Source organism: Parabacteroides caecihominis (assembly GCF_023656785.1).
Classification (GTDB): Bacteria; Bacteroidota; Bacteroidia; order Bacteroidales; family Tannerellaceae; genus Parabacteroides; species Parabacteroides segnis.
The window spans coordinates 1-95,930 of record NZ_JAMOKS010000026.1 but is presented as its reverse complement, the minus strand read 5'-3'; the positions used below and the strand labels follow the sequence as shown (position 1 = coordinate 95,930).

Annotated in this window: 73 protein-coding genes and 2 pseudogenes; 36 read left to right on the top strand and 39 right to left on the bottom strand. The window is 44.1% G+C overall.

The window, feature by feature from the left end; all coding sequences use genetic code 11:
- The 3 genes and pseudogenes from NBH14_RS19925 to NBH14_RS19915 form a co-directional block, all read right to left on the bottom strand.
- Positions 1 to 492: pseudogene (locus NBH14_RS19925) on the bottom strand (DUF3868 domain-containing protein); the annotation flags it as partial.
- A gap of 12 nt (positions 493 to 504) precedes the next feature.
- Positions 505 to 1,071, bottom strand: coding sequence for a DUF3575 domain-containing protein (locus NBH14_RS19920; protein WP_186960828.1), 567 nt, complete (start codon positions 1,069 to 1,071; stop codon positions 505 to 507).
- A gap of 434 nt (positions 1,072 to 1,505) precedes the next feature.
- Positions 1,506 to 2,420 carry a site-specific integrase gene (locus NBH14_RS19915; protein ID WP_186960829.1) on the bottom strand — a complete coding sequence of 305 codons (915 nt, stop codon included), beginning with the start codon at positions 2,418 to 2,420 and terminating at the stop codon, positions 1,506 to 1,508.
- 125 nt (positions 2,421 to 2,545) lie between these two features.
- On the opposite strand from NBH14_RS19915, the gene NBH14_RS19910 reads away from it, so the two are divergent.
- Both NBH14_RS19910 and NBH14_RS19905 read left to right on the top strand, forming a co-directional pair.
- Complete coding sequence (locus NBH14_RS19910) at positions 2,546 to 4,159, top strand: ABC-F family ATP-binding cassette domain-containing protein (protein WP_186960830.1); 1,614 nt, start codon at positions 2,546 to 2,548, stop codon at positions 4,157 to 4,159.
- 57 nt (positions 4,160 to 4,216) lie between these two features.
- Positions 4,217 to 6,058, top strand: coding sequence for an LTA synthase family protein (locus NBH14_RS19905; protein WP_186960831.1), 1,842 nt, complete (start codon positions 4,217 to 4,219; stop codon positions 6,056 to 6,058).
- A gap of 450 nt (positions 6,059 to 6,508) precedes the next feature.
- Here NBH14_RS19905 and NBH14_RS19900 read toward each other — a convergent pair whose 3' ends face one another.
- The 13 genes from NBH14_RS19900 to NBH14_RS19840 all read right to left on the bottom strand — a co-directional run bounded on the left by NBH14_RS19900 (position 6,509) and on the right by NBH14_RS19840 (position 19,486).
- On the bottom strand, positions 6,509 to 7,048 hold the full coding sequence (locus tag NBH14_RS19900) for a DUF1097 domain-containing protein (protein ID WP_186960832.1): 540 nt from the start codon (positions 7,046 to 7,048) through the stop codon (positions 6,509 to 6,511).
- 261 nt (positions 7,049 to 7,309) lie between these two features.
- A complete protein-coding gene (gene rny / locus NBH14_RS19895; RefSeq protein ID WP_128133519.1) occupies positions 7,310 to 8,848 on the bottom strand; it encodes a ribonuclease Y in 1,539 nt (512 codons plus the stop codon).
- A gap of 103 nt (positions 8,849 to 8,951) precedes the next feature.
- Positions 8,952 to 9,248, bottom strand: a complete 297-nt coding sequence (locus tag NBH14_RS19890; RefSeq protein WP_007659031.1) for a cell division protein ZapA — start codon at positions 9,246 to 9,248, stop codon at positions 8,952 to 8,954.
- A gap of 5 nt (positions 9,249 to 9,253) precedes the next feature.
- The gene (locus tag NBH14_RS19885) at positions 9,254 to 9,547 is read right to left on the bottom strand and encodes a coiled-coil domain-containing protein (protein WP_007659032.1); all 294 of its coding nucleotides are present in this window, start codon (positions 9,545 to 9,547) and stop codon (positions 9,254 to 9,256) included.
- A 148-nt stretch (positions 9,548 to 9,695) separates the two neighbouring features.
- Entirely contained in the window at positions 9,696 to 9,896 is a 201-nt protein-coding gene (locus NBH14_RS19880; protein WP_007659033.1) for a winged helix-turn-helix domain-containing protein, read from the bottom strand.
- Positions 9,897 to 10,025: 129 nt separating this feature from the next.
- A complete protein-coding gene (locus tag NBH14_RS19875) occupies positions 10,026 to 10,715 on the bottom strand; it encodes a B3/B4 domain-containing protein (protein WP_186960833.1) in 690 nt (229 codons plus the stop codon).
- Positions 10,716 to 10,721: 6 nt separating this feature from the next.
- Positions 10,722 to 11,546, bottom strand: a complete 825-nt coding sequence (pgeF, locus tag NBH14_RS19870) for a peptidoglycan editing factor PgeF (RefSeq protein WP_186960885.1) — start codon at positions 11,544 to 11,546, stop codon at positions 10,722 to 10,724.
- Entirely contained in the window at positions 11,491 to 12,648 is a 1,158-nt protein-coding gene (obgE, locus tag NBH14_RS19865; protein WP_007659037.1) for a GTPase ObgE, read from the bottom strand. Before obgE ends, pgeF begins: the two co-directional genes overlap by 56 nt.
- A gap of 80 nt (positions 12,649 to 12,728) precedes the next feature.
- Positions 12,729 to 13,298: an adenylate kinase gene (locus NBH14_RS19860; RefSeq protein WP_128133522.1), complete on the bottom strand. Its 570-nt coding sequence runs from the start codon at positions 13,296 to 13,298 to the stop codon at positions 12,729 to 12,731.
- Between the two features lie 64 nt (positions 13,299 to 13,362).
- Positions 13,363 to 13,905: a hypoxanthine phosphoribosyltransferase gene (gene hpt / locus NBH14_RS19855; protein WP_128133523.1), complete on the bottom strand. Its 543-nt coding sequence runs from the start codon at positions 13,903 to 13,905 to the stop codon at positions 13,363 to 13,365.
- 60 nt (positions 13,906 to 13,965) lie between these two features.
- On the bottom strand, positions 13,966 to 14,640 hold the full coding sequence (locus tag NBH14_RS19850; RefSeq protein ID WP_186960834.1) for an ABC transporter ATP-binding protein: 675 nt from the start codon (positions 14,638 to 14,640) through the stop codon (positions 13,966 to 13,968).
- Positions 14,641 to 14,667: 27 nt separating this feature from the next.
- Positions 14,668 to 17,076: an ABC transporter permease gene (locus NBH14_RS19845; protein WP_186960835.1), complete on the bottom strand. Its 2,409-nt coding sequence runs from the start codon at positions 17,074 to 17,076 to the stop codon at positions 14,668 to 14,670.
- Between the two features lie 22 nt (positions 17,077 to 17,098).
- On the bottom strand, positions 17,099 to 19,486 hold the full coding sequence (locus NBH14_RS19840) for an ABC transporter permease (RefSeq protein WP_186960836.1): 2,388 nt from the start codon (positions 19,484 to 19,486) through the stop codon (positions 17,099 to 17,101).
- 456 nt (positions 19,487 to 19,942) lie between these two features.
- On the opposite strand from NBH14_RS19840, the gene NBH14_RS19835 reads away from it, so the two are divergent.
- The 14 genes from NBH14_RS19835 to bioD all read left to right on the top strand — a co-directional run bounded on the left by NBH14_RS19835 (position 19,943) and on the right by bioD (position 35,660).
- Positions 19,943 to 21,310: a sigma-54-dependent transcriptional regulator gene (locus NBH14_RS19835; protein ID WP_186960837.1), complete on the top strand. Its 1,368-nt coding sequence runs from the start codon at positions 19,943 to 19,945 to the stop codon at positions 21,308 to 21,310.
- The gene (locus NBH14_RS19830) at positions 21,307 to 22,629 is read left to right on the top strand and encodes a sensor histidine kinase (protein ID WP_186960838.1); all 1,323 of its coding nucleotides are present in this window, start codon (positions 21,307 to 21,309) and stop codon (positions 22,627 to 22,629) included. The genes NBH14_RS19835 and NBH14_RS19830 overlap by 4 nt, the downstream gene beginning before the upstream one ends.
- Positions 22,630 to 22,710: 81 nt before the next feature.
- A complete protein-coding gene (locus NBH14_RS19825) occupies positions 22,711 to 24,222 on the top strand; it encodes an NAD(P)H-hydrate dehydratase (protein WP_186960839.1) in 1,512 nt (503 codons plus the stop codon).
- Between the two features lie 434 nt (positions 24,223 to 24,656).
- Entirely contained in the window at positions 24,657 to 26,258 is a 1,602-nt protein-coding gene (locus NBH14_RS19820) for a tetratricopeptide repeat protein (RefSeq protein ID WP_186960840.1), read from the top strand.
- 116 nt (positions 26,259 to 26,374) lie between these two features.
- Positions 26,375 to 26,740, top strand: coding sequence for a DUF3244 domain-containing protein (locus NBH14_RS19815; protein ID WP_186960841.1), 366 nt, complete (start codon positions 26,375 to 26,377; stop codon positions 26,738 to 26,740).
- A gap of 270 nt (positions 26,741 to 27,010) precedes the next feature.
- A complete protein-coding gene (locus NBH14_RS19810; RefSeq protein WP_128133530.1) occupies positions 27,011 to 28,078 on the top strand; it encodes a DUF4831 family protein in 1,068 nt (355 codons plus the stop codon).
- A gap of 19 nt (positions 28,079 to 28,097) precedes the next feature.
- Complete coding sequence (locus NBH14_RS19805; protein ID WP_186960842.1) at positions 28,098 to 29,759, top strand: peptide MFS transporter; 1,662 nt, start codon at positions 28,098 to 28,100, stop codon at positions 29,757 to 29,759.
- Positions 29,760 to 29,772: 13 nt separating this feature from the next.
- Positions 29,773 to 30,177, top strand: a complete 405-nt coding sequence (locus tag NBH14_RS19800) for a hypothetical protein (RefSeq protein ID WP_186960843.1) — start codon at positions 29,773 to 29,775, stop codon at positions 30,175 to 30,177.
- A gap of 12 nt (positions 30,178 to 30,189) precedes the next feature.
- Positions 30,190 to 31,170: a biotin synthase BioB gene (gene bioB, locus NBH14_RS19795; protein ID WP_186960844.1), complete on the top strand. Its 981-nt coding sequence runs from the start codon at positions 30,190 to 30,192 to the stop codon at positions 31,168 to 31,170.
- 13 nt (positions 31,171 to 31,183) lie between these two features.
- Positions 31,184 to 32,461 (top strand): adenosylmethionine--8-amino-7-oxononanoate transaminase, encoded by a 1,278-nt coding sequence (bioA, locus tag NBH14_RS19790; protein ID WP_186960845.1) that lies wholly within the window; start codon positions 31,184 to 31,186, stop codon positions 32,459 to 32,461.
- Positions 32,462 to 32,464: 3 nt separating this feature from the next.
- Positions 32,465 to 33,604 carry an 8-amino-7-oxononanoate synthase gene (locus NBH14_RS19785; RefSeq protein WP_186960846.1) on the top strand — a complete coding sequence of 380 codons (1,140 nt, stop codon included), beginning with the start codon at positions 32,465 to 32,467 and terminating at the stop codon, positions 33,602 to 33,604.
- Complete coding sequence (locus tag NBH14_RS19780) at positions 33,601 to 34,260, top strand: DUF452 family protein (protein ID WP_186960847.1); 660 nt, start codon at positions 33,601 to 33,603, stop codon at positions 34,258 to 34,260. Before NBH14_RS19785 ends, NBH14_RS19780 begins: the two co-directional genes overlap by 4 nt.
- Positions 34,236 to 34,997 (top strand): malonyl-ACP O-methyltransferase BioC, encoded by a 762-nt coding sequence (gene bioC / locus NBH14_RS19775; protein WP_186960848.1) that lies wholly within the window; start codon positions 34,236 to 34,238, stop codon positions 34,995 to 34,997. The genes NBH14_RS19780 and bioC overlap by 25 nt, the downstream gene beginning before the upstream one ends.
- Positions 34,998 to 35,000: 3 nt before the next feature.
- Positions 35,001 to 35,660, top strand: a complete 660-nt coding sequence (gene bioD / locus NBH14_RS19770) for a dethiobiotin synthase (protein WP_186960849.1) — start codon at positions 35,001 to 35,003, stop codon at positions 35,658 to 35,660.
- A gap of 188 nt (positions 35,661 to 35,848) precedes the next feature.
- On the opposite strand, the gene NBH14_RS19765 is transcribed toward bioD, so the two are convergent.
- The 6 genes from NBH14_RS19765 to NBH14_RS19740 form a co-directional block, all read right to left on the bottom strand.
- Complete coding sequence (locus NBH14_RS19765) at positions 35,849 to 36,244, bottom strand: YkvA family protein (RefSeq protein ID WP_007659063.1); 396 nt, start codon at positions 36,242 to 36,244, stop codon at positions 35,849 to 35,851.
- A gap of 66 nt (positions 36,245 to 36,310) precedes the next feature.
- Positions 36,311 to 37,483, bottom strand: coding sequence for an MFS transporter AraJ (gene araJ, locus NBH14_RS19760; RefSeq protein WP_186960850.1), 1,173 nt, complete (start codon positions 37,481 to 37,483; stop codon positions 36,311 to 36,313).
- Between the two features lie 67 nt (positions 37,484 to 37,550).
- Positions 37,551 to 38,438, bottom strand: a complete 888-nt coding sequence (locus NBH14_RS19755; RefSeq protein WP_250817719.1) for an outer membrane beta-barrel protein — start codon at positions 38,436 to 38,438, stop codon at positions 37,551 to 37,553.
- Positions 38,439 to 38,458: 20 nt separating this feature from the next.
- Positions 38,459 to 38,932: a DUF6108 family protein gene (locus NBH14_RS19750; RefSeq protein WP_186960852.1), complete on the bottom strand. Its 474-nt coding sequence runs from the start codon at positions 38,930 to 38,932 to the stop codon at positions 38,459 to 38,461.
- A gap of 12 nt (positions 38,933 to 38,944) precedes the next feature.
- Entirely contained in the window at positions 38,945 to 39,472 is a 528-nt protein-coding gene (locus NBH14_RS19745; protein WP_186960853.1) for a PG0215 family putative anti-sigma factor, read from the bottom strand.
- On the bottom strand, positions 39,469 to 39,978 hold the full coding sequence (locus NBH14_RS19740; protein WP_007659067.1) for a GFO_1088 family ECF-type sigma factor: 510 nt from the start codon (positions 39,976 to 39,978) through the stop codon (positions 39,469 to 39,471). The genes NBH14_RS19745 and NBH14_RS19740 overlap by 4 nt, the downstream gene beginning before the upstream one ends.
- A 97-nt stretch (positions 39,979 to 40,075) precedes the next feature.
- Here NBH14_RS19740 and NBH14_RS19735 point away from each other — a divergent pair, with 97 nt between their 5' ends.
- The 5 genes from NBH14_RS19735 to NBH14_RS19715 all read left to right on the top strand — a co-directional run bounded on the left by NBH14_RS19735 (position 40,076) and on the right by NBH14_RS19715 (position 43,979).
- Positions 40,076 to 40,756: a response regulator transcription factor gene (locus NBH14_RS19735; RefSeq protein WP_186960854.1), complete on the top strand. Its 681-nt coding sequence runs from the start codon at positions 40,076 to 40,078 to the stop codon at positions 40,754 to 40,756.
- Positions 40,757 to 40,760: 4 nt separating this feature from the next.
- The gene (locus NBH14_RS19730; protein WP_186960855.1) at positions 40,761 to 42,029 is read left to right on the top strand and encodes a sensor histidine kinase; all 1,269 of its coding nucleotides are present in this window, start codon (positions 40,761 to 40,763) and stop codon (positions 42,027 to 42,029) included.
- Between the two features lie 66 nt (positions 42,030 to 42,095).
- Positions 42,096 to 42,536, top strand: a complete 441-nt coding sequence (locus NBH14_RS19725) for a PepSY-like domain-containing protein (RefSeq protein ID WP_007659072.1) — start codon at positions 42,096 to 42,098, stop codon at positions 42,534 to 42,536.
- 24 nt (positions 42,537 to 42,560) lie between these two features.
- Complete coding sequence (locus NBH14_RS19720) at positions 42,561 to 43,406, top strand: PepSY-like domain-containing protein (RefSeq protein WP_186960856.1); 846 nt, start codon at positions 42,561 to 42,563, stop codon at positions 43,404 to 43,406.
- A 123-nt stretch (positions 43,407 to 43,529) separates the two neighbouring features.
- Positions 43,530 to 43,979: a PepSY-like domain-containing protein gene (locus NBH14_RS19715; protein WP_186960857.1), complete on the top strand. Its 450-nt coding sequence runs from the start codon at positions 43,530 to 43,532 to the stop codon at positions 43,977 to 43,979.
- A 116-nt stretch (positions 43,980 to 44,095) separates the two neighbouring features.
- Here the strand turns inward: NBH14_RS19715 and NBH14_RS19710 are convergent, their stop codons facing one another.
- The 9 genes from NBH14_RS19710 to truA all read right to left on the bottom strand — a co-directional run bounded on the left by NBH14_RS19710 (position 44,096) and on the right by truA (position 56,292).
- Positions 44,096 to 44,644 carry an RbsD/FucU domain-containing protein gene (locus NBH14_RS19710; RefSeq protein ID WP_186960858.1) on the bottom strand — a complete coding sequence of 183 codons (549 nt, stop codon included), beginning with the start codon at positions 44,642 to 44,644 and terminating at the stop codon, positions 44,096 to 44,098.
- Positions 44,645 to 44,655: 11 nt separating this feature from the next.
- Positions 44,656 to 46,758, bottom strand: coding sequence for a glycoside hydrolase family 172 protein (locus NBH14_RS19705; protein ID WP_186960859.1), 2,103 nt, complete (start codon positions 46,756 to 46,758; stop codon positions 44,656 to 44,658).
- A gap of 35 nt (positions 46,759 to 46,793) precedes the next feature.
- Positions 46,794 to 48,494 (bottom strand): RagB/SusD family nutrient uptake outer membrane protein, encoded by a 1,701-nt coding sequence (locus NBH14_RS19700; RefSeq protein WP_186960860.1) that lies wholly within the window; start codon positions 48,492 to 48,494, stop codon positions 46,794 to 46,796.
- 14 nt (positions 48,495 to 48,508) lie between these two features.
- On the bottom strand, positions 48,509 to 51,934 hold the full coding sequence (locus tag NBH14_RS19695; protein ID WP_186960861.1) for a SusC/RagA family TonB-linked outer membrane protein: 3,426 nt from the start codon (positions 51,932 to 51,934) through the stop codon (positions 48,509 to 48,511).
- A gap of 239 nt (positions 51,935 to 52,173) precedes the next feature.
- A complete protein-coding gene (locus NBH14_RS19690; RefSeq protein ID WP_186960862.1) occupies positions 52,174 to 53,148 on the bottom strand; it encodes a FecR family protein in 975 nt (324 codons plus the stop codon).
- Between the two features lie 140 nt (positions 53,149 to 53,288).
- The gene (locus NBH14_RS19685; RefSeq protein ID WP_186960863.1) at positions 53,289 to 53,831 is read right to left on the bottom strand and encodes an RNA polymerase sigma-70 factor; all 543 of its coding nucleotides are present in this window, start codon (positions 53,829 to 53,831) and stop codon (positions 53,289 to 53,291) included.
- A 121-nt stretch (positions 53,832 to 53,952) separates the two neighbouring features.
- Positions 53,953 to 54,585: a DUF3256 family protein gene (locus NBH14_RS19680; protein ID WP_186960864.1), complete on the bottom strand. Its 633-nt coding sequence runs from the start codon at positions 54,583 to 54,585 to the stop codon at positions 53,953 to 53,955.
- 10 nt (positions 54,586 to 54,595) lie between these two features.
- Complete coding sequence (locus NBH14_RS19675) at positions 54,596 to 55,492, bottom strand: DMT family transporter (RefSeq protein ID WP_010802388.1); 897 nt, start codon at positions 55,490 to 55,492, stop codon at positions 54,596 to 54,598.
- A gap of 38 nt (positions 55,493 to 55,530) precedes the next feature.
- Positions 55,531 to 56,292: a tRNA pseudouridine(38-40) synthase TruA gene (gene truA / locus NBH14_RS19670; protein WP_186960865.1), complete on the bottom strand. Its 762-nt coding sequence runs from the start codon at positions 56,290 to 56,292 to the stop codon at positions 55,531 to 55,533.
- 122 nt (positions 56,293 to 56,414) lie between these two features.
- Between truA and NBH14_RS19665 the strand changes: the two genes are divergently transcribed.
- From NBH14_RS19665 to NBH14_RS19655, 3 genes are all read left to right on the top strand, one after another.
- Positions 56,415 to 58,013 carry an aspartate:alanine exchanger family transporter gene (locus NBH14_RS19665; protein WP_186960866.1) on the top strand — a complete coding sequence of 533 codons (1,599 nt, stop codon included), beginning with the start codon at positions 56,415 to 56,417 and terminating at the stop codon, positions 58,011 to 58,013.
- Between the two features lie 116 nt (positions 58,014 to 58,129).
- Positions 58,130 to 60,247: an HRDC domain-containing protein gene (locus tag NBH14_RS19660; RefSeq protein WP_186960886.1), complete on the top strand. Its 2,118-nt coding sequence runs from the start codon at positions 58,130 to 58,132 to the stop codon at positions 60,245 to 60,247.
- A gap of 675 nt (positions 60,248 to 60,922) precedes the next feature.
- Positions 60,923 to 61,594 carry a YczE/YyaS/YitT family protein gene (locus tag NBH14_RS19655; protein ID WP_186960867.1) on the top strand — a complete coding sequence of 224 codons (672 nt, stop codon included), beginning with the start codon at positions 60,923 to 60,925 and terminating at the stop codon, positions 61,592 to 61,594.
- A gap of 50 nt (positions 61,595 to 61,644) precedes the next feature.
- Here NBH14_RS19655 and NBH14_RS19650 read toward each other — a convergent pair whose 3' ends face one another.
- On the bottom strand, positions 61,645 to 62,265 hold the full coding sequence (locus tag NBH14_RS19650; RefSeq protein WP_186960868.1) for a DUF4923 family protein: 621 nt from the start codon (positions 62,263 to 62,265) through the stop codon (positions 61,645 to 61,647).
- A 114-nt stretch (positions 62,266 to 62,379) separates the two neighbouring features.
- Here NBH14_RS19650 and NBH14_RS19645 point away from each other — a divergent pair, with 114 nt between their 5' ends.
- Positions 62,380 to 64,383 (top strand): hypothetical protein, encoded by a 2,004-nt coding sequence (locus NBH14_RS19645; RefSeq protein ID WP_250817718.1) that lies wholly within the window; start codon positions 62,380 to 62,382, stop codon positions 64,381 to 64,383.
- Positions 64,384 to 64,394: 11 nt separating this feature from the next.
- On the top strand, positions 64,395 to 65,798 hold the full coding sequence (locus tag NBH14_RS19640; protein ID WP_186960869.1) for an MFS transporter: 1,404 nt from the start codon (positions 64,395 to 64,397) through the stop codon (positions 65,796 to 65,798).
- Positions 65,799 to 65,999: 201 nt separating this feature from the next.
- Here NBH14_RS19640 and NBH14_RS19635 read toward each other — a convergent pair whose 3' ends face one another.
- Positions 66,000 to 66,998 carry a class II fructose-bisphosphate aldolase gene (locus NBH14_RS19635; RefSeq protein ID WP_044214855.1) on the bottom strand — a complete coding sequence of 333 codons (999 nt, stop codon included), beginning with the start codon at positions 66,996 to 66,998 and terminating at the stop codon, positions 66,000 to 66,002.
- A 220-nt stretch (positions 66,999 to 67,218) separates the two neighbouring features.
- Here NBH14_RS19635 and NBH14_RS19630 point away from each other — a divergent pair, with 220 nt between their 5' ends.
- Entirely contained in the window at positions 67,219 to 67,473 is a 255-nt protein-coding gene (locus NBH14_RS19630; RefSeq protein ID WP_007659112.1) for a type B 50S ribosomal protein L31, read from the top strand.
- Between the two features lie 180 nt (positions 67,474 to 67,653).
- Complete coding sequence (locus NBH14_RS19625; RefSeq protein WP_186960870.1) at positions 67,654 to 68,751, top strand: phosphotransferase enzyme family protein; 1,098 nt, start codon at positions 67,654 to 67,656, stop codon at positions 68,749 to 68,751.
- A gap of 94 nt (positions 68,752 to 68,845) precedes the next feature.
- On the opposite strand, the gene NBH14_RS19620 is transcribed toward NBH14_RS19625, so the two are convergent.
- The gene (locus tag NBH14_RS19620) at positions 68,846 to 69,427 is read right to left on the bottom strand and encodes an RNA polymerase sigma-70 factor (RefSeq protein ID WP_186960871.1); all 582 of its coding nucleotides are present in this window, start codon (positions 69,425 to 69,427) and stop codon (positions 68,846 to 68,848) included.
- A gap of 117 nt (positions 69,428 to 69,544) precedes the next feature.
- Between NBH14_RS19620 and NBH14_RS19615 the strand changes: the two genes are divergently transcribed.
- The 6 genes from NBH14_RS19615 (at position 69,545) to NBH14_RS19590 (ending at position 84,429) form a co-directional block, all read left to right on the top strand.
- On the top strand, positions 69,545 to 70,591 hold the full coding sequence (locus NBH14_RS19615; RefSeq protein WP_186960872.1) for a FecR family protein: 1,047 nt from the start codon (positions 69,545 to 69,547) through the stop codon (positions 70,589 to 70,591).
- A gap of 221 nt (positions 70,592 to 70,812) precedes the next feature.
- Positions 70,813 to 74,238 carry a TonB-dependent receptor gene (locus NBH14_RS19610; protein ID WP_186960873.1) on the top strand — a complete coding sequence of 1,142 codons (3,426 nt, stop codon included), beginning with the start codon at positions 70,813 to 70,815 and terminating at the stop codon, positions 74,236 to 74,238.
- 10 nt (positions 74,239 to 74,248) lie between these two features.
- Positions 74,249 to 76,252 (top strand): RagB/SusD family nutrient uptake outer membrane protein, encoded by a 2,004-nt coding sequence (locus tag NBH14_RS19605; protein WP_186960874.1) that lies wholly within the window; start codon positions 74,249 to 74,251, stop codon positions 76,250 to 76,252.
- 77 nt (positions 76,253 to 76,329) lie between these two features.
- Positions 76,330 to 78,855 carry a beta-galactosidase GalB gene (gene galB, locus NBH14_RS19600; RefSeq protein ID WP_186960875.1) on the top strand — a complete coding sequence of 842 codons (2,526 nt, stop codon included), beginning with the start codon at positions 76,330 to 76,332 and terminating at the stop codon, positions 78,853 to 78,855.
- A 192-nt stretch (positions 78,856 to 79,047) separates the two neighbouring features.
- The gene (locus tag NBH14_RS19595) at positions 79,048 to 81,849 is read left to right on the top strand and encodes a DUF8487 domain-containing protein (protein ID WP_186960876.1); all 2,802 of its coding nucleotides are present in this window, start codon (positions 79,048 to 79,050) and stop codon (positions 81,847 to 81,849) included.
- A gap of 162 nt (positions 81,850 to 82,011) precedes the next feature.
- A complete protein-coding gene (locus tag NBH14_RS19590; protein ID WP_186960877.1) occupies positions 82,012 to 84,429 on the top strand; it encodes a hypothetical protein in 2,418 nt (805 codons plus the stop codon).
- A gap of 84 nt (positions 84,430 to 84,513) precedes the next feature.
- Here the strand turns inward: NBH14_RS19590 and NBH14_RS19585 are convergent, their stop codons facing one another.
- Positions 84,514 to 86,061 (bottom strand): PD-(D/E)XK nuclease domain-containing ATP-binding protein, encoded by a 1,548-nt coding sequence (locus tag NBH14_RS19585; protein ID WP_186960878.1) that lies wholly within the window; start codon positions 86,059 to 86,061, stop codon positions 84,514 to 84,516.
- 154 nt (positions 86,062 to 86,215) lie between these two features.
- Positions 86,216 to 87,118: an AraC family transcriptional regulator gene (locus NBH14_RS19580; RefSeq protein ID WP_186960879.1), complete on the bottom strand. Its 903-nt coding sequence runs from the start codon at positions 87,116 to 87,118 to the stop codon at positions 86,216 to 86,218.
- Positions 87,119 to 87,282: 164 nt separating this feature from the next.
- Here NBH14_RS19580 and NBH14_RS19575 point away from each other — a divergent pair, with 164 nt between their 5' ends.
- Entirely contained in the window at positions 87,283 to 90,609 is a 3,327-nt protein-coding gene (locus tag NBH14_RS19575; protein ID WP_186960880.1) for an SUMF1/EgtB/PvdO family nonheme iron enzyme, read from the top strand.
- Positions 90,606 to 91,493, top strand: a complete 888-nt coding sequence (locus NBH14_RS19570; RefSeq protein ID WP_186960881.1) for a beta-propeller domain-containing protein — start codon at positions 90,606 to 90,608, stop codon at positions 91,491 to 91,493. The genes NBH14_RS19575 and NBH14_RS19570 overlap by 4 nt, the downstream gene beginning before the upstream one ends.
- A gap of 15 nt (positions 91,494 to 91,508) precedes the next feature.
- On the opposite strand, the gene NBH14_RS19565 is transcribed toward NBH14_RS19570, so the two are convergent.
- From NBH14_RS19565 to NBH14_RS19555, 3 genes and pseudogenes are all read right to left on the bottom strand, one after another.
- Positions 91,509 to 93,071, bottom strand: coding sequence for a PD-(D/E)XK nuclease domain-containing ATP-binding protein (locus NBH14_RS19565; protein ID WP_186960888.1), 1,563 nt, complete (start codon positions 93,069 to 93,071; stop codon positions 91,509 to 91,511).
- A 186-nt stretch (positions 93,072 to 93,257) separates the two neighbouring features.
- Complete coding sequence (locus tag NBH14_RS19560) at positions 93,258 to 94,031, bottom strand: DNA-binding domain-containing protein (protein ID WP_186960882.1); 774 nt, start codon at positions 94,029 to 94,031, stop codon at positions 93,258 to 93,260.
- A 47-nt stretch (positions 94,032 to 94,078) separates the two neighbouring features.
- A pseudogene (locus NBH14_RS19555) lies at positions 94,079 to 95,930 on the bottom strand (hypothetical protein); the annotation flags it as partial.

The window sequence follows — 95,930 nt, the reverse complement described above, 5'->3', positions numbered from 1 at the left end:
GGCAAGCACCTCTCCCCGGCAACAGTCGCGGCTGATCTGGCGGAGCGACAATCCGGCGTTGCGCATCCAGGAGGTGTAAGGCACGCGGACGGTATAGTCGATCTCGTGGCGGCTTCCTTTTTTAGGGGACACGATGCGGCGGTAGCAGTCACTGCCGGGGATACGGGTCGATGGGTCGACCGCCAGGGCGCGGGCATCGTAACGGGCACGGCGGCGGCCGCTCACTACGATAGCCGGAAGTGCCAGCGAATGCCCATCGGCTTCGAGGCGGGGTTCAAGGACCAGGCTGCGCGACGAGGGGACACGGATATCTTCAAGCACGAATTGCAGGTGCAGCGAGACACTGTCGTCGTCGCCTACCTCCGCCTCACGGAAAGTAATGCGGAGGGGCGGCTCCCCTTCCCCACCCTCTGCGACGGTACGGGCCGGAAGAGCGGCGGAAAACAGGAGGCCGGAAAGGGCTATATATAATATGTATAGGAAATGTTTCATATGCCGGGCGGATTAATGGATAAAAAAGATCAGGGAGACGCCCGCACGCGTCGGGCCGAAATAGTGGCGGCGGAACGTTCCGAGCACTTCCGTACAGTCGTAGCAGACGTATTTCTCATATTGCATATAGGCGTAGCCGGCACCGACAAACGCTTCCAGTCCCCAGTGGCGGCCGATCACCCAATGGTAGCCCCAGGTCAGGCCGCCGCCGTAGAGTTCGCCCCGGTAGTTTTTATCTTCCATCCCCGGGATAAACGGGATATTTCCGATATTGAAATGGCCGTAGTGACCGTGAAGGCCGAAGAAGTAGCCCTCATACGTCTGGCAGGGCCAGTAGCGCAGTTCGGGTTGCACGAGGTAATGTTTGAGCGACATATCGTTTTTGAACTCCCAGGCATTGTAAGCGCCCCAAAGGTCGAGGCTCATTTTTCTACCCAGGCGGAACTCGAATCCCATATTCGGGGTGCTCGTTCCCCAATAGAGAAGGTTACTTTTCAATGACACATGTTGTCCGTGAAGAGGAATGGATACCATATGCAAACACATGAGTATCAGTATATAAAAGAGTCTATTTCCCATTATTATCTTTCTTTACCCCATAAACCTTATTTACGAAATAAGGTACCGGGCTTCATTTGGGGGAAAGAAAAAGACCTGTAAACTGATGGGAAAACAGCTCTTTTAAAGGGGAAAAAGGCTGGTTTTGCATAGGTCTATATCGTGAAAGGGTGTTAATTAGATTGATGCCCAGGGGCATTATGCGCCAAAACAGGCGGGATAAGACTTTTTAAGTAAAAGTTAGTAGCTGACAGACAAAAATAGTTGCTTTGGCATCACTCAGGTACATAACAATCTAGTCCAAAGCAAATTCATGTTTCAGAAATATGTTAATATATGCTTCCACTTTGTTTTTATTCCCTATCTTTGCCGTGCAAGATGCTTTGAAAAACAAGTTTTACTGCATCGTAGAAGTTAATATTAATACTTGCCACCCTTATTTCGTAAATAAGGGTTCAGGCCCTTTCCAGAAACATATCGGCCGCTTTCTTCGTAATCTTCGCATTCGCCTTGTTCAGTACCGACTGGTCCAGTTGGGCCAGGTAGATACGGGTTGTCTTCTCCGAAGTATGTCCCATAGCCTGGCTGATCACTGCCACCGGGATATTCTGCCGGAGCGCCTCGGTAGCCCATGAATGCCGTGCCACATAGGAGGTCAGTTTCACCGACAGATGCAGGCGGGCACCGATAATCACGAGCAGGCTGTTGTATTTACGGAGTGCGGCTTTATAGGCTTCGTGTCCGTCCTTGCCCGCCGAAAGGATGGGAAAAAGGTAAGGGGAACCTTTCTGCCCGTACTTTCTCAAGAGTAACCGCATGGCAGGCGTAATCCCCACCCGTATCAGTGCCCCGGTCTTATGCCGGTAATAAACGATCTCACCGCCCACGATGTTTTTCTTTGTCAGGTAGGCAAGGTCCACAAAAGGGATTCCGCAGGCGAGGTAAGAGAAAATAAACAGGTCGAGCGCTTCACGCAGCGAAGGCTCCGCCGGATAGTCCGCCTGCATCACTTTATTGACTTCCGCAATCTTCAAGGCGCGTTTGGCCGTTTCCTCCCGTTTGAGATGCAACCCGGCAAAAGGGTCACAGGCAGGTCCGGGCAGTCCTTCCCGTAAAGCGGTATGGCAAAGCGCCCGGAAACTGCTCAAGTAACTGTTCACCGTATTCACCGCCAGCCCTTCGGCGCGCAGAGAACTGCCAAAATCATCCACCATGGCGGCGGTTATATCTGTCCATTGCAGCGAAGCGCCTTTCCAAAAACGGTACAGCCGGTTGCGAACCACACGGTAGAGATCAGCCGTACTATCCTTTCCCGCCTCCCGCTTCCGGGTGACCTGAAAGTCCATGTAAACGAAAATGTTTTGTGTCATATTTCTTATATCATTATAGAAAAAAACAAATGTACAACAAGTTATACGCTGCGGGAAGTTCCAAAAAGTCAATAGATTTTAGTATCTTTGCGCACTCATTCGAAAAATTAATAGGTATTCAATATATGATAACGGTAAACAATCTGGACGTACAGTTCGGCAAACGTATCCTCTTTCAGGATGTAAACATGAAGTTTACGCCGGGTAACTGCTACGGTATTATCGGTGCCAACGGTGCCGGAAAATCAACATTTCTCCGCGTAATCAGCAAACAGCTCGACCCGACACGCGGTTCGGTAACTTTAGGCCCGGGAGAACGTCTTTCGGTATTAAGCCAGGACCACTTTGCTTTCGACGAATATACAGTTATGGACACGGTCCTGATGGGACACACCACCTTGTGGGAAGTCATGAGCGAAAAGAATGCGCTTTACGAAAAGCCTGACTTCAGCGATGCCGACGGTATCCGCGTTTCGGAACTCGAAGAGAAGTTCGCCGAGATGGAAGGATGGAACGCCGAAAGCGATGCAGCCAACCTGTTGAGCGGCCTGGGTATCGCCGAGGAGTACCATTACAGCATGATGAAAGACCTGAGCGGTAAGCAGAAGGTGCGTATATTACTTGCCCGCGCCCTTTTCGGACAGCCGGACAACCTGCTACTGGATGAGCCGACCAACGACCTCGACCTGGAAACGGTGAGCTGGCTGGAAAATTACCTGTCCAACTCCGACCACACGATCCTGGTAGTGAGCCATGACCGTCACTTCCTCGACTCTGTCTGTACACACACCGTAGATATCGACTTCGGTAAACTGCAAATGTTTGCCGGTAACTATAGCTTCTGGTACGAATCAAGCCAGTTGGCACTCCGCCAGCAGCAGAACCAGAACAAGAAAGCGGAAGAAAAGAAAAAGGAACTGGAAGAGTTTATCCGCCGTTTCAGTGCCAACGTGGCAAAGTCCAAACAGACTACCAGCCGTAAGAAGATGATCGAAAAGCTGAATATCGAAGAGATCAAACCGTCTTCACGCCGTTATCCGGGTATTATCTTTACTCCAAACCGCGAACCGGGCAACCAGATTCTCGAAGTGAAAGGACTGACGAAAAGCATCGAGGGCAAAGTTTTGTTCAAAGATCTGAACTTCAACGTAGAGAAGGACGACAAGATTGTATTCATCAGCCGCGACCCTCGTGCCATGACTGCCCTCTTCCAGATTATCAACGGAGAAGAAAAGCCGGAAGCCGGTACTTTCCAATGGGGCCAGACGATCACAACGACCTATCTGCCGCTGGATAATGCCAAATATTTTGATTCCGATTATAACCTGATCGACTGGCTGAGCCAGTTCGCCGGAGATACGAACGAGGTATTCCTGAAAGGTTTTCTGGGACGTATGTTGTTCTCGGGTGAAGAATTGCTGAAAAAGGTTAGCGTATTGTCCGGAGGTGAAAAGATGCGTTGTATGATTTCCCGGATGATGTTGACGGATGCAAACTGCCTGATCCTGGATACACCGACCAACCACCTGGATCTGGAATCTATCCAGGCATTCAATAATACGTTGCAGTCATTCAGAGGAAACGTCCTTTTCTCCAGTCATGACCACGAGTTCATCCAGACAGTGGCAAACCGTATTATCGAACTGACCCCTAACGGCATCATCGACAAGATGATGGATTACGATGATTACATCACCGATCCGGCAGTAGCCGAATTACGAGAAAAGTTATATAAATAGTAACTTTTCCCCTCTGGAGAGGGGGCAGGGGGTGTGTATTACATATATTATATAGAGATGAAAAAGCGGTTGTTATTTCTTCTGACAGTATTTATTGGTTGGCTTCCGGTCCTCGCCATTCAAAAGCCGGTCTTCATGTTATATCACCATGCCTTAGCGAACGGGGGTTCGCTAACCGATTACCTTAAGGTAATTACTCATGGTTTATTGCTGGATTGTACGGTTTCAGGGTATCTGACAGTTATTCCGCTTCTCTCTGTATTGATTTCCATCTGGTTACCGGGGAGGTTCTATCAGAAGTTCCTGAAAAGTTATTTTCTGATTATGGGAATCGTGGTTGCAGCCATCTTTGCGGTAGACGTTGCCCTGTATGGTTACTGGGGGTTCCGGCTGGACGCTACCCTGTTCTTTTACCTGCAATCACCCGCCGATGCCATGGCCAGCGTGCCGGTCGGTACATTCCTGCTTCAGTTCGCTCTTTTCGGGATCTATGCTTACGGGATATTCTGGCTGTTTAAACGGTTTATCGTACCTTTATTTCCCGCGACCCCGGCCCAAAACAGATTGGGAGGGACAATCATAGTCCTGCTGCTCGCCGGCATCCTTTTCATTCCGATCCGAGGAGGCGTGACTACTTCAACCGCCAATGTCGGCATGGTCTATTTCAGCAAAAACCAGTTTCTGAACCACTCGGCGATCAATCCGGCATTCAGCCTGCTCGCTTCTCTCAGCAAACAACAGGATTTTGCCGCCCAGTTCAATTTCTTCCCGGAAGAAGAGAGAAAGGAGCGCTATGCCGCACTGACCCTTCCGGATGACAGCCTGACAAATAACACGGAAAAGGTCAGTCTACTGACAACCGACCGTCCAAACATACTGATCATCCTGATGGAAAGTTTTACAGCAAACGCCATCGAAGCCGTGGGAGGAGAAGCGGGTGTCACCCCGAATCTAAACAGGCTAAGCAAAGAGGGGATCACCTTCACCAATATGTATGCCAACTCCTTCCGTACCGACAGGGGGATTGTTGCCGTACTGAACGGTTACCTGGCACAACCGACGACTTCTATCATGAAGTATCCCGCCAAAAGCCAGACACTTCCCTCTATCGCCAAAAGCCTGGGAGAACAGGGATATGTAGCCGATATGCTTTACGGGGGAGATATCAACTTTACGAATATGCAAAGTTACTTCTTCAGTTCGGGATACAGCCAAATTACTGCCGACCGTGACTTTCCACTCTCCAGCCGCCTCAGCAAATGGGGAGCAAACGATGACATCACTTTCACCCATCTATACGAATCGATCAAAGACCGGGATGAAAAGACGCCGTGGCTCAGTACATTCCTGACACTGAGCAGCCATGAACCGTTCGAAGTGCCTTTCCACCATCTGGATAACCCGTATCTTAACTCCGTTGCATTTACCGACAGTTGCATCGGTAGCTTTGTAGATAAGCTAAAGGAATTGCCGACCTGGAAGAACACGCTGGTCGTATTGATATCCGACCACGGCTTCCGTTACCCTTCAACACTGACGGATTACGAACCCCGCCGTTTCCACATCCCGATGATCTGGTTGGGCGGAGCCGTTAAAGAGCCGATGGTGATCGACACCTATGCCAACCAGACAGATCTGGCTGCCACCCTATTGTGCCAGCTAAACCTGCCGCACGACTCCTTCATATTCAGCCGCGACATACTCGATCCCGGCTCCCCCAAATATGCCTTCTACACCTTCCCCAACGGATTCGGTTTCATCGACAGCACGGGCGTTTCAGTATATGACAACGAAAGCAACAAACCCTTGCTCGAAACCCCGGTAACAAACAGCGAAACCCGCCTGAATAAAGGCAAAGTACTGTTACAAACGCTGTATGACGATTTGGGTAGCAGGTGAAAAATGAGCCAATGTGGCAATATGCCAATGTGCCAATTTAGAAAGAATTGAATCATCTGTTTATTGACTGGTTGTACCTGGCTCCCCTCTTGAGAGGGGGTAGGGGGTGTGTTAAAGCCAGTCAATAAAACAAGCCTTGTTACAGGTTTATTTGCCGTCTGCTTCAGCTGACGGATTAGTAAAGGGTCTATCTCATTGGACTTTAGTCCCATTTCTTACAGGTTTCTATCTAGGAGAAATGTGGCTGAAGCCAAAAGAGAGAAACAACTTGTAAACCGTCAGCTGAAGCAAACGGCAAATGAACCTACAATAGTTAAGTGACTCTGATTATGGAGGTTGTATGGCGGGGATATGACACACCCCCTTCCCCCTCTCCAGAGGGGAGCCAGTTACAACCGGTCGATAATTAGATAGTTCATATCTGATAATAGCTGAGCCATTCTTAGATCGTCACTCTTTTGTTTTTTCCGTATCTTCGCTTACTTTCTTTTCATAAGCGCTACGCAGGCAGATAGTGATATACCCGAATAAGAGACCGATCGTACAATAAATCATCTCCGTCAGAGCTGCCGTAGCAAAAGTGGCATTCGGCACATAATTCATAAAGGCAAAGAAAGCACCCGCACCAATAAACAACGCCGGTACTAAGGACAGCCATTCGCTCCGCTCACAGAAAATAGCGCAGAAAGCAATCACACCTACCGCCACAGGCACGGCAAAGAATCCCAGAGCAGGCGTCATCGCACCGCCAAGAACCATAATGACAATGGAGGCAGCAATACCGATCGCATAAGCAATAAAGGCTTTTATCCCTCCCCTCACCGTACAACCGGCCAGGAAGTAAACCGCCCACGACTGAAAAGAGATCCAACTAAAACCGACATTCCCCTCAGGAGGCACGGAGGTGTACAACAACTGGTCCAATGCCTGTATCAGGCATGCTAAAACACCAATAATCACGGGAATCAAAACAAACTTTTTTAGTGTCATTGTGGTAAAAGATTTAAATGAGTAATTAGATATAGAATATAGTGATTTTCGTACCTCTCGCGGCAAATATATTAATTTAACTGATAAAACACAACGCGAAAAGACAGATAACAACTTGTTATTGTGCAAAATAGACTATTCACACCATCCTGATATATATTCCCGACAGTCTAATAATTAACAGTTTCAGCCAACAAAAAATGGCCGATCTCCTCAGACCGGCCACCTTAAATTTTAGTTTCAAATATATCCTAAAGGACTTTATTTCGCATAACTTACAGCACGGGTTTCGCGGATAACCGTGATTTTTACCTGCCCCGGATAAGTCATTTCGTCCTGTATCTTCTTTGCGATTTCGTTTGACAGGTTTTCCGTATCCTTGTCGTCGATCTTATCTGCCCCAACAATAACGCGAAGTTCGCGGCCTGCCTGGATAGCATAAGTTTTCACAACACCCGGATAAGAAAGAGCTAATTGTTCCAGATCGTTCAAACGTTTGATATAAGCCTCAACGATTTCACGACGGGCACCCGGACGAGCTCCGGAGATAGCGTCACAAACCTGAACGATCGGTGCCAGCAATGTCTGCATCTCAACCTCATCGTGGTGAGCACCTACTGCATTACAGATATCCGGTTTTTCCTTATACTTCTCGCAAAGTTTCATACCCAGGATTGCGTGCGGCAATTCCGGTTCATCATCAGGCACCTTGCCAATATCATGTAACAAACCTGCACGTTTTGCTTTCTTCGGGTTCAATCCTAATTCAGAAGCCATCACAGCGCAAAGATTAGCCGTTTCACGGGCATGCTGCAACAGGTTCTGACCATAAGAAGAACGATATTTCATCTTACCGATCATACGGATCAGTTCGGGATGCAGTCCATGAACACCCAGGTCGATCACTGTACGTTTACCGGTTTCAACCACTTCGTCTTCCACCTGTTTTTTAACTTTCGTCACTACCTCTTCAATACGGGCCGGATGGATACGTCCGTCCTGTACCAGCTGGTGCAATGCCAGACGGGCAATCTCACGGCGAACCGGGTCAAAGCCGGAAAGAACGATTGCTTCGGGGGTATCGTCGACAACGATCTCAATACCGGTAGCAGCTTCCAGGGCACGGATGTTACGGCCTTCACGACCGATGATACGTCCTTTGATCTCATCCGATTCGATATGGAATACGGTAATAGAGTTTTCGATAGCAGTTTCAGTCGCTACACGCTGGATAGACTGGATAACGATCTTCTTTGCTTCTTTATTAGCCGTCATCTTCGCTTCTTCCATGATCTCATTGATATAAGAAGTTGCTTCCGATTTGGCTTCGTCTTTCAACGATTCGATCAGGCGTTCTTTGGCTTCATCGGCAGAAAGTCCGGACAAAGCTTCCAAGTGTTCGATTTCCCGCTGATGAAGTTTTTCCAGGTCTTGCTTTTTTCTGTCCACCAATTCCAATTGAGTAGCCAGATTTTCTTTCACCGCATCAATCTCGCAGTTTTTACGCTGCAAATCTTCCTGACGCTGATTGAGTGTCAGTTCACGTTGTTTCAACTTACCTTCGGCCGACTGGATCTTTGCGTTCCTTGCCGATACTTGTTTTTCCAGATCCGCTTTCAGATGAAGGAATTTTTCCTTTACTTCCAGCAATTTATTCTTCTTGATCACTTCCGCTTCCTTCTCGGCTTCCCTCAGTACGGAATCGTACCTCGACTTCAGAAGAAAACGCATGCTCAACCACGTCAACAACCCTCCTATCAGGAGAGCTACAATTGATGATATGATTATATACACTGTCATTTTACTTATAATTTAAATTCATATATATAAAACAAAAAAAGCACTACAATACACGGCAACCGTGCAGAGCAGTGCGGAAACTCTTCTTACAATTATATTATAATTACTTATCCTTCAAATACTGTTCCAACTCACCCGTGAGTTCCTGTATCTTATCTGTAATGGGACTTGTATCGTTTTTATCTTCCAATTGCAAATTAGTCATAGACAATTGAAAAGCAACCATGGCTAACAAATCTTTTACATCCACATCGGACTGAGCAAAATTTTGCCGATACTGATTGATCTTATTACGTATCTGCTTGGCGGCATCCCGCGCCAACTGCTCGTCTTTCCGATCAATCCAAAGACCGTAACTCTTTTCGGCTATATCTAAATGTATAAGAAATTTATCGTCCATCGCTTCTATTCGTTTAATAGTGCAATGCACTTGTCTACTTCCCGCACTAACTTCGATAAACGCATCCTTGCACTTTTCATTTCCCCTTCATTTACAGAAACGACTCTTGCCGTCAGCAGTTTATCGCATTTGGTATTCAACTCTTCGATCGTTTTTATTGCCTGCTTCAGTTCTGCTTCCTTATGGTTCAAAACAGTTGTGAGCTCGTCGATCTTATGGTTTTGCTTATTACATAATTCCATTAAATCACGAACTCTAACCTCAAATACAGCCAACAATCTCTTTTGATCTTCGGTCATTTCACACCAAATTCTAGACAAAAGTAAAATTTAGAATTGAATTAAACAACAAGGCGGTCTGTTTTTTTAAACAGAAAACATCCAAACACACAAAAGGCCGTCCAAATAATATCCGAACAGCCCTCCTAATCAAGTATCGGTTACGCGATTAGATCAACGCAACAAATAATTCACCTTCAATCTCTTCGAAAGACAACTTTCCTTCTTTTGCTAACCAACCAAATGCAGCATACATGTCTTTTTCTGCTTTGATCTTAGTTGCTTTCTTTACTGCCTTAACACTCATTTTTCCGCCTTCGTTTAAAACTGTCCAAACAAGGCCGGCGTTTGTACCAATCAATTCGATCATTTTCTTTTTCGTTTTGTTAATTCGTTAACGGGGGCAAATTTATAGATTAATCGATTAAAACAAAAGGAAATAGATGTTTTTTAGCATAAAAACGAGTGTTTTTGAGGTTTCTAAACATAATTAACGCGTTTATAACATAATTTTCACTCTACTTTCAGGCGTAATCAACTCCATTTCCAAATTAGTTGTTGATACATATCGGGTTAATAGGGACACCCCATAGGTCAACGCCTCTTGCAGGCCCTCTTTTCCAGAGTATCCGTTTATAATCATTAACAGCTTTCCCGTATTCATGTCGATCTTGGTTCGTTCTTCATCGCTGGTCGGAGTACCAACGCCTCCCTGATTATCGCGATAGACCGGAAGGCCGGCTATATTCAGTTCGCCACGGCCTATTCCATGATAAATCTCGCCTTCCCGACCGACACCCAGCACCAGGTCTCCGTCAATCTTACCGGCATCGAACCCGCCGATAGAATAGCCGCTCTGAATAGACAGGAGATTGATTATATCGACCAATGTATCTATTTTATATAAGGGCAATTCGCGGAGGATACGCCGGCGAAGCGCTTCTGCCGAAGGACGGTAACGGTTCGGATCTTTCCCCAGACGCTTATAAGCCTGCCTGGTTGCCTTGATAGGAGGAAATTTGTTTATATCTTCCAGCTTGCAGGATGTACGGATATAGGTTTCCACTTCTGTTATTTCTTTCCACAATTGTTCGTCCGAAACGGTGTTTACCACATCGCATTCCACAACGGCGACATGCAGGTCCGGGCAAGCCTTCGCTATTTCTTCCGAGATAGAAACATGTATCATATAGTATTACTCTTTAATCATTATACCGGACAGGATACGTCCGCTTTTTATTCCCAGCCGGCGGGCGGAGAAAAAATCTTCATGGTGCCGATAAGTGCAGATTCCGGAAACTTCAATACGCTCCGGCAATAATCCGGATTGCAGCAACTGGATACGGTTTGCCTCCCAGAGGTCGATATGGGCTTTACCGGTCTGAGCGTTTCGTTCCATGATACGATTCATATCCACACCAGTCTCCCTGAAAGCATCGACCACCTCCTCGCCTACCTCGAAAGCCTCCTTGCTGATCGACGGGGCGATACCCGCCATCATCAGGCCAGGATTACAGGAATAACGGTCCACCATACAACGGATGGTTTTAGCAACGATCTGCTTTACCGTTCCCCTCCATCCGGCATGGATAGCCGCCACCACCTTCTTATCCGGTGCATAGACCAGAACCGGGACACAGTCTGCCGTAGAGACAGCGATGCAGAATCCCGGTATATTCGTCACCAATGCATCTTTTCCGTGCATCTCCTGCTGTTGGGCATCAATACAACTTATTTCCGCTTCATGCACCTGACAGGGCGCAAAAATCCTTTCGGGAGAAATTCCCATTGCATCCGAAAGGAGCTGACGGTTCATCCGGACGGAAGCCGGATCGTCACCGCTGAACTCTCCCGGATTCATCGTCGCATAATTACCCTGGCTCACTCCTCCGTGACGGGTCGTTATAAAATGAGAAATGTTGCATTCTCCGCCTAATCCGGAGAATTGCAACATTTCTACTGTATTACTTTTCAGTTTCTTCATCTTCGTCGTCCCACTCGTATTCTTCATACTCTTCATCCGGATCGTCGTCGTCGACAGGAAAGACGAAATCATCGTCATCATCATCCAGGGGTATCGAACTGACATCGATGTTCTGGTGAACAATGTTCTCAACTTCGTGGAAGGTTTCCTTATTCAGTTCCTTCCACAACAAGTCTTTCAACTCCGTAATACCCTGCTGGGTAATGGAAGAGATAAACACATGCGGAATACCTTCGGGTAAATCCTCCGACAGGGCTTCGATCAGTTCGTCATCCAGCATATCACTCTTGGTGATTGCCAGCACACGGCTTTTACCTAGCAATTCGGGATTGTATTTTACCAGTTCGTTATGAAGGATCTCGTATTCCTTTTTAATATCGTCGGTATCTGCCGGGATCATAAACAGAAGCAGCGAGTTTCGTTCGATATGGCGAAGGAAACGGAGTCCGAGACCTTTCCCCTCACTGGCTCCTTCAATAATACCGGGAATATCGGCCATCACGAATGACCGATGGTCGCGATAACTTACGATGCCCAGGTTCGGTTCCAGTGTCGTGAACGGATAGTTCGCAATCTTCGGCTTAGCCGCCGATACGACAGAAAGCAAAGTCGACTTTCCGGCATTCGGAAAACCTACCAACCCCACATCTGCCAGCAACTTCAATTGCAGGATGACTTTGCGTTCCTGAGCCGGTTCTCCCGGTTGAGCATAACGGGGAGCCTGGTTGGTAGATGTCTTGAAATGCCAGTTGCCTTGTCCGCCACGACCGCCTTTCAGCAGCATGACTTCCTGGCCGTCTTCGGTAACGTCGCAGATATATTCACCGGTTTCGGCATCATATACCACGGTTCCGCACGGCACTTCGATCACCCGGTCTTCACCGTCTTTTCCGAAACTGCGCTTGGCACTGCCGCCTTCGCCGTTCGTTGCCATGATATGACGTTCGAACTTCAGATGCAGGAGGGTCCAGTAATTTCGGTTGCCACGAAGATACACATGGCCTCCTCGCCCTCCGTCGCCTCCGTCGGGGCCTCCTTTCGGAATATATTTCTCACGACGAAAGTGAGAAGACCCTCTTCCGCCCTTTCCCGAGCGGCAATAGATCTTTACGTAATCTACAAAGTTTGATTCAGCCATAAAAAATAATTATTTAATGTGATAATATGCCAATGTGCCAATGAAGAAACCCTTATTGGCATATCGGCACATTGTTTAATTTACAAATTATTGATCGCTTCTTTGATACGATCGAAGATTTCTTCGACTGTACCCATTCCGTGGATACCGACGTGTTTGCCTTCTCCCACATAGTAATCTGCCAAAGGTGCTGTCTGTTTATGATAAACATCCAGTCTCGATTTGATTGTTTCCAGGTTATCGTCCGAACGTCCTGATACTTTGCCGCGTTCCAGTAGACGAGAAATCAGTTCTTCTTCTTCAACCTGTAGGTTCAGCATCACAGAAACATCCGTACCGCGTTTGTTCAGCATTTCTTTCAATGCTTTTGCCTGCGGGATAGTACGGGGGAAACCATCGAAGATAACACCTTTCGAACCGGCTTTGCTGTCCAATACTTTGGCAAGCATATCAACGATCAGTTCATCCGGTACAAGCTGACCTTTTTCAATATAATCTTTAGCGATCTTACCAAGTTCGGTTTCACCTTTCATTTCAGCACGCAATACATCACCAGTTGAAATGTGATCCAAACCATACTCTTTAATGATCAACTCACTCTGTGTTCCTTTTCCTGAACCCGGAGCTCCAAAAATAACAACGTTCAACATAATATTGTTCCTTATTTATAAATGTATTTTTCAGTTATCATACTCACCTGTAAGCTGTCATCTGTCAACTATTAACTGTCACCTTGTAAATATCCCGGTAGGCACGCCCCATTTCATCATAATCCAGCCCGTAACCGACAATAAAGTCGCTTGGTATCTGTAAACCGACATAGTCAGGCTTCAGATCGCATTTCAGGGAATCGGGTTTGAAGAGCATGGTTGCCAGCTTGACATCCGCCGCACCGTCATTTCTCAGCTTATCCATAACAAACTGCATGGTGTAACCGGTATCGATAATGTCTTCCAGCAGGATCAGGGTACGTCCTTTCACATCGGCCTGCACCGGCATGATCTCACGAACAACTCCGGTGGTATTGAGGCCACGATAAGAAGAATAGCGGGCAAACGTAATTTCGTAGTAGGTGTCCATCTGCCGCATCAGTTCTGCGGTAAACATGAACGCCCCGTTCAATATGCCTACGAACAGAGGGTTAGTATCTCCTACATCTGCCTTAATCTGTTTAGCCATCTTCGCAATGGCATCCTTGATCTCCTTCTCCGGGATAAACAGTTCAAATTCTTTATCTTTTAATCGGATCTTGTCCATATACCGTTTATTTTTCGAGGGAGCAAAGGTACAATATTTTCAGTGAAGCACAAAAAGATTTTACTTCCTGCTTTCAGTCAGGATATTTCCGTCCATCATGCGGATTAAACGTCCGGCCATCCGGGCATTTTCTTCTGAGTGTGTCACCATGACGACGGTTGAACCTTCCTTGTTGAGTTCGAGAAGCAGATTCATGACTTCGTTACCATTCACCGAATCCAGGTTTCCGGTCGGTTCGTCCGCCAGGATGATCTTGGGATTCGTTACAATGGCACGGGCAATAGCCACGCGCTGTTGCTGTCCACCGGAAAGCTGCTGCGGATAATGTTCCGTACGATGGGCAATCTGCATCCGGTCGAGTGCGGCATTTACCCTCGGAACCCGTTCCTTTACCGGGACTCCGGCATATAAAAGAGGCAATTCCACATTCTCAAAGACCGTCAATTCGTCTATCAGGTTGAAACTCTGAAAGACAAATCCCAGATTACCGTTCCGCAAGTCTGTCCGGTTATTCTCCGTATAACGGGAAACTTCTTCTTCCAGAAACCACAACTCGCCGGATGTCGGATTATCCAGTAACCCCAACAAGTTCAGCAATGTCGATTTACCGCAACCCGAAGGTCCCATTATTGCAACAAACTCTCCCTGGTTTATTTCCAGATTAATACCGTTCAAGGCTGTAGTCTCAACACTCTCCGTACGAAATACTTTCGTTAAATTTACTGCTTTTATCATGATACTTATTTTATTATTCTTATTCATTTATTCATATCTCAACGACTCCACCGGATTCCGGGAAGCTGCCCGCCAGGTCTGCGCTACAACTGTCAGGAAGGTTATCAGCAGGATAATCAGTCCCGCCAGCGGAAACAGCCACCAACTGATAGGAGTCTGATAGGCAAAATTACTCAGCCAGCGAACCATCAGAAGATAACCGACCGGACAGGCTACCACAAAGGCGATTCCCACCCAAATCATATATTCCCGGCAAAACATACGGACAATGCGGTCGGAATGCGCACCGTTCACTTTCCGGATACCTATTTCCTTCGTCCGCTGTGCGGTAGCCAGGGCAACCAGTCCCAATACGCCCATCATGGCGACAACGATTGCCAGGACGGTAAAGATCAGGAACATCCGGCTCAACTGCTGTTCATGGGCATAGTTCAGGTTCAACGCATCGGAAAAGAAACGGTAGGAAAATATATTATCCGGGCGCATCTCTTCATATTTCTCTTTCAGGAACTTCAATGTCCCCGCCTTATTCTCCGGTGATATCTTTATATACATTGTATTCAATAATTGGCGGGAATAATAGATGTAAGCCGGCTTGACCTCCTCACGCAACGACTGGAAATGAAAGTCCTTCACCACGCCAACAATCCGCGAGGTCTCCCCGAACCATCCTTTATTCTGAACGACCATGCCTACCGGGTCTTTCACCTGCATCATCTTCCAGGCGGTTTCATTAATGACCACCGGCGATTCCTTCTGGTAAGTGCCATCCATATAGGCATTCTTGTCGGCACCGAAAGATTCGCCTTTCAGCAAGGTTACTCCCAATGTCTTCATAAAATTGCCGTCACCCACAACACCGACCATCTTCAGCGAATCGACCTGTCCGTTTTCACCCATCCAACTGAAAACGGCTTCTTCCGTCTTATGTCCCCGAAGGTAATTCGACAGGTCCACGCCTCCCGCCACATTCCCGACATTCGGATTTTTCATTACTTCCTGCCTGTAATCGTCTATCCCCTGGTTGCCGAAGTAGGCCATCAGTTCGAACACATCACAATCCACGACGACCATATCTTCCTTATCCAGTCCGAGGTCTGCATTTTGCAGGTAATGAAGCTGACGGAAGACCACCGAAGTGGAAAAAAGCATCGTAATGGCAATGACAAACTGCACACACACCAAGCCTTTGATAAGCGTCCCTTTCCGCCCGGTTGCCTTTCCGCCTTTAAAGGCCAGCAAAGGGTTGAACGACGACATATAAAAAGCAGGGAACGCCCCCGCCAGACTCCCGACTCCTATTATACCGAACAGTATAAATAACATAGTCTGCCAGTTAAACAACAAAACAATATCTTTCCCGACAAACCGGTTGAAGAAAGGCAACAACAATTCCGTCAGTGCCAACGCCAGGACCAGCGAAAGGAAAGCCTGGACCAGACTCTCGGACAGGAATTGCGTAATCAGCATCTTCCGTTTCGCCCCTGTCACCTTCCGGACACCGATCTCCTTATAACGCAGCGATGCACGGGCAGTCGACAAAGTGGTAAAATTGAATGCCCCCATAAAAATAATCAACAGGGCCAACGCCATAAATAACCAGATTTGCGACATATTCCCGTAATTATCGACCGACGGGTCTTTAAATGAGGTCTGTAAATGAATATCTTTCAATGGCTGGAACTCCAACGGCATCCCGTCTTCCCGCTGATTTATCCAGGTACGGCCCATAGCCTTCCGGTCGGTTTCCGACAATACGGCGCCTTTCCTCAACTGGATATATACATTCGTTCCTTCCGCAAAATCCCAGCTCAGCGGTTCAAAATAGGCCTGTTCACCCAGCAACACTTCAAACCGGATATGGCTTTTACGGGGCACCTTCAGGACTGCCGCCACTTTATAACGGTGAACTTGCCCCAGAAACTGGCAGGTGACATCTTTGCCGACAGCCGGAGAATCTCCGAACAGCTTCTTTGCCGTAGACTCCGCCAGCACGATCTGTTGCGGATCTTTCTTCATCAGGGCGGGATCGCCCGCTATCACCGGGAAACTGAACATATCAAAGAAGGCCGTATCCACAAATGTATACTTCGCTTCGATCAGATTTGCTCCCGAATGAAGGTTCAACATACCGAAGTTGAGCACAAAGGTTGCATTCTCCACCTGTGGGAACTCCTCCCGTAATGCTTTGCTCAACGGGGCCACCGTGTAAGCTGATTCTTTCATTTCCCCACCGTCTTTCCGGTCTACGGCTATCACTCGGTAGACAGAGTCGCGGTTCCCGTGGAAATCTTCAAATGTCAACTCATCCACGATCCACAGATAGATAAGGAAAGCGGCTGTCATTCCCAGCACGAAACCCAACATATTAATAGAGGAAAACAGAAAGCTCCGTTTTATCAACCGTAAAGCTACTTTTATATAATGCTTAATCATATCGTTTTTATTTATTGTTATTTTATTCATATCGCAATGATTGTACCGGGTTCCTGGATGCGGCACGCCAGGTCTGCGCTATAACGGTCGACAACGTTATCAGCAGGATAATGCCGCCCGAGAGCGGGAAAAGCCACCAACTGATCGTTGTCTGATAAGCAAAGCCACTCAGCCATCTCAGCATGAACAGGTAGCCGAGCGGACAGGCGACCACAAAGGCAATGCCTACCCAAATCGCATATTCCCGGCAAAACATACGGACAATACGGTCGGAATGCGCACCGTTCACTTTCCGGACACCGATCTCCTTCGTTCGCTGTACCGTTGAAAGAGTCACCAGACCGAACACGCCCATCATCGCCACGATAATAGCCAACACGGTAAAGATCAGAAACATCTGGCTTTGTTGCCGTTCGCGGGCATAATTCTCATTCAGGACATCCGTCAGGAAACGGTAATTAAAGAGCATATCCGGCCGTGCCTCCTCATATTTCTCTTTCAGGAACTTCAGAGTCTCCGCCTGTTTCTCTGCCGAGATCCGGACATACATATAATTAAACAACTGAACCGTATAATAGAAGAATGCAGGTTTTATCTTCTCCCGCAACGGCTGGAAGTTAAAGTCTTTCACAACACCAACGACCCTGGAATTACGAATGCCGATGCCACCGCCAGTCAGCAGCATGCCAACCGGATTCTCTACTTTCAGCATCTTCCATGCCGTTTCATTGATAACGATCGGCGATTCCTGTGCGTAAGAGCCATCCCAGTAATGGTCGGGATTTGCGCCAAACGTTTCTCCTTTCAGCAATGTCAACCCCAATGCAGGAATAAAGTCGCTATCTCCGACCATTCCTACCATCTTCACCGAGTCTGTTTTCCCGTTTTCATCTTCCCACCTGAACATATTTTCTTCAAAGCTATATCCTTGCAGGTAGTTGGTTATCTCCACACCCAACGCCACACTCTTCACATACGGATTTTTAAGTATCTCCTGCTTGAAACCGTCTGCTCCCCGGCGCCAGTCCAAAACATCGACCTCAATCAGATGTTCCTTATTCAATCCCAGATCGGCATTCTGCAAATAATGGAGTTGCTTGAATATGATAGTCGTACAAATAATCATGGTTATTGCGATTACGAACTGTAGGCAGACCAGCCCTTTGACTAATCTTCCCTTCTTACCGGTCGCCTGCCCTCCCTTGAAAGCCAGTAGCGGACTGAACGACGACATATAGAATGCAGAAAAAGAGCCTGCCAGGCAACCTACTCCGACAATACCGAACAGCACAAACAACAAGGTCTGCCAATTGAATTGCAAAGTAATATCCTTCTCAACAAACATATTAAAAAACGGCAACAGCAATTCCGTCAGCGCCAGCGCCAACAGCAACGAGATAAAAGCCTGCACCAGACTTTCCGACAGGAACTGTATGATCAGCTTCTTCCTTTTCGCCCCGTTCACCTTCCGGACACCTATCTCCTTGGAACGCAAAGAAGCACGGGCAGTCGATAAAGTCATAAAATTAAATGCCCCCATAAAGATGATCAGGGCAGCCAACGCCGCAAAAAGGTAAATCTGCTGCATATTCCCGTGATTATACACATCGTTGGGTTCCTTAAATGCTGTACGCAGATGGATATCTTTCAACGGTTGGAAGGCCAGGGGCTTTCCCCATTGCGAATGCTTCACCCAGAGGTCGCGCATGGCCAGCCGGTCGGCATCCGTCAAAGAGGTTCCTTTCTTCAGTTGGATAAAGACGTGCATCCTCTCCGAGAATCCCCAAAGTTCATCTTTTATTTCGTCCCACAAATAAGAATCCCAACTTGCCAGTACCTCAAACTGTATATGACTCTTGCGGGGCACTTTCAATACCGCCGCTACCTTATAATATTTTTTATTGAATTTACAGGTGACCTCTTTTCCTATAGCCGATGTTTTACCGAACAGCTTCTCCGCAATCGCCTCTGAGAGCACGACCATCTGAGGGTCTTTCTTCAGCAGGGACGGATCGCCTGCCACAACCGGAAAACTGAATACATCAAAAAATGTCGTATCGACATATCCATAGTTAGCCTCAACACCTACATCCCCGGCGTAAATATCATATTTACCACCGTACTTTATAAAAGTCGCATTCTCTACCTTCGAAAAATCCTTCCGGAACACTCCGCTAAGCGGGGTAACCGTAGAGGGAACCTGCCCTTTTGCAGACTGCTCTTCACGGATCACCCGGTAAATATAGTCTCCGTTCTTATTAAAATCTTCAAATGTCAGCTCATCCACTATCCAGAGATAGATCAGGAAAGCGGCTGTCATCCCCAACACAAATCCCAGCATATTGATGGACGAAAACAAAAAGCTCCGCTTTATCTGCCGGATGGCTACTTTCACATAATGTTTAAACATGGTCATTTTATTAATCAGTTCATATCTTGCTATAAGTAATCAACATTCATGCCATTTTTCTAACCGGCTAGCCATCAGCAAAATGTAATATACAGAGACTACGACTACCGTACGATATCGTACAGTTCTCCATACGTTTCCGTACGGTGCTTCACCGGCAACTAACCCGAAACACCGGATGAACTAATCCTTTTCTCCTTATTAAGTAATATTTTAGTCCTACACTTTTATCCTTTTTCCATTGCATAAAATCAATTTCGGGCATGCTCAAAATTAATTTTATGCATGCCCGAAATTGATTTTTAGCATGCCCAAAAGCAAAGAAACTAAGGAGAAAAATAATAGATATCAGGGAGGTAAACATTAAAAGTTCGTTTAGTTGGGATTAGTTTACCGGCTATCCGGAAATTTTACCTAAGTTTGGGTCATCTAATCAATACATGAAGAAGGAATATCATGGCAGTACGACAAGGAAAAATATTAGTTATCGACGACAATGAAGACATTCTCTTTACGCTGAAAATGCTGCTCCGCCCTTTGGCAGAAAGTGTTACGACCTGCACGAACCCCAAAGAGATCAACCGGCTCGTATCGACTACCAAATACAATGTCGTCCTGCTCGATATGAATTTTACGGCAGATGCCGTCAGCGGAAAAGAAGGCTTTTACTGGCTGGAACGTATCCGCGAAATATCTCCCGAGACTGTCGTCATCCTGATCACTGCCTATTCGGATACGGAAAAGGCCGTCCGCGCCATCAAAGCGGGAGCCACCGATTTCATCCCTAAACCCTGGCAGAACGAGAAGATGCTGGCAACCATCTCATCGGCACTCGAACTCAGCCTGCGGCGCGGAGAAGTGCAGACGCTGAAAGAACAGAAGTCCGTCCTCACCACGACAGAGCCGGAACTGGAAGTGATCGGCGAATCTCCCGCCATGGAAAAGATATTCAAGACGGTAGAAAAGTTGAAGAACGCGGATGCCAACATTCTTTTGCAGGGCGAGAACGGGACGGGAAAAGACCTGATCGCCTATACGCTCCACAAACAATCGTCACGCAACCAGGAGGCTTTCGTGCCTATCGACCTGGGAAGCATCCCGCACAACCTGTTTGAAAGCGAACTGTTCGGTTACGAAAAAGGGGCTTTTACGGATGCAAATAAAAGCAAGTCGGGACGTTTCGAGATCGCATCCGGCGGCACGCTCTTTCTGAACGAGATCGGAAACCTGCCGCTTATGCTCCAATCCAAACTGCTTACGGTGATCGAACAGCAGAAGATAAACCGCCTGGGATCGACCAAAGAGACTTCTATCAATGTCCGGCTGATCTGCGCAACCAATACCGACCTCCATGCCGCTGTGCAAGACGGCAGTTTCCGGCAGGACCTGCTTTACCGCATCAATACGATCGAGATTTTCATTCCCCCCTTGCGGGAAAGGGGAAACGACATCTCTCTCCTGGCGGATCATTTTCTAAAACGGTACAGCCATAAATATAAGAAAGAGATCGAAGGCTTCTCACGGGAGGCGCGTCAGCTTCTAAAACAATACAACTGGCCGGGCAACGTCCGCGAACTGCAACATGTCATTGAACGGGCCGTCATCCTTTCCGACCAGAAAAAGTTGCAGTACGACGACTTCATGCTCCGTACCCCCGTTTCCAGCTACCACGAAAAGGAAGAAAAGTTCAACCTGGAAGAGTTGGAAAAGAAAACCATACAGGAGGCTTTGCATCATTGCTCCGGAAACCTGACACAGGCTGCCGACCTCTTAGGTATTACGCGTACATCTTTATATAGGCGACTGGAAAAATACGGCTTATGAAACAATACTCGAAAAAAGCTATCGGACTGATCCTTTTAATAGTAATCACCAGCCTGGTTCTTGCCTTTTTGGTGGCGGGACAGTTTTATATTTCCGCTTTCATTGCCGGCATGATTCTCCTGATAGAAGCCTGGTACCTGCTCCGGCAGATGGAACGGAGCGACCGGCTATTCCGGCATTTTGTCTGGTCGGTACGCTATTCCGACTTCCTTTCCTCGGGCACAACACACCAGAAACCGTCGGATGCCCTCCCGCAAGAACTGACCGAAGCGGTGGAAGAGGCTTTGCAATTCTATAAGAAACATCTTCAGCAGAAGGAAAGCCAACTGCAATATTTCCAGGCGCTGGCCAATCATATCGACCTCTCCGTCTTCGTTTATTCTCCCGAAACCGGACAGGTCGAATGGATGAACCAGGCAGCCAAAATACAAACCGGCCTGAACTTTGCCGAAACGATAGACGACCTGGCAGCTTACCATCCGGAACTTCCTGCCCGGCTGCGCATCCTGCATCCCGGTGAACTGTCTATCCTGCAAGTCCGCCGCCAGGAAGATTACTCGCAACTGATCCTGTCATCCATGTCGTTCGTGGTATTGAACAAGCCGCTTACCGTCGTCAGCATGAAGAATATCCGCTCGGTACTGGAAAATAAAGAAACGGAAGCCTGGCAGAAACTCATCCGGGTTCTCACCCATGAGATCATGAATTCCATGACACCGATCGTATCCCTCTCCGAGTTATTGAAAAGCAAACAGACTTCGGCTCCTATCACGGACGAGGAACGCGAAGAGATACACCAGGCTGTCGACACCATCTTCCGGAGAAGCAGCGGCCTGGTCCGCTTCGTTGAGAACTATAGAAAAGTGACCGGCATTCCTACCCCCGTCCCCGAAATTATACCTGTCGACAACTTGCTCGACAATGTCGCCCTGTTATTCAGGGAGGAAACGGATAGCATAAAAGTCCTGCCTTCTTCATCGCATTTACAGGTCATCGCCGACAAAGCCCTGATCGAACAGATACTGATCAATCTGATAAAAAATGCGCTGGATGCGACACAAGAATGTGAGAATCCCCGGATAGAACTATCGGCTGGGATCAATGCGGAAGGAAAAAACTATATCCAGGTCAGCGATAACGGGACAGGCATTCCGGCAGACGTTCAGGAGCGCATCTTCATACCGTTCTTTACGACCAAGCCTGTCGGATCCGGCATCGGGCTCAGTATTTCCCGGCAGATCATGTATATGCACAAAGGTAGCCTGACCGTTATCTCGGAAGCCGGGAAAGGAAGCCGTTTCCTGCTTACTTTCGCTTAGATTAATCTGTGTCATCTGTGTGCCATTTACAAAGTTTGTTATACATTTGTATGCTGAATAAACTTCTGATATCCTACAGTTATGATAAAGATATTTCCAACAGACAAAGTAAAAGAACTCGATCAATACACAATCCAGAACGAACCGATCAGTTCTATCGACTTAGTTGAACGCGCCTCAACGGTCTTCGTACACGAATTTTGCCGCCGTTACTCCAAGCAAACCCGTATCATCGTATTTGCCGGACAGGGAAACAATGGTGCCGACGCACTCGCTATCGCACGGCTATTGAAGGACGAATGTTACAGGGTTGAAACTTATCTGTTCAACCCGACCGAGCATCTTTCTTTTGATTGTGAGATGAACAAGCAACGGATACTCGGATTGGAGAAGGTTGAATTTACCGAAGTGGTAGCCGATTTCGTTCCTCCGGTACTGACCGACCGCGATGTCGTGATCGACGGTTTGTTCGGTTCCGGTCTGAACCGTCCGCTGACCGGCGGCTTTGCTGCAATGGTAAAATATATCAACCAGTCGGATGCTACGATCGTATCTATCGATATTCCCTCCGGACTGTTCGGGGAAAATAACCAGACGAATGATCCGGATTCTATCGTACGGGCAAGCCTGACGCTGACATTCGGATTCCCGAAACTAGCTTTCTTCTTCCCCGAAAATGCTCAGTATGTCGGTGAGTGGAAAGTGTTGGACATCGGTATTCACCCGGATATCGTTGATAACACGTCTACTCCTTATATGATGGTGACGGAAGAGGATATTTCCGAAGTATTCCAACCCCGCGATAAATTCTCCCATAAAGGGACTTTCGGTCACGCATTGCTCATTGCCGGAAGCAAAGGAAAGATGGGAGCCGCCCTGCTTGCCGCCCGTTCATGCCTGAGAAGCGGCACGGGATTACTGACCGTGCATATCCCGCAACGTGGCGAAGTCATTATGCAGGCAGCTTTCCCGGAAGCCATGATCAGCTTCGATCCGCATGCCGATTATTTCACGACCGTGCCCGAAATATCCATCTATTCCGCTATCGGTGTAGGACCTGGATTAGGACAACATCTCGAATCGGCGGCCGCCCTGGAACGTCTGTTGCAGACAACCGACAAGCCGGTCGTGCTGGATGCCGATGCATTAAACCTGATCGCTTCCAATAAAGATTTACTGAACCGTATTCCTCCGCGCAGCATCCTTACACCACATCCGAAGGAATTCGACCGTATCGCCGGAGAAAGCAACAGTATGTTCGAACGCCTGAAGAAAGCACAGTCTTTTGCTATCGAACATAAACTGTGTGTTGTACTTAAAGGCACCTATACGGCAACCTGCACGGCAAGCGGCAACGTATATTTCAACAGTTGTGGCAATCCGGGTATGGCGACAGCCGGCAGCGGCGATGTCCTGACCGGCATTATTCTTGGACTACTGGCTCAAGGGGCAGAACCCGAAACGGCTGCTGTTTCAGGAGTTTTCCTTCATGGCACGGCTGGCGACCTGGCAGCTGTTTACCGTTCAGAAGAAAGTATGATTGCCGGAGACATCACCGATATGCTCGGAAAAGCATTCAAGCAAATCAAATAAACAGATAAAGTTATTTTCCATTTATATAGGTGGAGGTGCGTCAAAATACACTAAATGGCACACAGATGACGCAGATTAAACAGATGAACACAGGTTATTTATTGATTTTCAATTTATTTATCTGTGCTCATCTGCCCGATCTGCGTCATCTGCGTGCTATAGTATGACATTTGAACTCTCACTTTTTTTATACAGCCAGACTCTGCTTAATATTCAATACGCTTATCCTCCTTCCCGAATAACTTCCAAAATATAACATTCATTATCAACTTCTGTTTCAAAAAAAAGCGATATATTCGGCCACCAAAAAGACGCAAATGACAAGTAAGCTCCGAAATATTATTTTATACTTTCTGCTAATCTGTATCCTGTGCTTTTCTTCCTGTTCCAAGAGGAGTTCTGTCTTATCAGAACTATTGCAGGCAGAAAAATTGATGGAAACACTTCCCGACAGTGCGCTGGCCATTCTCAACAAGATACCATCACCCGAAACATTATCAAACAGGGAATATGCCTCTTATTGCCTGTTGTTTACGCAGGCTTTGGATAAAAACTATATTACAATTACTTCCGACTCATTGATAAAAAAGGCCGTCACTTATTATGAAAACCATAATGATATTGCCTCACTGGCGTTATCATATTATTATATGGGAAGAACCTATTTCGATATGCAGGATGCCTTACAAGCACAACAAGCCTATTTGAAAGCATTGGAATTAGGTGAAAGCCTGAACTCCACAGACCTGCTTATAAAAATAAACAATAGCCTCGGAACACTTTATTCTTATCAGGATATTTACGAAACAGCGTTGCCACTTTACAAAAAAACACTGTCTCTTTTGGAAGGGAGTAACGACTCAACCAGAATATCTTTTGCATTACGCAATACCGCCCGTGTTTTTACTCAAACACAACAATTGGACAGTGCTATATATTATTATCGGCAAGCTATAGAAATAGCCACTCCTGAAAGTTCATCTTCTTTATATAATGATTTAGGGATTTTATACCTGAAAACTAATCAATATAAAGAAGCACATGATTGTATACAGAAATCAATACAGACATGCTTTACTCCCAGTCTGGAATATCATTTATATCTAACATATGGGGAATATTTGTTAAGAACAGCACAATACGATTCTGCCCAATACTACTTAAACCAAAGTTTACAGAGTCCTAATATTTATACTCAGGCAGGCAGTTTATACTTTTTGGCCCAGATAAAAAGAAAGAAATCCGACTTTACAAACTACTTCAAGTATTGGGACCATTACGAACTATTGAGAGATTCGATCAAAGTCAACTCTCATTATGAAAATATACGCATGACGCAGAGCATGTTCAACTACCAACACATAGCAGATGAAAAACTAAAGTATGAACAAGAGGCAGCCAGACAAATGATCATAATATATCAAATACTGATCATCACGGTCTTTCTGTTTCTCACCGGCTTTTTCTTTTTCAAAAAAGAACAGAAGAAAAAGAAAAAGTTACTTGAGCTGAAAGAGCAACAATATAAGCAAAGCCAACAACATATAGAAGATAACAAACAACAGATTAAATATCTGGAAAACGCACTCTCCAACGGACAGGAAACGCTGAGTGATGTAAAAAAACAACTGTTCGAAACCCAAAAGTTAATGTTGGAAATGGAGAACAGACAAATTTCTTTAAAACAAAATACATTAGAGATATTAGCACATGATCTCAAAAAGTCTGCTTTATATATCAAAATACATAAGACCGAAACCGGGCTTACAGAAAGCGAATGGTTGGAACTAGGTCTACTGATCGATGCGACTTATTCCGACTTCTCAAAACGTATTTTCGACTTATCTCCATATGTCTCTACTGAAGAATTACGAGTCTGTTACCTGGTCAAAATTGGCATTCCTGTTAAAAAGATTGCATCATTGATGAGATTAACAAGCTCCGGAGTCACACAATGCCGGAAAAGACTGTATAAAAAATTGACACATGAGCCTGAAAGCACCGAGAAATTCGACCAGTTTATAGCTGATTTCTAACAATTTATCAATTGTCAACATTTTGTCAACAAAAATATAATCTATATTTCGATATGGGTTATACATTTGTAAGGCATTTTCAATTTTATCAACCGACAATTAAATTAATTAAGATTATGAGACAGTTCATCACAGCTTTATTTTTAGTAATATGTGGAGCATTCTGTGCTCAAAACATGTATGCAGATAATATTCCGACTAAAGGTCAATGGGGTCCTCAGGATATTAAATCCATCTTTCCGGCACCTCCTACAGCTTCAATAGAAGGACAAGATCTGACAATCGAATTTACCAGTCCGCTTAGCAACCTGACTATTCAGGTAAAAGATAATACAGGTATGGTAGTCTATGAAGAATGCGTATCAGCCTCTGGTCCACAAGTATATACTATTCCATTAATTCTTGAGAATGGTGAATATACGCTGGAATTAGTGCATAGATACGGATATCTTACCGGCTCTTTCATTATAGAAATAGAATAAGCATTAAACGCGCTAAATTTATGTTTATATACAACTCATGAGGGCGATTTAACCGACCCCTCTATATCTCGATCTCCTTTTCCACTCATGAGTTGTTCTCCCTTAACCAAAACATTAACTATGATTTTTTTATCCCTCCCCAACTAAAGTACCATAATCATACTGCTCATCTGCATTACAAAAGTCTAAAAGAAGGTTCTAAGGTTGGTTTCTAACAAAATATTTCATAGTTTTGTACAATCATAATTGAGATAAATAATTTGTTTAGATATGAAAAATCTGATCACAATAGCATGTCTTTTGTTTAGCATACCGCTCATGGCACAAACCAAAGTGGTAAAGAAAAACGCTGTTAAAGCGAATAATTTCGGTATTACCTACTCATTGCCAAAAACACAACTGATCGTTGATGCAGAAGTTACAAAGGTTACCTGCAAAGCCGGACCTTACTACAAGTATGCAGAAAAATACTTAGGAGTGAAAGATGCGATAACGGAAGATAAGGTATACTATGAGTTAGGAAAACTATCGTTGGTAAACAAAGGAATACCCGACCCGGACAATACTTATATCGTTGAATTTAAAAGTGGTACAGTTGCCCCTTACGCTTATCTGACGGAAGACGGCCTCCTGTGTTCCATCAATGCAGAATATACACCGGAAGAATCAGAACTTGAGACAATAAAGAAAAATGGCCAGGGACCGGCTAAAGTGACGGATGCCTCCGTCTTTTCGGAAGAGTTGCTGATGGCAGGCTCTACAGCCAGACAGGCAGAAGTTGCTGCCAAACAAATCTACCGTATCCGTGAAAGCCGTTTGAATATCCTGACCGGAGATGCAGATAATCTTCCACCCGACGGTGAAGCGATGAAGCTGGTTATCCAACAGTTAGAAGAACAGGAAAAGGCGCTGACCAACCTGTTCACCGGTATCCTTACCAAAGAAACTTCTCATTACGAAGTGAGCATTACCCCTTACGATAATCTGGAAAAAGAAGTTTTATTCCGCTTCTCCAATCTGATGGGTATCGTCGATGCAGACGACCTCGGAGGTGTCCCGGTCTATATGAATTTAAAAGCGACCGAACGTGCTCCGGTGCTCGACCCGAAAGAAGCTGAAAAGAAGGAAAAATCATTGAAAGGCATTATTTATAATGTACCCGGCAAAGCTAGTATTGAAATCAGCATGAACAAGAAAACACTATATAAAGGAGACGCACAAATTACACAATTCGGTTCACGCGAAGGGCTTGCTCCTGTTATGTTCGAAGATAAAAAAGCTCCGGTGAAAGTCTATTTCTATCCGGAGACCGGCGCCATAAAACAAATAATTCAATAATAATCTAATTTAAATTTCTATGTTTGAAGGACAACCTAAAGGTTTATACGCGTTAGCCTTAGCGAATACCGGCGAGCGTTTCGGGTATTACACGATGCTCGCAATTTTTACTTTATTCTTACAAGCTAAGTTCGGCTTCACAGCCGCCGAGACATCGACCATCTTCGGTTCTTTCTTAGCAGCAGTGTACTTTATGCCACTCATCGGAGGTATCCTTGCCGATAAATTCGGTTACGGTAAAATGGTAACAACAGGTATTGTTGTCATGTTTATCGGATATGTACTGTTATCTATTCCCACCCCTTCCTCTACCGGAAAAATATTGATGTTCGGTGCTTTAGCCCTGATCGCCTGCGGTACGGGTTTGTTCAAGGGGAATTTGCAGGTAATGGTAGGGAATCTGTATGATGCTCCTGAGTATAAAGCTAAACGTGATACAGCTTTCAGTATCTTCTATATGGCTATCAACATCGGTGCCATGTATGCACCTACGGCTGCTACACTGATCACAAATAAGATGTTGAGTAAAGCCGGATTCACTTATGTACCGCAACTGCCTTCGTTAGCCCATCAATTCCTGAACGGAACGATTACCGAAGAAGGAGCAACGACCCTGAGCGGCTTACAGGCAGCCCAGAACTTTGTTGGTGATACAGCTACTTTCTGTACTACTTATATTGACAAATTATCAGAGGCTTACAACTATGGCTTTGCTATTGCCTGCATCTCCCTGATCGTTTCCATGATAATCTATGTGGCTTGCCGTCCTATGTTCAAGCATGCAGATTACAACTCTAAACAAGCTAAACCGGCTAATGTACAGGAAGAAGAACTGACCCCCGCACAGACAAAAGCACGTATCCAGGCATTGTTGCTGGTATTTGCCGTAGTTATTTTCTTCTGGATGGCCTTCCACCAGAATGGTTTGACACTGACATTCTTTGCACGCGACTATACCGCACAGGCCGTGACGGGATTGGATCGTTTAGGATTCAATATCGTAAACCTTACATTCCTGCTGGTTATTGTTTATGCAGGATTCTCTTTGTTCCAGTCAAAAACAGGCAAAGCAAAAGGAATCTCAGGGCTTGTCCTTGTCATCATGCTTGGCTTACTGGGATGGAGTTACAGTTCTATGGACCAGACAGTTGGTATCCTGCCGCAGATCTTCCAGCAGTTCAACCCGTTCTTTGTAATCGTGTTGACTCCGGTATCGCTGGCCGTATTCGGATATCTGGCAAAGAAAAAGAAAGAGCCGTCTGCACCGCGTAAGATCGGTATCGGTATGGTGATTGCAGCCTGCGGTTTCCTTATCATGGCGTTGGGTTCTTTAGGATTGCCTACTCCGGCAGCTGTTGAAGCAAACGGTATCTCTGCCGATGTTCTGGTATCGCCGAACTGGCTGATATCGACTTATCTGGTATTGACTTTCGCAGAGTTGTTGCTTTCACCGATGGGTATCTCATTCGTATCGAAGGTAGCACCTCCTAAATATAAAGGTATGATGATGGGAGGATGGTTCGTAGCTACGGCTATCGGTAACTATCTGGTGGCTATCATCGGTTATCTGTGGGGCGGAATGCAGTTGTGGATGGTATGGAGCGTATTGATCGTATGCTGTCTGCTGTCGGCACTGTTCATCTTCTCTATCATGAAGCGTCTGGAAAAAGTAGCTAAATAATAAAAGCTAACAGATGAAGTTGCAGCAGACATATCTCAAACAAAAGACTTTCCGGTTCAAAAGATGGAGCCGGAAGGGGTATGCTGCATTCTTCAGTCTGGGCAGGGCTGTTACAATCGGGCAACTTTCTTCCAATGTGGCAGAAAGATTCCAGGTTAAAAACGGTTCCAATCATTCGTCTGTATTATTGACCGGACAAATCGGTCCGGAAGAAGCAAAGAAAGAGACTGAACTTTTGCAGGAACAACCGTGTGCGGAAGCTATATCGTGGCTTTCACAGATGTTACTTCTTCTATTCTCTTTACAGACGGTAAAACAGACATCGGCAGCGGGTTCGTTCGCCTACATTATTATATGTATATATCCTAAAGCGGGAAGTTTCAGTTATGCTGAGACTTCCCGCTTTTCTATTTCATAAAAGACAACCAATATGATTGAAACACTTAAACAGATTGTTATTGAAGGGGGAACCATCAATGAGGAACAGGCCGTCGCCTTATCCCAATCTCCCGATAAAGAGGCTTTATATAAGGCTGCCCATCAAATCACACGTCACTTCATGGGAAATAAATTTGATACCTGCTCCATCATCAATGCCAAAAGCGGGAATTGCAGTGAGAACTGTAAATGGTGTGCACAGTCCGGACATTACAACACAGTCGTCGCCCTGTATCCCTTACTACCAGCCGAAGAATGTGTTCATCAGGCACTACACAATCGCCAACTGGGAATCGAACGCTTCGGATTGGTTACCAGCGGCAAACGTCTATCGGACGGAGAAATCAGGAAGTTGACAGAAACCGTCCGCTATATCAAACAGGCGAGCGACATCAAATGCTGTGCTTCACTTGGTCTTTTGAATAAAGAACAGTTAAAAGAACTGCGTGAAAGCGGTGTCGAAAACTACCATTGCAATATCGAAACCGCTCCCTCCTACTTCCGTACCCTATGTACCACTCATACAATCGAGCAGAAACTCGAAACAATCCGTATGGCACGCGAAGAAGGTTTCCGCATCTGTTCCGGCGGTATCATCGGCATGGGGGAAACAATGGAACAACGGATAGAGATGGCCCTGTTACTCCAAAAAGAGCAAGTACATTCCATCCCTTTAAACCTGCTACAACCGATACCGGGAACTCCGCTTGCCGGCACTCCCCAATTATCGGAAGAAGAGTTTCTTACGACTATTGCTCTATTCCGTTTTATCAATCCGGAGGCTTACCTCCGTTTCTCGGGAGGACGTTCACTGTTGAGTAAAGAGACACAACGGAAAGCCTTATATATAGGTATAAACGCAGCTATTATCGGCGACCTGCTGACAACCATCGGTAGCCGGGTAGAGGAAGACAAAATACTCTTTACCGAGGCCGGATATTCATTAACAGAAGAAACCGACTGGGTCGGATAACACATACAGATTTATGACAACAGAGGAATTACTACAATACGACAGGGAGCATGTATGGCATCCCTACACCTCGACAATCGACCCGCTTCCAGTCTATCCGGTAGCCGGTGCAGAAGGAGTGAATATTATTCTGGCAGACGGCAGACGCCTGGTAGACGGAATGTCGTCCTGGTGGGCAGCCGTTCACGGATATAATCATCCGGTCCTGAACGCTGCCGCTAAAAAGCAATTGGATAAGATGAGCCATATCATGTTTGGTGGTATTACACATGAACCGGCTGTTGAGCTGGCCCAAAAACTACTGGCAATCCTTCCTCCGGAGATGGAAAAGATATTCTTTGCCGACAGCGGTTCGGTAGCTGTCGAGGTAGCGATGAAGATGGCTATCCAATACTGGCAATCCGAAGGGAAAACCGGGAAACATGCATTTGCCACAATCCGCAGCGGATACCATGGAGATACCTGGCATGCGATGTCTGTCTGCGACCCCGTCACAGGCATGCACGGGATATTTGCCGGCAGCCTTCCGGTTCAATACTTTATTCCTCAACCTTCCGTAAAGTTCTATGAAGAATGGGACGAAGATGCCATGGCTCCATTAAAAGATTTGCTGGAACAACATGCCGATGATATCGCCGCCCTGATACTGGAACCCATCGTACAGGGAGCCGGAGGAATGTATTTCTACTCACCGACTTTTCTGGTTCGTGCCAAAGAGTTATGCGAACAATACAATGTATTGCTGATCTTTGATGAAATAGCGACCGGATTCGGCCGTACCGGAAAACTCTTTGCCTGGGAACATGCAGGCGTCGTTCCGGATATCATGTGTATCGGCAAAGCCCTGACCGGAGGATATCTGACACTCTCGGCCACGCTGACTACGACACGGGTGGCTACCACTATTTGTTCCGGTGAGGCCGGTTGCTTTATGCATGGCCCGACCTTTATGGGAAACCCGCTGGCCTGTGCTATTGCCTCTGCTTCTGTCTCCCTGCTTCTGGAAAGCAGATGGAAAGAGAAGGTCAGCGCCATCGAAGCACAACTTCGTAAAGAACTGGCTCCGGCACAATCTTTTGAGAATGTAAAGGAAGTACGGGTACTCGGAGCCATCGGAGTGATTGAAATGAAAGAACCGGTCAATATGGCAATCCTTCAACGTCGCTTTGTGGAGGCTGGTATTTGGGTCCGCCCATTCGGCAGGTTGGTTTATTTGATGCCGCCATTTATTATTCAGCCGGAAGAGTTGACGGTTCTGACTTTGGGGGTATTAAGGTGCATAAAGGAATAAACAATGAAAGATTACACTCTGATATTAAAACAATTAAATGAAGCGGGGAACCTGCGTAGCTTGCCGGATATCGTTCATACTGGCAACCGGATAGAAAGAGACGGGCAGGTCATGCTTAACCTCTCCTCCAATGATTACCTGGGATTGGCGTCCCGCACTGATTTAAGGGAGGCTTTCTTTGAAGAATGGAAGGAAAAAGGTTATCCTCTCTCCTCCTCTTCTTCCCGCCTGCTGACCGGGAATTTTACGGTATATACGGAATTGGAACAGTTGATGGCCGAACGCTTCAACCGGGAAGCTGCTTTGCTTTTCAACAGCGGTTATCATGCCAATACCGGAATACTACCGGCTTTGGCCGATAAGCAAACCCTCATCCTTGCCGACAAACTGGTACATGCCAGCATCATCGACGGGATACTGCTCAGTGGCGCCCCTTTCCAACGATACCGCCATAATGATTACAATCAGTTGGAAACATTATTAAAGAAGAATGCCAATCAGTACGAACAGTTATTTATCGTAACAGAAAGTATCTTTAGCATGGACGGCGACGTTGCGGACCTCCGCCGCCTGGTAGAACTGAAGAAAAGTTATCCGAATGTCTGCCTCTATGTCGACGAAGCTCATGCAATCGGTGTCCGCGGCAAAAACGGTCTCGGAATAGCCGAAGAACAGGATTGCATCCGCGAGATAGACCTGCTGGTCGGTACTTTCGGTAAAGCGCTCGCCTCTATGGGTGCCTATGTGGTCTGTAGCCAGCCCATCCGGGAATATCTGGTCAACTGCATGCGTCCACTGATATTCAGTACCGCTCTGCCTCCTGCACAGATAGCCTGGACACGTTTCATCTTCGAACGGCTTCCGGAATTTTCCTCCCTGCGTGAAGAACTCACCCTGACGAGCCATCTGCTTTCCGATGCCCTCGAAGGCAAAGGAGGAGAAATCAGCGAGAGCCATATCATCCCTTATATAATCGGAGAAAATAACGATTGTATCGGCAAAGCCGAAGAGTTACAACGCAAAGGCTTCTATTGTCTCCCCGTCCGTCCGCCCACGGTTCCGAAAGGAACGGCACGGATACGCTTCTCATTGACAGCGGATATAACCACTGCGCAACTCACCCAACTGATAAAAGAAATATGAAAATAGAAAAACAAATCAATAGCTCCTATTCCCGCCTGCTCCTCTTCTTTGCTGGCTGGTCCGCTTCGCCCGAATCATTTACCGGACTGAAAGCAGAGAATGGAACGGATATCATGCTCTGTTATGATTACAGGGACATGACATTCCATGAAGACCTAAGCAGTTATAAGGAAATTCATCTGATTGCCTGGTCTATGGGAGTGCGTATGGCAGAACTGGCTTTAGCCGGGAAACATGCACTAACTACAGCTACTGCCATCAACGGCACCCCCCGGCCGATAGACGACAATTTCGGTATTCCGGAAAATATCTTCCGGGGAACACTCGACAACCTGACAGCCGAAGGCATGAAACGTTTCAACCGACGAATGTGCGGCAGCCGGGATATACTCGCACAATACGAGGAATTTCCTGCCCGCCCGCTGGAAGAGGTTAAAGACGAGCTACAACATATTTACAATCTTTGTAACGGCCAATCAATAACAAATGCAGACGACACGACATCTATACAATGGACACGTGCCATTATAAGCTCGGACGATCATATCTTTCCGGTTGCCAATCAACGCAACTACTGGAACGGACGTTGCCTGATAACAGAAATCACAGCACCTCATTATCCTTTTTATTTATGGAAACAGTGGAACGAATTATAACCCGCTTCAGCCGCGCGCTGGATAGTTACGACCTGCATGCCGATGCACAGCAACAAATCTGCCGGAAACTCACCGGTATATTATCGCGTTACACCGACATCCATTTCCAGCGTGCCCTTGAAATTGGTTGCGGAACGGGCGGTTTCACCCGTCTTTTGAAAGAAAGTTGCGTAATCGACGAATGGTATCTGAACGATATCTGTGACGGTTGTCGGGAGAAAGTAGCCTTCTTGTTTCCCGGACAGTCACCACTCTTTATCGCCGGAAATGCGGAAGAGATCAACTTTCCCGGTCGCTTTGACCTGATCGCATCCGCTTCCGCCTTTCAATGGATGGAGGAGCCTGTACAATTCCTTCATAGACTGGCCGGAATACTTTCGCCCAACGGAACTTTACTGTTCAATACCTTTGCTCCCGGCAATTTAGCGGAGATCAAGCAATTGACCGGCAAAGGTTTAACATATCCTTCAGGCGAACAACTGACCGAATGGTTGGAAGATGATTTTCATCTGATTCACCTGAGAGAAGAAGAAATAATTCTCACTTTCGACACACCACTCGATGTACTCCGCCATTTAAAGCATACAGGAGTAACCGCTACCGGCGACGGCACCTGGACACGCGGCAAACAAACAGATTTCTGCCGGGATTATCAGGAACTGTTCCATACAAATAACAATCAGGTAACACTCACTTACCGCCCGCTCTATGTGCTGGCAGTAAAAAAACAAGCATAAAAAATGAAAGGAAAAGTCTTATTTATTTCAGGCATCGACACCAATATCGGCAAAACCTACGCCACCGGTATCCTCGCCCGCGCCCTGGCCGAAAAGGGCAAAACGGTCATCACCCAGAAGATGATACAAACAGGTTGTACGGAAGTATCGGAAGATATTGAAATGCACCGGCAGTTACAGAATATCCCCTTCACCGAAGAGGATAAGGCCGGCCTCACCTGTCCTTACATCTTCACGTATCCCTGTTCCCCCCACATGGCTGCCGAATGCGACGGACGCACCATCGACCTCGCGACCATCACCGAAGCGACACGTAAGTTACAGGAGAAATATGAATATGTCCTTCTCGAAGGTGCCGGCGGACTGATGGTTCCGAACGATTTCAACTCGCTCACCATCGATTACGTAAAGGAACAAAATTATCCGGTCCTGCTTGTCACCTCCGGAAAACTGGGAAGTATCAACCATACCCTGCTCAGCCTTTTTGCCTGCAAACAATATGGAGTAGAAGTAAAAGCACTGGTCTACAATCTATATCCGGAAACGGACAAATTGATTGCCGATAATACGATGGAGTATCTCACCCAATATCTTGAAAAGGAGTTTCCGGGGACAGTATTTATCTGTTTGCCGGAATATGCCACACTCATAAGTACAAATTAATGCATATCACAACTGCATTTCTTTTGTTTCACAGATGGATTCCGTTTGTATCACAGTTGGATTTCTTTTGTTTCACAACTGTGATACGAATAGAGAATCTTATCTCTTTGGTTCTTCCCCGGACATTACCGGCTCTGTCTCAGGCTTTACCGACTCTGTCTCTGACTTCATTTACCTTTCAGTAACCGTTACAAATTATCCGTCCCAATAATCTCCGATACCCGGGCATTGGCACGAGCCTTGATTTCAGGAGTGATGCTATCTTTCACCAACTTCAGGACCAACGTCATTACAGCAATATCATCCGTAAAACCGATAACAGGCAGGATGCCGTCCGGTATCAAATCAATCGGCAGGATAAAATAACCGAGAGCACCGACAATATAGGCTTTATGCTGGAGAGAAACTTTATCGTCCTGCAACATATAATAAAGTGTAAACACCGGTAACAACACGGTGGCTCCCACCTTTTTGGCTACCCGTTCAACCTTTTTCCAAAAACGGTTATCCGAATAATAGGTACCGTATTTCTGCACTTCGTGTACCTCTTCAAAAGGGACATCTTCAATTCTATTTGTACTCATACTCGTTGTTTTTACCAATCGGAGCAGTTCACAGACTGCCCCTTCCTACCAACAAAGATACTAATTTTATCCAGCCATGCAAACCTTCATCTTCCGCTGTTCATACTTCCGGCTAAACCAGCTAAGCAACAGAAAGCCGGCAAAAGCTGAAGCGGCACCCGGAAGGGCAGCATACTGATAACTATATCCCGCCTCGATAGGCAATCCTCCGCAATAAGCCCCCAGCGCATTCCCCATATTGAACGCAATCTGAACGCTGGCAGCACCAAGCATCTCACCGCCCTTTGCATTTTGAATAAGCAGGAGTTGTTGCGGTGCCGATACGGCAAACAGGCAAGCAGTACCTAAACACATCAGGATAACGGACAACCAGGGATTAACAGCACAAACGAAAATAAACACCAGCGTCAGGCACATTACCCCTTGTGTAACAGCCGCCACACGTCCCGGCGTATACACATCGGAAAGACGACCACCCAACAGATTACCGATACACATTCCTAATCCGGCCAATACCATAATAATAGTCATATCAGCAGCCGGAAAACCAGAAACCTGTGTAAGCATCGGTGTTATATAGCTGTATAAACAAAAGAAACCGCCATTACCGAACATCGTAGCAAAAATCAACAGCCACGGCGCCCGGTTCCGGAGAAAACGGAACTGTCCCTTAAAACCGTTATCCGGCAAAGCGGCAACATACGGCACCCACCGCCAGATAAACCAAAAGACAACGACTCCCCAGCAAGCCGCACTGAAGAAGGTGGCTCTCCAGGAAATAGCATGGCTGATATAAGTTCCGAGCGGAACAGCCAGCAGATTAGCCACCGTCATTCCCGAAATCATAATAGCCACAGCTTCCGACTTCTTCCCCTCCGCAGCCAGCCGTTCTGCCACAATCGACCCGACACCAAAGAAAGCGCCGTGAGGCAGGCCGGAAACAAAACGCATAGCCATCATCGTCCAGTAGTTAGGCGACAACGACACAAACAGGTTTCCAACGATAAAAATCGTAACCAGAACAAGAAGGATTTGCTTCAATGGCCGCGTACGGGCCAACAGTACCAACAAAGGAGCACCGGCACAAACACCCAGCGCATAAGCCGAAATAAGATGCCCGGCCTCCGGAATCGAAATGGCCAGATCACGAGCCACATCGGGCAATATCCCCATCATTACAAACTCGGACAAACCGAGCCCCAGCGTTCCAAACGCCAGGGCGATAAGACTTTTCTTCATAACCGATAACCTAAACTTTTCGGCCGCAAAGTTAATATATCAAACAGAGATATTGGTTAAAATTATGTTATAAGTGTAACTGCAACCCGAAAGAAACCGGATGAAGGGCCGGTCCTTTTTTACTCTCAAACATTTCAATAGGAGAATACTTGAAGTAAGCCCCTATGCAGCCGACACCCGCTTGAAAAAGAAGGTCCATCGTAACAGGACGAAGGTTCATACCGCCATCCATTTTCTGCTTTCTGGTCTTTCCGCGCTCGTCCTCGTAAACGACTTTGGAAGAAGAGGTTGTCTTGATAACCCCAACTACACCGCCGGAAACGAAGAAACGGGGTTTATGTCTTTTCTTCGGTGTCTGCCATTCGAGCAATACAGGGATGGTAAGGCTGGTCATATTCAGTTTACTCTTTTTATAAACAACACCTTCGGGAGCAGGAACCAGCTGGGTAACGCCATCCACCTCCTGAAAATGAGCGTTTTCATCTATACGGTAACGATTCCAGCGCAGGCCGGCACCAGTCACCAGCGCCCAGTTATACCGGGAAAACGGAAAGCTGAACTCCATAAAATTCAAATTATATTCCAGCGATTTCCCTTTACGCAACGAAACATCGTCTCCATCGAAACTGTTGAAGCCCATACCGAAGCCGGCCCAGTGGGCGGAAAAGTCCCTGTCCCAGGTGGGAACAGGTATATTCAACGTCTTGATATGTTTGCGACGTTCGTAACTTTGCCCGTCACGGTAGTGCCCCTCAAAAACCATTTCATCATCAACAGTTTCACCATTTTCATCCAGCTCATATACCCGCACTTTCATCCGGTCGCCGTTATCTTTGACTTCTATACGTTTCTTTTCCAATGTAATAACCGTATCGGCCGGCATCGGTTCTACTTCTGCTGCCAGCAAACCCATCACGGGGAGACAGGCTGCCATAATCAGTATTAATCTTTTCATCTTCATATAGTTTTATTCGTTTATAAATCTTTTTTAGTGAACAGGATAGTAATTAAATCGTCACTATCCAGATCTCCTTCGATATAGACCAGGGTTATCACGCCTTTTGCATTGACTTTGAAAAGGACAAAACGGTTTATATCGGCCTCCTTACCCGGCAACTGGTAATAAGCGGAAATCACACCGCCATCATCGGTCACTTCCTTAATCTTACGGGCACCTTTCTGGTCTGCCTCCAGACACTGACGGGTGAAACGCAAGGCTTCCGGATCATTCTTGATCGTAATGCTCTTATAGCGGGTCATGCCGTACGTCTCGAGCATTTCGTTGGAAAGTTCCACCATCGTTACATTCTTTTTACGGCCGTAACGCTGGAAAACATCCTGTATCTTCAGGTCTTTCTGCAAAACCTCAGCATCTGTTGCCCCTACTCCGGCAGGAAACAGCATAAAGGCTGCCAACCATACTAATAATGTGTATTTAATCTGTTTCATCGCAACAAGTTTTTATTCGTCATCACTAAAAATGGAACCGAGTTCCTTTAATTGGTTATCTATGATCCGGCGGTCAGCCTCATCTTTATCTTCTTCGGGGAAATATTCGTCCGCAGGAGTGGCCACCTCATGTAACGCTTCAAAAGCCGAAGAGCGAACCTTATGGATATCGGTATAGCACCGCCCGTTTATCACTACATAATTATCTGAACAGAAACAGGGATCGGCCGGATAGAGCAACTGACTGATTCCCAGGAACACCAGCACACAAGCAGCAACCGCCGACAGAACATAAACCACCGACTTGCGATTCAACCGGAAACGCTTTTCCGGAAATGCTTCGGGAGCGATCTCCGACCATATCTCTTCTGCCATATCCCTTTCTGTCGCAATCTCTTCATCGAAATAAGCAAACAAAGGTTTGTAGGCAGACAGGTTTTCCGGAACATTGTCTGAAGCAAAGAAACGACGGAGCTTCTGCTCTTCTTCCGCCGAAGTCTCTCCTTCAAAATACCGATTCAATAATTCATCTATATTCATAATTGCTCCTGTTTGTTTAATAATAAAAACTGTTCCCGTATCTTTTTCCTGGCTCTCGAGAGGTTGGAACGGATAGCTTCGACCTGAGAGCCGGTTATCTCCGCTATCTCGGCTATCTCATAACCTTCCACATCTTTCATCCGGATGATGGTTTGCTGTACAGCAGGCAATTGGCTGATCAGTTGCCGGATACGGGCGGCGGCATCCTGTTGCTCCAACTGTTCGGCCGGCGAACGGTATCCTGAATCCAGCGACAGTGTCTCTATGTCGGGACCTTCCGGCCGGCGGGCACGCAGTTTATCCAGAGCCAGATTCTTGGTGACCTGCATCGCCAGTGCTTCCACGCTATTATAGCCGTCCAGTTTCTCACGGATATACCACAGCTTCAAAAAAGCCTCCTGCACGATATCCTCGGCATCGGCCTTTTCCTGCATCAGTCTCAGGGAAAAGTTGATCAGCTTATCCCGGAGTGGTAAGACGGTTATTTTAAACGTTTCAAGTTCCATTCTGTTATTATGACGACAAAGGAAGGAAAACATAACACGAAAATTCCAGATTTTTGCCAGATTTATTGCATAACTTTGTAAATAAATAAGATAGCCCATGAAAATTCTGATTGTAGAAGATGAAGATTCTTTGCGTGAAGTAATGATACGTTCGCTGGAAAAGGAACGCTATGTCGTGGAAAGTGCGACCAACTATCAGGATGCTTTGCTGAAGATCAACGATTATGATTACGATTGTATCGTGCTGGATATCATGTTGCCGGGCGGTAGCGGCCTCCACTTGCTGGAAGAATTGAAAAAAATGCGGAAAAAAGACAGTGTTATTATCGTCTCCGCCAAAGACTCGATCGAAGATAAAGTGACCGGTCTCGACCTCGGTGCCGACGACTATCTGACCAAGCCTTTCCACCTGGCCGAACTGAATGCCCGTATCAAATGCATCATCCGCCGGAAACAACAGGATGGCGAAATGCATATCAACCTGGCAAACATTACTGTCTACCCGGACTGCCATGCTGTATATATTAATGAGGAAGAACTGGTGTTGAACCGCAAAGAGTTCGACCTGCTTTACTATTTCGTCACCAACCCCGACCGCCTGATCAGCAAAGAAGCACTAGCCGAATCTATCTGGGGAGATTATATCGACCAGGCAGACAGCTTCGACTTTATTTACAGCCAGGTAAAAAACCTGCGCAAGAAACTGAAGTCCGCTGGGGCGACAGCCGAAATTAAAGCGGTCTATGGTTTCGGCTACAAAATGGTAAACGAAGAATAATACAATGAAACTGATCCACTATATATTCCGCAATCTGTCGATTCCGTTACTGATCATCCTGACGGCCTGGGCCTGCTGTTTCTATTTCGTCATCATGCACGAGATAGACGACGAGACCAACGACAGCCTGGAGAATTATAAGGAAATCATTATCAAGAGTGTCCTTGCCGACAGCACATTACTGCGTGACCATGTCGACATCATGACTAAATATTATATCCGTGAAGTCCCGGAGTCGGAAGCTGAACTGGATAAAGACGAGTTCTTCGACTCCACCACCTATATCGAAATCGAAATGGAGTACGAACCGGTCCGCGTATTACGTACCTGGTTCATGACTTCCGACCGGAAATATTACGAGTTGACTATCGAAACTTCAACCCTCGAGAAAGAAGATATGGCCGAAGCAATCTTCTGGAGTATCATTATATTATATGTCAGCCTGCTCTGTTGTATCCTGCTGGTATCGCACTTTGTATTCAAATCCAGTTTCCGCCCTCTTTATACGCTGGTCAAATGGCTGAAAGAATACCGCCCCGGAAAACAACCGGCCCCATTGGTAAACGAAACCAAAGTGGAAGAATTCAAAATCCTGAATACGGCCATACAAACAGCCATGGAACGAAATACGGAAATGTATAACCAACAAAAACAGTTCGTCGAAAATGCTTCCCACGAACTGCAAACACCGCTGGCTATCTGCATGAACAAACTGGAACTTCTCAGCGAAAACCCGGATTGCACGGAAGAACAGCTTTTCGAAATAGCCGGAATCAATCATACGCTGCGTGGGATTATAAAGATGAACAAATCCTTGTTGCTTCTTTCGCGTATCGACAACAAACAGTTCCCCGACACCTCCGAGATAGAGTTCAATAAGCTGATCGACAGACTACTGCCGGATTTTAAAGAGATGTATGAATACAAAAATATACAGGTATCCTATACGGAAACCGGTTTATTAACATATACGATGAACGAATCGCTGGCAGCCACCCTGGTCAGCAATTTATTAAAGAACGCGTTTATACATAATATAGAAAACGGAACAATCGCCATTACAATAACCAGCCGTACATTAACTGTTGCCAACAGTTGTGACAGCCCGAAACTGAATGAAGCGACTTTGTTCAACCGTTTTGAAAAACAGACACATAAGAAAGATTCAACCGGACTGGGATTAGCGATCGTTAAATCAATTGCTTCCATTTACGGGATAAATATAAAATATGAATATAATGGGCTGCATCAGTTCATTTTAACATTCAAATAATCATTTTTCCCAAATCTTTCCCAAATGTCACCTTTTCTTTGCAGTATAAATTAAAAGAAGAAAGTCATGAAAAAGTTCGGATTAATTCTGGTCAGCCTGTTATTATCGACAATGGCCATTTTCGCAGACAACGAGAAGATTACAAGAGACAAATCGGTATTGCCTTCTGTATGCCGTAACTTCCTGTCAGACCATTTCGGACAGACAGATATCTCGCATATAAAAATAGAAAGCAATCTGTTAGGAACAAAAGGATATGACGTGATCCTCACCAACGGTATTAATGTGGAATTTGACAAGTCCGGCGAATGGAAAGAGATCGAAGCGCGCCATGCCTCTATCCCTTTAGAAATCCTGCCTGCCAGAATAGCAGATTATATAAGGAAGAATTTTGCCGATAGCAAGGTTATCTCTGTCGACAAAGATACACGCGAATATGAAGTCAAGTTAAACAATGACCTTGAACTCAAATTCGACCGTAACGGTAACTTTAAGAAATTCGATTAACAAAACAACAAAAAGAAAATAAGTATGAAAGTAAAACTATCTGTCTTAGCATTAGCATTGTGCGGTCTGTTTGCATTTACAAGCTGTGATAATGATGACAACTATCAGCCCGACCAAACCGTCACTAAAGCATTCGATGAAAAATACCCGGGGGTCGGTAAAGTAGAATGGGAAACAAAAAGTGGTTATGAGGTAGCCGATTTCCATCTGAGCGGAAATGATGCCGAAGCCTGGTTTGACAATAAAGGTAACTGGGTAATGACAAAGACGGAAATCAATTTCGGTCTGCTTCCTGAAGCTATCCGTTTGAGTTTGAGAGCTAATGAATATAAAGATTGGAAATATACAGAGTTCGATAAACTCGAACGTTCGAATGCTGCCACTATCTATGTTATTGAAGCGGAACAGGGCGAAAAGGAAGTCGACTTGTATTATACGGAAGACGGTGTCTTGATTAAGGTCATTAACGATTCTGATAACGGAAATAATAACTTCCAACCTGTTGTTATCCCGCAAGCAATCAGCGATGCCATCAACGAAATGTATCCGGGTGCCACTGTGCTGGAATTCGATCAGGAAAAGAATGGTTTTGAAGTGGACATCCTCCATAATAATATCTACAAGGATGTTTATTTCAATACTGAAAACCAATGGGTTTCTACAGAATGGGATATTACAAAAGATCAAGTTCCGGCAATCGTCATGAATGCTTTACAGGCTTCCGAATACAAGAATTATAAAATTGATGATATCGATCTTATCGAAAAACCGGAAGGTACTTTCTATGTATTCGACCTGGAACAAGGAGATAATGATGTTGAAGTAACATTCGATTCCGAAGGCAATATTAAGAGTACCCAAAAAGATTAACTCTGTAAAAACGAACTTTGCATAGAGCGAATTTGTTTCTTACGAGAATAAACTACACGGATACGATGGCTGGACCTCCATTGTATTCGTGTTTTCTTTTATAAACAATTAAAATTAAACGTCATGAAAGAAAAACTATCTGTTTTAGTCATTCTCGTATGCTGCATTTCGCTGCTTGCCGGTTGTAATAACCATCAAAAGAAAGTAAACCAGACTGTCGAAGTCCCTCAGGTTTTCCGGAACTTTATCTCGACCAAATATCCGCAGGCAACCATCCTGAAACTCGATAAAGAAAAGAGCGGCACGGAAATCGATATAAAAGACAAAGGCATCCACAAAGAAGTATCATTCAATGAAAAGAACGAATGGGTTAGCACCCAATGGGATACCCGTCTTGAAGATGTCCCGGTTGTTGTGACGGACGAACTTGCCAGTTCCGCCTATAACCAATACAAAGTACTGGAAGTAGATGCAATCGAAAAACCAGCCGGTATGTTTTATATATTTGAACTGAAACAGGATAATAATGAGGTAAAACTTACATTCGATTCGGAAGGACAGCTCATTGAATAAAAAGGGGAGTACTAAATAACACAGATTGGGCAGATAACCACAGGTATTTATCATCATAAATAAACCATCTGCGGTACCTGCCCAATCAATATCATTTGTATATCATAGTGAGACCTTTAATGTTCTTGAAAACGTTTCTCTAACTCTTGTTGCCGGACATCATCCCAATAGAAACAATCCAACTCAAAAAAAGTAGATGTATATGGGATTGTCAGATTACTTTTCAAAATAATGACATTAAAGACACTGCTTATGCTATCCAGTCGGGCTATCAATTCCTCATGAGGTACATACTGTAAATGCTCCCCGAATAAGCCGGCAACCTCCTGTCGGAGTTCTGTGATCCCCGAAGCATCCGCCTCCTTCATAAACAGCAGTTCCCGATCCTGATAAACATTCGCTTTAATATGCGGTGCCCGATCGATTTCAGCCGTAACAAAAGATAAGACTTCCAAGAAATCGTCTCCCGTACAGATCGTCTTAATGCCTTCCTGACTTTGCAGGGGATAAGCCATATCCGTCACTACGATCCAGTTACGATGTCCCAGTAAAGAAATATCATTATGCAGTTCCTCTTTCCAGGAGAGTTTTTCAGAAGTGCAGCTCACCCCTAGAAAACAAAGGACAATTACCAACCAACCGTATTTATAACTATTTTGTATCATAACCTGGCAGATCAATTGTCCTTAAACAAAATACAATCCAAACCGAAATGATATCCGGATGATTTCTCATTCTTACCAGCAACCTCAACTCTCAGTTCAAAAGTATTATTCATCGGTTGTTGAAGTCCCAGGTCTAATTCTCTACATTCTATTTCATTACTGTAAGCATCCCAGTTTTCCGCAATTAGCTTTTCATTGATATAGATATTCAATTTAGCGGAAACAGGCGAAGTTGTCAGGTAAAGAAGAACTTTTTTAGGATGATACTGCTCTCCGAAACGGAAAGAAATATAATCCTTCACCTTAACAGCCTCAACCGATAACTGTTTAGCCATGCTCCATTTCGAATCAGACTTTTCATTATCCATAGCCTGTACCTTCCGGATCAGCCCGTCAGAAGCTAGCAGCGGATATATATCTTCCAATTCAATAGCATTCTTTACACGGAAATTGTTTGTCTGCGTAATCTTTTCCAGATCCTCTATCTGAGGAACCGGATCGGAGGCCGCTTCAACCATTGGAGGCCTGTTATGTTCGGCCTCCATGCTCCCATACCAGAATGATGTCAAAGCGTATTGCAGGATCGCATCCGGACCGGACGAAAAATTGAACGCTTCCATATCGAGCTTAAACCGTTTATTGAACGGTATCGCATCCAGCGAACGACTTCTTGTACAGATATTATATCCACGGGTATGGGGGTTCTCTCCGGTAAACCCACGCGTCTCTCCTCCTACCCGGATGTTTGCCAGGAAAGGCGTTGAGAACTCATCTTCACGAGTAGGGTGAACACCTCCCGCCCAACCATAATAATCTTCCGTGCCCGTCCCGAAATGGGAAGGGAAACGCCTGTCAAAATCTTCATCCACATAAATCTTTTCATCCCCTTCTCCCCACCACCAGGGTAACGGGTTCAGGACTATAAAATTATCTCCCACATGAATACCTTCTCCTTTTACTTCGACAAAAGTCATATCACGAACCGGATTGGCCATATAAGGTTCATCAGTCCACCAATTAGCATGGAAATAATAAGTATCGTCTGTCCATTTCCAGGGAGAAACGACCATCTCAGACTCCAGTTTTACCGGAAATGCGGAAAGATTATGAATGCGTATCTCCCCGCTTTTCCTGTAAGGCATAATCCATCGGCAGACCATTGTCCCATCGGGATGAACCTCCCGTTCCCATGTCTTATAAGGATCTACCGCATTGACATTCCCGAAGAAGTCTCCTAACGGACACCAAACGGTTGATTTATCATCAAAAACTATTTCAAGGACCGTCGAACGTAAAGCCTGCGGAACATTTTCGGCAGACAACTTAAACGTCATATGACGAATGGCAGAAGTACCTTTGGGCAAAGGAATAGCCTCTGTCTGCCGGCTGTTAACCAATCTGGAAAAAGAAACTTTCTTCCCTTTAGTAAAGGGCGCGGGGTCCGTCAACTCTTTCCCGGTCTGCGCCAAAACAGCCTGATAACGTTCCATAAATTCCGGTTGAAATGTTTCGACCTTTACTTCCGGAGAATAAGCCCTATAGTTTATAATATAGAAAAATGAATCTCCTTCAACGGATACTTTACAACTTTTGCCGAATGAAATCGGTAAATATAAATCTCCCGCCCGACAAGTATAAACGGCAAAAGGAGGCGGAGCAAATGATTCACCCGTCAACAGCCGGATCATATTCGTCCGTATGGATGGTTCTTCTTCTCCATCCAGATAAATCAAGATATCCGGTCCCTCCCTGTTATTGAAATCCTTATAGAAAAAAGGAGTCCATATCCGGGTCAACACCCCCGGTCCGTCACACTCCATCAGGACAGACTCCTGTTTCCCGTTATTCGTTTCTTTACGCAAGTCAAAACCCTGATCGCCGTTAGCAAACCATCCTACCGGATCATCCGGCGTTACAGCAGCACGATTGTAACTGCTACTTTGTAACGCCTTATATGGAAATTCCGGTTTCTTAGTCATGACAGTACGATCTGTCATTTCCTGCAACAACGATTTGAAAGTGACATCGTATTGTTGGGCATCACTATTTTGCAGACAGCAAAACAGACTGATAATAATAAGCCCTGTAAACAAGCTGTTCTTTCCCGTTCTCATATATGATAATTATTTTATTATTCCCTTTCGGTTTATTATGACCAACCTGGATTTTGTTCCAGATTCGGATTCAACAATATTTGCCTGGTAGGAAGAGGAAGCAAATAATGTTTCTCTTCAAACTTGCGCTTATTGGTTGGTTCGATGATAATACTGCCCGTCTCATCCTGCGGAAAATCAATGTTACTCCATCTTGAATCGGTAGCATATTGAGTATCGCGCCATAAAACACCTTTCAAAGCCATCGGCATTTCTGTCTCCGCATTTTTCCAACGGCGTAAATCGTCGAAACGGAATCCTTCAAGAAAAAGTTCAATCGTTCTTTCCCGCCTAATTTCCGTCCGCATATCCAAACCGTTTGCAGAGACGAATGTATTTGTTAAAGCCGGAAGTCCTGCCCTTTCCCTTAATTTATTAATAGTCAGATCCAATTGCTGATCGGTTATACTTCCGTTTTTCTCAAATAAAGCCTCAGCATGTATCAACAGGACTTCCGCCAGGCGGATAACCGGCCAGTCCACTCCGAACGGCGAAGCTACTTCCACCCTGAACTTGACCGCATAATATCCTGTCCGGGTCGTATTACCAAAATTGATATCATAAATATTGCCTCCTGCAAAAGGATCGTTCCAGTTACGGTTATATTCAGGAGGATTATTCGCCCAAAAGCGGGTGAACGGTTTTTGCAGAACATTTGTCATACGAAGATCCCTGTTTTCATATTCACTCTCGACGGTTTCACGACCTGCAAACAATGGAGATTTGTCTATTGGCAAACCATCCGTACACAAAAACAGATCAGCAAACTTACGGGTGACACTCGGATATTTATGTGCACTACTGGTTCCTGCCGGTCTGATATCCGCATCGAAACGGTTTGTCAGTATATACTCCTGCTGGTCGGCTTTCGTCAGCCCTGCAACATTTGATCTACCTTTATCCAACAAAAAGAAATAGCGGTAACTCTCCTCTCCTAAAACATCCCTGCGATCGAAAATCACATACTGGTTTCCGTTTATCACTTCTCCGGTCGCAGCAATTGCCAGATCCAACAGTTCATCGCCATTCTGTCCTCTGAATTTACGCCAGGTTCCCTCAAATAAGGCAATGCGTCCTTTAAAAGAAAGTGCAGCTTCGCGACTTACACGTCCTTTCTTTCCCTCCGCAATGTCTTTTTCTTTCGGCAGTAATGATATTGCTTTATCCAGGTCTTTCAGGATATGGTCTACAACTTCTTCCCGACTGTTTCTCGGTCCGTAAAGTAATTCCGTATCATCCAGGTCGAGTACTTTATCTATGATAGGAACGCCGCCATAGTATCTCAGCAACTCAAAATAAGCAAACGCCCTGAAAAAATGTGCCTCGCCGACATATTCATTGATCTGTTCCGCCAGATCAGGAACCAGTACGGCCTTTTCAAGCAAGTAGGTAGTATTCCTTATATTTATATAGGGACTTTTCCACTGGTCGCTATTCGGTTCCGGCGAATAACTACCGTTACTGATCGTATTCTCACTCCAATCGACCAGAATATCCGAACGCACATCCAAGCCGGCGCCGGAAGCAGGCAAAGAGAAATAAAACTGATTGGCAAACAATTCGAATTGCCCGGCACTTTGAAAAAACGTAGGCTCAGAATATTTATCCTGCGGGAACAAACTCAAATCCTTCTCACAAGAGCAAAGCAATATACCTGCCAACAAAAAACATATTGAATATACTATATTATTTTTCATAATCTTGCATGTATTTAAAGTGTAACATTTATCCCAAATGAATAACCTCTGGGGAAAGGAGTAATACGCGGGTTAAAGGGCTTCTCCGGATCATAAATTCCCGGGATGGAATAAGCCTCCCAAATATCCGTTCCGCTGAAATATACCCTGAGTTTTTCTATTTTCGCTTTACCGATCAGACTTTTCGGGAAAGTATATCCCAATTGCAGGTTCTTCAGGCGAATATACCGGTTATTATAGAATTTATAAGGAGCATTAGACGCTACATAATCGTGATTTTTAACAGCATCATTCTGTGACAGACGCGGATAAACCGCATTAGTATTACCTGATGTCCAGTATTTTCCATAGAAATATTCCTGTGGTGGCCATGAGTCATATTCAATCGGTTTATTCGATTCCAGTACTTGCCATTTCAAAACTCCCTGGAAGAACATACTCAAATCGATATTTTTCCAGTTCACTCCCAGATTGATACCAAACAAATAATGCTGCCCGTTATCTCCCAAATGAATCATATCACCTGAATCGGTCGTCGGTTTCCCGTCCTCTCCTAACTTATAAACCTGGGGAAGCAATTTTCCGTCACCATCCAGATCTTTATAACGTACATCTCCCAGTGATAGATTATTCGGAATACCGGAAGTCATTTTCGCATTATAGTCAGCCAGTTCCTGTTCTGTCTGAATAAAACCGTCAAAGTCATATCCGAAATAAGAACCGATAGGATATCCTTCCACAAAAGAGTTATATCCGGAATTTGGTATCGTCGAATCAGCCAACTTCAACACTTTACTGGTGTTATTGCTCAGATTCATATTCGCAGAATACCCCCAGTCACCTATCTGATCACGCCAGCCTATCGAAAGTTCCCATCCTTTGGAACGGACATAAGCTCCGTTAATACTGGGAGCCGTTACTCCCAAAACCTGGGGAAACTCCTGTGTAAAAAACATATTCGGATTGTTTTTGATATACAGGTCCAAAGACGCGTTCAGACGTGAATCCAGCAGAGATACATCCAAGCCCAGATTCTTTGTGTCGATCTTTTCCCATGAACGGGTTTTACTGGCCATCCCCGATAAAGTAGCCTGCTGAGTCAGCGACGGAGACAGAGAGTTTCCCATCGGATATTGCCCGTTGATATTGATCTGGGCGATATAATCGTACAATCCGATACTGGCTTCATTCCCCATCTGTCCCCAGGAAGCACGCAATTTCAGGAAATTTACAATATGATTGATCGATTGCATAAAGGACTCATTCGATATCGTCCAGGCACCGGAAACGCCAAAGAAAGGTGACCATCTATGCCCTTCGGCAAAGCGGGAAGAGCCATCGTAACGGAAGGTTCCTTCCAGTAAATATTTATTGTCGAACGAATATCCCAACCGGGCAAAAACAGAATTTAATGCACGGTCAGATTTAGTCTCGCCATTATATTGCTCATCACTGCTTCCTACGCCGAAGGTCGGTAGTTCCGGACTGATCAGTCCCAAACGTCGATAAGCGTTGAATGTACGGTGGTCCTCTTCTTCATGTGAATAACCGGCCATCAGGTCAAAACGGTTTTTCTCTAATAAAGTATACTGATAATTAGCATAAATATTGGCTACCGTATAACGGGAACGACCATATGAAGAGCCGGCTGAATTACGTCCGTTAGTCGAATTATATGAATATTTATTATTTTCGTCATACATATCGAACCCCAGTTCCGCCCATTCATTTTCATTAATATCAAAACTGGTGGAATATTCACCCGTTATCGATAAGTTTTTAATCGGTGTCAACACAAATCCCAGCAATGCTTTCACCCTATAATTCAAATCCGTTGTATTCCCTCCATCCCGGGCATAGCCGATCGGATTCTGATGGGAACCGAAATTATATAAATTGCCTGCCGAATTAAACGGCATAAATACCGGCCATATCAACCCTTGCCAAAATTCTACCTGATCATATCTATAAGGCTCCGTAACTTTTTGCCTTTCAAAGTCGAATATCGTTTTTATCTTTAAAAAGTTTGTAACGTCATAGTCGTTCTTCAGTTTGACAAAAAAGCGCTTATTTGAATTGTCGGCATAATTCAGCATGGCGTCCTGACTGACATATCCGACTGAATTATAATAATTCAACCGCTGTGTCTTACCGGATACCGAAAGATTATAATTTTGCATCGGTGCAGGGCTAAACATTATATCCGGCCAGTTATAATCGCCAAATACAAAATTCGCACTATTATCAAAAGGCCACTGACAGGAATACAGCCCGTTGTTCTGTTTGATAATATCCATCGTCAATTGGTTATCCGCTATATATTTCGCGATATGGCTATACATATTCGTATTTTGTCCATCATTCACAAAACCCTCATTCATCATCTCCACCAACTGCAATACATTCGTACTCTTTTTCATCAAAGAGGGTTGCTGAATTGTAAACGTACCTGTAAAATTAATGGTCGGTTTGTCTGTCTGTCCTCTTTTTGTTGTAACCAGAATAACCCCACCTGCCGCACGGGCACCATAAATAGCGGCTTGCGCATCTTTCAGGACACTGATATTTTCGATGTCATCCGGATTTATATTATCCAACGCATATGTATTGTTGTCTTTCTGAGCGATCCCGTCAATAACAACCAATACTCCCGGATCACTTTTGGAGGTTGTCCCACGGATAGAGATACTACTATTTGTTCCGCGAATTTTTCCCTGATTTGAACGTGTTATCTGTACGCCCGGAGCAATGCCCTGCAACAAATCTGTTGTCCTTGCCACGGGCCTGTCTTCCAAAACATCTTTATCAATCATTGAAACCGAACCGGTAAGTGTCGACTTTTTCCTCGTTCCATAACCAATCACCACCAGTTCATCAAGGGCCAGAGTTTCCTCTTGCATTTGTATATTCAGGACATTCTTGTTGCCTATAGCAATTTCAACCGGGACATATCCTATATAACTGATTAATAACCGGTCCTGATCCGAGACAGTTAAACTGAACTTTCCATCGACATCGGTTACCACTCCGGTTGTGGAGCCTTTTATTACAATATTGGCCCCGATGATTGGTTCTCCTTCCTGATCCACGACCTTTCCGGTGACATTTTTCCGACTCTGCTGTGGAATATTAAAAACGGAACGTTTGGATAAAATAATATAGTCGTTTTCAAACTCATACTTTATCTCATTATTTCCAAAAGCTTCAACCAGATATTCAGACACTTTCGCCTGGCTATTTTTCAACCGGACAACCTGTTCCGTATCTATTTCCGTATCACTGAACACAACCAGGTAGTTCGTTTGTTTCTCTATCGCACGGATCAGCTCTCCTACAGTCAGTTGTGTGTTGGGTAATTTCACTGTAACATTTTGTGCATCACTCTCGACAGCCATCAGCTGGAATACAAATGCAAATAAAAAGATCAGGGCTATTTTCATAATACGAAGTATATCATTTCTTTTTTTTAAACACACCGGAGGTGTTAACAAAGGATTTCTTTTCATATCTTTGTTTCATTAAAGTAAATACTAATTTCAAAGTCACATTGGATTTGCTTTATACTGGTCGGTGGATGTTGGTCGCATCCGCCGATTTTTATAGCAATGATTTTTTCTTCAGTTTTTCATCATAGGCATTTCTTTTAAAGTTAAACAATCAAATTTGCGGTAAATCCATACTACCGGTATAAGGTTACGATATTGCGTTCCTCATTCTCGCTCATTTTGAAATGATGTATTTTCTGAATGATACGCAAAATCTCCACAACTCCATCCCGCTGACGAAATTTCCCGGTATAACGGTAAGAAAGGATTTCCGGACTCTTTACTACGATTTTCACGTCATAATATAATTCCAGTTTCTTCAGGATCGACTCTAAACGTTCCGATTTGAAATTATAAATGCCATCTTTCCACAATAAATCATCTTCATTCTTCATTTGAATAGTCTGAAAAGATTGCCGGTCATAAACCAATTGCTGATTAGGTTTCAGTACAACCCCATTCGCCTCGTCTTCCGGATGATACACTTTTACGGAACCCTCTATCAAGCTCGTACTGATCAGTCCGGCATCCGGATAGCAAAACACATTGAATTGTGTACCCAATGCCCTAATTTCTAAAGTTCCCGTAGAAACGATAAACGGTGATTTTTCATTCTTGGCGACATCAAAAAAACCTTCTCCTTTCAGATATACTTTTCTCTCTTCCCCAAAGATCGACGGATATGTCAACACCGATCCGGCATTCAACCAGACAAATGTGCCATCGGGCAATTTAATACGTGCCCGTTGCCCGGCCGGCACAAAAAACTCCTGTTGAGCAGCGACGTAATCATCCGGTTTATCCACATAACTGACAGCTGTTGTCCAGACAGAGACAATCAGTATGGCCGCTGCGGCAGCATATCCCAAACTCCGGATAAGATATTTTCTCCACACCATCCGGCGTTGCCTCTTCATGAACTGTTGCAGGCTCTGCTGGCCGGCTTCTTTATCGGCGCCTTGAGGGGCCAAACCTGTAAGCGTGTACACATTTTGAAATTCTACAATCTGTTTCCTCAACTCCTCATCACGCACAACCTCCAATAACAGTTTCACCCGCTCCGGCTTCCTCAATTCACCCTGAAAATATTTATCGATACGTTCATCCATTTTATAATATATTCCTATCGTATTTATAAAGTAGACAAACTAAAAGAAAAAATCCACTATACATTTTTCAAAAAAAGAGAGTCCTTAAAAGAAAAAAACGAAGAGTCCCGCTTTACAGTCATCTTCGTTTTTCCTTATTTTTAAGTTCCAAGCAATAAAATCAAAAGCGGTATATAATCTTTCAATTCCTCCCTCAATTTTCTATAAGCTACAGCCATTTGATTTTCCACCGTATTGACCGATATATTAAGCTGCTTTGCTATATCTTTCTGTTTTATCCCCTCAAATTTATTCATAATGAAAATCTCCCGGCACCGCTCCGGTAAAGATTGCAGAGCTTTCTCCAGGCGAGATTCTATCTCGTTATCAGAGGCAAATTCAAGATCGAAAGCCTCCAGAGAATTAAATTTCATCCGTAAGGTCAGGCTGTATTCATCCTGCATCCATTGACTGGTTTCCTGCTCCAATATCTTACGGTGAATATGATTGATACATCTGTTTTTAGTTGCCGTAAACAGATAGGCAACCATATTCACAGGTATTTCCAGAACCTCCCGTTTTTCATATAAGTCCGTAAAAATATCTTGTACTATGTTCTCTGCATCAGCATCCGACAGTACATATTCACGGGCAAAAAACTTCAAACGAGAATACCACGTTATATACAATTGCTCAAAATTCATAAGAAAATGTTCTCCCTTTCAGACAAATAATTAAGCAAATGTAACATTTTAATTAGTATTTCAATGATGATCACCAATTATTAAAGACAAGTTCAAGATGAATCTGTTATCCGTAAATATCCTATTTAAAATGAAACTTCTCCCAGGTATACACTTTCGGAGCTTCTTTTATAAAGGGAGTTACTATCTTACGGTCTTCCTGGCTCAGATACTGAGGAGTTGTGTATGTTGCCGTTAATGTCAGATTTTCGGGACTTAAATTGTACTGTATCAAATCCATATCCAAACGGGAAGCAGCATCCAGAAAAGCCGTACTGTTTTTATCTGCATCTTCTTTGATAAACCAATCCGCCTCGACGGGAGTGAACAGGTCGGAAGCAGCCAAAGGTTCCCATTCCGTTGTAAAAAACTCAATCCGGCTGTCAGGTACCGGACCATTTACCGTTTTCACCATACAGATCACATTTGTATTATTCACCAACGGGAGCAATTTCATTTCTACAGTACTTCTGTCGGTAACCTGTAACAACAAATAATCGGAAGTAAGATTCTTCAACGCAGAAAAGCCATTCATCGTATTCTTCAAACGGGCCTCTTTACCCGATTTGTACAGATCGACCAGGTCCTTACGCCAGGCATCTTCCAGTTGTGGAATATTCTTATCCGGCATTGAAACAAATAATGCATCTATTTCCTGGGCTTCCACACCCCATGCAAAAACACAAATCAATATAGAAAAAATAAGTCGTTTCATATTCTATTGTCTATTTCGTCCCCAAATATAGGAATATCATTCCTAACAACACAAGGAATAAGTCCACAGCCTTGCTCTTTAAGTTTTTTTCATGGAAGAAGATCGCTCCGGCTACAAAAGTGACCAGCACATTGCTACGGCGTACCATGGATACGATCGAGATCATTGAATCCGGGAAAGTCAAGGCATAAAAGTAAATCCAGTCGGCAATGATCAGGAATACGGAGATAAATACGATATTCCAGTGCCACACAAAAGGCGTACTCTTCTTACGCTGCGGATACCATAGCAACAACAGGATCGGCAACATGATCAGACACTGATAGACATTGAACCAGACCTGCACCGTCATCACGTCCATACTTCCCATCAGATGCTTATCGTACAAGCCGCTCATCGCACCGGTTATTATGGAAATAATCGTGAAGAATATCCATTTGTTATGGGTAAAGTTTATCCCTTCTTTCTTTCCCGAAGAGGAAAGCATATAAAACGAAGCGATGGAAAGCAAAACCCCGATCCACTGATACAAATTCAGACGTTCCCCAAAAATAACCATCGCTCCGACCAAAGTAAGAACAGGCTGTGTGGCCTTGATCGGTCCCGTAATAGTAAGCGGCAGATGCTTCAATGCAAAATAACCGGATATCCAGGAAGACAACACGATCACCGCTTTGATAAATACAGCCACATGCGCCTCAAAAGAGACACGGGGAACATAAAACATAGTATCGTCCAACACATTCGTACAGAACGATAAAAATATAAACGGAACGAAGATAAGGCTGCTTATCAACGTATTCAGAAACAATACCGGAATTACGGCATTCCCGTTCAGGGAAATCTTTTTATTTACTTCATAACATCCCAACAGGAATGCTGAGGCAAATGCTAGCGCTAACCACATGGTAATTGAAAATTAAAAATTGAATATTGAAAATTCTGTCAATTGTCAACTAGATCAAAGATTTCTTCAGGATATGTTACATCCACAAGAAAAAGTGCATGCCCCGGAACAGAAGTTCCGGCCTTGCATCTGTCTTTGGCCTCTATTACTTTACGAAAACCCTCTATCGTCAACTTTCCGCGTCCCACCTCCAATAAGGTACCGACGATCGCCCTCACCATGTTACGCAGGAAACGGTCCGCCTGGACAGTGAATACCCAAACATCGCCTTCCTGTTCCCATCCCGCCTTATAAATACGGCAGTTATTCGTCTTTACATCCGTATGCAATTTGCTGAAACTGGTGAAGTCGATATAATCAAACAAGACCTTACATGCCTCATTCATCGCTTCAAAGTCCAGCTGACCGCTCATTCTGTAAACCTGATCATAATTGAACGGATCTTTCCGGGTAGTTATATAATATTTATAGGTACGGGAAGTGGCGTCAAAACGGGCATGCGCTTCCGACCTGACCGGTACGATCCGGTAAACGGCAATATCTTTCGGAAGTAAACGGTTCAGCTTCTCCGCCAGGAAAGGCAGGTCGGCAACCGGTTCGCCCCAATCAAAATGGGCAACCATCAGCCGGGCATGAACACCTGCATCCGTACGTCCTGCACCGACAACCGGAACCGGCTGGCGCAGCAGTGTAGCCAAAGCCTCTTCCAGACATTGTTGTACAGTCACACCATTGGGTTGTACCTGCCAACCACTGAAATTCTTACCGTTATAACCTAAATAAATAAAGTATCGATTCACGTGCGGGATAATCTTCTTAATAATTCGCTGCAAAGGTAACAGAAATCTCGCCAGGAGATTGCCCATACACCCAAAAAAGTGTACTTTTGCGCTCTCAAATCTTCACAATAAAACTATTTGACATGTTTGCAACACTGCTTCAGTCTTCCTATTTTGCTCTTTTCCTGATCGTTGCATTAGGATTCATTTTGGGCAGAATACAGATTAAAGGTCTTTCTCTTGACGTTTCAGCCGTCATTTTCATTGCACTTTTGTTCGGTCATTTCGGAGTGATCATACCTAAGGAACTGGGTAACTTCGGTTTAGTGTTATTCATCTTTACCATCGGTATACAGGCCGGTCCGGGATTTTTCGATTCTTTCCGGTCGAAAGGGAAAACACTGATTATCCTCACCTTGTTAATCGTTGGTTCCGCCTGCCTGACAGGTTTGATATTCAAATATGCTTTAGGAATCGATACACCAAGCATAGTCGGACTGATAGCCGGGGCACTGACCAGTACACCGGGTTTGGCGGTTGCAATCGACACGACCCAGTCTTCCTCCGCTTCCATCGCCTATGGTATTGCTTATCCGTTCGGTGTGATCGGCGTGATCCTGTTTGTCAAGTTATTACCCAAAATACTTCGTATAGACCTGAATGCAGAAGCACAGGCTCTGGAAGCAAAAAGAAAAGGTAAATATCCCCCATTGCATACAGCTGCTTTCCGTATTATTAACAGTAATATTTGCGGCAAAACACTGGCACAACTGCAATTGCGCAGCATGACAGGAGCCGTCGTCTCCCGTATCAAGCATAACGAAAAAACATCTATTCCCACAGCACAAAGTGTTCTGGAAGAAGGAGATTTGATCAAAGCCGTCGGTAATGACAAATCACTGGAACAACTGGAAATATTGGTAGGCGAACGCATCAAAGGGGATCTCCCTTTCAACAGTACACAAGAACTTCAGTCTATGCTTATTACTAATAAAAACGTAATAAATAAGACATTAGGATATTTAAACCTGCAAGGAACTTTCAACTGCACGGTAACCCGCGTTCGCCGAAGCGGTATCGACCTTCCTCCCGAACCGGATCTGGCACTAAAATTCGGTGACAAACTGATGATTGCCGGAGAAAAAGAGGACTTAAAAGAACTTGGACAGCTACTCGGAAATGATGAGAAGAAACTGTCGGATACCGATTTCTTCCCGATTGCCGCCGGTATCGTACTGGGCGTATTGTTCGGAAAACTGAATCTGTCGTTCTCCGATTCATTCTCGTTCTCTCCGGGACTAACGGGAGGTATCCTGATGGTGGCACTTGTTTTAAGCGCAATCGGAAAAACGGGCCCGATCGTATGGTCCATGTCAGGTTCAGCCAACCAGTTACTGCGTCAGTTAGGGTTGTTATTATTCCTGGCGGAAGTCGGGACATCAGCCGGCGTTAACCTGGTATCCACTTTTCAGGAAAGCGGATGGACGCTGTTCGGTGTCGGCATGGCAATCACGATGGTCCCGATGCTTATCGCTTTAGGATTCGGTTACTGGGTCTTTAAAATCAATATCCTTGACCTGATCGGCACCATCGCCGGAGGTATGACCAGTACGCCCGGACTTGCCGCAGCCGACTCTATGACAGATAGTTCCGCACCGAGCATTGCATATGCTACTGTTTATCCGATTGCCATGGTTTTCCTGATCCTGTTTATCCAGCTGATCGCAAACCTGATTGTCTGATAAAAAAGGAACAATAAAAAAAATGCGCTTGTTAGCTTGATTTTTAGCTTATAAGCGCATTTTTCACGTTTTTTTATTATATATTTGCAGATACCATAAACAATAGATCTATGATGATGCAAATGAACCAACAATTTGACCTTGCCTTCAACTTCTTACAGAACACAGGTACTCACCTTTTTCTGACAGGTAAAGCCGGAACAGGAAAAACAACGTTTCTGAAAAGACTTAAAGAAGTTTCCCCCAAACGAATGATCGTTGTTGCTCCCACAGGTGTAGCCGCCATCAACGCAGGAGGTGTTACAATCCATTCATTCTTCCAGTTACCGTTTGGTCCTTATCTCCCCTCGGCAAGCAGGGAGGCAGACCAGGCAAAAAATTTCACGAATAAATTCAGCCGGGATAAGATTAATATCATCCGAAGCATGGATTTACTGGTGATAGATGAAGTCAGTATGGTACGAGCTGATCTGCTGGATGCGATCAGCGACGTACTTTGCCGCTATAAAGACCGGACAAAACCTTTCGGTGGTGTACAACTATTACTGATCGGCGATCTGCAACAGCTGGCACCTGTTGCTAAAGACGACGAATGGAACTTATTGAAAGAACATTATCCGTCCACCTTTTTCTTCGACAGCAAAGCGCTTTCGGAAAGCAATTACTACTGCATCGAACTTACCAAGGTGTATCGCCAAAATGACAGTACATTCATCTCCCTGCTGAATAACATCAGGGAAAACAGATTCGATGAAGAAACATTAAACAGTCTTAACCAACGATATATACCCGATTTCGCCCCGGATGACCAACAAGGATATATCACACTTACAACACATAATTATCAGGCACAGCAACTCAACAACCGGAAGTTAGCCGAATTGCCCGGTAAGTCATACACCTTCAATGCCGAAATAAACAACGACTTCCCAGAATACTCTTATCCAACCGATAATCAACTGGAACTGAAAAACGGAGCCCAGGTTATGTTCGTCAAGAATGACTCTTCCGGCGAACACCGGTACTACAACGGTAAAATCGGTAAAATCGTTTTTATCAACCCGAACAAAATAACGGTTGTCGGAGAAGACGGCAATGAAATACAGGTAGAAAGAGAAACCTGGACGAATGTCAAATATACGATCAATCCGGACACCAAAGAAATAACAGAGACGGTTGCCGGTACTTTTAGCCAGTATCCGTTGAAAACAGCCTGGGCGATCACGATCCATAAAAGCCAGGGCTTGACTTTCGAACATGCCATCATCGATGCCTCGGCAGCCTTTTCACACGGCCAGGTCTATGTGGCACTCAGTCGCTGCAAAACCCTGGAAGGATTGGTTTTAAGCAGTCCGATCACCCGCAACGCGATGATCAAGGATATGAGGATACAGGAATTTACCAGTTCCGTCACCAACAAACAACCGGGGAAAGAACAGTTGGAACAGGCGCAACAGCAATATTACCTGGAACTGGTTATCGAACTTTTCAATTTTGCCTCCATCCAGCAACGTCTGCAATATGCCGCTTATACGGTATATGCTCATTTACAGAAATTATATCCGGAACTCAACACGCAATATGCCAACACCCGTGATGCCTTCCGTTCCGTAATAACAGAAGTAGGCGGACGCTTCCAACAGCAACTGACGCGCATGATCTCCGGAAACCCCGATTACCAACAGGACGAAGCCATCCAGGAACGTGTTCGGAAAGGAGTAGCCTATTTCATCGAACGTATCGACAGCCTGTGTACATCTCTCGAGGAAAATTCCGCAGTCGAAATAGATAACAAGGAAAGCCGGAAAGCGGTGAACAATGCGATCAGCAAATTTACGGAAGAACTTCATTTAAAGCAGGAGACGCTGAAAGCATGCGTAGACGGTTTTTCTGTCGTCCGCTATCTATCCGCCAAAGCAAAAGCGTCCATCGAACCGCCCGCATCCGCTAAAAAACGTTCCGAACGTTCTTCGCAGCCAGCCAAAGTGACTGTTTCGAGCGACGTTCTTCATCCCGAACTCTATAACAGCATTAAGCGGTGGCGCTATGAGCTGGCAACAGAAAAAGGGTTGCCTCCTTATACGATCCTTCAACAGAAAGCATTGCTTGGTATTGTCAATACTCTACCTTCCAATTCACGCGAATTGCTTGCAATCCCCGGAATAGGGAAAAAGGTAATCGAAAACTATGGTAGCGTACTACTGGAACTTGTTGAAGAATATAAGAAGCAATAGAACAGAATCACTATTTTGCACCGACTATCATAATGGTTGTTTTTTGAGCTTATTTTATCACTTCAGATACAAATAAGCTCAAAATAGAAACAGACACATCTCGCAGGAAAGAGCTTCCAGACAGATCAATATTACATTTTTTAACACAAAGTAAAGGTTTATCATTTTGATAACTTCATCTAAAACAAATTTCAATCTCGTTTAAAACGAGTTTTTTCTCGTTTTAAACGGATCCCTGGTTTATTTAAGATGAGTTTTTTTGTTAATAAAGTACAAAAACACGCTGAAAAACAGTTCAAAAACAATACTTTTATATGCTAAACAGCATATTTTACACGCTAAAAGACAACATCACACGAACAAAATAAAATTATCAAAAACATCAGCACAACAGAAAATAAAAAGACAAATATTTACAACCGCAAGGTTTCAACATCTGTTTAACACAAAACCTCGGCTTATAATAGCTATTTTTCCAACCCAACCCATCCAGGAGTCGTCTACACAAAGGCCAGGCTGACCCAGGATTCAAATAGCGCTTCCATTTCCCTGTTAAATTATCATTTTGATAATAATTTATTCACCATAACATCCGATTTTGAAAAATAAATCAGATATTTGCATATCTTTTTCTAACTATCAAAAAGAAAGAGATTAGACAAATAGAGATTTGATATGGATATAAAAGAACTATTAAGAAAGTATTCGGTATTTATTTTAGGATTATATTTTTTAGCTGTAGGCATTGTATTGATCGTTCGCTCTGCATTAGGAACCACTCCTATCTCCAGTGTAAATTACGTGTTAAGCCTTAATACTCCTTTATCATTAGGAACATGGACATTCATTGTAAACGTACTGCTGATCCTGGGACAGTTCTGGTTGATCCGGAAAGACAGAAGTCGTCAGGACACGATAGAAATACTTCTTCAGATACCTTTTTCCTGCATATTCTCCGCTTTCATTGATTTCAACATGGCTTTAACAAGCAATCTGCACCCGTCCGGTTACGGCATGTCGATGGCCTTACTGCTCACAGGATGCCTCATACAATCCATCGGCGTAGTGCTCGAAATCAAACCGAAGGTAGCCATGATGAGTGCAGAAGCATTTGTAAAATATGCATCCCGATGTTATAATAAAGAATTCGGAAAGTTCAAAGTATATTTCGATGTTACCCTGGTCACTTTAGCTATACTCATCTCCCTCATATTCACCCAAGGCATTGAAGGGATACGCGAAGGTTCACTCATTGCCGCCTGCATAACAGGCTATATTGTTAGTTTTCTGAACCAGAAGATCATGACTAGAAAAACACTCTACAAAATATTGCCGGGACTGAAATAAAAATGGGTAGTCCGAAAAGACCACCCACTTTCAAAATATACTATTTTTTTCTATTTCTTCAATTCAAACCCCAGCATCATCCCGTCATACTCGCTGGCCAGTTTATTGACCAGTTTCAAAGTGGAATTGTCAGATATTGATGATAATTTGGTCAGAAAATCCAGTAACTTATCCGCATTGAACAGCAAAGACAACTCATCTCCGGAAATCACGACGTGGGCTGTTAAAGTTGTCACTTTCAGTTTTCCGCCCAACGCATATTTCAGTTCAACCGTTTTTTCATCCGGATTAACAGAGAAAGTACCTTTCAATGTCTTTTTCTTTAATGCATTGGTAAACGTACTGTCACCATTGAACACATAGTTGAACATGCCTTCCACAATACCGACCTTGGCACAATACGTTTTCAGCTTTTTCTCCAATTCACCAGCAGCTACACTCCCGGCTACATTCTTCAATGCATTATCGCCTTCCAGCTGAACGGCAGGATTGGTATACGTCCACGTTCCCAGCAAGTTCTCTACTGTCAGTTTCTTTCCGCCAGTTACAGAAGTAACCGCATCCTTTACTGTAGATGAATTCAATAAGTCTTTCAACGATTGTCCGTAAGCCTGGCCGGATACAGACAGCAGGATGCATATAGCAGCCATTAATCCCCACACTTTTTTCATATCTCTTGTTTTACTCTTTTTAAAAAACATACAAAGATACAAATATTATCCCTACATTTGCTTCACGCTTTTATTTACACAGCAAAAGATCTTGAACTTAACAACATAAATCTTATGAGAAATCTAACTAAACGCATTTGTATTATGCTTATTTGCTCATTAGCGTATCTGAACGGACAAGCATCCATCGATCCGTCCGTCATAAAATCGACCATCAGCACGTTAACCTCCAGGGACAACAGTAACAAACAGAGTATAGAAAAAGGAGTCAGCCAGGTTGCACGTCTTTGGTTGGAAACAGACGGCGACGAAAAAGCCTTCCGCTCTTTTTGTGAAGACAATTATATTGCCGATCCGAACGAAAAGTATCAGGTATTCCTCAAGATCAGCGACTACCTCGAAGGTATCAGCGGTCATTTCAATGAGATGTCGCTGCGCTTACAGAAAAATTTGCAGCTGGATAACGGTCCGTTGCACCCCATCGATGAGAAGTTCGGTTCATACAGTCCTTCGAGCCATTTAAGCGATGACTTATACAATAATAAAATAGCTTTTATCATCGCACTAAACTTCCCCCACCTTACCCTGGAAGAAAAAGAAGCATTGGGCACCGACCGCAAAGCCTGGGCCTATGCACGTCTGGGCGACATGTTCACGGAACGGATCCCTGCTACATTGTTGCAGGCTGCTTCCAACGCAGAAAGCGATGCCGACATTTATATCTCCCAGTATAACATTTACATGGGTCATGTAATAAATAAAAAAGGTCAGCACCTGTTCCCTAAAGACATGATCCTGCTGTCACACTGGAACCTGCGTGATGAAATCAAGGCAAACTATAACAAGGGGAAAAAGGGACTCGACAAACAACGCACCGTTTACGAAGTGATGAAACGGATCATTTCACAGGATATTCCTGTCGAAGTAATCAACTCAGGGGCGTATGAATGGAACCCATATACAAACATGGTACAGCAGGACAACAAGGAAGTAAAAACGACTCCCGAATCGACTGTCCGTTATCAGAAGATGCTGAATAACTTTAAGGCTATGCAAGGCATTGACAAATACACAGGTAATACCTATATCGACCGTAAATTCAACGACGATATGGAAGTCGCCTTGCAGGATGTTGAAAAACTGTTCGATGAATTTCTGTCCGCTCCCGAATTGAAAGAAGTCGGCAAAATGATTTCCAAACGTCTGGAACGCAAACTGGAAGCCTACGATATCTGGTACGACGGTTTCAAAGCCCGCAGTAATCTCGACGAGACCAAACTAGATGCACAAACGCAAGCCCTTTACCCGGATGCGGCAGCTTTGGACAAGAAGTTACCGGACATTCTTATGAAGCTGGGATTCAGTGCCGAACGGGCTAACTATCTGGCCGACAAGATCACAGTCGATGCCGCCCGTGGTTCAGGGCATGCCTGGGGAGCATCCATGAAAGGACAGCAGTCACGTCTCCGCACACGTATTCCGGCAGCAGGAATGAATTATAAGGGATACAACATAGCCATCCATGAATTCGGCCACAATGTAGAGCAGACTTTATCACTTTATGATGTAGACTATTATATGTTGAGCGGCGTACCCAACACTGCATTTACCGAAGCGCTGGCTTTCGTTTTCCAGAAACGTGATCTCGAAATATTGGGTATCACCGATCCGAATCCGGAAAAACAGGCGATGGAAATATTGGATAAAGTATGGAGCATGTATGAAATATGCGGTGTTTCCATGCTGGATATTTCCGTATGGAAATGGATGTATGCCCATCCGGATGCAACGGCCGAACAGTTGAAAGAAGCGACAATCGCATTATCGAAAGAGATATGGAACAAATATTATGCGCCTGTTTTCGGAGTAAAGGACGAGACGGTACTGGCTGTTTATTCGCACATGATCAGCTATCCATTGTATTTGTCGGCTTATGCTTTCGGACAAATCATAGAATTCCAGCTTGACCAGTATCTGGAAGGCAAGAACTTCGCGAACGAAGTAGAACGGATTTTCCGCCAGGGACGTTTAACCCCTAACCAATGGATGATACTGGCTACAGGAAGTCCGTTGACCGTCGAACCTATGCTGGAAGCCGTTAGACAAGTTATTAAGTAAACAGGACATAAATGATATTACAAAATCGCGCCATAACTGTAAATGAGAACGACGGACTACCGTTACCTAAACGTTACTGGGCTATACTGGCCACAGCTTTAGGTGTCGGAATGTCCGTCATAGACGGAACAATTGCAAATGTCGCTTTGCCGACAATAGCCCGCGACCTAGGCACTTCACCGTCTGTCACGATCTGGGTAGTCAACGCTTACCAGCTGGCAATCACCATTTCGCTTCTTTCCTTCTCTTCATTGGGAGACATTTACGGTTACCGGAGGATTTACTTATCAGGAATTTTACTGTTCAGCATCACGTCAGCCATCTGCGCCCTTGCCGATTCGTTCTGGATGCTGACAACCGCACGTATCTTACAAGGATTCGGAGCTGCCGCCATCACAAGTGTTAACACGGCATTGCTCCGAATCATTTATCCCAAACGTTTCCTGGGCCGCGGCATGGGGATCAATGCCCTGGTCGTCGCCGTCTCGATTGCCGCCGGACCGACCATTGCATCCATCATCCTGTCTTTAGGTTCGTGGCACTGGCTGTTTGCCATCAATATCCCGATCGGCATTGCAGCCTTAGTGATCGGTCTGATGCATTTGCCAGCCAATCCGGTTAAAGTCACCGGCCGCCGTTTCGACAAGCTCAGTTGCCTGATGAACGCTCTTACATTCGGATTACTGATTTTCTCACTGGAAGGTATTGCCCATAAGGAGAACACAACTTTGATCATAGCAGGTATAGCCGTATTGTTTATGATCGGTTATTTCTTTGTACGCCGCCAACTGCGCCAACAGTTTCCGTTACTTCCGGTCGACCTGATGCGCATCCCGATCTTCTCCATGTCGATCGGCACGTCGATATGTTCTTTCACAGGACAAATGCTGGCAATGATTTCCCTCCCCTTTTTCCTTCAGGGAGCATTGGAACGAAGTGACGTAACGACCGGCCTGCTTCTTACTCCCTGGCCGTTGGCAACGATGATCATGGCCCCGCTTGCCGGACGATTAGTCGAACGGATTCATGCCGGTATACTGGGAGGTATCGGTATGACGATATTTGCTGCCGGTCTTTTCCTTCTGGCCGTTTTACCCGACAACCCGACAAATACGGATATTATATGGCGCCTGTTTATCTGTGGAGCCGGATTCGGTTTATTCCAGACACCCAATAACAGCACGATCATCTCCTCTGCCCCCTCCAACCGAAGCGGAGGCGCAAGCGGTATGCTGGGAACAGCCCGTTTATTAGGACAGACACTGGGAGCAACATTAGTCGCTATGATATTCAATCTGGTTCCGAACAACAGCACGCAAGCATGTTTGTATCTGGCAACAGGATTTGCCGTGGTAGCCGCAATAATCAGTAGTTTAAGGATTTCACAGCCGAGACCGTTGAAAGGATTTAAATAAATTGACTATTTATAAATAATCATAATACTCTTTCCCCACAAATATTCGTAAAATAGCAAATACATCCAAAAGACCGTCCCTGCCGTCCGTGATATACTGATCGGCAAAATTTGTTTGGTGATCAGTATGAATAATAACTATCAAAAAAAGCCACCCCGCAAACACGGGGTGGCTTCCTTATATATTTAATCCGTTATCTGATTAAAGTTTGTTGTCTGAACCAAGTACATTAAGAATTTTGTGCTTGTACAGTTTTTCCATGTTATCGCGAGCCGGACCCAGATATTTACGAGGGTCGAATTCAGCCGGTTTTTCAGCGAAAGTCTTACGGATCGCAGCAGTCATAGCCAAACGAGAGTCTGAGTCGATGTTAATCTTGCAAACAGCAGATTTAGCAGCCTTACGCAATTCTTCTTCAGGAATACCGATAGCAGCCTTCAAAGCACCACCGAATTTGTTGATTGTTTCAACTTCTTCTTCAGGAACAGAAGAAGAACCGTGAAGAACGATAGGGAATCCCGGAAGTTTTTCCATTACTGCATCCAATACTTCGAATGCCAATGGAGGAGGAACCATTTTGCCAGTCTTCGGGTCAATGTGGCACTGTTCCGGAGTAAATTTGTAAGCACCGTGAGAAGTACCGATTGAGATAGCCAATGAATCGCAACCTGTGCGAGTAGCGAAATCAATTACTTCTTCAGGGTCAGTATATGTGTGATGATCTGAAGAAACTTCGTCTTCAACACCAGCCAATACACCAAGTTCACCTTCAACTGTTACATCGAACTGGTGAGCATAGTCAACAACTTTCTTAGTCAAAGCTACGTTTTCTTCATAAGGCAGGTGAGAACCGTCAATCATTACAGAAGAGAAACCTGAGTCGATACAGCTCTTGCAAGTTTCAAATGTATCACCGTGATCCAGGTGCAGAACAATCTGAGGATTCGGACAGCCTAATTCTTTTGCATATTCAACTGCACCCTGAGCCATGTAACGCAACAATGTTGCATTAGCATACTGACGAGCACCTTTAGAAACCTGAAGGATAACCGGAGATTTTGTTTCAACAGCAGCCTTGATGATAGCCTGCATCTGTTCCATGTTATTGAAGTTGAAAGCCGGAATTGCATATCCGCCTTTGATGGCTTTAGCGAACATTTCTTTTGTGTTCACCAAACCTAAATCTTTGTAATTTACCATTGTAGTATATATTATTACGTTAATGATTGAAAATTCTGCACAAAGATAAGAACTCTCTGAAAACTTTATGCTTTTAAGCATATAAAATAATACAAAAGTAACGCCTTCGGAAAAAATAGTTCAATTTTCTTTGTTAGTTTGAAGCAAATCCATACCTTTGCAAGCCAATTTACCGGTTACCAAACTAATAAGAGTATAAATTAAATTAGATAAAGAAGCAATGAAAAAAGGAATTCATCCTGAAAACTATCGTCCTGTAGTATTCAAGGACATGTCAAACGAAGATGTATTTATCACTCGTTCAACTATCAATGCAAAAGAGACTATCGAAATTGACGGTGTTACTTATCCGTTGGTAAAAGTCGAAATTTCTAATACTTCTCACCCGTTCTACACTGGTAAATCTAAACTGGTGGATACAGCAGGACGTGTTGATAAGTTCATGAGCCGTTACGGTAACCGCAACAAAAAATAATTGAAGATTGACAAAGTTCAATTAACAATTCAAAATGAATTTATAAAAAAGGCAGCGAACAGACTCGTTGCCTTTTTTATTTTATCAAAGATTATTTTTACATTTGCAAGCATGATTGAAAAGAGTACAACAACAACTTGTTTTCAATAGTCAATTATCAATTGTCAATTAATAAATACCATGGCAAAAACAAAAGAAGAATTACTGAACATTCTCGACCAGTTCACACTGGCAGAAAAAGTTGTTTCCGCTGAACCTTTCGGAAACGGACACATTAACGACACGCTGAAAGTAACAAACGAAAAAGGCGAGATCAAATACGTATTACAACGTATCAACCATCTGATTTTTACTAATGTAGATATGCTACAGAACAATATCAATATTGTAACGACTCATATCCGCAAAAAATTGGAAGCTAAAGGCGAAAGCGATATCGACCGCAAAGTGTTGACTTTCCTTCCGACTAAAGATGGTAAACCATATTATTTCGATGGCGACAGCTATTGGCGTGTATGCTTGTTCATCCCCAACAGCAAAAGCTACGAAGAAGTAACTCCGGAACTCTCATACGAAGCCGGTAAGGCATTCGGTGACTTCCAATCTATGCTGGCAGACCTGCCGGAAGGCTCACTGGGAGAAACAATTCCTAACTTCCACAATATGGAATTCCGTCTGGAACAATTCCACGATGCAGTAAAGGCTAACGCTGCCGGACGTTTGGAAGAAGTGAAAGATCTGATCGAAGAAATTGAAAAACGTGCCGAAGCAATGTGCATTCAGGAACGTCTGTATCGTGAAGGCAAGTTGCAGAAACGCACCAACCATTGCGACACGAAGGTTAATAACATGATGTTCGATGCCGATACTGACAAGGTACTTTGTGTAATCGACCTGGATACGGTAATGCCGGGATTCGTATTGTCCGATATCGGTGACTTTATCCGTACAGGTGCCAATACAGGTGCCGAAGATGATGAAAATCTGGACAATGTAAATGTAAACATGGATATCTTTAAGGCTTATACCCGTGGTTACATGGAAACAGCCAAGGCATTCCTTTCTCCGCTCGAAATCAGTCTGCTTCCTTATGGTGGCCGCCTGCTGACTTACATGCAGACCGTACGCTTCCTGACAGACTATATCAACGGTGATACATATTATAAGATCCACAGCCCGAAACATAATCTGATCCGTACAAAAGCCCAGTTCAAACTGCTGCAAAGCTTGGAAGAACATGCGGAAGAAATGGATGCGTTTATGAAAGAATGGTTGTAAGTAACCGGCAAAATAATAAATGAAGAGTAGGTCTAAATCATTTTGGACCTACTTTTATTTTGAAAGGAGCGAATTAAACAAACTACTAAAAACTCTAATTCAAAAAACAAAGTAACAAAGGGAGATAATCTTTCAAATCTTTTTTCAAAGCCTCCATTACTTTTGCTTTATAACGTTCTACAGAACGTAAAGGTATTTGTAATGTTTCGGCAATTTCTATATTACTTTTATTTTCCAGCTTACTCATTTCGAATATAATCCGATACGTTTCAGGAAGTTTTGACAATGCTTCATTCAACAACTCCTGCAATTCGGTCAATAAATATAATTCATCATAATTTCCTGCATTTGAACTCTTCGACAAATAGACCTCAATATAACTCTGTTTATATCCTTCGTGCTTCAAATAGTTTAAACATTGGTTTTTCACACTCACCAGCAAATAATTCCTGACAGACGATTCTATCTTTAGATCTTTCCGATTTTCCCATAACATAACAAAAACATTCTGAACAAAATCTTCTATCGCCTCATGCTCATCCACATAACGTCTTGCATAGACACAAAGAGGTTGATAAAAAAGATCGAAAAGTGTCCGATAAGCATTTTTATCGTCATTAATGGCAATCTTCCATAATAGACTGTCCGGATCTGCTATTTGAGAGGTTAAATTCATACAGATACAAATGTATTGAATATTTTTTAAAAAAACAGAATATTTACTGGCGGTTTTTCCAATCGTAATTGTCCTATATACATAAAGGAGTATTTTTGTCTAATCGACTCAAAAAAAATGAACAATATCGATCCGTTTGAAATAGAAATCTTGTTGATAAAATATATCCAAAAGGGGACAACATCAGAAGAAACCCGCTTGGTAGAGTCCTGGTTGAATGAATCGGATGAAAATCGTCTGGAGTTCGAGAAGGTATGTAAAGCACATCAATTAAAGCATTTGCTCAATAGTTATTACGCATTCGATCCCCAGAAAGGTTTTCAAACTGTAAATAAAAAACTGGAGAGAAGAAAAAGTAAAAGAATATGGATAAATACATTATCCCGTATAGCAGCCATACTCACACTACCTTTACTTATATCAACATTGACTCTCGGCCATTTATTAATGAACAGCAATAATTATGGTTCCGAAGAAGAGATACAATATGTAGAAGTAAATTCTTCACACGGAATGATTACTCGGTTAGAATTACCGGACCATTCAAAAGTGTACCTGAACGGAGGTAGTAGGCTCCGTTATCCAGCTATATTCAAGGGAAAGACACGAGAGGTAGAACTAACAGGGGAAGGATACTTTGAAGTCAATTCAGATAAAGAACACCCTTTCTTTGTCTCTACAACCTCGGGTATTAAAGTGATGGCACATGGAACACAATTCAATGTAAATACCTATGATGACCGAGATGAAATAGAAGCGACTCTTGTCGAAGGTAAAGTCGACATCCATTCGTTTGACAATTTCATGACAAACTTAAAACCTGGAGAAAAACTATTCTATAATAAGAAAACTCAGGAATACAATGTCAAACAAGTCAACCTATATGAAGCGACCGCTTGGAAAGACGGCAAGATCGTATTTAGAAACACTACACTGGAAGAAGCACTTAAAATCTTAGGACATAAATTCAATGTAAACATTGTAGTTCATAACAATCCGTCAAAGAAACAATACAAATTCTGGGCCACATTTACAGATGAAACGATTCACCAGATATTCGGTTATCTTGAAAGTGCTGCCCCCATTAAATGGAAGGTTAATTCGTTAAAACAAAATAGCGATACAACATTTGCCAAACAGCAAATTGATGTTTGGCTTAAATAATCATGATTATTTAACTTTAATATAGAATGCCTATGATTTAGAACTTGAAAAGCACTAAAAAAACAAGAGCGAGGTGCAACTCGCCCTTGTTGAGAGAACCATCTCTTTGGCACATCATCCAAAGAAATAATTAACATCGAAAATTCAATAACAAAATTATGAAATTCCAGAATTATTTCGGGGATACAGGATCCCTTTTTTTCTTAAAAACTTGTAGAAAAATGAGAATAGGTATATTTTTATTGTTTATAATGATTTTTCAAATCAAAGCAGAACAGGCCTATTCACAATCAACAGCATTGTCATTCAAATTATCCAACAAAACAGTTGAACAAGTATTAGAACAGATTGAAAAGGAAACAGAATTCTCTTTCCTCTTCACAGACAATACGCTTGATGTAAGTAAGACAGTAAATATTCAGGTCAAAAAACAAAATATCCACCATGTTCTGAACCAACTATTCGAGGATACGGATATTCAATACAAAATTGTTGACCGTCAGATTATCCTTTCTAAAAAAGAGGTAAACATAGCCCCTCAACAAGGGAACAAAGTACAAGGTGTCATCAAAGATGAATCAGACCTGCCTATCATTGGTGCTAATATTTCCATAAAAGGAACTACTACGGGTGCCATTTCCGATATAGATGGAAAATTCAGTATTGATGCTCCTAAAAAATCAACGCTGGTCATCTCTTACATTGGTTATATAACGAAAGAGATCGAGGTTGGAGACAGTAATAAAATTGACATTGTATTAAAAGAAGATGCTCAAAGTCTGGATGAAGTTGTCGTCGTTGGTTTTGGCACCCAGAAAAAAGTCAATTTAACAGGTGCTGTAGCAACAGCCTCTTCTGAAACATTCGAAGACAGACCTGTGCAGAATGTAGCTATGATGCTGCAAGGTGTAATGCCTGGACTAAATATCACAAAAACAGATGGTACAATGGACCAGGCGCCTTCTATCAATGTTCGTGGTATGACTACTATCGGTGAGGGTTCAAAAGGTGATCCGCTTATCCTTATAGATGGAATGGAAGGAGATATTAATATGTTGAACCCGCAGGATATTGAAAGTATTTCTGTATTAAAAGATGCAGCAGCCTCTTCCATTTATGGTTCAAGAGCTCCTTTTGGTGTTATCCTTGTTACCACCAAAACAGGAAAAAGCGGTCGATTCGTTGTAAACTACAATGACTCATTCCGCTGGAATACTCCGATCAAACGTCCTAAAATGGTAGACTCTTACCGTTTTGCAACCTATTTCAATGATGCCGCCATCAACGCGAAGGGTACGGGTAAATTCACCCCGGAACGTATGCAACGCATCAAAGATTATATGGATGGTAAAATTACGACTAACAATATTCCTGACCCCAACAATCCGGCAAACTGGGGTGACGGATATGACTATGCAAACGACAACGTTGACTGGTGGGATGTTATCTACAGCAATTGGTCATTCTCGCAAGAACATACAGCCAGTCTGACCGGAGGTTCTGAAAAATTACAGGCTTATGCATCTCTGAACTACCTGAACTCAACAGGTTTAATGAAGCTTAGCGAAGATACTTACAAAAGATATGCAACCAACATCAAACTGGCGGCTCAATTATCAGAACGTGTACACGTTAAATACGGTGTTAGATTCACTCGTTCCGATTACGATCGTCCTGCACGTATGGGATATATTGGAGCAATGGGATATCAGACATGGCCTGTTTTACCGGTATATGATGACAACGGTCATTTTTTCAGTAGCCCCTCTCCTGCTTTGGGCATTAAAGAAGGCGGTAGAGATAAAACTCAAATGGATCACATGAGCCAGCAATTACAAGTAACCGTTACTCCTATAAAAAATTGGACAATCACAGGAGAATTGAATTACTGGTCATCCAAATACCGCAATCATTGGGACACTCAGAAAACATATAACCATAACGTAGCCGGAGATGTTATTCCTAATTCCGACAATACCGAAGTTAGAGAATATGCAACATCCGGAGATTACCTGAATCCAAATGTCTACTCGACCTACTCTCATAAACTTGATAGCGGACACGATTTCAAACTTATGCTGGGTTTCCAGTCCGAACAATCCTGGAGCAATGGATTCAGTGCCATGCGTAACGGTATCATGGTACCGGGAATGGATGTTATTGATATTACAAACGGAACAGACGGAAGCGGCAAAACTGCACCTCCCTCTGTCAGCGGTTCTAAAGATAAATGGGCTGTAGCCGGTTTCTTCGGACGTATCAACTACAACTATAAAGACCGTTATTTGCTCGAAGCAAATCTTCGTGCAGACGGAACTTCACGTTTCAGAAGCGATAAACGTTGGAAAATGTTCCCTTCCGTTTCTGCCGGTTGGAATATCGCTCAGGAAGAATTCTGGAGCGACTGGACCGATATCGCCAACACGCTAAAAGTACGTGGCTCATACGGTGTATTGGGAAATCAAAACACAAGTTCCCTGTACCCAACCTATGTAACAATGCCGTTGGGTACTTCAAACGGTGGTTGGATCGTTAACGGAAAGAAACCGAATACGGCTAATGCACCAGGCATCATCAGTTCTACACAGACGTGGGAAACAATCAGTACTCTTGATTTTGGTTTCGACCTGGGTATGTTCAACAACCGTCTGACAGCCAATTTCGACTGGTACCAACGTGACACTAAAAACATGATCGGTCCGGCTCCGGAACTTCCCGCTATCCTAGGTACAGCTGTTCCCAAAACAAACAATACAGACTTGAGAACAAAAGGATGGGAAATCAATTTGCTATGGAAGGATCAACTATCCAATGGTATCAACTATCAGGTTGCATTCAACCTATCTGACAACCAGACAACTATCACCAGTTATCCGAATGAGACGTACGACCTGGGAAAATATTATTCCGGACAAAATGTTGGTGAAATCTGGGGATATGAAACAATCGGTATTGCGAAAACACAGGAAGAAATGGATAAACACCTGGCTACACTTCCGAACGGAGGACAGCAACCACTCGGCAGCCAGTGGGAAGCAGGAGATATTATGTACAAAGACGTGAACGGAGACGGTGTCATCAACAATGGCAGTAACACTTTAAATGACCATGGAGATTTAAAAGTAATCGGTAATAATACTCCCCGGTTCCGTTTCGGATTGAACCTAGCCGCAGCATGGAAAGGTGCTGATATCAGTCTGTTCTTCCAGGGAGTAATGAAACGTGATTTCTGGGAAGGCAGCTACAATTTCTTTGGTTATAGTGGCTATATCTGGCGTTCTGTTGCTTTTGAGGAACATATGGATTATTTCAGGAATGACCCGGATCATATAATGGGACTTAATATAGACTCTTATTATCCGCGTCCACTTGATAACTCATCGAAAAATCAAAATACACAAACCCAATATTTGCAGAATGGTGCTTATATCAGATTAAAAAACATCTCTGTAGGTTATACGCTCCCAAATTCTCTCATGCAAAAAATAGCAATCTCCAAATTCAGGGTATTCCTTTCCGCAGAAAATCTGTGGACAGGAACAAAGTTGAATAAAATATTCGATCCCGAAACACTTGGAGGTGGAACATCCAGTATTGGATATCCATTGTTTAAAACTGTTTCTTTAGGTATAAACGTTAACTTTTAATTCGTAAAAAATGAAATTAGCAAATCTATATATAGGAATATCATTCATCGGAAGCCTGCTGTTTACCACATCTTGTGATGACCAGTTAGATATTGTGCCACCATCCAGCGTAACTCCCGAAAACTATTTATGGGAAGAATCACAACTGGAAGCCTATTCTATCAATCAATATGGAACCTTGCCCGTCAAAGATCCTTTTGACAGTGATAACCAAACAGACATACAAGCCGGTATATCAGTGCCCGGAAAATACGTAGCCGGAGAATGGAAAGTACCGGCAACCGGTGGCAGTTGGGGATTTGGAGATTTATACAATATCAATTATTTTCTAAACACGGTTTTACCTCGTAACGAACAAAAACAAATATCCGGTAATAAAGAAATGATTAATCATTATATCGGTGAAATGTATTTCTTCAGAGCACTCCATCATTTCAATAAGTTAGTAGATATAGGAGACTCTCCTATTGTCACTACAACTTATCCGGATGACAAGGAAATCCTTATTACAGCCAGCAAACGTTTACCCCGAACAGAGGTAGCCCGTTTCATTATTTCCGATCTCGATTCAGCGATTATGCTGATGAAACCAACATCGCCGGATGGAAAAAAGAACCGTCTAAGTAAACCGGTTGCCCAATTATTGAAATCAAGAGTTGCTCTATTCGAAGGAACCTGGCTGAAGTATTTCAAAGGAACGGCATTTGTTCCCAATGGACCGGGATGGCCGGGAGCAGCAAAAGATTATAATGCAAACTATCAGTTCCAATCAGGCAACATAGACAACGAAATCAATTGGTTCCTGGATCAGGCAATCGAAGCATCCAACAACGTGGCTTCAGCTTTTGGATTAACCCCCAATACAGGTATATTACCGCAAGGCCCGGGCGAATCGAATCCTTTTGTTGAAATGTATGGAGCTATCGATATGTCCGGATATGAAGAGGTATTGTTATGGAAAGCTTATGACAAAGGACTTGGTGTAACTAATAATATTCCAGTCAATTCCAGTACAGCAAATCTGGGCATCGGTGTAACCCGCGGAATGGTTGACAGTTATCTGATGGCAAACGGTCTGCCTTATTATGCTCAGGGAAGCGGATATCACGGAGACGAATCAATCTCTGATGTGAAAAAAGACCGGGATGAACGTGCTTTCCTGTTCCTAAAAGAACCGGGACAATTAAACATGTGGATCAATACAGATATGGGATCTCATGGTGTTATCAAAGAACCGTTCTTGCCTAATATTACCAGTGGCTCCGAACAGTTCCGCTATAATACAGGGTATACAAATCGTAAAGGTGTTAATCCGGATAAGGCTCTTTGTGACAACTGGGGAGGATATAACGGTTGTATAGTATATCGCTCAGCAGAAGCCTATCTGAATTATATTGAAGCATATTATGAACGACACAACACACTGGATGCAAAAGCAACTGCTTATTGGAAAGCTATCCGTAAAAGAGCCGGAGTAGATGAGGATATTCAAAAAACTATTGATGCTACCGATATGCAAAAAGAAGCAGCAGCCAACTGGAGCGCTTATTCAGCCGGAAAACTGGTAGACAAAACTCTCTATAACATCCGTCGTGAACGAGCTTGTGAATTCATGGCCGAAGGTTACCGCACAGATGATCTGAGAAGATGGCGCTCACTTGACCAGTTAATGACCACTCCTTATTTTATTGAAGGTTTTAAAATATGGGGAGATTATTATCCGGAAAAATATGCAGAAGCAGCCAAAGAGGACAAGACTTACGAACTTATTTATGGGGTAGATAACTCAAATGCAAATGTATCCGACCCTGCATTGAGTAAATATGTCAGACCTTACCAGATCGCTAGAACTTTAGCATATGACGGATATACATGGAAAATGGCACATTACCTGTCTCCGATCGCTATCCAACATTTTATGATTACTGCTAAAGAAACGGATTATTCCGATTCCCCTATTTATCAGAATCCGGGCTGGCCATTAACTGCCAGTCAACCGGCCGACGATATTTAAAAAACGAATAAAGAAGATGCTACAAAAGTCTTAAATAGTATTTTTTGTAGCATCTCTTTTCATTTAAATAGAAGAATATGAAAAAATATTTCATCCTGTATCTACTTACGACATTGGCCTTTACTTGTTTTGCCAAAGAAAAAACAAAGATGATCCGCCAGGGAAATGCAGAAGTCGAACTATTTAACAACGACTGGAAGTTTTATCGTTACGGTTTACAAGCCGACGGTAACCGTATCGAAGAACCTCAAAATTTATCAGGTACGGACTTGAATGATTCAAATTGGAGGAAATTGACTTTACCGCATGATTTTGGTATTGAAGGTCCTTTCCGCATGGATTTGGCCGGTAATACAGGAAGATTACCTTTTCAAGGTATCGGTTGGTATCGCAAATCGTTCAAACTCTCCAAAGAAGATGCCGGCAAACAGATTTATATTGATTTCGACGGTGTTATGGCGTATGCTGAAGTATGGCTAAACGAGCAATATATCGGGGGCTGGCCTTACGGATACAATTCGTTCCGCTTGGATTTAACCCCGTTTATTAAATCCGATGCAGAAAATGTGCTCGCGGTACGGACTAATACAGAAAAATGGGATTCCAGATGGTATCCGGGAGCAGGAATTTACAGAAACGTCTGGTTAGTAAAAACAGGAAAAACACACGTAGCTCACTGGGGGACATTTATAACAACAACTGATATTACTGACCAGTCAGCACAAATCAATTTGGAAATCGAGATCGAAAATAATCAGGAAACAGCAGTTAAAGCCAAAGTTGTAACCGATATCTTCGAGATAAACGCGAACGACCTATTTGGTAAAAAAGTACTATCTTTTGAAAACGAAGATATTCAATTGGTTGCTCACACATCCGGTAAAATATCACAGTCAAAGAAAATTACAAACTATAAAAAATGGGATATAGAATCACCTAACAGATATGTTGCTCAAACCCGGATCATTGTTGATGGCAAAACTGATGATTGTTATTATACACCTTTTGGTATAAGGACAATCGAATTTAGCCGCAACGGATTCTTTCTGAATGGCAGAAAGATAGAAATTAAAGGAGTATGTAACCATCATGACCTGGGAGCTTTAGGAGCAGCTTTCAATAAAAGTGCTCTTATCCGCCAGATTGAAATTATGCAGAAAATGGGATGTAACTCCATTCGAACTTCACACAATCCGCCAGCGCCGGAATTGCTGGAACTTGCAGACAAAATGGGCATACTCATTATGGACGAAGCTTTTGATGCATGGGCGAAAGGTAAAAGAGAATGGGATTATAATAAACTATACGACGAATGGCATGAAAAAGACCTGAAGGCTCTGGTATTCAGAGACAGGAATCATCCATCCGTATTCGTCTGGTCGATCGGCAATGAAGTGATGGAACAGAGAAATGTCGAAATGACCAAACATTTAGTGGATATAGTTAAATCCATGGATAAAACACGTCCAGTAACTAACGGATATAATGATCCTGACGGAGGACGCGAATCCGGAGCCAGCACAGCTCTGGATATCATGGGGGTCAATTACTTTTTCCAGCAACAAGCCAAATGGGATGCGGACGAACGTTATAAAAATAAACCGACAGTCGGTACTGAAACATCTTCTTGTGTCAGCACACGTGGAGTATATTACTTCGATGGAGGAATAAGAAAAGACTTTCAAATATCTTCTTATGATGTCGATCATCCGGGTTGGGGCTGTACACCTGACAAACAATTTGCAACAAACGCAGAATACCCCCATCTGTTAGGTGAATATGTATGGACAGGTTTTGATTATCTTGGAGAACCTACTCCATTCAATTCAGACAACACCAATCTGCTGAATTTCCGGACAAACCCCAGCAAGAAAGCTGAATTAGAAAAAAAACTGGAAGAACTGAAAAGACTCCAGCCGCCTTCGAGAAGCAGTTATTTCGGTATCGTAGACCTTGCCGGTTTTCCTAAAGACAGATATTATATTTATCAGGCACATTGGCGTCCGGAACTGCCTATGGTACATATCCTTCCTCACTGGAACTGGCCGGATAGAACTGGTAAAACCGTACCGGTACACGTATACACTTCCGGAACTGAAGCCGAACTATTTGTGAATAATAAGAGTTATGGACGAAAAGTAAAAAAAGAAGGCAAAGATTTCAGACTCGTTTGGGATAATGTTGTCTATGAACCCGGAACAGTAAAAGTCATAGCTTATAAAAAAGGTAAAGTCTGGGCTAAAGATGAGATACAAACAACAACAGAAGCATCTAAAATCACTTCGATTTCAGATAAGCAGATTATCTCCAATAACGGTTATGAATATGCCTTTATTACAGTCAGAATAGAAGATAAATCTGGTAACCTTGTTCCAACTGCAAACCACAAACTAAAAATAGATGTAACCGGTTGCGGAGAATTAGTTGCGACAGATAACGGGGATCCGACCAGCTTTGTCCCATTCCAAAGTAATCAACGGGAAGCATTCAATGGATTAGCCTTGGCTATTGTCAAAGCAAAAACCGGAGAAAAAGGAAATATTAAGATTAAAGTGGATAGTCCGGGATTAAAACCTGCACAAATCCAGATCCGATCTAAATAATTCATACTGGAAACGCCGGCGTTTTATAGATTTTTCTATTTCCGCCGGCATTTTTAGTTATTACCACATAAATAAATGAAAAACTATTACCCAAATCAGAATATAATCCATCTATAAGAATAAATTATCTATTGATTTTTTATCGAGAACACGATTCCTTTGCATCATAATTTCACATATTATTAAATACTCATGAAAAAGTACTTATCAGTCCTATTTATCTTTTTATCCCTAATGGCCTGCCGTCAGGTTGATGACAAACAATCCCTGCAAGGGAAATGGCTATTTGCCCTCGATCCTAATGACATCGGATTAACTGAACAATGGTATAACAAATCTTTAAACGACACAATTCATTTACCTGGTTCATTACAGGAACAAGGTTATGGCGACAATGTCGGAATAGAAACACCCTGGACCGGACAAATCGTCGACAGATCATGGTACGATGCTCCCCAATATGAGAAATTCCGTCAGCCAGGAAATATCAAAGTTCCTTTCTGGCTGAACCCGGACAAGCATTATGTAGGAGTTGCATGGTATCAGAAGGAAGTAGAGATACCCGCTTCATGGAACGGTCGGCCGGTAGAACTCGAACTGGAACGCACGCACTGGGAAACGACGCTCTTTCTGGATGGCATGGAAATGGGGAAACACGAATCACTGTCCACTCCGTACAGACACACTTTTAATGAATTGTCCCCCGGAAAACACACGTTAACTCTCCGCGTAGATAACCGGATAAATATAGAAGTGGGCACAAACGCACACAGTGTATCCGACCATACCCAATCGAACTGGAATGGTGTCATCGGGACAATCAGCCTGACAGCCAAACCGTCCCTCTACATAGACGATATACAGATTTACCCGAATATCACAGACAAAACGATCAAAGCTATAGTCTCGTTGGACGGAACAATCGGAACGAACGGTTCTTCCCTACTTCTTCAGATAGAGAAGAAAAATGGAAGTATCGTTGGCAAACCTTACAAAATAGAGATCACTTCCGGTTCCGGTATGATACAGGAGGCCACTCTAGCAATGGGTGATGACGCTCAGTTCTGGTCTGAACACACTCCGAACCTTTACACCTTACGTGCAGTTATCAAAAACGGCGAAAATAAAGAAGAACAATGCCGCACATTCGGTCTCCGGGAGTTTAAGGCGAACGGTACGCGTTTCGAAATAAACGGACAACCAGTATTCCTTCGCGGGACTCTGGAATGTTGTATATTCCCACTAACAGGCTATCCGGCAATGGACAATACTTACTGGGCAAAAATATATAACCAATGCAAAGCACACGGTCTAAATCATGTCCGTTTCCATTCCTGGTGTCCACCGGAAGCAGCTTTCGCAGTAGCAGACAGCATGGGTATTTACCTACAAGTCGAATGCGCAGGCTGGGCAACAGTTGGCGACGGAGGTTACTCCGACCAATGGTTCCATGACGAAAGCGACCGCATCCTAAAAGAGTACGGTAATCATCCTTCTTTCTGTATGATGGCTTACGGTAACGAGCCAGGAGGAGCCAATCAGGCTACATATTTGTCAGGCCTGATAAATTATTGGAAATCAAAAGACCTCCGCCGCGTCTATACAAGTGCCGGTGGCTGGCCTTATGTTGAAAACGCCGACTATTGGGATCCTATGGAACCACGTATCCAACGTTGGGGAGAAGGTATGAACAGTATCATCAACGCACAACAACCCCGTACTGACTTTGACTTTGCCGACATTATCCGGAAAAATATGCCGACTGTCAGCCACGAAGTTGGACAGTGGTGTGTCTATCCGAATTTCAAAGAAATAGAAAAATACACAGGAGTACTGAAAGCTAAAAACTTCGAGATATTTCAGGAAACCTTGAAAGAACATCATATGGCTGACTTAGCAGACGATTTCCTGTTTGCATCCGGACGCCTGCAAACACTTTGCTACAAAGCAGACATTGAAGGGGCTCTCCGTACGCCCGGTTTCGCCGGCTTCCAATTACTCGACCTCCATGATTTTCCAGGACAAGGAACAGCCCTTGTCGGCGTTCTTGATCCCTTCTGGGAAGAAAAAGGTTATGTAACACCGGAAGAGTATAGTACTTTCTGTAACAAAACAGTTCCTCTTGTCCGTTTCCCGAAAATGGTCTGGCTGAACAACGAGACATTGAACGTCCCCCTCGAAGTGGCACATTTCGGAGAAAAACCGTTACAGGCAGCCAATATCACCTGGGAGATCAGCAACCAGGTAGGAGAAAAGATTGCACAGGGCAACTTCGTGAAAGACCTGCCCGTAACCAATTGCATTCCTGCCGGAAATATCGAATATTCATTCTCCGGCATAGAAAAACCGACGCAATTGGTTGTCAGTGCGGAAGTGAAAGAAACCGGCAGTAAAAACCTATGGAACATCTGGGTATATCCGGCAAAACAAGAAACGGTAGATAAACAACCTTATATCACTTCGGCATTGGATAACCAGGCCATGGCACAGCTGGAAAAAGGAGAAAACGTCCTGCTCTTGTTGTCACCCGGAAGCATCCTGCCGGAAAAGGGAGGAAATATCAGTGTCGGCTTCTCCTCTATTTTCTGGAACACGGCCTGGACCAACAAACAACCGCCTCATACGCTCGGTATCCTCTGTGATCCCAAACACCCGGCACTGGCAGCTTTCCCCACAGAGAAATATAGCGATTATCAATGGTGGGACCTGGTAAGCCATTGCAATGCGATGGTACTGGATGACTTCCCGGCAGATTACCGCCCGGTTGTACATCTGATCGACGACTGGTTCACAAACCGGAAGCTGGGAATCCTGTTGGAAGGTAAAGTCGGTAACGGCAAACTGATGGTATGCAGTGCCGATCTGCAAACGGAACTGGATAAACGTCCGGCTGCCCGCCAGTTCAGGCAAAGCATCCTGCAATATATGGCATCCGACCGCTTCAATCCGCCTGTATCACTCGACCCGGCACTAATCAAATCACTATACAAATAATTAAAACAAAGCATCTGATCTCTACATTCAGGATCAGATGCTTTTCATGTATAAAGAAAAACTATTATCTTCGCTCGTCTTTTGCCCGAAGACTCAACAACAAGCAAATAAGAATCATCAATCGGTGAAATAAAAATAGATAAACACTTTAAACGAACGAACATGAAACGACTCTCTGTAATTGGCAGACTAGTGCTACTTTTTGCCTTCGCGCTGGTTTTTCAGACCAGGGCCCAGCATGTAAATCTGAAAACCCGTTCCACCCAAATAGGAATAAACAATGAAGGTTACTTTTCTTCTATCCAGGTAGAAGGCAAGGATATTCTTCACACGGGTAAATATCCACTCGTAACGGCCTGCACAGACAACAAACTCATAACACCGTCCAAAATGAGTGCCAACGGAAACCAACTTAAACTAACGATGTCCGACGGCGGCACAATCACACTGAAACATAAGGAAAGCGATGTCTGCATCACATTGGAGGCAGCAAATATCCCGGAAAAATACGACGTATTACTGTTCGGCCCGTTAGCTGTTACGATCAATGAAGTTGTTGGAGACGTGGTTGGTGTCGCACAGGGTAACGGTGTTGCTTTCGGTATACAGGCGCTGAACATTAAAACGAATGCCGGCATCCCTGACGAATATGGACAATTGATTACCAGCACATACGGTTATAAAGGAAAATCTGCTGAACTGTCGGTAGCCAGCATCCCTGACTTCAAACTGGCAGCCGCCGATATTTCTGACGGGACGGTATTCCATTTCTCCGCCCGCAGAAGAAACAAACAGGAATATCGCAAAGTACAGCAAATACAGAAATCACTGGTCCTCCCGGTCGAAGGGGAAGACGGACTGATAAAAGGTTCAAAAATAGCCTTCTTCGGCTGTAAGAATACAGACGCGCTGGCCCGTATCGGCGAGATTGAAATCGAGCAGGGACTTCCCCACCCGATGTTCGACGGCGAATGGGGGAAAACAGCCCGCGCAGCCATGAAATCTTATCTGATCTCTGATTTCTCGGAAGACAATTTTGATATGATCCTGGACAAGGCTAAGATTGCCGGTTTCGAATATGTTTACCATAGTGGCCCGTTCCTGGACTGGGGACATTTCAACTGGGACCCCAAATTCACCAAAGGCGGGGATGAAGGCGTAAAGAAGATGGTAGACAAGGCAAAGGCACAGGGTATCGCTGTCGGTGTCCATACACTCAGTAACTTCACGACTACAAACGACGCCTATGTAACACCGATTCCTTCCGACCACTTGCTGAAACAAGGCATACTCACCCTGACAGCCGACCTGAACAAAGACCAAACCGACATTACAATCAAAAAGTCAGACCTATTCTCCATGCCGATGACGCTCAACACCCTTCAGATCGATAAAGAGCTGATTACTTACGGCACAACAGAAGAGCAGGGAGAAAACATTCTGTTGAAAAACTGTAAAAGAGGCGCCTGGGGAACAACAGCCGCCAGCCATTCACAGAAAACACCGCTGTACAAACTCTGGGACTACCCTTACAAAACCCTCTTCCCTGATCTGGTCCTGCAAGACAAATACGCTGACCGCCTGGCTGAGATAATGAATAAAACAGGTATCCGCCAGATATCCTTCGACGGTTTGGAAGGATGTTCCTATACCGGTCAGGACGAATATGCAAACAACCGTTTCGTCTATCGCTTCTACAACCAGCTCGACCAGAATGTGCTTAACGACGCCAGCCGCCTCAGCCACAACTTATGGCACATCCATACCCGTATGAACTGGGGTGAACCCTGGGGCGAAGCGATGCGCACCGGCCAGGTTGAAAACCGTATCAAGAACCAGTCATTCTTCCACCGCAACCTGTTCCCGCGTATGCTGGGTTGGTTCCTGATCCGTCTGGCCGACCGTAATTTCGAATGTTCTTCCCTCGAAGACCTGGAATGGGCATTATCCGAATCAGCCGGTTTCGATGCCGGTTATGCGATGACAATCAACAGTAACACCTTGCGCCGTCACGGACAAATCGATAAATTACTGGAAGCGATCAAAAACTGGGATAAGCTGCGCGAAGCAGAAGCATTCACGGACGAGCAGAAAGCCCGTCTGAGAGATCCGCAAACAGAATGGCACCTGGAAAAAACAGACGAACAGAATTACAACCTGTATCCGCTCTATATATCCAAACATTTCCGTTGCAACCTGTCCGAAATGCAACCGGGACAACCGGGCGGTGCCGACTGGTCATGGAGCAGTCCTTATGAAAGCACATATGCCATCCGCCTGAAAGTAGATGGAGACGGAACCATCAAAGACCCGTCATTCACCACGCCTCAAGGGGTGATTAAGTTCCCCTGCGAGATTTCAGACCGCCAGTATCTGCTTTACACATTCGACGGTAAGGCCGTAGTAACCGATAAGAACTATAATGTAATCAGCGAAGTGCAGCCCCAGGGAAATGCCGTACTTCCCGCAGGTTCATCTGCCGTAGCCTTCTCCTGTGAGCAGACCAGTGAAGACGCTCCCGAAGTAATCATCCGTTACATTACCAAAGGGACTCCGGAAGTGATAAAACTTAATAAATAACAACAATACACAAATCGCCCGGCAAAAGAGGTAAAACTGAATACCTCATTTGGCCGGACGTATTTATTTCACTCTTTTACTCAGTCACTCTACAATCCACTTTTCGATATTACGGATCTTCGCACTGAAATTGACACCTATTTTAAACAATTTACGTCCATCCGCTTCAAAGGGCTGTGCATACTGTTTTTCGTTTATTTGCTGCAAGGCCTCCTCTGCCGTGCCATCCAGTTTAAACTCCATGACGTAAATGTATTTATCTGTTTGCAGGACAAGGTCGATGCAGCCATAGGATGTATGGTATTCCGCCTTTACATAAAAGCCAACCAGTTTGAAGACGATAAAGAGCACATTCTGATAATGCAGTTCCAGATCTTTTACCAACTCATAAGGCGTATCAGCAAAGAAACTTTGCAGGTGGCGGAAAAAGGCATCGATCTCGCCGGCACGTATCTCGCGGACAAATTTCTGTATCTCAAACGGAGCTTCGATCTTATTAAACCGTGTGTAGAAAGGCTTCAGGAATTTGATAAAACCTTCTTCCACCTCTTCATTGGGAAAACCGAGACGATAAAGGCCAAATTCCTCATCATCCCCTTTTATCGTCAGATAACCACTCTGGAAAATGACCGGGATAGGCTGCTCATCGCCATAAATACTATTCAGCACATCGACATCAGTCTCTTCATGTGCCATACGTTCCAGATCATAGTGGCTGCGTTTCAACAATTCCACAAGGTAGGTAGGGGTGCCTGTTTCGAACCAGTAACTACCAAACTTCATCTTGTAAAAGGTATTCAATAAACTAAATGGATTATAGATACCTTCTGTATTTTCCACAAAATGATAACCGTCATAACGTTTCTTCAATTCGGCAAACGCTTCCTCGTAACTCATTTTCAGCTTATCAGCCAGTTCTTGCAAATCTTCTTTCAGGTTATCACGTATCTCCTGCCCAGTTACTCCGCACAAAGAGACATAACGTTCATCCATAGAAATATCGATTAAATTGTTCAGATCACTGAAAACGCTTACCTTACCAAACTTCGTGACACCTGTCAATATAGCGAATTTGATGCAACCGTCCATTGTTTTGAGCACGCCATAAAACGGTTTCAGGGTATTCCTGTATTCCTTTTGTAAAGCCTCATTACCTATGGCTTGCAGCAAAGGTTTATCATATTCGTCTACAAGGATAGCAACGCGCTGACCGGTCTGCTCACAGGCACGTTTCACAACACCTTTGAAACGCAAGGCAAGAGTAACTTCCCCGGGGCCTGTACCATAAAGAATTTCCCAATTCAGAAGAGCTTCGTTCAGGATTTTATCAAGGCTGTCCGGTGTATCATATTTCCCGATATTGAGATCCAGATGCAGTATCGGATGCTTTATCCAGTCCTTTTCCAGCTTTTCCATTGCCAGGTCCTCAAACAGTTCCTTCTTTCCTTGGAAATAGGCTTCGAGGGTGGAAATCATCAGACTTTTACCGAAGCGGCGCGGACGGCTCAGGAAGTAATAACGTCCTGTTTTCACCATCTGATAGATCAACGCCGTTTTATCTATATAGAAATAACCGTCTTTGCGAAGACTTTCAAAGTTCTGTATGCCGATGGGGTAAATCTTACTGCTCATACATTTTTTATTTTAACCGGATAATGACTCTGACAAAAGTACGAAAAAGAACACTGCCTACATCCTTTTTTCGAAGATAATCCTTTTTTTGACATCAGTAGAAGTTCGTGTCCCTACCTTATATACGGCATAATCGGGCATGTAACACATCAACTCACATAGGATGATTATCCGACTTCAATTCATTGAATTGTTTCACACGATACTCTCTCGGGGAACAACGGACCATTTTTGAGAACAAGCGGGAAAACTGGGAAAGGTTGGTGATGCCTACTTTTTCCGCAATTTCGATAATCGACATATGGGAAGTAAGCAGTAAAGTCTGTGCCCGTTCGATTCGTTTCATCTGGATATATTCGCAAGGGGGCATGCCGATAATCCGTTTAAAAACTTTGGAGAAATGGTCGGGAGTAATACACATCAAATCAGCCAGAACCGAAACAGAGATACGCTTGTCCAGATGCTTATTTATATATTGTATAGCCACATCCAGTTTTTCATACAAGCTGTTCGCCTCCGGTGAAAGCAAACATTCTTCCGTTATAAAGCGGGAAAACAGTTGCAACAGGATACCGCCGCTCTCCACCAGGTTGGAGAATGTCGAAACCGAAACCTCATCTTCCCGGGTATAAATATTCCTGTCGTTATCATAATGCTTCGGGTCGGACGTCGGCAACGACTTATACGGGTTCAGCGCCAGAAAACGTTCCATCAGGGAATAATCCATCGGGGTAGCCTCGACCTGCAAATCCATTTTCATCGGATTGCTGATACCTTTCCCTCCTTTCGTCTCATCGAAAAAACAGATATAATAATGCTCCATAAAATCATCACATTCATAACTATGGAAAGCAAACTTGGGTATAAGGAAAAGTTGCCCGGGCAATAATTCGTATCCCTTCTGATTAATATAGACTTTTCCTTTCCCTTTTGTAATCAGGTAAAGCCGGTAAAACGGACTGATGACATCCTGATAATTCCACCAGGTTTCAACCCGGGAATAGTCGGCATAAAGCAAGGGCAACGACAGGTCGTATGGAGAATAAGAAACAAGCATATCAGACATTTATTAGTTAACCGGTGTAAATGTAGGAATAATATTTAAATGCACAATATCGGATTATGCAAAGTATTCATCTTATTTTGTCAAAGATTATAGCCGGATAGCCTTTACTTTTGTAATTACTAAACTTCATCTTATCACATAATTCTAATTACGCTATGAAACGGCTTATAACAGTATTACTTATCGTGTCCGGACTATGCAGTCCGTTCCTCCTTTCGGCGCAGGATTCCTGGCAAAGCCTGATTAACAGGCTTACCTATTACTCACCGGAAAAATACAAATCGGCAATAGATAACCTGAAAAAGAAATATCCCGACAGTTACCGCCCCGACACCAATTGGGAGAAAGCGCTCAACGAACTGAAAACCGATAAGGAAACACTTATCAGCGGTTTGAAAGCCAAAGACCCCAAAGCGGAAAAACAGGCAAAGAAACTGTTGAAACAACTGGATGCCGCCCTGCTGGCAAACCCTTTGCTGGCGGACAAACAGGTGGTAGCCATCCGCCGGACACTGGGCGATAAGGCCCGTACAGCCATGAGCGGGCAACTGGGCATCGCCCCTTCCAATTTCCAGAATAATTCGGAGATTGGAAATCCGAAAGCAGGCTGGACCAACGAGTTTGTTTCATTGACCGTCAATCCGGATAAAATAAAACAATCACTCCTGTACAAACCGGAAGACGGAAAAATCATCACCGACCCGGAACCGCACTTCGACGGGAAAAGACTTATGTTTTCTTCCATCGGCACTTCCGACCGCTGGCATCTGTTCGAACTCGACCTGACCACAGGCAAAACCCATCAACTAACCCCGGATACATATAAAGATTTTGACAGCTTCGACGGTTGCTATACACCGGACGGACGATACATCTTCTGTTCGACAGGTACCTTCCTCGGACTGCCTTGTACAGATGGAGGAAATAAAATGTGCGGATTATTCCTGTATGATCCAAAAACAAAACAAACCCGTCAGTTGACATACGACCAGGACAGCAATTGGGGACCGGTCATGATGGATAACGGTACCGTGCTCTACCAGCGTTGGGAATATGCTGACCTGCCCCATTCCAATTCGCGCCTGCTGTTTACCATGAATCCGGACGGCACCACACAATCAGCTTTCTATGGTTCCAACTCCTACTTTCCGACTTCATTCTTCAATGCTCGCCCCATACCGGGACGACCATCAGCCGTGGTTGGCATAGCCTCCGGTCATCACAGCGTTTCGCGCAGCGGACGCATGCTGATCATCGATACCAATAAAGGCCGCCACGAAGCGGACGGAGTCGTTGCCGAAATCCCGTATGCCGGCAGAAAAGTGGAAGCTGTCGTTCGCGACCGCCTGCCCGACGGTATATGGCCGCAGTTCCTGCAACCGTATCCATTGAACGATACATACTATTTGGTTTCCATGAAGGAAAACCCGGAAAGCTTATGGGGACTTTATCTGGTCGACACGTTCGATAACCGTACTCTGATTGCCGAAGAGGAGAACGTTGCCTATCTTGAACCGGTGTTGATGGACAGTCGTAAATCACCGAATGTAATTCCCGACCGTATCAATCTGGCATCTTCAACTTCCACTGTTTTCCTGCAAGATATTTATGAAGGTGAAGGACTAAAAGGTATTCCACGTGGTACAGTAAAGAAACTACGCATCGGCTCTTTCAGCTTCAGCCCGTGGGGTCAGGGCGGATTGCTGGGCACTATTGGTATGGACGGACCGTGGGACATCAAGCGAATCCTGGGCGAAGTGGATGTTGAAGAAGACGGCTCGGCCATGTTCACAATCCCTGCCAATACGGCCGTATTTGTACAACCGCTGGATGCAGAGGGAAAAGCATTACAGGTTATGAGAAGCTGGTTTACCGGAATGCCGGGCGAAACGGTCTCTTGTATCGGTTGCCATGAAGAAAAATCAACAATAGCCATTCCGAAGCGGACAAAAGCATCCCTGCAAAAACCGCAAGCCATCAAAGAATGGTACGGAAAAGAGAGAGGATTCAGCTACCGTCACGAAGTACAACCCGTTTTGGATAAATATTGTATCTCCTGCCACAATCAGGACAAACCCGGAAAGCCGTACCTGAAAGGAGACAAATGGATTAATGACTGGACTTCAAACATATCGGGAAGAGCCTGGAAAAACGGCGGACATTTTACACTTTCGTATGCCAACCTGCACCGTTACGTGCGTCGGCCGGGTATCGAAAGCGATATGCACATGCTGGTTCCGATGGACGTACATGCCGATCAGACCGAACTGATGCAGATTCTCCAGAAAGGGCATTACGGCGTTAAACTGGATAAAGAGTCTATGGAGAAGCTAGCCTGCTGGATAGACTTCAATGCACCTTTCCACGGACGTCGTTCTGACATTCCGAAGTTTGAAGATGCAGAAAAGAGTAATGAACTTCGGGAATTATACCGCGAAATGTTCGGTGCCCCGGAATCGACAGCCGAATGGTTACCGGAAATCCCACAGAATATAGAACCCGTCAGATTTGAAAAGGAACAGAAACCTTTAGGCGATACCCTGCTGGCTAAATGGCCTCTTTATAACCCAACCGAAAAATCATACGCACAATGGGACAACACGCAATGGAAGCAATTGGCATTAGGCAACTTCCAGAAAAGCATCCCGCTGGGTAACGGTATTACTTTGGAATTGGTGAAAATCCCGGCAGGTTCCTTCATCATGGGTAGCGACCGGCATCCGGACGAATTGCCCCAGACAATCGTACAGGTAGACAAACCTTTCTGGATAGGACGTTTCGAAATCACTAACGCACAGTTCAGGGCCTATAACCCGGCACACGATAGTCGCGACGAACACCGCCACGGCTACCAGTTCGGACGCAAAGGCTATTCCATGAACCATCCCGACCAACCGGCCGTACGCATCTCCTGGCAAGAAGCGATGGAGTATTGCAAATGGTTATCCGAAAAGACAGGCATGAAGTTCTCGCTTCCAACCGAAGCGCAATGGGAATGGGCTTGCCGTGCCGGAAGCGATACGCCTTTCTGGTATGGCGACATGTCAGCCGATTTCTCACGCTATGCCAACTTGGGAGACATCAAGCTGAAAGAGTTCGCCGCCTGTACCTCTTATAAGCACTACGAAAGTGCAAGGGTTATCGATAATCCCAACAAATACGACGACTGGATTCCGCGCGACACGACTTACAACGACGGAGGTTTCATCTCCGAACCGGTAGGACGTTACGTCCGCAACCCATGGGACTTGTTCGATATGCACGGAAATGTATGGGAATGGACTTTATCTTCCTATCTGCCTTATCCGTACAATGAAAATGACGGCCGAAACGAGTTGTCTTCGGAAAACGGCAAACGGGTTGTACGCGGAGGTTCCTGGTACGACCGTCCTTACCGTTCGACATCTTCTTTCCGCCTGCCGTACCGTGAATATCAGAAAGTATATAATGTAGGATTCCGTGTAGTAATGACTGAAGAATGATAGAACGCTATTTTAAATATCTGTTTTGCATTGTAGTAGTAATTAGCACTTGTTGCTCGTGCAGCAATACCAGAGAAAAGTTGCTTGTTTCCGGCTGTGGCTGGAAACAGGTAGCAATTCTCGACAAAAAAACAGGAGAGATAGAATGGAGCCACCCGCTTAACAAAGGGGAAGACTGCAACGATGTTGAAATAACCAGGGAAGGAAATATCCTGTATGCCTACACTTCCGGTGCCCGGATGATTACCCGTGACCAGCAGACGGTGTGGGACTTCAAAGCAAAGAAAGGGGAAGAATTATTCACCGCAACCCAGCTGCCTTCCGGCCATTACATGCTGGCAATCTGCGGCACCCCTTCCCGCATCATCGAACTCGACCCGCAAGGTCATCCTGTCGAAGAGATTGAGTTTGACACCAGCATCACCGGTGTGCACGACCAGTTCCGCCAGATTGTAAAGACACCGCAAAACACTTACCTGATACCACTGATGGGAAAAGGGGAAGTAGTTGAAATGACTAAAGAAAAGGAAATTATCAACAGGGTCGAATGCGGTGGCAATCCCTTCGCCATCCAGATACTGAAAAACGGAAACTGGCTGGTATCCTGCGGCGATGCACATAATTTCGTGGAGATAGACCCTGCCGGCAAACAGATTGTCAGAAAAGTCGGAAGCGACGACTTACAGAACACCTCTTTGTTGTTTGTTGCCGAACTGGTCCGGTATGACAACGGAAACACGCTGATAAGTAACTGGAACGGACATAGTAAAGACAAATCGCAACCACTACTGGTAGAAGTAACTCCGGATAATACAGTTGTCTGGACGCTCCCGCTACATCAAGACATTATCAATATCTCAGCCGTCTATTCATTCAGGGAATAGACGGCTATTCCTTTTTTATTCTTCAATAAGCCACTGTCCGATATTACGTTCGGAGGCGTCGAACATAACGCCGACTTTTATCTGTTTACGGTTATCAGCCATATAGGGTATCAGGTATCCTTTATCATTGATTTGCTTTAAAGCCGCTTCAGCAGAACCATTCAGTTTAAATTCAAAGATATAGATAGATTCTTTTGTTTTAACAACAGCATCCGCACGCCCCCGGGCACTCCGTACTTCCGCATCACAAAATTGTCCCATCAGTTTAAATACCAGATAAAAAACGACTTGATAATGACGTTCAGTCTTATCATTCAACTCATACGGAAAATCTGCAAAAAAAGCTTTCAGACGCGTCAGGAAAGAGTCCACATCGCCACTTTCCAGTTCACGAACAAACTTACCGATATAGAACACCTTATTTTCATCGGATATGGAGGAATAAAAAGGAGCAATAAAGTTCAGAAAGCCATACTTCACCTCTTCATTTGGAAAACAAAGTGTATATAATTTAAAACGAGGATCATAATCTTTTATAGTCAAATAACCACTCTGGTAAATCAACGGAATAGGGTTATTAACAGCCACTCTATATTCTGAAAAAGAAGAAGCATCTGTTTCGACACCGTTTATCAAAGTACGCAAATCATAGTCGCTTTTCTTCAACAGTTCAACAAGAAACGTCGGGGTTCCCGTTTGGAACCAATAATTATCAAACGTACTATATTTTAAAGCATTCAGAACGCTAAACGGATTAAACATGCCTACTGCATTCTGACAAAAGTGATAACCGTCATATTGCTTTGTCATTTTTTGCACAGCCTCTTCTTCTGTCAGTTCGTTTGCCAAAGCTATATTTTTCAACTCCGGTACAAATTGAGTAACGAGTTCCTCCTTTGTTATTCCACAAACTGATTCATAATCTTTCCGCATGCTTATATCATCCAGTTGATTCAAATCACTAAATACACTCACATGTGCAAACTTAGTTACCCCCGTCAGAAAAACGAATTTCAAATAACGGTCCATGCTTTTCAATACACCATAAAAAGCTTTTAATGTCTTTAAATACTCCGTTTGAAGTTCTTCATCCCCAAAAACCTGCAATAGAGGCTTATCATACTCATCTACCAAGACTACAACCTGACGACCTGTTACTTCATAAGCTCTAGTTATCACATAAATAAAACGCTCTTCAGGACTCCGACCTTTTTTTTCATCACCATATAATGCTTCCCATATTTCCAAGTGCTGATTCAATATAGCAACCAAAGCTTCGACCGATTCATATTTACGGGCATTCAGATCCAGATGCAACACCGGATATTCCAGCCAATCCGTTTCCAGTTTCTCGATAGCCAGTCCTTTAAACAACTCTCTTTTTCCCTGAAAATAGGCTTCAATGGTAGATAACAACAGACTTTTACCGAAACGACGGGGACGGCTCAGGAAATAAGGTTTTCCCGTAGTTGCCATTTTATAAATCAAGGCTGTTTTATCAACATATAAAAAACCCTGGTTCCTTATATCTTCAAAACTTTGTATGCCTATCGGCAATTTTCTTACGGCTGCATTCATAACTTTATTTTTTCTCATACAAATATAGGATATTATATCACGTAATAGATTAATTAGAGATGTAAAATTACCGTCCCCCTTAAACGCCGTGCTGCGTCTCGATGAGACGTAACGTTGCGTTTAGGGGAGACGATGGGTTGCGTCGCGGCGAGACGTAAGGCGACGTCTCGATGCGACGCGGGGAGGCTATTCGATTTCGGGACGGTCACCACCGCCACTACCGCCGTTGCCGACGGTTAATGGGCGTTCGTACTCGATGGTACGGGGCTCTTTCAACAGGGTCGTTGTGTTGGAAAACTGGGTGACGATACGTAAGGTGTACTGACCGTCCGCCAAGTCTGATGGGACGCGGGCCAGGAGGCATTTCGGATCGTTCGTTGTCAGGCGGCGGGTGACGGGATGTTCCGTGCCGTCGCTGGCAATGAAGAAGACACCGACACCTTCGGCTTCACCGGATACACGGATCTTTTCGCCTTCAATACGAATATCATCACCGGGAGTGATGACATCATTAGAGAGGCCGGTAAACGTATTTACAACCAGACCGATGTTGGCACCGCTATCTTTCACAGTTAAAACCTCCACCCCGACATGACTCAAGGATTCGCGCATTTCGGAAGCAAGAATAAGATCCAGCGTTACCTTATGTTTCTCCGGGTCGAATTTGGCACTCGAGCCGATCCATGAACCTGCCACACGCGGGGTGTACTGGCAGGTTTTCGTGAGAACACTATAACCGTCCATGACCGCTTCACGGATGACGCGGTCGTGTTGGTTAATGATTGATAACAAGGTGTCGTACTTGTATTCCGAACCTTCATCTACTATACGCTGCGCGATATCTTCGTTACGCAAGGTGTTTTTCATGGTGGATACTTCGGCTGTGTAGTCGTTATCCACATCTTTCGTCAGGAGGTTCAGGCGTAGCCAGACCTTCCAGAATTTGGTGTAATTTGACATAAATAAATTGTTTAATTAATAAACATCTTCTATTTTGAAGAAACTTTCTATTTATTTTTTATACAACGGAGATTACTGATATTTTTATCTCCTAAAGTCCATGTTGAGAACTTTCCGTTAACAAATCTAAGTCCATAACCGATTCTATCATCATTCGAAGCCCAGTAATGAACTTCTCCAGAACCAGGCCTATAGGCTGCCTTTAGTTCTGGATACGAATTCAGATCATAGGCAAGGGTATTACCTCCAGAAATACCTGCAAGTGACAGATATTCTGAATGAGTTGGAATTCGCCAATTTGAAGGACATGCTGTCCCATTTGTAACTCTACTACGCATATCATTATATGAAATCGAACTTACAGAATTAACTGGGGCAACCCAATAACCTTTTACAAGAGTTGGTGGAACCTTACTACCTGGATATACTATTTGATATTGTTTCACGGTAATATTTTTCTTTAATGAGCCGCTATACTTGTCTGTAACAGACGCATTACAATCATTCGTAGGTGTACCATGCCAGTTATCATTATTAATTCTATTCATTCTAATCGTTGTTTGTTTTTGGCCTGTTGATAAAGTTGTCTCCGACATAACATCTAAGTTGCACCAAGAGCCATTAACAACCGTAACGCCTTTAGGTGATGTAACCTTAAACTCGACATAAGAGCCTTCACAAGCAAAATATGAAATTGTAGGAGTTGTTGATGTAAAGTTACTTACAGTTGTATAATCAGAATTTTTTGTTGGAGTAGAAAAAGTCACATCTCTACTAATAGCATATACTTTATATGTTTTAATAATTGTATTATCCGCTTTACTACGAATTGTAATGTCTGCATTCATATTCGTGGTAGTTCCAGATGCAACATTAAATGTATAAATCGTTTGATTTTTTCCTTCATCTTCTTTAGTGACAATCAACCATGATGGAACATTCAACACATCAGAACCACCTATCGTATTTACAGTTAATTTCACTTTATCATTTTCATTATTAAATAACTTCAATGTGCTACTACTATTATCAAATTCAGCTTGCGCTACTGTTGTTGAGGTTATAGTTAGATCGGATTTCAGCTTCAGAGTAACCGTTTCCTTCATTTCCTCATTTGCCTTATTGGTAAATGTAAATGTTTTACCTTCCAAAGGATAAGGATCGGGAAAACTTGCATCTGATGAATTTAAAGTTAATATATAATTAGCCAAAGATATATTCTGTTCCACTGCAGGTGCTATGGTCAACCAATTTACCGGAGTAGTCCAACCTATAAATTCTAAGCGACTACCACCAGACGCAAAGACATTCAAAGTAACTGTTGGTTGTGAAATAGCTGTTGATTGGTAGAGACTCAATACGTTATCAGCATAAGTACTGCCATTTGATAAATTATTTACTAATACAGTTGGCTTTGCAAACGGCTGAACAATAACAATAGTTTCTTTTGCCGAGATCTTATCTGTAAAACGGATGAAAGCGATAGGATACTTTGTATCCGTATAAGTAGCATCTTTCTTTATAGTGTATATAACAGGTGTAACATCTGCTTTTGTCATATTATCGGCAAGTGGATCTATAGTCAACCACTGGTGTTCCGTATCATTGCCCTCGTAATACATGGTTACGTAATAACCGGCTGTAGAACCACCTTCCATCGTAAATTGTGTACCGTCAACAATAGGCATTGTTACCATACGTGTTGCAACATCATACGTAACGTCTCCCCCTCCTACATTTACTGTAACGCCATTCTCATCCGCTTCCCCACCCGGTTCATAATCGTCGATATTACCTTCGTCCGTCCAGTCTTCCACGTTGATCGTGAAGTCAAGATGATATTCGTCGGCTTTAGTGATATTGACCGTGTAGCGGTGATTCTGGGATACTTCTATATAG

Bases quoted from the DNA above. Each gene is read 5' to 3' on its own strand.
- NBH14_RS19815 (WP_186960841.1), top strand. From the start codon at position 26,375: ATGAGACAGTTCATCACAGCTTTATTTTTAGTAATATGTGGAGCATTC.
- NBH14_RS19725 (WP_007659072.1), top strand. From the start codon at position 42,096: ATGAAAAAGTTCGGATTAATTCTGGTCAGCCTGTTATTATCGACAATG.
- NBH14_RS19860 (WP_128133522.1), bottom strand. From the start codon at position 13,298: ATGTTGAACGTTGTTATTTTTGGAGCTCCGGGTTCAGGAAAAGGAACA.
- NBH14_RS19590 (WP_186960877.1), top strand. From the start codon at position 82,012: ATGAAACGACTCTCTGTAATTGGCAGACTAGTGCTACTTTTTGCCTTC.
- NBH14_RS19565 (WP_186960888.1), bottom strand. From the start codon at position 93,071: ATGAATGCAGCCGTAAGAAAATTGCCGATAGGCATACAAAGTTTTGAA.
- rny (WP_128133519.1), bottom strand. From the start codon at position 8,848: ATGACAGTGTATATAATCATATCATCAATTGTAGCTCTCCTGATAGGA.
- bioC (WP_186960848.1), top strand. From the start codon at position 34,236: ATGGAAACAGTGGAACGAATTATAACCCGCTTCAGCCGCGCGCTGGAT.
- NBH14_RS19905 (WP_186960831.1), top strand. From the start codon at position 4,217: ATGAAAAAGCGGTTGTTATTTCTTCTGACAGTATTTATTGGTTGGCTT.
- NBH14_RS19570 (WP_186960881.1), top strand. From the start codon at position 90,606: ATGATAGAACGCTATTTTAAATATCTGTTTTGCATTGTAGTAGTAATT.
- NBH14_RS19720 (WP_186960856.1), top strand. From the start codon at position 42,561: ATGAAAGTAAAACTATCTGTCTTAGCATTAGCATTGTGCGGTCTGTTT.
- NBH14_RS19595 (WP_186960876.1), top strand. From the start codon at position 79,048: ATGAAAAAGTACTTATCAGTCCTATTTATCTTTTTATCCCTAATGGCC.
- bioB (WP_186960844.1), top strand. From the start codon at position 30,190: ATGATTGAAACACTTAAACAGATTGTTATTGAAGGGGGAACCATCAAT.
- NBH14_RS19660 (WP_186960886.1), top strand. From the start codon at position 58,130: ATGCAAATGAACCAACAATTTGACCTTGCCTTCAACTTCTTACAGAAC.
- NBH14_RS19885 (WP_007659032.1), bottom strand. From the start codon at position 9,547: ATGACCGAAGATCAAAAGAGATTGTTGGCTGTATTTGAGGTTAGAGTT.
- NBH14_RS19735 (WP_186960854.1), top strand. From the start codon at position 40,076: ATGAAAATTCTGATTGTAGAAGATGAAGATTCTTTGCGTGAAGTAATG.
- NBH14_RS19765 (WP_007659063.1), bottom strand. From the start codon at position 36,244: ATGAGTACAAATAGAATTGAAGATGTCCCTTTTGAAGAGGTACACGAA.
- NBH14_RS19615 (WP_186960872.1), top strand. From the start codon at position 69,545: ATGAACAATATCGATCCGTTTGAAATAGAAATCTTGTTGATAAAATAT.
- NBH14_RS19690 (WP_186960862.1), bottom strand. From the start codon at position 53,148: ATGGATGAACGTATCGATAAATATTTTCAGGGTGAATTGAGGAAGCCG.
- NBH14_RS19680 (WP_186960864.1), bottom strand. From the start codon at position 54,585: ATGAAACGACTTATTTTTTCTATATTGATTTGTGTTTTTGCATGGGGT.
- NBH14_RS19875 (WP_186960833.1), bottom strand. From the start codon at position 10,715: ATGATACATGTTTCTATCTCGGAAGAAATAGCGAAGGCTTGCCCGGAC.
- NBH14_RS19805 (WP_186960842.1), top strand. From the start codon at position 28,098: ATGTTTGAAGGACAACCTAAAGGTTTATACGCGTTAGCCTTAGCGAAT.
- NBH14_RS19825 (WP_186960839.1), top strand. From the start codon at position 22,711: ATGATAAAGATATTTCCAACAGACAAAGTAAAAGAACTCGATCAATAC.
- NBH14_RS19675 (WP_010802388.1), bottom strand. From the start codon at position 55,492: ATGTGGTTAGCGCTAGCATTTGCCTCAGCATTCCTGTTGGGATGTTAT.
- bioA (WP_186960845.1), top strand. From the start codon at position 31,184: ATGACAACAGAGGAATTACTACAATACGACAGGGAGCATGTATGGCAT.
- araJ (WP_186960850.1), bottom strand. From the start codon at position 37,483: ATGAAGAAAAGTCTTATCGCCCTGGCGTTTGGAACGCTGGGGCTCGGT.
- NBH14_RS19610 (WP_186960873.1), top strand. From the start codon at position 70,813: ATGAGAATAGGTATATTTTTATTGTTTATAATGATTTTTCAAATCAAA.
- NBH14_RS19705 (WP_186960859.1), bottom strand. From the start codon at position 46,758: ATGAGAACGGGAAAGAACAGCTTGTTTACAGGGCTTATTATTATCAGT.
- NBH14_RS19715 (WP_186960857.1), top strand. From the start codon at position 43,530: ATGAAAGAAAAACTATCTGTTTTAGTCATTCTCGTATGCTGCATTTCG.
- NBH14_RS19900 (WP_186960832.1), bottom strand. From the start codon at position 7,048: ATGACACTAAAAAAGTTTGTTTTGATTCCCGTGATTATTGGTGTTTTA.
- galB (WP_186960875.1), top strand. From the start codon at position 76,330: ATGAAAAAATATTTCATCCTGTATCTACTTACGACATTGGCCTTTACT.
- NBH14_RS19655 (WP_186960867.1), top strand. From the start codon at position 60,923: ATGGATATAAAAGAACTATTAAGAAAGTATTCGGTATTTATTTTAGGA.
- NBH14_RS19575 (WP_186960880.1), top strand. From the start codon at position 87,283: ATGAAACGGCTTATAACAGTATTACTTATCGTGTCCGGACTATGCAGT.
- NBH14_RS19830 (WP_186960838.1), top strand. From the start codon at position 21,307: ATGAAACAATACTCGAAAAAAGCTATCGGACTGATCCTTTTAATAGTA.
- NBH14_RS19605 (WP_186960874.1), top strand. From the start codon at position 74,249: ATGAAATTAGCAAATCTATATATAGGAATATCATTCATCGGAAGCCTG.
- NBH14_RS19625 (WP_186960870.1), top strand. From the start codon at position 67,654: ATGGCAAAAACAAAAGAAGAATTACTGAACATTCTCGACCAGTTCACA.
- NBH14_RS19560 (WP_186960882.1), bottom strand. From the start codon at position 94,031: ATGTCAAATTACACCAAATTCTGGAAGGTCTGGCTACGCCTGAACCTC.
- NBH14_RS19580 (WP_186960879.1), bottom strand. From the start codon at position 87,118: ATGCTTGTTTCTTATTCTCCATACGACCTGTCGTTGCCCTTGCTTTAT.
- NBH14_RS19915 (WP_186960829.1), bottom strand. From the start codon at position 2,420: ATGACACAAAACATTTTCGTTTACATGGACTTTCAGGTCACCCGGAAG.
- NBH14_RS19640 (WP_186960869.1), top strand. From the start codon at position 64,395: ATGATATTACAAAATCGCGCCATAACTGTAAATGAGAACGACGGACTA.
- NBH14_RS19650 (WP_186960868.1), bottom strand. From the start codon at position 62,265: ATGAAAAAAGTGTGGGGATTAATGGCTGCTATATGCATCCTGCTGTCT.
- NBH14_RS19835 (WP_186960837.1), top strand. From the start codon at position 19,943: ATGGCAGTACGACAAGGAAAAATATTAGTTATCGACGACAATGAAGAC.
- hpt (WP_128133523.1), bottom strand. From the start codon at position 13,905: ATGGACAAGATCCGATTAAAAGATAAAGAATTTGAACTGTTTATCCCG.
- NBH14_RS19700 (WP_186960860.1), bottom strand. From the start codon at position 48,494: ATGAAAAATAATATAGTATATTCAATATGTTTTTTGTTGGCAGGTATA.
- bioD (WP_186960849.1), top strand. From the start codon at position 35,001: ATGAAAGGAAAAGTCTTATTTATTTCAGGCATCGACACCAATATCGGC.
- NBH14_RS19665 (WP_186960866.1), top strand. From the start codon at position 56,415: ATGTTTGCAACACTGCTTCAGTCTTCCTATTTTGCTCTTTTCCTGATC.
- NBH14_RS19740 (WP_007659067.1), bottom strand. From the start codon at position 39,978: ATGGAACTTGAAACGTTTAAAATAACCGTCTTACCACTCCGGGATAAG.
- NBH14_RS19780 (WP_186960847.1), top strand. From the start codon at position 33,601: ATGAAAATAGAAAAACAAATCAATAGCTCCTATTCCCGCCTGCTCCTC.
- NBH14_RS19880 (WP_007659033.1), bottom strand. From the start codon at position 9,896: ATGATCGAATTGATTGGTACAAACGCCGGCCTTGTTTGGACAGTTTTA.
- NBH14_RS19750 (WP_186960852.1), bottom strand. From the start codon at position 38,932: ATGAAACAGATTAAATACACATTATTAGTATGGTTGGCAGCCTTTATG.
- NBH14_RS19755 (WP_250817719.1), bottom strand. From the start codon at position 38,438: ATGAAAAGATTAATACTGATTATGGCAGCCTGTCTCCCCGTGATGGGT.
- NBH14_RS19800 (WP_186960843.1), top strand. From the start codon at position 29,773: ATGAAGTTGCAGCAGACATATCTCAAACAAAAGACTTTCCGGTTCAAA.
- NBH14_RS19620 (WP_186960871.1), bottom strand. From the start codon at position 69,427: ATGAATTTAACCTCTCAAATAGCAGATCCGGACAGTCTATTATGGAAG.
- NBH14_RS19685 (WP_186960863.1), bottom strand. From the start codon at position 53,831: ATGAATTTTGAGCAATTGTATATAACGTGGTATTCTCGTTTGAAGTTT.
- NBH14_RS19630 (WP_007659112.1), top strand. From the start codon at position 67,219: ATGAAAAAAGGAATTCATCCTGAAAACTATCGTCCTGTAGTATTCAAG.
- obgE (WP_007659037.1), bottom strand. From the start codon at position 12,648: ATGGCTGAATCAAACTTTGTAGATTACGTAAAGATCTATTGCCGCTCG.
- NBH14_RS19695 (WP_186960861.1), bottom strand. From the start codon at position 51,934: ATGAAAATAGCCCTGATCTTTTTATTTGCATTTGTATTCCAGCTGATG.
- NBH14_RS19910 (WP_186960830.1), top strand. From the start codon at position 2,546: ATGATAACGGTAAACAATCTGGACGTACAGTTCGGCAAACGTATCCTC.
- NBH14_RS19645 (WP_250817718.1), top strand. From the start codon at position 62,380: ATGAGAAATCTAACTAAACGCATTTGTATTATGCTTATTTGCTCATTA.
- pgeF (WP_186960885.1), bottom strand. From the start codon at position 11,546: ATGAAGAGTATGAAGAATACGAGTGGGACGACGAAGATGAAGAAACTG.
- NBH14_RS19850 (WP_186960834.1), bottom strand. From the start codon at position 14,640: ATGATAAAAGCAGTAAATTTAACGAAAGTATTTCGTACGGAGAGTGTT.
- NBH14_RS19585 (WP_186960878.1), bottom strand. From the start codon at position 86,061: ATGAGCAGTAAGATTTACCCCATCGGCATACAGAACTTTGAAAGTCTT.
- NBH14_RS19890 (WP_007659031.1), bottom strand. From the start codon at position 9,248: ATGGACGATAAATTTCTTATACATTTAGATATAGCCGAAAAGAGTTAC.
- NBH14_RS19710 (WP_186960858.1), bottom strand. From the start codon at position 44,644: ATGATACAAAATAGTTATAAATACGGTTGGTTGGTAATTGTCCTTTGT.
- NBH14_RS19730 (WP_186960855.1), top strand. From the start codon at position 40,761: ATGAAACTGATCCACTATATATTCCGCAATCTGTCGATTCCGTTACTG.
- NBH14_RS19920 (WP_186960828.1), bottom strand. From the start codon at position 1,071: ATGGGAAATAGACTCTTTTATATACTGATACTCATGTGTTTGCATATG.
- NBH14_RS19820 (WP_186960840.1), top strand. From the start codon at position 24,657: ATGGAAACACTTCCCGACAGTGCGCTGGCCATTCTCAACAAGATACCA.
- NBH14_RS19845 (WP_186960835.1), bottom strand. From the start codon at position 17,076: ATGATTAAGCATTATATAAAAGTAGCTTTACGGTTGATAAAACGGAGC.
- NBH14_RS19785 (WP_186960846.1), top strand. From the start codon at position 32,465: ATGAAAGATTACACTCTGATATTAAAACAATTAAATGAAGCGGGGAAC.
- NBH14_RS19745 (WP_186960853.1), bottom strand. From the start codon at position 39,472: ATGAATATAGATGAATTATTGAATCGGTATTTTGAAGGAGAGACTTCG.
- NBH14_RS19810 (WP_128133530.1), top strand. From the start codon at position 27,011: ATGAAAAATCTGATCACAATAGCATGTCTTTTGTTTAGCATACCGCTC.
- NBH14_RS19840 (WP_186960836.1), bottom strand. From the start codon at position 19,486: ATGTTTAAACATTATGTGAAAGTAGCCATCCGGCAGATAAAGCGGAGC.
- NBH14_RS19635 (WP_044214855.1), bottom strand. From the start codon at position 66,998: ATGGTAAATTACAAAGATTTAGGTTTGGTGAACACAAAAGAAATGTTC.